Source organism: Rhodococcus sp. PSi06, from assembly GCF_054960675.1.
In genome coordinates this window covers 115091-230433 of record NZ_JBHNYO010000005.1, presented here as the reverse complement: position 1 = coordinate 230433, position 115343 = coordinate 115091, and the positions used below count along the sequence as shown (strand labels likewise).

113 protein-coding genes (2 of these 113 running past the window's edge) are annotated in these 115343 nt (G+C 64.5%); 35 read left to right on the top strand and 78 right to left on the bottom strand.

Going from position 1 to position 115343, the window contains the following annotated elements; all coding sequences use genetic code 11:
* From ACFI9K_RS09205 to thyX, 3 genes are all read right to left on the bottom strand, one after another.
* Positions 1-406, bottom strand: partial view of a ribonuclease J gene (locus tag ACFI9K_RS09205; RefSeq protein WP_462663253.1) — the beginning only. It extends 1346 nt beyond the left edge of the window; the window shows 406 of its 1752 coding nt (coding positions 1-406); its start codon is at positions 404-406; its stop codon lies beyond the left edge, outside the window.
* Between the two features lie 107 nt (positions 407-513).
* Positions 514-1422, bottom strand: a complete 909-nt coding sequence (gene dapA / locus ACFI9K_RS09200) for a 4-hydroxy-tetrahydrodipicolinate synthase (RefSeq protein WP_462663192.1) — start codon at positions 1420-1422, stop codon at positions 514-516.
* 99 nt (positions 1423-1521) lie between these two features.
* Positions 1522-2274, bottom strand: a complete 753-nt coding sequence (thyX, locus tag ACFI9K_RS09195; RefSeq protein WP_222093534.1) for an FAD-dependent thymidylate synthase — start codon at positions 2272-2274, stop codon at positions 1522-1524.
* A 138-nt stretch (positions 2275-2412) separates the two neighbouring features.
* Between thyX and ACFI9K_RS09190 the strand changes: the two genes are divergently transcribed.
* Positions 2413-2886 (top strand): hypothetical protein, encoded by a 474-nt coding sequence (locus ACFI9K_RS09190; RefSeq protein ID WP_462663191.1) that lies wholly within the window; start codon positions 2413-2415, stop codon positions 2884-2886.
* A 32-nt stretch (positions 2887-2918) separates the two neighbouring features.
* Here ACFI9K_RS09190 and zwf read toward each other — a convergent pair whose 3' ends face one another.
* Genes zwf through ACFI9K_RS09170 form a run of 4 tightly spaced genes read right to left on the bottom strand, consistent with a single transcriptional unit; the run spans position 2919 to position 7148 of the window.
* Positions 2919-4373 (bottom strand): glucose-6-phosphate dehydrogenase, encoded by a 1455-nt coding sequence (gene zwf / locus ACFI9K_RS09185; protein ID WP_462663190.1) that lies wholly within the window; start codon positions 4371-4373, stop codon positions 2919-2921.
* Between the two features lie 47 nt (positions 4374-4420).
* Positions 4421-5629 (bottom strand): winged helix-turn-helix domain-containing protein, encoded by a 1209-nt coding sequence (locus tag ACFI9K_RS09180; protein ID WP_462663189.1) that lies wholly within the window; start codon positions 5627-5629, stop codon positions 4421-4423.
* A gap of 35 nt (positions 5630-5664) precedes the next feature.
* Entirely contained in the window at positions 5665-5781 is a 117-nt protein-coding gene (locus ACFI9K_RS09175) for an MFS transporter small subunit (protein WP_462663188.1), read from the bottom strand.
* Complete coding sequence (locus ACFI9K_RS09170; protein ID WP_462663187.1) at positions 5778-7148, bottom strand: OFA family MFS transporter; 1371 nt, start codon at positions 7146-7148, stop codon at positions 5778-5780. Before ACFI9K_RS09170 ends, ACFI9K_RS09175 begins: the two co-directional genes overlap by 4 nt.
* 137 nt (positions 7149-7285) lie before the next feature.
* Here ACFI9K_RS09170 and ACFI9K_RS09165 point away from each other — a divergent pair, with 137 nt between their 5' ends.
* Entirely contained in the window at positions 7286-7729 is a 444-nt protein-coding gene (locus ACFI9K_RS09165) for a hypothetical protein (RefSeq protein ID WP_462663186.1), read from the top strand.
* Between the two features lie 80 nt (positions 7730-7809).
* Here the strand turns inward: ACFI9K_RS09165 and ACFI9K_RS09160 are convergent, their stop codons facing one another.
* From ACFI9K_RS09160 to dapB, 3 genes are read right to left on the bottom strand one after another with little or no spacing between them, the layout of a single operon-like run.
* Positions 7810-8262: a flavodoxin family protein gene (locus tag ACFI9K_RS09160; protein WP_462663185.1), complete on the bottom strand. Its 453-nt coding sequence runs from the start codon at positions 8260-8262 to the stop codon at positions 7810-7812.
* Between the two features lie 6 nt (positions 8263-8268).
* Entirely contained in the window at positions 8269-8688 is a 420-nt protein-coding gene (locus ACFI9K_RS09155; RefSeq protein ID WP_222093533.1) for a hypothetical protein, read from the bottom strand.
* A gap of 50 nt (positions 8689-8738) precedes the next feature.
* Entirely contained in the window at positions 8739-9497 is a 759-nt protein-coding gene (dapB, locus tag ACFI9K_RS09150) for a 4-hydroxy-tetrahydrodipicolinate reductase (protein WP_462663184.1), read from the bottom strand.
* A 92-nt stretch (positions 9498-9589) separates the two neighbouring features.
* Between dapB and ACFI9K_RS09145 the strand changes: the two genes are divergently transcribed.
* Complete coding sequence (locus ACFI9K_RS09145; RefSeq protein ID WP_462663183.1) at positions 9590-10378, top strand: ABC transporter ATP-binding protein; 789 nt, start codon at positions 9590-9592, stop codon at positions 10376-10378.
* A gap of 3 nt (positions 10379-10381) precedes the next feature.
* Here the strand turns inward: ACFI9K_RS09145 and ACFI9K_RS09140 are convergent, their stop codons facing one another.
* From ACFI9K_RS09140 to ACFI9K_RS09110, 7 genes are all read right to left on the bottom strand, one after another.
* The gene (locus ACFI9K_RS09140) at positions 10382-11488 is read right to left on the bottom strand and encodes an alcohol dehydrogenase catalytic domain-containing protein (protein WP_462663182.1); all 1107 of its coding nucleotides are present in this window, start codon (positions 11486-11488) and stop codon (positions 10382-10384) included.
* Between the two features lie 116 nt (positions 11489-11604).
* Positions 11605-14283: an MGH1-like glycoside hydrolase domain-containing protein gene (locus ACFI9K_RS09135; protein ID WP_462663181.1), complete on the bottom strand. Its 2679-nt coding sequence runs from the start codon at positions 14281-14283 to the stop codon at positions 11605-11607.
* Between the two features lie 24 nt (positions 14284-14307).
* Positions 14308-16257 carry a putative nucleotidyltransferase substrate binding domain-containing protein gene (locus tag ACFI9K_RS09130; RefSeq protein WP_462663180.1) on the bottom strand — a complete coding sequence of 650 codons (1950 nt, stop codon included), beginning with the start codon at positions 16255-16257 and terminating at the stop codon, positions 14308-14310.
* The gene (locus tag ACFI9K_RS09125; RefSeq protein ID WP_462663179.1) at positions 16247-17794 is read right to left on the bottom strand and encodes a GMC family oxidoreductase; all 1548 of its coding nucleotides are present in this window, start codon (positions 17792-17794) and stop codon (positions 16247-16249) included. Before ACFI9K_RS09125 ends, ACFI9K_RS09130 begins: the two co-directional genes overlap by 11 nt.
* A gap of 12 nt (positions 17795-17806) precedes the next feature.
* A complete protein-coding gene (locus ACFI9K_RS09120; RefSeq protein WP_462663178.1) occupies positions 17807-19318 on the bottom strand; it encodes an APC family permease in 1512 nt (503 codons plus the stop codon).
* Between the two features lie 24 nt (positions 19319-19342).
* Positions 19343-20821 (bottom strand): aldehyde dehydrogenase family protein, encoded by a 1479-nt coding sequence (locus ACFI9K_RS09115; RefSeq protein ID WP_462663252.1) that lies wholly within the window; start codon positions 20819-20821, stop codon positions 19343-19345.
* 100 nt (positions 20822-20921) lie between these two features.
* Entirely contained in the window at positions 20922-21452 is a 531-nt protein-coding gene (locus ACFI9K_RS09110) for a DinB family protein (protein ID WP_462663177.1), read from the bottom strand.
* 58 nt (positions 21453-21510) lie between these two features.
* Between ACFI9K_RS09110 and ACFI9K_RS09105 the strand changes: the two genes are divergently transcribed.
* Together ACFI9K_RS09105 and ACFI9K_RS09100 are read left to right on the top strand one after the other, a co-directional pair.
* Positions 21511-21765 carry a hypothetical protein gene (locus ACFI9K_RS09105; RefSeq protein WP_462663176.1) on the top strand — a complete coding sequence of 85 codons (255 nt, stop codon included), beginning with the start codon at positions 21511-21513 and terminating at the stop codon, positions 21763-21765.
* A gap of 125 nt (positions 21766-21890) precedes the next feature.
* Entirely contained in the window at positions 21891-22814 is a 924-nt protein-coding gene (locus ACFI9K_RS09100; RefSeq protein WP_462663175.1) for a YdcF family protein, read from the top strand.
* On the opposite strand, the gene ACFI9K_RS09095 is transcribed toward ACFI9K_RS09100, so the two are convergent.
* The gene (locus ACFI9K_RS09095; protein ID WP_462663174.1) at positions 22808-23401 is read right to left on the bottom strand and encodes a TetR/AcrR family transcriptional regulator; all 594 of its coding nucleotides are present in this window, start codon (positions 23399-23401) and stop codon (positions 22808-22810) included. The genes ACFI9K_RS09100 and ACFI9K_RS09095 overlap by 7 nt on opposite strands.
* Before the next feature lie 77 nt (positions 23402-23478).
* Between ACFI9K_RS09095 and ACFI9K_RS09090 the strand changes: the two genes are divergently transcribed.
* Positions 23479-23958: a DUF4188 domain-containing protein gene (locus ACFI9K_RS09090; protein ID WP_462663173.1), complete on the top strand. Its 480-nt coding sequence runs from the start codon at positions 23479-23481 to the stop codon at positions 23956-23958.
* Positions 23959-23969: 11 nt separating this feature from the next.
* Here the strand turns inward: ACFI9K_RS09090 and nuoN are convergent, their stop codons facing one another.
* From nuoN to ACFI9K_RS09020, 14 genes are read right to left on the bottom strand one after another with little or no spacing between them, the layout of a single operon-like run.
* Entirely contained in the window at positions 23970-25532 is a 1563-nt protein-coding gene (gene nuoN, locus ACFI9K_RS09085) for an NADH-quinone oxidoreductase subunit NuoN (protein ID WP_462663172.1), read from the bottom strand.
* Complete coding sequence (locus ACFI9K_RS09080; protein ID WP_462663171.1) at positions 25529-27100, bottom strand: NADH-quinone oxidoreductase subunit M; 1572 nt, start codon at positions 27098-27100, stop codon at positions 25529-25531. Before ACFI9K_RS09080 ends, nuoN begins: the two co-directional genes overlap by 4 nt.
* Positions 27097-28968, bottom strand: a complete 1872-nt coding sequence (gene nuoL / locus ACFI9K_RS09075; RefSeq protein ID WP_462663170.1) for an NADH-quinone oxidoreductase subunit L — start codon at positions 28966-28968, stop codon at positions 27097-27099. The genes ACFI9K_RS09080 and nuoL overlap by 4 nt, the downstream gene beginning before the upstream one ends.
* Positions 28969-28984: 16 nt before the next feature.
* The gene (gene nuoK / locus ACFI9K_RS09070; RefSeq protein WP_032397862.1) at positions 28985-29284 is read right to left on the bottom strand and encodes an NADH-quinone oxidoreductase subunit NuoK; all 300 of its coding nucleotides are present in this window, start codon (positions 29282-29284) and stop codon (positions 28985-28987) included.
* Entirely contained in the window at positions 29281-30048 is a 768-nt protein-coding gene (locus ACFI9K_RS09065) for an NADH-quinone oxidoreductase subunit J (protein ID WP_462663169.1), read from the bottom strand. The genes nuoK and ACFI9K_RS09065 overlap by 4 nt, the downstream gene beginning before the upstream one ends.
* Positions 30045-30590: an NADH-quinone oxidoreductase subunit NuoI gene (gene nuoI, locus ACFI9K_RS09060; protein WP_462663168.1), complete on the bottom strand. Its 546-nt coding sequence runs from the start codon at positions 30588-30590 to the stop codon at positions 30045-30047. Before nuoI ends, ACFI9K_RS09065 begins: the two co-directional genes overlap by 4 nt.
* Positions 30583-31863 (bottom strand): NADH-quinone oxidoreductase subunit NuoH, encoded by a 1281-nt coding sequence (nuoH, locus tag ACFI9K_RS09055; protein WP_462663251.1) that lies wholly within the window; start codon positions 31861-31863, stop codon positions 30583-30585. Before nuoH ends, nuoI begins: the two co-directional genes overlap by 8 nt.
* 26 nt (positions 31864-31889) lie before the next feature.
* Positions 31890-34430, bottom strand: a complete 2541-nt coding sequence (locus ACFI9K_RS09050) for an NADH-quinone oxidoreductase subunit G (RefSeq protein ID WP_462663167.1) — start codon at positions 34428-34430, stop codon at positions 31890-31892.
* Complete coding sequence (gene nuoF / locus ACFI9K_RS09045) at positions 34427-35728, bottom strand: NADH-quinone oxidoreductase subunit NuoF (RefSeq protein ID WP_462663166.1); 1302 nt, start codon at positions 35726-35728, stop codon at positions 34427-34429. Before nuoF ends, ACFI9K_RS09050 begins: the two co-directional genes overlap by 4 nt.
* Before the next feature lies 1 nt (position 35729).
* Positions 35730-36641, bottom strand: a complete 912-nt coding sequence (nuoE, locus tag ACFI9K_RS09040) for an NADH-quinone oxidoreductase subunit NuoE (RefSeq protein WP_462663165.1) — start codon at positions 36639-36641, stop codon at positions 35730-35732.
* Positions 36638-37936 (bottom strand): NADH dehydrogenase (quinone) subunit D, encoded by a 1299-nt coding sequence (gene nuoD, locus ACFI9K_RS09035; protein ID WP_222093230.1) that lies wholly within the window; start codon positions 37934-37936, stop codon positions 36638-36640. The genes nuoE and nuoD overlap by 4 nt, the downstream gene beginning before the upstream one ends.
* Entirely contained in the window at positions 37936-38592 is a 657-nt protein-coding gene (locus ACFI9K_RS09030) for an NADH-quinone oxidoreductase subunit C (RefSeq protein WP_462663164.1), read from the bottom strand. Before ACFI9K_RS09030 ends, nuoD begins: the two co-directional genes overlap by 1 nt.
* Complete coding sequence (locus tag ACFI9K_RS09025; protein WP_222093228.1) at positions 38589-39143, bottom strand: NuoB/complex I 20 kDa subunit family protein; 555 nt, start codon at positions 39141-39143, stop codon at positions 38589-38591. Before ACFI9K_RS09025 ends, ACFI9K_RS09030 begins: the two co-directional genes overlap by 4 nt.
* Before the next feature lie 55 nt (positions 39144-39198).
* Positions 39199-39558, bottom strand: coding sequence for an NADH-quinone oxidoreductase subunit A (locus ACFI9K_RS09020; protein ID WP_222093227.1), 360 nt, complete (start codon positions 39556-39558; stop codon positions 39199-39201).
* Between the two features lie 287 nt (positions 39559-39845).
* Between ACFI9K_RS09020 and ACFI9K_RS09015 the strand changes: the two genes are divergently transcribed.
* Positions 39846-40568, top strand: coding sequence for an aquaporin (locus ACFI9K_RS09015; RefSeq protein WP_462663163.1), 723 nt, complete (start codon positions 39846-39848; stop codon positions 40566-40568).
* On the opposite strand, the gene ACFI9K_RS09010 is transcribed toward ACFI9K_RS09015, so the two are convergent.
* A complete protein-coding gene (locus ACFI9K_RS09010; protein ID WP_462663162.1) occupies positions 40569-41012 on the bottom strand; it encodes a hypothetical protein in 444 nt (147 codons plus the stop codon).
* Positions 41013-41090: 78 nt separating this feature from the next.
* Positions 41091-41756, bottom strand: coding sequence for an AMIN-like domain-containing (lipo)protein (locus ACFI9K_RS09005; RefSeq protein WP_462663161.1), 666 nt, complete (start codon positions 41754-41756; stop codon positions 41091-41093).
* Positions 41757-41854: 98 nt separating this feature from the next.
* Here ACFI9K_RS09005 and ACFI9K_RS09000 point away from each other — a divergent pair, with 98 nt between their 5' ends.
* A complete protein-coding gene (locus tag ACFI9K_RS09000; RefSeq protein WP_222093223.1) occupies positions 41855-42130 on the top strand; it encodes a hypothetical protein in 276 nt (91 codons plus the stop codon).
* A gap of 8 nt (positions 42131-42138) precedes the next feature.
* Here ACFI9K_RS09000 and ACFI9K_RS08995 read toward each other — a convergent pair whose 3' ends face one another.
* Both ACFI9K_RS08995 and ACFI9K_RS08990 read right to left on the bottom strand, forming a co-directional pair.
* On the bottom strand, positions 42139-44466 hold the full coding sequence (locus ACFI9K_RS08995; protein WP_462663160.1) for an ATP-binding cassette domain-containing protein: 2328 nt from the start codon (positions 44464-44466) through the stop codon (positions 42139-42141).
* Between the two features lie 9 nt (positions 44467-44475).
* Complete coding sequence (locus tag ACFI9K_RS08990) at positions 44476-44910, bottom strand: hypothetical protein (RefSeq protein WP_462663159.1); 435 nt, start codon at positions 44908-44910, stop codon at positions 44476-44478.
* 64 nt (positions 44911-44974) lie between these two features.
* Between ACFI9K_RS08990 and ACFI9K_RS08985 the strand changes: the two genes are divergently transcribed.
* Both ACFI9K_RS08985 and ACFI9K_RS08980 read left to right on the top strand, forming a co-directional pair.
* Positions 44975-45766 (top strand): 2-phosphosulfolactate phosphatase, encoded by a 792-nt coding sequence (locus tag ACFI9K_RS08985; protein ID WP_462663158.1) that lies wholly within the window; start codon positions 44975-44977, stop codon positions 45764-45766.
* A 67-nt stretch (positions 45767-45833) separates the two neighbouring features.
* Entirely contained in the window at positions 45834-46580 is a 747-nt protein-coding gene (locus ACFI9K_RS08980; RefSeq protein WP_462663157.1) for a polyprenol monophosphomannose synthase, read from the top strand.
* Between the two features lie 18 nt (positions 46581-46598).
* Here ACFI9K_RS08980 and ACFI9K_RS08975 read toward each other — a convergent pair whose 3' ends face one another.
* Together ACFI9K_RS08975 and ACFI9K_RS08970 are read right to left on the bottom strand one after the other, a co-directional pair.
* Positions 46599-47399 (bottom strand): SDR family oxidoreductase, encoded by an 801-nt coding sequence (locus ACFI9K_RS08975; protein WP_462663156.1) that lies wholly within the window; start codon positions 47397-47399, stop codon positions 46599-46601.
* The gene (locus ACFI9K_RS08970; RefSeq protein WP_462663155.1) at positions 47396-48070 is read right to left on the bottom strand and encodes a lysophospholipid acyltransferase family protein; all 675 of its coding nucleotides are present in this window, start codon (positions 48068-48070) and stop codon (positions 47396-47398) included. The genes ACFI9K_RS08975 and ACFI9K_RS08970 overlap by 4 nt, the downstream gene beginning before the upstream one ends.
* Positions 48071-48139: 69 nt before the next feature.
* On the opposite strand from ACFI9K_RS08970, the gene ACFI9K_RS08965 reads away from it, so the two are divergent.
* Positions 48140-48712 carry a TetR/AcrR family transcriptional regulator gene (locus ACFI9K_RS08965; protein ID WP_462663154.1) on the top strand — a complete coding sequence of 191 codons (573 nt, stop codon included), beginning with the start codon at positions 48140-48142 and terminating at the stop codon, positions 48710-48712.
* Here ACFI9K_RS08965 and ACFI9K_RS08960 read toward each other — a convergent pair.
* The 4 genes from ACFI9K_RS08960 to ACFI9K_RS08945 all read right to left on the bottom strand — a co-directional run bounded on the left by ACFI9K_RS08960 (position 48693) and on the right by ACFI9K_RS08945 (position 54079).
* A complete protein-coding gene (locus ACFI9K_RS08960; protein ID WP_462663250.1) occupies positions 48693-50018 on the bottom strand; it encodes a M16 family metallopeptidase in 1326 nt (441 codons plus the stop codon). The two genes, ACFI9K_RS08965 and ACFI9K_RS08960, sit on opposite strands and share 20 nt — an antisense overlap.
* A 28-nt stretch (positions 50019-50046) precedes the next feature.
* Positions 50047-52305 (bottom strand): polyribonucleotide nucleotidyltransferase, encoded by a 2259-nt coding sequence (locus ACFI9K_RS08955; RefSeq protein WP_462663153.1) that lies wholly within the window; start codon positions 52303-52305, stop codon positions 50047-50049.
* Between the two features lie 398 nt (positions 52306-52703).
* Positions 52704-52973: a 30S ribosomal protein S15 gene (gene rpsO, locus ACFI9K_RS08950; RefSeq protein ID WP_206490510.1), complete on the bottom strand. Its 270-nt coding sequence runs from the start codon at positions 52971-52973 to the stop codon at positions 52704-52706.
* A 137-nt stretch (positions 52974-53110) separates the two neighbouring features.
* Complete coding sequence (locus tag ACFI9K_RS08945; protein WP_462663152.1) at positions 53111-54079, bottom strand: bifunctional riboflavin kinase/FAD synthetase; 969 nt, start codon at positions 54077-54079, stop codon at positions 53111-53113.
* Positions 54080-54233: 154 nt separating this feature from the next.
* On the opposite strand from ACFI9K_RS08945, the gene ACFI9K_RS08940 reads away from it, so the two are divergent.
* Genes ACFI9K_RS08940 through ACFI9K_RS08925 form a run of 4 tightly spaced genes read left to right on the top strand, consistent with a single transcriptional unit; the run spans position 54234 to position 57569 of the window.
* Positions 54234-55145, top strand: coding sequence for a metal ABC transporter substrate-binding protein (locus ACFI9K_RS08940; RefSeq protein ID WP_462663151.1), 912 nt, complete (start codon positions 54234-54236; stop codon positions 55143-55145).
* Positions 55142-55939, top strand: a complete 798-nt coding sequence (locus ACFI9K_RS08935) for a metal ABC transporter ATP-binding protein (RefSeq protein WP_462663150.1) — start codon at positions 55142-55144, stop codon at positions 55937-55939. The genes ACFI9K_RS08940 and ACFI9K_RS08935 overlap by 4 nt, the downstream gene beginning before the upstream one ends.
* 48 nt (positions 55940-55987) lie before the next feature.
* Positions 55988-56815 carry a metal ABC transporter permease gene (locus ACFI9K_RS08930; protein ID WP_462663249.1) on the top strand — a complete coding sequence of 276 codons (828 nt, stop codon included), beginning with the start codon at positions 55988-55990 and terminating at the stop codon, positions 56813-56815.
* A gap of 19 nt (positions 56816-56834) precedes the next feature.
* Positions 56835-57569 (top strand): metal-dependent transcriptional regulator, encoded by a 735-nt coding sequence (locus ACFI9K_RS08925; protein ID WP_462663248.1) that lies wholly within the window; start codon positions 56835-56837, stop codon positions 57567-57569.
* A 15-nt stretch (positions 57570-57584) separates the two neighbouring features.
* Here ACFI9K_RS08925 and truB read toward each other — a convergent pair whose 3' ends face one another.
* Genes truB through ACFI9K_RS08910 form a run of 3 tightly spaced genes read right to left on the bottom strand, consistent with a single transcriptional unit; the run spans position 57585 to position 60138 of the window.
* Positions 57585-58517, bottom strand: coding sequence for a tRNA pseudouridine(55) synthase TruB (truB, locus tag ACFI9K_RS08920; protein WP_462663149.1), 933 nt, complete (start codon positions 58515-58517; stop codon positions 57585-57587).
* 35 nt (positions 58518-58552) lie between these two features.
* On the bottom strand, positions 58553-59218 hold the full coding sequence (gene npt / locus ACFI9K_RS08915; protein ID WP_462663148.1) for a 4'-phosphopantetheinyl transferase Npt: 666 nt from the start codon (positions 59216-59218) through the stop codon (positions 58553-58555).
* Positions 59215-60138: a metallophosphoesterase family protein gene (locus tag ACFI9K_RS08910; protein WP_222093210.1), complete on the bottom strand. Its 924-nt coding sequence runs from the start codon at positions 60136-60138 to the stop codon at positions 59215-59217. The genes npt and ACFI9K_RS08910 overlap by 4 nt, the downstream gene beginning before the upstream one ends.
* A 197-nt stretch (positions 60139-60335) precedes the next feature.
* On the opposite strand from ACFI9K_RS08910, the gene ACFI9K_RS08905 reads away from it, so the two are divergent.
* Genes ACFI9K_RS08905 through ACFI9K_RS08890 form a run of 4 tightly spaced genes read left to right on the top strand, consistent with a single transcriptional unit; the run spans position 60336 to position 63435 of the window.
* Entirely contained in the window at positions 60336-60734 is a 399-nt protein-coding gene (locus ACFI9K_RS08905) for a TOBE domain-containing protein (protein ID WP_462663147.1), read from the top strand.
* Between the two features lie 15 nt (positions 60735-60749).
* Positions 60750-61541 carry a molybdate ABC transporter substrate-binding protein gene (gene modA, locus ACFI9K_RS08900; protein ID WP_462663146.1) on the top strand — a complete coding sequence of 264 codons (792 nt, stop codon included), beginning with the start codon at positions 60750-60752 and terminating at the stop codon, positions 61539-61541.
* Positions 61538-62344, top strand: coding sequence for an ABC transporter permease (locus ACFI9K_RS08895; RefSeq protein WP_462663145.1), 807 nt, complete (start codon positions 61538-61540; stop codon positions 62342-62344). The genes modA and ACFI9K_RS08895 overlap by 4 nt, the downstream gene beginning before the upstream one ends.
* On the top strand, positions 62341-63435 hold the full coding sequence (locus ACFI9K_RS08890) for a sulfate/molybdate ABC transporter ATP-binding protein (protein WP_462663144.1): 1095 nt from the start codon (positions 62341-62343) through the stop codon (positions 63433-63435). The genes ACFI9K_RS08895 and ACFI9K_RS08890 overlap by 4 nt, the downstream gene beginning before the upstream one ends.
* Positions 63436-63499: 64 nt before the next feature.
* On the opposite strand, the gene ACFI9K_RS08885 is transcribed toward ACFI9K_RS08890, so the two are convergent.
* The 8 genes from ACFI9K_RS08885 to rimP form a co-directional block, all read right to left on the bottom strand.
* Entirely contained in the window at positions 63500-64828 is a 1329-nt protein-coding gene (locus tag ACFI9K_RS08885) for an MATE family efflux transporter (protein WP_462663143.1), read from the bottom strand.
* Positions 64825-65823 (bottom strand): DHH family phosphoesterase, encoded by a 999-nt coding sequence (locus tag ACFI9K_RS08880; protein WP_462663142.1) that lies wholly within the window; start codon positions 65821-65823, stop codon positions 64825-64827. Before ACFI9K_RS08880 ends, ACFI9K_RS08885 begins: the two co-directional genes overlap by 4 nt.
* A 1-nt stretch (position 65824) precedes the next feature.
* Entirely contained in the window at positions 65825-66313 is a 489-nt protein-coding gene (rbfA, locus tag ACFI9K_RS08875; RefSeq protein ID WP_462663141.1) for a 30S ribosome-binding factor RbfA, read from the bottom strand.
* Positions 66314-66416: 103 nt separating this feature from the next.
* Positions 66417-66707: a DUF503 domain-containing protein gene (locus ACFI9K_RS08870; RefSeq protein WP_032377081.1), complete on the bottom strand. Its 291-nt coding sequence runs from the start codon at positions 66705-66707 to the stop codon at positions 66417-66419.
* 153 nt (positions 66708-66860) lie between these two features.
* A complete protein-coding gene (gene infB / locus ACFI9K_RS08865) occupies positions 66861-69764 on the bottom strand; it encodes a translation initiation factor IF-2 (RefSeq protein ID WP_462663140.1) in 2904 nt (967 codons plus the stop codon).
* 69 nt (positions 69765-69833) lie between these two features.
* Positions 69834-70121, bottom strand: a complete 288-nt coding sequence (locus ACFI9K_RS08860) for a YlxR family protein (protein ID WP_462663247.1) — start codon at positions 70119-70121, stop codon at positions 69834-69836.
* 168 nt (positions 70122-70289) lie between these two features.
* On the bottom strand, positions 70290-71297 hold the full coding sequence (gene nusA, locus ACFI9K_RS08855; protein WP_032377079.1) for a transcription termination factor NusA: 1008 nt from the start codon (positions 71295-71297) through the stop codon (positions 70290-70292).
* Positions 71294-71869, bottom strand: coding sequence for a ribosome maturation factor RimP (gene rimP / locus ACFI9K_RS08850; protein WP_462663139.1), 576 nt, complete (start codon positions 71867-71869; stop codon positions 71294-71296). The genes nusA and rimP overlap by 4 nt, the downstream gene beginning before the upstream one ends.
* 182 nt (positions 71870-72051) lie before the next feature.
* On the opposite strand from rimP, the gene ACFI9K_RS08845 reads away from it, so the two are divergent.
* Together ACFI9K_RS08845 and ACFI9K_RS08840 are read left to right on the top strand one after the other, a co-directional pair.
* Positions 72052-72555, top strand: coding sequence for a hypothetical protein (locus ACFI9K_RS08845; RefSeq protein WP_462663138.1), 504 nt, complete (start codon positions 72052-72054; stop codon positions 72553-72555).
* Complete coding sequence (locus tag ACFI9K_RS08840) at positions 72552-72992, top strand: ferritin-like domain-containing protein (RefSeq protein ID WP_462663137.1); 441 nt, start codon at positions 72552-72554, stop codon at positions 72990-72992. The genes ACFI9K_RS08845 and ACFI9K_RS08840 overlap by 4 nt, the downstream gene beginning before the upstream one ends.
* A gap of 10 nt (positions 72993-73002) precedes the next feature.
* Here the strand turns inward: ACFI9K_RS08840 and ACFI9K_RS08835 are convergent, their stop codons facing one another.
* Both ACFI9K_RS08835 and ACFI9K_RS08830 read right to left on the bottom strand, forming a co-directional pair.
* On the bottom strand, positions 73003-74727 hold the full coding sequence (locus tag ACFI9K_RS08835; RefSeq protein WP_462663136.1) for an acyl-CoA dehydrogenase family protein: 1725 nt from the start codon (positions 74725-74727) through the stop codon (positions 73003-73005).
* A gap of 76 nt (positions 74728-74803) precedes the next feature.
* Positions 74804-76555 carry a proline--tRNA ligase gene (locus ACFI9K_RS08830; protein WP_462663135.1) on the bottom strand — a complete coding sequence of 584 codons (1752 nt, stop codon included), beginning with the start codon at positions 76553-76555 and terminating at the stop codon, positions 74804-74806.
* 68 nt (positions 76556-76623) lie between these two features.
* On the opposite strand from ACFI9K_RS08830, the gene yaaA reads away from it, so the two are divergent.
* Genes yaaA through mgtE form a run of 3 tightly spaced genes read left to right on the top strand, consistent with a single transcriptional unit; the run spans position 76624 to position 79962 of the window.
* The gene (gene yaaA / locus ACFI9K_RS08825; RefSeq protein WP_462663246.1) at positions 76624-77367 is read left to right on the top strand and encodes a peroxide stress protein YaaA; all 744 of its coding nucleotides are present in this window, start codon (positions 76624-76626) and stop codon (positions 77365-77367) included.
* A complete protein-coding gene (locus ACFI9K_RS08820; RefSeq protein ID WP_462663134.1) occupies positions 77364-78575 on the top strand; it encodes a DUF2786 domain-containing protein in 1212 nt (403 codons plus the stop codon). The genes yaaA and ACFI9K_RS08820 overlap by 4 nt, the downstream gene beginning before the upstream one ends.
* 40 nt (positions 78576-78615) lie before the next feature.
* A complete protein-coding gene (gene mgtE, locus ACFI9K_RS08815) occupies positions 78616-79962 on the top strand; it encodes a magnesium transporter (RefSeq protein ID WP_462663133.1) in 1347 nt (448 codons plus the stop codon).
* A 13-nt stretch (positions 79963-79975) separates the two neighbouring features.
* On the opposite strand, the gene ACFI9K_RS08810 is transcribed toward mgtE, so the two are convergent.
* The 5 genes from ACFI9K_RS08810 to ACFI9K_RS08790 all read right to left on the bottom strand — a co-directional run bounded on the left by ACFI9K_RS08810 (position 79976) and on the right by ACFI9K_RS08790 (position 87273).
* On the bottom strand, positions 79976-81463 hold the full coding sequence (locus tag ACFI9K_RS08810; RefSeq protein ID WP_462663245.1) for an MFS transporter: 1488 nt from the start codon (positions 81461-81463) through the stop codon (positions 79976-79978).
* A gap of 7 nt (positions 81464-81470) precedes the next feature.
* Positions 81471-82751 carry a uroporphyrinogen-III C-methyltransferase gene (cobA, locus tag ACFI9K_RS08805; RefSeq protein WP_462663132.1) on the bottom strand — a complete coding sequence of 427 codons (1281 nt, stop codon included), beginning with the start codon at positions 82749-82751 and terminating at the stop codon, positions 81471-81473.
* A complete protein-coding gene (locus ACFI9K_RS08800; RefSeq protein WP_462663131.1) occupies positions 82718-84400 on the bottom strand; it encodes an ABC-F family ATP-binding cassette domain-containing protein in 1683 nt (560 codons plus the stop codon). The genes cobA and ACFI9K_RS08800 overlap by 34 nt, the downstream gene beginning before the upstream one ends.
* A 131-nt stretch (positions 84401-84531) precedes the next feature.
* Positions 84532-86199 carry a DUF7800 domain-containing protein gene (locus tag ACFI9K_RS08795; RefSeq protein WP_462663130.1) on the bottom strand — a complete coding sequence of 556 codons (1668 nt, stop codon included), beginning with the start codon at positions 86197-86199 and terminating at the stop codon, positions 84532-84534.
* A 57-nt stretch (positions 86200-86256) separates the two neighbouring features.
* A complete protein-coding gene (locus ACFI9K_RS08790) occupies positions 86257-87273 on the bottom strand; it encodes a zinc-binding alcohol dehydrogenase family protein (protein ID WP_462663129.1) in 1017 nt (338 codons plus the stop codon).
* Between the two features lie 154 nt (positions 87274-87427).
* Here ACFI9K_RS08790 and ACFI9K_RS08785 point away from each other — a divergent pair, with 154 nt between their 5' ends.
* On the top strand, positions 87428-87709 hold the full coding sequence (locus ACFI9K_RS08785) for a winged helix-turn-helix transcriptional regulator (protein ID WP_462663128.1): 282 nt from the start codon (positions 87428-87430) through the stop codon (positions 87707-87709).
* Here ACFI9K_RS08785 and ACFI9K_RS08780 read toward each other — a convergent pair.
* From ACFI9K_RS08780 to mqo, 6 genes are all read right to left on the bottom strand, one after another.
* Complete coding sequence (locus ACFI9K_RS08780; protein WP_462663127.1) at positions 87703-88065, bottom strand: cobalamin biosynthesis protein; 363 nt, start codon at positions 88063-88065, stop codon at positions 87703-87705. The genes ACFI9K_RS08785 and ACFI9K_RS08780 overlap by 7 nt on opposite strands.
* A 10-nt stretch (positions 88066-88075) precedes the next feature.
* A complete protein-coding gene (locus ACFI9K_RS08775) occupies positions 88076-89470 on the bottom strand; it encodes a cobyrinate a,c-diamide synthase (protein ID WP_462663126.1) in 1395 nt (464 codons plus the stop codon).
* Complete coding sequence (gene cobO, locus ACFI9K_RS08770; RefSeq protein WP_462663125.1) at positions 89464-90084, bottom strand: cob(I)yrinic acid a,c-diamide adenosyltransferase; 621 nt, start codon at positions 90082-90084, stop codon at positions 89464-89466. The genes ACFI9K_RS08775 and cobO overlap by 7 nt, the downstream gene beginning before the upstream one ends.
* Positions 90085-90093: 9 nt before the next feature.
* Positions 90094-92031, bottom strand: a complete 1938-nt coding sequence (locus ACFI9K_RS08765; protein ID WP_462663124.1) for a magnesium chelatase subunit D family protein — start codon at positions 92029-92031, stop codon at positions 90094-90096.
* 247 nt (positions 92032-92278) lie between these two features.
* Positions 92279-92755, bottom strand: a complete 477-nt coding sequence (locus ACFI9K_RS08760; protein ID WP_462663123.1) for a GNAT family N-acetyltransferase — start codon at positions 92753-92755, stop codon at positions 92279-92281.
* An 11-nt stretch (positions 92756-92766) separates the two neighbouring features.
* Entirely contained in the window at positions 92767-94287 is a 1521-nt protein-coding gene (gene mqo, locus ACFI9K_RS08755; RefSeq protein WP_462663122.1) for a malate dehydrogenase (quinone), read from the bottom strand.
* Between the two features lie 174 nt (positions 94288-94461).
* Here mqo and ACFI9K_RS08750 point away from each other — a divergent pair, with 174 nt between their 5' ends.
* Both ACFI9K_RS08750 and mtr read left to right on the top strand, forming a co-directional pair.
* Positions 94462-95502, top strand: a complete 1041-nt coding sequence (locus ACFI9K_RS08750) for an alpha/beta hydrolase (RefSeq protein WP_462663121.1) — start codon at positions 94462-94464, stop codon at positions 95500-95502.
* Positions 95499-96890: a mycothione reductase gene (gene mtr, locus ACFI9K_RS08745; RefSeq protein ID WP_462663120.1), complete on the top strand. Its 1392-nt coding sequence runs from the start codon at positions 95499-95501 to the stop codon at positions 96888-96890. Before ACFI9K_RS08750 ends, mtr begins: the two co-directional genes overlap by 4 nt.
* Here the strand turns inward: mtr and ACFI9K_RS08740 are convergent, their stop codons facing one another.
* Positions 96891-97457 (bottom strand): alpha/beta fold hydrolase, encoded by a 567-nt coding sequence (locus ACFI9K_RS08740; protein ID WP_462663119.1) that lies wholly within the window; start codon positions 97455-97457, stop codon positions 96891-96893.
* 106 nt (positions 97458-97563) lie between these two features.
* On the opposite strand from ACFI9K_RS08740, the gene ACFI9K_RS08735 reads away from it, so the two are divergent.
* From ACFI9K_RS08735 to ACFI9K_RS08725, 3 genes are read left to right on the top strand one after another with little or no spacing between them, the layout of a single operon-like run.
* A complete protein-coding gene (locus ACFI9K_RS08735; protein ID WP_027496722.1) occupies positions 97564-97926 on the top strand; it encodes a GntR family transcriptional regulator in 363 nt (120 codons plus the stop codon).
* Positions 97923-98846 (top strand): ABC transporter ATP-binding protein, encoded by a 924-nt coding sequence (locus ACFI9K_RS08730; RefSeq protein WP_462663118.1) that lies wholly within the window; start codon positions 97923-97925, stop codon positions 98844-98846. Before ACFI9K_RS08735 ends, ACFI9K_RS08730 begins: the two co-directional genes overlap by 4 nt.
* Positions 98843-99538, top strand: a complete 696-nt coding sequence (locus ACFI9K_RS08725) for an ABC transporter permease (RefSeq protein ID WP_462663117.1) — start codon at positions 98843-98845, stop codon at positions 99536-99538. The genes ACFI9K_RS08730 and ACFI9K_RS08725 overlap by 4 nt, the downstream gene beginning before the upstream one ends.
* On the opposite strand, the gene ACFI9K_RS08720 is transcribed toward ACFI9K_RS08725, so the two are convergent.
* Together ACFI9K_RS08720 and map are read right to left on the bottom strand one after the other, a co-directional pair.
* Positions 99522-101057, bottom strand: a complete 1536-nt coding sequence (locus ACFI9K_RS08720; protein WP_462663116.1) for a cobyric acid synthase — start codon at positions 101055-101057, stop codon at positions 99522-99524. The two genes, ACFI9K_RS08725 and ACFI9K_RS08720, sit on opposite strands and share 17 nt — an antisense overlap.
* Positions 101058-101214: 157 nt before the next feature.
* Entirely contained in the window at positions 101215-102090 is an 876-nt protein-coding gene (gene map / locus ACFI9K_RS08715; RefSeq protein WP_462663115.1) for a type I methionyl aminopeptidase, read from the bottom strand.
* Between the two features lie 136 nt (positions 102091-102226).
* On the opposite strand from map, the gene ACFI9K_RS08710 reads away from it, so the two are divergent.
* Positions 102227-103114: a helix-turn-helix transcriptional regulator gene (locus ACFI9K_RS08710; RefSeq protein WP_462663114.1), complete on the top strand. Its 888-nt coding sequence runs from the start codon at positions 102227-102229 to the stop codon at positions 103112-103114.
* A 21-nt stretch (positions 103115-103135) separates the two neighbouring features.
* On the opposite strand, the gene ACFI9K_RS08705 is transcribed toward ACFI9K_RS08710, so the two are convergent.
* The 5 genes from ACFI9K_RS08705 to dxr all read right to left on the bottom strand — a co-directional run bounded on the left by ACFI9K_RS08705 (position 103136) and on the right by dxr (position 109585).
* Positions 103136-104926: a penicillin-binding transpeptidase domain-containing protein gene (locus ACFI9K_RS08705; protein WP_462663244.1), complete on the bottom strand. Its 1791-nt coding sequence runs from the start codon at positions 104924-104926 to the stop codon at positions 103136-103138.
* Between the two features lie 86 nt (positions 104927-105012).
* Positions 105013-105849, bottom strand: a complete 837-nt coding sequence (locus ACFI9K_RS08700) for a GNAT family N-acetyltransferase (protein WP_462663113.1) — start codon at positions 105847-105849, stop codon at positions 105013-105015.
* Between the two features lie 116 nt (positions 105850-105965).
* Positions 105966-107105, bottom strand: a complete 1140-nt coding sequence (gene ispG / locus ACFI9K_RS08695; RefSeq protein WP_462663243.1) for a flavodoxin-dependent (E)-4-hydroxy-3-methylbut-2-enyl-diphosphate synthase — start codon at positions 107103-107105, stop codon at positions 105966-105968.
* Positions 107106-107162: 57 nt separating this feature from the next.
* The gene (locus tag ACFI9K_RS08690; protein ID WP_462663112.1) at positions 107163-108386 is read right to left on the bottom strand and encodes a M50 family metallopeptidase; all 1224 of its coding nucleotides are present in this window, start codon (positions 108384-108386) and stop codon (positions 107163-107165) included.
* Between the two features lie 5 nt (positions 108387-108391).
* On the bottom strand, positions 108392-109585 hold the full coding sequence (gene dxr, locus ACFI9K_RS08685) for a 1-deoxy-D-xylulose-5-phosphate reductoisomerase (RefSeq protein ID WP_462663111.1): 1194 nt from the start codon (positions 109583-109585) through the stop codon (positions 108392-108394).
* 69 nt (positions 109586-109654) lie between these two features.
* Here dxr and ACFI9K_RS08680 point away from each other — a divergent pair, with 69 nt between their 5' ends.
* Positions 109655-110176 carry a DUF1990 family protein gene (locus ACFI9K_RS08680; RefSeq protein WP_462663110.1) on the top strand — a complete coding sequence of 174 codons (522 nt, stop codon included), beginning with the start codon at positions 109655-109657 and terminating at the stop codon, positions 110174-110176.
* A 1-nt stretch (position 110177) separates the two neighbouring features.
* On the opposite strand, the gene puuE is transcribed toward ACFI9K_RS08680, so the two are convergent.
* A complete protein-coding gene (gene puuE, locus ACFI9K_RS08675; RefSeq protein WP_462663242.1) occupies positions 110178-111074 on the bottom strand; it encodes an allantoinase PuuE in 897 nt (298 codons plus the stop codon).
* 216 nt (positions 111075-111290) lie between these two features.
* On the opposite strand from puuE, the gene ACFI9K_RS08670 reads away from it, so the two are divergent.
* Complete coding sequence (locus ACFI9K_RS08670) at positions 111291-111560, top strand: DUF2631 domain-containing protein (RefSeq protein ID WP_032377055.1); 270 nt, start codon at positions 111291-111293, stop codon at positions 111558-111560.
* 19 nt (positions 111561-111579) lie between these two features.
* Here ACFI9K_RS08670 and rlmN read toward each other — a convergent pair whose 3' ends face one another.
* A complete protein-coding gene (rlmN, locus tag ACFI9K_RS08665; RefSeq protein WP_462663109.1) occupies positions 111580-112731 on the bottom strand; it encodes a dual-specificity RNA methyltransferase RlmN in 1152 nt (383 codons plus the stop codon).
* A gap of 166 nt (positions 112732-112897) precedes the next feature.
* Here rlmN and ACFI9K_RS08660 point away from each other — a divergent pair, with 166 nt between their 5' ends.
* Both ACFI9K_RS08660 and ACFI9K_RS08655 read left to right on the top strand, forming a co-directional pair.
* Positions 112898-113338 (top strand): LapA family protein, encoded by a 441-nt coding sequence (locus tag ACFI9K_RS08660; protein WP_462663108.1) that lies wholly within the window; start codon positions 112898-112900, stop codon positions 113336-113338.
* A gap of 90 nt (positions 113339-113428) precedes the next feature.
* Positions 113429-114271 carry an HpcH/HpaI aldolase/citrate lyase family protein gene (locus tag ACFI9K_RS08655; protein WP_462663241.1) on the top strand — a complete coding sequence of 281 codons (843 nt, stop codon included), beginning with the start codon at positions 113429-113431 and terminating at the stop codon, positions 114269-114271.
* 23 nt (positions 114272-114294) lie between these two features.
* On the opposite strand, the gene ACFI9K_RS08650 is transcribed toward ACFI9K_RS08655, so the two are convergent.
* Together ACFI9K_RS08650 and ACFI9K_RS08645 are read right to left on the bottom strand one after the other, a co-directional pair.
* Entirely contained in the window at positions 114295-115014 is a 720-nt protein-coding gene (locus ACFI9K_RS08650; protein WP_462663107.1) for a class I SAM-dependent methyltransferase, read from the bottom strand.
* Positions 115015-115030: 16 nt separating this feature from the next.
* Positions 115031-115343, bottom strand: the end of a protein-coding gene (locus tag ACFI9K_RS08645) for a phosphatidate cytidylyltransferase (RefSeq protein ID WP_462663106.1). Its footprint extends 602 nt past the window's final position; 313 of the gene's 915 nt are visible here — the last part of the coding sequence; its start codon lies off the right edge, out of view; its stop codon occupies positions 115031-115033.

Below are 115343 nucleotides of genomic sequence, written 5' to 3'. Positions count from 1 at the left end.
CGCGACATTTGGCCGCCACCAACGCGAGGGTGAACTTCGATCCGACCACGGGCAGATCGGGCCGCAGACGAAGCAAGAACGGCACCGCACCGATGTGGTCCTCGTGACCGTGCGTGAGCACCACGGCCTCGACGTCGGCCATGCGGTTCTCGATGTGCCGGAAGTCGGGCAGGATCAGGTCGACGCCGGGCTGCTGGTCCTCGGGAAACAGCACACCGCAGTCGATGATCAGCATCTTGCCCTGATGCTCGAACACGGTCATGTTACGGCCGATTTCGCCGATTCCACCGAGCGCGACCACTCGGAGGCCCTTGAAGGGGGCCTTCGGCGGGGTGCCGAGCCGCTCGGTCGGGTCGAACTCACGACGCTTGTCGGGACGCTGTGTCCGGGCGGAATTCTGCACCATCGGCTTGCCCTGGCGGGCACCTGAAGGTTGACCCTGCTTCGCAGCGGGACGCTCGGATGGTGGTCCGGCGTTTCGGGTTGCGCGTCCGCGCGATCTGTTAGGTCGTGTCATACAAGAACTCCTGCCGCCCGCAGCTCTGCTGCGAGCAATTCGATGTGGTCGATGCTCGGTGGCACCTGGGGAAGTCGTGGTTCGCCCACATCGATTCCGATGAGGCGCAGCCCGGCCTTCGAGGCGCTGACGCCACCGAGGCGTGCGACCGAGCGAATGACCGGGATGAGGCTGACGTTGATCGCTTGCGCCCGGGCGATATCGCCCATCATGAACGCGGTGTGCAGTTCGCGCAGTCGCGCGGGAACCAGGTGGCCGATGACGCTGACGAATCCGGTGGCTCCCACCGAGAGCCACGGAAGGTTCAGGGGGTCGTCGCCCGAGTAGAACTGCAGACCGGTCGACGCAATCAGTTCCGCACCGGCGTTCAGGTCGCCCTTGGCGTCCTTCACGGCCAGGATGCGCGGGTGCTCGGCGAGGCGACGCAGTGTCTCGGTCTCGATCGGGACGACCGATCGCGGAGGAATGTCGTAGAGCATCACCGGCAGGTCGGTGGCGTCGGCGACGGCAGTGAAGTGTGCGTACAACCCGGCCTGCGGTGGCCGCGAGTAGTACGGGGTGACCACGAGGAGACCGTGCGCGCCGGCACGTGCGGCATCGCGTGCCAATTCCACGCTGTGCGCGGTGTCGTTGCTTCCGGCCCCGGCGATGATGCGGGCGCGATGACCCACTGCGGCAATCACGGCTCGCAGCAATTCGAGCTTCTCGTTCTCGGTGGTGGTCGGCGACTCGCCCGTCGTGCCCGCCAGAACCAAACCGTCGTTGCCCTGCTCGACGAGGTGATGTGCCAGGCGAACGCCCGCGTCGATATCCAACTTGCCGTCCGCTGTGAACGGGGTCACCATCGCGGTGAGCACCGTACCGAACACAGGCGCAACGGAAGGAGCGGCGTCACCGTAGGTCATGGCAGCAGATTACCCGGTGGATTACCCACTCTCGCGCAGCGGGACTCCCGCCGACGCTCGACCGGGTATACCCGATCGAGCTCGAACCGAACCTCGTCGCTACACCTCGGTCACGAACGGGCTGCGAGCCACTTCCGTCCCGTCCGGCAAGGTCGAGATTTCGAAGTCGCCGAACACGTCCGGAGCCACTGCCACGAGCTTACGCAGACATTCGACGGCGACGCGGCGGATCTCCACGTCCGCATGCTCCGAGGCACGCATAGACACGAAATGCCGCCACGCGCGGTAGTTTCCGCTCACCACCACGCGTGTCTCGGTGGCGTTCGGCAGTACCGATCTCGCTGCCTGCCGTGCCTGCTTGCCTCGCAACGCGGCATTGGTGACCGACTCCAGCTTGCCTTCGAGGGCACCGAGCAATTCGGTGTACGCCGCGCGGGACGCCTCCGTCGCGGACGCGAACAGTGCTTCGAGTTCGGGGTCACCCTCGATCGCCGGTGGCACAACGACGTTGGCGTCGTGCTCGGGAACGAAACGCTGCGAGAGCTGAGAGTAGGAGAAGTGCCGGTGGCGAATCAGCTCGTGCGTGCACGACCGGGAAATGCCGGTGATGTAGAAGCTCACGCTCGCGTGTTCGAGCACCGACAGGTGTCCGACGTCGAGCAGGTGGCGCAGGTACGACGCGTTGGTGGCGGTCCGAGGATTGGGTTTGGACCAACTTTGATAGCACGCACGGCCGGCGAACTCGACCAGAGCTTGTCCGCCGTCGGCGTCGGTCTCCCACGGGATGTCCGCCGGCGGGACGAATTCGGTCCGAGCAACGAGTTGCACTTTCAGCGACACCGTTCGGGGCACCGCTCTGCGTTCGATTTCTGATGACACCGCACAACACTAAGGGCGATCTGCCGTTTCGGTCGACGCGTGGCGTCATCACGAATCGCACGACGCCACCCGCGCCTTGACTGACGTCACTTATGACGCCACACTGGCGTCATGGAATTGGACGAGTACACCCAGACACTGCGCACCGATCTGCTCGCGGCTGCGGCCCTGGGAGACGAACACACCCGCCAGACGGCCGAGGCTCTCGGCAAGACTGCGGAGGCGTCGGCGAAATTGATGTTGCTGACCGCGCTGTCCGATTTTGCGGCCGAGGTGTCGAACGCCCTGGAGGATCACACCGTCACTGTCCGACTCGACGGGTCGCAGGCGCATGTCGACGTTCGACGCGACGTCCCGATCGTGGACATGGGCATCACCGACGCACCCGAGGCCGAGGACTACCCGACGATGGACGACGTCTCCGGGGAAGTGCGACGAGTGACGCTTCGACTGGTCGAACAGATCAAGGAACGCGCGGAGGACGCCGCCAACAACAGGGGCGTGTCACTGAATTCGTGGTTGTCGCAAGCAGTTCAGGGCGCACTGCGTGATCAGATGCGCAAGGACCGTGGTTGGAACAACTGAGTATCAGTTGGAACAACTGAGTATCGGGGTCGCTACTTCTTCTCGCGCCACTCTCGCTCGAACGGCAACCGCCAGGCGTGCGGTGCGATGAGCTGATGAATTGCGTTGGGACCCCAGGATCCCGGTGAGTAGAGCCGTACCGGAGGTGGGTCGGCGAGCAACGGCGCGGAGACCTGCCAGAGACGTTCGATTCCCTCGGCCGTGGTGAAAAGGGTGTGATCGCCGTACATGGCGTCGAGGATCAAACGTTCGTAGGCTTCGAGTACGTCGCCGGCACGTTCGGTCTCGTGGATGGCGAACTGCATGCTCAGTTTGTCCAGACGCATCCCGGGCCCGGGGCGCTTGCCGTAGAACGACAACGACACCTTGGATGCGTCTGCCAGGTCGAAGGTCAGATGATCCGGGCCTTGCGCGCCGACCCCGGAGCCGGCCGGGAACATACTTTTCGGCGGCTCTCGGAACGCGATCGAGATGATCCGTTGGCCTTCGGCAAGACGTTTGCCGCTGCGCAGATAGAAGGGCACACCGGCCCACCGCCAATTGTCTATTTCGCATTTGAGGGCCACGAAGGTATCGGTATCGGAATCGGGAGCTACACCCTCCTCCGATCGGTATCCCGTATATTGTCCTCGCACAACATTTTTCGGGTCCAGCGGGACCATCGACCGAAACACCTTGTTCTTCTCTTCCCCGATCGCACGCGGCTCGAGTGCTGTCGGCGGTTCCATGGCCATGAACGCAAGTACCTGGAAGAGGTGAGTGACCACCATGTCCTTGTACGCGCCGGTGGACTCGTAGAACCCTGCTCGACCGTCGAGCGCAAGCTTTTCCGGAATGTCGATCTGGACGTGATCGATGAAGTTGCGGTTCCAGATCGGCTCGAACAAGCCGTTGGCGAAACGGAACGCCAGAATGTTCTGGGCCGGTTCCTTCCCGAGGAAGTGATCGATTCGGAAGATCTGGTCCTCGTCGAACGTCTCGTGCACCCGCGCGTTCAACGCGATCGCGCTCTCGAGGTCGGTGCCGAACGGCTTCTCCATGATGATTCTCGATCGCTTCACCAGATCGGCCGACGCCAGCGTATCCACCACGGCCAGAGCCGCTCTCGGCGGAACGGATAGGTAGTGGAGTCGTCGGACACTGCCGCCGAGGTCGATCTCGGCTTCGGCCACTGCTTCCCCCAACGCAGCCGGTCCAGCCTTCTGCGATACGTAGGTCAACCGTGACGCGAAATGCCGCCACTGATCGTCGCCGACTTTACGACTGGAGTACGTGTTGATCGATTCCCGGGCGAGAGCCCGAAATTCGTCGGTCGACATCTCTTCCAGCGACGTTCCGACGACTCGAATGTTCGGCGCGAGATCGGACAGGGCCAGGTGCATCATGCCGGACAAGAGTTTTCGTTTGGCCAGATCTCCCGTCGCCCCGAACAGGACGACGACCTGAGGCGGAAGTTCGGACGCGGTCTCGGTTGGGCGCGAAGTCACAGCAGAAAGTCTGGCACCGATCCTGCCGGCATGCACATCGGCCGAGTTCAGCGCAACGCGGCGACGAGGTCACCTCGCTCCCCCACCACCACACGTTCGAGGTCGAGCCAGTCGGCCATCTCCCGGAGAACGTCCCGTAGTCGTGGAGCGATGTCGCGGGCGTCGCGGTCTCCCTCGACGAAGGCCGCGACAACGTGCAGTTCGGACTGTGCCCGCACCGCCTTGAGGTCGACGCGTGCCACCAAGTGGCCGTCGAGCAAGAAAGGAAAGACGTAGTAGCCGTGAATCCGCTTGTGCTGCGGGGTGTAGATCTCGATGCGGTAGTGGAATCCGAAGATCCGCTCCACCCGAGGCCGGAAGAAGATCATCGGGTCGAACGGGCACAGCAGAGCCGCAGCAGTGGCGGTTCGCGGAGTTCTGGCGTCGCGGTGCAGATACGCCGGTGCGTTCCACCCACGGACATTCACCTGCTCGAGAACCCCGTCCTCGACCAGATCGACGATCGCGGCCTTCGACTGTTTCTGGGAGAGCCGATAGTAGTCCCGCAAGTCCGGCTCGGTCCCGATTCCCAGTGCGCGAGCGGACTTCTCGATCAGAGCCCGCACCGCATCCGATTCTTCGACACGTCTGTTCAGCACGGCGTGGGGAAAAACTCGTTCGCTGAGCTCGTACTGCCGGACGAACCCGGCCCGGGCCGGCACGGTCACCACTCCGGCCGCGAAGAGCTGCTCACAGACGATCTTGACGTCGCTGCGGTCCCACCACGGCCCCTTGCGCCCGGGCTTGTCCACGTCGAGATGCTTCTCGATCTCTCCCGCACTGGCCGCGCCGTGATCACCGATCACGGCGAGGACGTCATCCACCAGCGTCGGTTCACGGTCGAGTATGCGGGCAGCTCCACCCCATCGACCGTGTCGGTACAGCTCCATGCGCCACCGCATGAGCGGCCAGTCCTCCACCGGCAGCAGCGCTGCCTCGTGCGCCCAGTATTCGACCAACCGCCGGGGACGACGTGCGGTGTCGGACCAAGCGGCGTCGTCGACGATCTTCCTGTCGTAGACCCCGACTCGACTGAACACCGGGGCGTAATGAGCTCGCACCACGACAGATACGGAGTCGATCTGCAACAAGCCGGTGGTGTCGATAGCTGCGTGCACGGCATTCTTGCTTGCCGGCCGTGTACGCGATCTCGTCGACGCCAGTCCTTGGGCGGCCAGGGCGGTACGACGAGCCGAGGAGGCGCTCATGTCTGCCATCGGCCCACCCTGTCACGAGACACCGACACAACGCGTCAGGTGCTGAAGAGGTTCTTCGCCTTGAGGATCAGCTCGTACAGTCCGTAGGCGAACGGCACCGACACCCACAGCCATGCAACGACCGTGGTTCCCTGCATCCGCGCCGTGGTCATTCCTGTGCTCCTGTCGAGGTCGTCGACTCGGCGGTGTCGGCCGAATCGGTTTCGTGGAATTTGGACGCCACCGGTTTGATGGCTTCGTTGGCCAGGAACCCGACCACCAACAACCCGATCATCACGTAGAAGGCCGGGAGGTATCGGCCGGTGGTTCCCGGCTCCCCGGCGTCGGCGATGGCGTTGACGATCAGCGGCCCCAGCACTCCTGCCACCGACCAGGCGGTGAGCAGTCGTCCATGGATCGCACCCACTTGATACGTACCGAAGAGGTCCTTCAGATACGCGGGTACGGTCGCGAATCCCGCCCCGTAGAACGACAGGATCAACAGCGCCGACACCATGAACAGGATCTTGTTGGTGTTGGTGAACAACGCGATGTATAGGTAGAGCAACGCGCCGATGCCCAGGTACATCCGGTAGATGTTCTTACGACCCACCACATCGGAGACCGACGACCAGACGAACCGTCCGATCATGTTGGTCAGTGACAGGAACGCCACGAACCCGGCGGCTGCAGCGGCCAGAGACTCCGGCGAGGTCGCGTCGGGAAAGAAGTCTTGATAGATGCCCGAGCCTCGCTCGAGAATTCCGATGCCGGCAGTGACGTTGAAACACAACACAACCCACAACAGCCAGAACTGCGGGGTCTTGACCGCATTCGCGGCCGAGACGTTGTGCGTCGAGATCATCGCCGAGGAGGCCGGTGGGGTCCAGCCGGCCGGTGTCCACCCCTCGGCAGGAACTCTGATGAGTGTGACGCCCAGAGCCATGAACACTGCGTATCCGACGCCCAGCGTGAGGAACGTCTTGGCGATCGAACCATCGGTGAAGCCACCGAAATTGACCATCAGCTGGCTGGTGAGCGGAGACGCGATGAGCGCGCCACCACCGAAGCCCATGATGGCGATACCGGTGGCCATTCCCGGCCGGTCCGGGAACCACTTCATCAGCGTCGAGACCGGCGAAATGTATCCGATGCCGAGGCCGATGCCGCCGACGAACCCGTAGCCGAAGATCACCAGCCAGAACTGCCCGATCGCCATCCCGAGAGCGGAGATCAGCAATCCCGACACGAAAAAGACCAGGGAGACCGCCATTGCCCAGCGCGGGCCGTTCTTCTCCACTCTGGTTCCGAAGATCGCGGCCGACAGGCCGAGCATGACGATGGCGAGCTGAAACGGTATCGCGGTGACGGTTCCGCTGAGGCCGAGTGCGTCGGACTGCGAGATGGCGTTCTTGAAGACGCTCCACGCGTATGCAGACCCGATGGCCAGGTGAATCGAGAGGGCTGCCGGAGGTATCAACCAGCGGCTCCACTCCGGTGTGGCAACAATTCTGGAGCGGTCGAGAATGGGGAGGGTCATCGAAATCCCTTGGTATGGAGAGCGGTACAAATATCAACTATCCCCTGCAGTCAAACACGAGTACCGCCCTGCCTGCTCACAATCGGACATAGTTTCTTCGCCGAACTCACTTACTCGGACCGCGTATCCTCGAGGAAGTGGACATCGAACGGTGGCATAGCAGATTGCCGGTCAAGCGAGCCTCCGACGGCGAGGTGATCGGGTGGACTGTCGCCCACGGCACGACGGCACAGGACGAACACGACGACGGCTACACCGTCGACGCCGTCAATCCCGCCGGTATCACCGTTGCGCAGGGCGTCCCGATCGAGACTGCAATCGCCCACCTCGAAGATCGCGGTCTGGCATCGCTGTCTGCCCCACACTGGACGAAGGCACCCCTCCCCCTGGAGGCCGAGACCGATCTGCTTGCACCGCAGGCGGATTGGCCGTGGCGGCGGGTGCTGATGACGCAACTCGACGACAACCGAGTGTGGATAAGACCCGCGTATCCGAGTTGGCCGGAGCGACTGCTCGAGATTCCCCTACCGATCCCGGCCGACGACATTCTGAGTCCGTACTCCCCCGAGAACTCCGACTGATTCAGTAGCGTCGCAGAACCGACCGAAGCGTATCGGCCGGCTGCGTCGACCCGTTTCCCGACGGACAAGCCCCGGACTCGTCAGTCGGACAATCCGGCCGATACGGTGCCGCCCAGTTCGTAGCAGCGCTCCCGAGCAACCTTGCCGCCTTCGGCGATGTGCACGGTGTCGATCACCTTCGCGAGTCCCCAGCCCGACGCGATTGCTTCGATACCGCGCGCGGCACCCACGGTATCGTTGTTTCCGTTGATCCATGCGCCGTAGGGCTTTCCGGCAACAGCATCGAGGCACGGGTAGTAGACCGTGTCGAAGAAGTGCTTGAGCGCCCCGCTCATGTAGCCGAAGTTGGCAGGCGTGCCGAAGAGGAAACCGTCGGCACCGAGTACGTCCGGGATTGTGGCACCGAGCGCGGGTACACCCCGCACGTCGACGCCGGTGATCTCCGGATCACGCGCACCGGCGAGAACGGCCTCGAGCAACTCGCGAGTGAGCGGGCTCGGGGTGTGGTGAACCACCAGCAGAGTACGCGCCATCGACCGTCAGCTCTCCGCCCGTTCCAGTGCCACAGCACGTTTCATGGTCTCGCGAGCTCGTCCCCGGTCACCCGCGTAGTCGTATGCGCGCGCCAGCCGGTAGGAGTTTCGCCAGTTGTCCGGATCCTCTTCCCACTCGGTCTTGATCTGCTGGAACAGCTCGTCGGCGGCGTCGCGTTCGATTCGCCCCGACGGCCTCCGCGGGAGATCGTCGACGTCGAGTTCCAGGCCTTCCTCTCGAATGCGCGACGCCAGGCGCTGATGATCGAAACCTGCTTTGAGCGTCGCCCATACGATCCACAGTCCGACGATCGGTAGCAGGATGACCCCGATACCGAGAGCGATACTGGCGACGCCGCCGTTCTGAATCAGCGTCACGCCGCGCTGTCCGAGCAAGAAGAAGTAGAAGCCGAGGATCAGCACCATCACCGCGATGATGGCGACGACTTTGGTCGCTTTGTTCACAGTCGATCAGCTCACAGATCCAGTAGTGGGTCGAGCCCGACGGTCAGGCCGGGCCGAGTTGCGATCTCTCGAACTCCGAGCAGCACGCCCGGAGCGAAAGAAGTCCGGTCGAGCGAGTCGTGCCGGATAGTCAGTGTCTCGCCCTGAGTGCCCAACAGAACCTCTTGGTGCGCAACGAGTCCCGCGAGCCTGATCGAATGCACGCGTACCCCGTCCACGTCGGCGCCGCGAGCACCGTCGAGTTCGGTCGTCGTCGCGTCGGGACTGGGCGCAGTGCCGACGGCTGCCCGCGCTTCGGCGATCAGCGCGGCGGTGCGATACGCCGTCCCCGACGGGGCGTCGGCCTTGTTGGGGTGATGCAGTTCGATCACCTCGACCGAGTCGAAGAACCGAGCGGCCTGCTGGGCGAAGCGCATCGACAACACCGCTCCGATGGCGAAGTTGGGGGCAATCAGAACTCCCGTTTCCGGCGATCCAGCCAGCCACTCACGAACTTGTTCGAGCCGCTGCTCGTCGAAACCGGTGGTGCCCACAACGGCATGGATGCCGTGTTCGATGAGGAACTGAAGGTTGTCCATCACCACATCGGGATGGGTGAAATCGACCACGACCCGAGCGCCGGAATCGACGAAGTTCGCCAACGGATCACCCTGATCGACGGTGGCCACGAGCTCGAGGTCGCCGGCTGCCTCGACGGCAGCGCAGATTGCCTGCCCCACTTTTCCGCGCGATCCCAGTACCCCTACCCGAACAGGTGCCGTTGCACTCACGTCTTGTCCACTCTTTTCGTCGTCGTCTCCAGGCCCTACCGACCTCAGAGCCTACTTTCCCCGCACACCGCACCGGCAGCTACGGTCGTCCGGTGACGTCCACAGTTCTGTTCGCCAACCGAGTCGATCTCGTCCGCGGCGGCCGGTACCTCCTCAGCGACGCGACGATGAAGGTGCACGAGGGCGAACATTGGGTATTGCTCGGAGCCAACGGTGCCGGGAAGAGCACCCTGCTCAGCTTGCTCGGTGCCGTCGTCCACCCCACTCACGGTGCCGTGCACGTGCTGGGCCATCGCCTCGGCCGAGTGGACATGAGGGAACTGCGCACGCACATCGGGCACGTTGATCCCCGGCTGAGGATCGAAGCTTCGCTGACGTTGTTCCAGGTGGTGCTGACCGGGCTCACCAACACCCCGGACCTGATTCCCCGATGGTCGGCCGACGAGGACCAGATCGCACGCGCTCATCGTCTGATCCAGTCCCTCGGGGTAGGTCACCGCGTCGAGTCGTCATGGCACACCCTTTCGCAGGGAGAACGCGGCCGAGCGCTCATCGCTCGCGCGCTGCTTCCGGATCCAGCGATCCTGCTGCTGGACGAGCCCGCCACCGGCCTCGATCTCGCTGCCCGCGAACAACTTCTGAGCGCTCTGGATTCGCTGCGCGCCGAACACCCGAGCCTGGCCAGCATTCTGGTGACGCATCACCTCGAGGAAATTCCTGTTTCGACCACCCATGCGCTACTGGTCCGCGACGGCAAGGTGCTGACGCAAGGGCCAGTGGACACCGTGCTGACCACCGCCGACATCAGTGCCTGTTTCGACCATCCCATCGAGATCACGAAGCAGCGCGGGCGGTGGGTGGCCACCGCCGCGCACCGCTGACGGTCAGTCGAAGACGATGACCTGACGAATCGCCTTGCCGTCGGCCAGTTCGTCCATACCGCGGTTGATCTCGTCCAGCGTGATGCGTGAGGAGATCAACTTTTCGACGGGCAGCCGACCCTCGCGCCACATCTGGGCATAGGTCGGAATGTCGCGTGCCGGGACGGCCGAGCCCAGGTAGCTGCCGATGATGGTGCGCGCCTCCGCCACCAGACCCAGGGGCGAAATCGAGGAACGGGCGTCGGGAGAGGGCAGACCGACGGTGATGGTCTTACCACCGGGAGCCGTTGCGCCGACTGCAGTTTCGAACGCGCGGGCGTTACCTGCGGCCTCGATGACTATATCGGCCTTGATACCCTTCTCGGCCACTTCGGCGGGTGAAAAGACCTGCGTTGCACCGAGATCGGTTGCGGTGACGAGCTTGTCGGGAACGCCGTCGACACCGATGACCTCACCGGCACCGATCGATACCGCGGTCAGCACTGCCGCCATACCCACTCCGCCGAGACCGACGACCATCACCGATTGTCCCGGCTTCGGCGTGCCGGCATTGAGAACTGCGCCGCCGCCCGTGAGCACTGCGCAGCCCAGCACCGCCGCGATATCGGCTGGGATGTCGTCGTCGACCGGCACCACCGATTTGCGACTGACCACAGCATGTGTCGCGAAGCCGGAGACTCCGAGGTGATGTTTGATCTCGTCACCGTCACGGTGCAATTTGATGTCGCCGCCGAGCAACGTACCGGCATTGTTCGACGCGCTTCCCACGACACAGGGCATCTGGCCGTCGGTGGCGCACCCGGCGCACTCGCCGCACCGCGGCAGGAAGGTCATCACCACACGGGTCCCGACCGCGATGTCGTCGACGCCCGCGCCCACTTCCTCGACCCGTCCGGCGGCCTCGTGGCCGAGCAACATCGGAACCGGGCGGACTCGATTGCCGTCGACCACGGACAGATCCGAATGACACAGGCCGGCAGCTTCGATTCTGACGAGCAGTTCCCCGTCGCCCGGTGCACCGAGTTCGAGATCGGAGACGGTGATGGGATGCGAGTCCGCGAAGGGACGAGATCGGCCGATTTCTTCGAGTACAGCGCCGCGAATCTTCATTCCGCCAGACTATGCGGCTGCGCCGTATGTGCGTGGATTTGGAGTGGAGCCCGCGGAACGACCCGAAAACACTTCGTAGCCCACTACGAAGTTCCACTCACACGGTCCGCAGGCCCTCACAGCGGAAGACGTGGCCTGAGCAGGTGCGCAACCAATGCAGTCCACCCCGTCTGGTGGGTGGCCCCGAGCCCCTCGCCGGTGTCCCCGTCGAAGTATTCGTTGAAGGTGGGGTGCTCACTCCACAGTGGATCGGAACTCGACTCGATGCGCTTGCCGTCCGCAGGACGCTTACCGTCCGCAGGACGGAACAGTCCGGCGAGACCGTTGTCGATCAGATCCGCCGCGTCGGTCAGAGTGCGGTGGTTTCCCGATCCGGTGGGAATCTCGATGGTGAACGAGTCGCCGTAGTAACGGCCGTACGCGCGGAGCTTGTCGGCCAGCAACACGTTCACCGGGAACCACACCGGACCACGCCAATTGGAGTTGCCGCCGAACATCCCGGTGCGCGACTCCCCCGGTTCGTACTCGATGGACAGGCTGCGACCGTCTACGTCGAACGTGACGGGCTCACGGTACGACGCGGACAACGACCGAATGCCGAACTCCGACAGAAACTCCTCCGAGTCGAACATGCGGGAGAGAATTCGTTTGAGGCGTTCGGGCTGCACGAGTGTGAGCAGCAGTCGTACCTCGTTGCCTTCCCGGCGCGCCAGCAGCGGTGAGACCATCTCCGGCCGGCGGTGTTGCACCCATCGCAGCCGCGCCGCGAGATCGGGGCACTCGGCCTCGACCCACGGCGGAATTTCCGTGGCTCCGAGAATAGGAAGCAGACCGACCATCGAGCGCACCCGCATGGGTACCGCATCACCCTGGGGTTGGACCAGAACGTCGTAGAAGAACCCGTCTTCCTCGTGCCAGAGCGAAATATGTTGAGAGCCGAACGAATTGACGGCCTTCGCGATCGAGAGGAAGTGCGAGAAGAACTTCGTCGCCACGTCGTCCCAGGCACTGTCGTGCCGAGCGAGCTCGAGTGCGATCTTGAACATCTGCTGGCAGTAGAACGCCATCCAGCTCGTCGCGTCGGACTGTTCGAGGCGAAAACCCGGTGGCAGCGGTGCGGATCGGTTGAACAATCCGATGTTGTCCATTCCGAGAAATCCACCCTCGAAGATGTTGGACCCCTCGGAGTCCTTGCGGTTCACCCACCATGCGAAGTTCAGCAGCAATTTGGTGAACACCCGCACCAGGAATTCCCGATCCCGGTAGCCGTCGATCCGGTAGACATGCCAGGCCGCCCATGCGTGCACGGGCGGGTTGACGTCACCGAACTCCCACTCGTAGGCCGGCAGTTGACCGTTGGGATGCATGGCCCATTCCCGGCACATCAGGACCAACTGTTCCTTGGCAAAGTCCGGGTCCACGTGAGCCAGCGGGATCGCGTGGAAGGCCAAGTCCCACGCCGCGAACCACGGGTATTCCCATTCGTCGGGCATCGAGATCACGTCCGCCAGCGCCAGGTGCCGCCAGTGCGCGTTTCGGCCTCCGGGGTCCTGTCTCGATTCCGGGGCCGGCGCACCGACCTTGTCGCCCTCGATCCACTGCTCGACGTCGTAGCGATAGAGCTGCTTGCTCCACAGCAGTCCCGCGTAGGCGCGGCGCGCGACGTGCCGGTCGGCGGCATCGAGTTCCGCGCCGATCACCGCGTCGTAGAACTCGTCCGCTTCCACGCGCCGGTCGGCGCAGACCGCGTCGAACCCGGGTCCGAACGTGTGCTCGTCCGGCCGGTTCGGCGACAGACGCAATCGCACCGATTCGGTTGCACCGGGGGCGATATCGTCGAACCGGTACCAGAAGGCAGCTTTCGTGCCGGTCTGCTCGGGATTGACGGCACCCACTTCACCGTCGACGACTCGTCGCCCGATGCCGTCCTTGGGATAGGCCGAAAGGTTCTCCTGGCCCCACAGAGCTTCGGCGTTGGTTTCGTTGTCGCAGAACATAACTGCAGGCGCACCCTCGGCGCTCAGGTAGTAGCGACCCAGAAATCCGTGGTCGACGGCAACGGCTTCGAGGCCACCCGCCAGCAGGTCCGGCCGAGTCAGTTGGGTCAGCGCACCGCCGCGGTCGTCGCGTCCCCAAGACCACGTGTTGCGCAGCCACAGGTGCGGCAGCAGATCGACCGACGCGGTTTCGGGTCCGTGGTTCGTGATGGAGATGGTGATGCAGATGTCGTCGGGTGACGCCTTCGCATACGTGACCTGCACGTCGAAGAACCTGTTCTCGTCGAGGACGCCGGTATCGCCCAACTCGTACTCGCGATCGTCGCGACCGCGTCGCGAATTCTCTTCCCGCAAGAGGGCATAGGGGTACTCCGCATGCGGATACCGGTAGAGCCACTGCATCCAACTGTGTGTCGGTGTTCCATCGACCGCCCAGAAATACTCCTTGACGTCCTCGCCGTGATTGCCCTCCTCGTTGGCGAGGCCGAACAGCCGTTCCTTGAGAATGGGATCCTTGCGATTCCACAGCGCCAACGAGAAATTGAGAAAACCGAAGCGATCGCAGATTCCACCGATGCCGTCTTCACCCCAGCGGTAGGCCCGCTTGTGCGCTTGATCGAACGGGAAGGATGCCCAGGCGTTTCCGTCTTCCGAGTAGTCCTCGCGTACGGTGCCCCACTGCCGTCCGGCCATGTACGGGCCCCATTGACGCCACGGGCCACTGACCCCGGGCGATTCCGCCAACCGAGTGTGCTCGACGGTGGACGGGGTAGGGACGCTCACGGGATTGGTGGTCACGGCACACAGTCTGGTCGTTGGCGGTCAGCGATGCACGCCGACATTGGCGGCCAGGTAGCCGACCCGGCGCTGCACCGCTGCGATCTCTCGAACTCCGTCGGTGAGCAGACTGCGCTCGAGGGGCGACAGATCCGCCATGACCAGCACGTCACCGGGTCGGTGGCCGGCACCGATCTGGTCGATTTGGTGCGAGAGCCTAAGCCGCTGCAGCACGACGAAGACCTCGGTGAGTGTCGCCACGTCGCCGTCGGTGAGCATGCCGTTGCCCGACGCTGCCGCGAGTCGTGCGGGGGTCGAGGCGGATGCCATGCCGACCGAGAGCCCACCCCAACGGGCGAGGTTGACGATGGGAGTGAGCGCATGGGCCTTGAGGTCGAACGTCCCGCCGCGCCGAGCGAGCACATCTCGCAACGAGCGCAGTCGGGCCCTGCCCGCCAGTGCGTTGCGCAACTGCAACCGCAACGCATCGGGGTGATCGACCAGCAGCCGGCGATAGGCTTCCGGAACGGTGTTCAGGGCCTTGCGTCCCCACACCACTCTGCCGTCGATCATCAACGACGACATGATGAGGCCGGGGTCGCCGACCGGAGTGGAGCGCGACGAGCGACCAGAGGATGCTGCTGTGCCACGGTCACCGAAAGGGTCGTTGAGCCAATGGGCTGCGGCGCTTTCCCATTGGCCGGCCGAGCGCGCGAACCTGGCCGAGCTCGCAACCGCACCGTTGGTGTCCGACGGCAGTCCGGCACCGTCGAGATTCGCGTGCACGCGAGCGGCCAGGTCCATCAGTACCTCGTCACGGGTTCGCGGCACCGGGTTCGGCTGCCCGCGCGCGTCCGGATCCGGCGTGTCGTCTGCCCAGGTCAAAGCACTGTCCACATCGGAGGACGGCATGGCCTCTCGACGGGCGACACTGCCGAGGGTGATCCAGGCGAACCGGTCGCGCGGCACATCGGGCCGCGCCGACCATTCGATCTCGACGGCCCGACGGACGAGGCTGTCGACCACGACGGACAGAATTGCGCTGACCGCAAGCGCGTCGGTCCCGCCCCGAAACAGATCCATCACCAGGCGCGGGACGAGTTTTCCTGCCTCGGCCAATTCGACGGATGTCGTTGCCGCAGCCACGGCTCGGCGGACCACGAAGCTGCGCCGGGTGGACGCCGCGTGGAGATCGGAATCCTCGACGACGCCGAGAACCTCGCCTCGATCGGACAACACGGGCATGTGCCGCAGCCCCAGTTCGAGCATGTCCATCAGGACGGTGCCGGCAAGCCGATCGGCGGTGACGGTCTCGGCCGGAGACGTCATGACCTGCTCGATCGGGGTGTCGACGCCGATTCCGGCGGCAACCACGCGTACTCGAAGATCACGGTCGGTGAAGATGCCGTACCGCGAACCTCGAAGCGGAACGAGAACGTACGAACTGCCTTGCTCGGTCATGTGCCGCACCGCGTCTCGGACGGAGGTACCGACGGAGGTGAACACTGTCGGTGCGGAAACCACGTCGCCGACGGTCCGGCCGGCGCTGCTTTCCGCCGGGCCACCGCGGTCCTCGGAAGAGGAGTCGACCGCATCGGCCGGAAACGCCGGCCCGGTCGACGCCTCGAACAACGGACGAACGAGGTCGCCGGGCAACCGCAGAACAGTGCTCGGCTCCGTTGCGAGCGCACAGAATTCGACCGTCTCACGGGCCAACAAAGCCGAGAAACCGAAGACCCCTCCCGGGCCGATCGTGTCGATCGGCCCGTCGGAGGGCGGGGTGTCGTCGGGGTGCACGATCACCACCCGGCCGGTGCGCACCACCCATACGGTGTCGGCAGTATCCGGCCTCGGCGTCGGGCCCAGGACCCAGGCACCGGCCGCATAATCGATTTCGGTTGCTGCTGCGGCGATCTCGGTCAGTGCGGCCGGTACTGCGCCTTGGAACGGTGGATGCGCGCCGAGAAAGTCGGCAAGCGTGGTTCTATCCGCCACGGATCAGGTCGGCGCATTTCTCCGCCATGGTCATCACCGTGATGTTGGGATTGACGTACGGCAGCTTCGGCATAGCCGACGCATCGACGACGCGCAGATGCGCGATTCCCTTGACGCGAAGCTCGGGATCGAGAACGGCCATGGGATCGTCGAGCGATCCCATCCGGGCAGTGCCCGCCGGGTGGTAGACCGTGTTGTGCGTCTTGTGCACGTAGTCGAGTAGGTCGTCGTCGGTGACTGCGTCGAGCCCCGGTGCGAGCTCACGTTCGATCCAGCCCGCGAGTGGACCGTCCGCGGCGATCTTGCGAGCGAGTTTCAGGCCGGCGAGCATCACCGCGTCGTCGTGACCGTCGGGATCGGTGAAGTAGCGGGGATCCACCTTGGCTCGATCCCGAAAGTCCCTGCTGCGCAATCGAACAGTGCCCCGTGAGCGCCCCTGAGTCACATTGGGCGTCAGGCAGAACCCGTTGTCGGTGGTGGGATAGCCCCAGCGGAGAGTGTTCATGTCGAACGGGACGCTGCCGTAGTGCATCATGATGTCCGGATAGTTCAGGGAGGGGTCGGTCTGCGCGAACACACCGATCTCCCACCACTGAGAGGATGTGGTGACCATCGGCTTGCTCGCCTCCCAGAACACGAGACCCTCCACGTGGTCGTCGAGGTTCTCGCCCACTCCGGGTGAATCGACCCGAACGGTGATTCCCATCTCCTGCAACTGCGCCGCCGGTCCGATTCCCGAGAGCATCAACAACTTCGGAGTGTCGATGGCACCGGCCGTGACGATGACTTCGCGACGCGCCGAGACGGTGTCGTAGCCGGTGAGGTCCGGGCGTTGATACCGCACCCCGGTTGCGGTCGATGACTCGTCGATCAGGATCTCGCTGATCCAGCAGTCGGTGCGCACCTCGAGATTGGGCCGCGAACCGATGATCGGGTGCAGATAGGCATGGGAGGTCGACATCCGCGAGCCGTCCTCCCCCGCATTGATCTGAAACCAACCGGCACCGTTGAGTACGGTCTTCCCACGATTGAAAGCAACCGTGGGAAGGCCTGTTCCAGCGGCCGACTCGAGGACCGCCGCACCGCAAGGATCGTTCGGCGGCACGTCGCGAATCCGTACCGGACCGCCCTGCCCGCGGCCGGTGTCGTTGTTCTCCACGCGCGAAACGAAAGGAAGGATGTCCGACGCGCCCCATCCGGTTGCGCCGGCCGCAGCCCAATCGTCGAGGGTTTCGGCGGGCGGGTGGAAAGCGATGCAGGAGTTGTGCGACGAGCAGCCGCCGAGCACTTTCGCGCGGGCGTGCCGCATGAAACTGTTGCCGCGCTCCTGTGGTTCGACGGGGTAGTCCCAGTCGTAGCCCGAGTCGAGCAGATGCATCCACTCGACCAGCTCCAGGATTGCCTTGTCGCCGACGTCGGTGGGACCTGCTTCCACGAGGCAGACGCTGACGGAGGGGTCCTCGCTCAGCCGGGCGGCGAGAACACATCCCGCCGTACCACCGCCTGCGACGACGTAATCGAACTGGGTGTCTGTCACTGCACGCTCCTTCTAGTCGCCCGTGGAGGCATGTGATTGCAGAGTGCCGATGTGCTTGCGCCCCTTGACCAGGTACCACAACAGGCCGACGGCCAGGATGCCGCCGATGTAGACGAACGCACCGAACGTGTTGTACCAGGGCGTTCCGTATACCGCTTCACGCGGCCAGGCCAGGTTGATCGCCATTCCCGCGCCCCACACCACCGCCGCGATGTTGACCGGCAGACCCCACCGGCCCATCGTGAAGTAACCACCCGGCTTCAGATCCTCGGGTGGCCACTGGCCCTTGACTCGCTTCACCAGCAGCGGGCCGGTGACCATGAGGTACGCCAGGTAGATCATGATGATCGCGATCGAAGTAAGGACCGTGAAGATCTGCGGCTGACCGATGTTGACAACCAGGATGATGATGGCGAGCACCCCGATGGTCACCGCCGGCACCACGGGCGTCTGAGTCTTCGGATGTACCTTGGCCAGGCTCTCGCCGAAAGGCAAAGCGTTGTCTCGTGCCATCGCGAACGTCAGTCGGATGGCCGCGGTATGGACCGCGAGAGAACACACGAAGACCGCGATGACGATGCAGATGAGGAAGATCGTCCCGAGCGGTCCCCACATCACCGATTCCACGATCGACTGCAGGCTTCCGTCCGGGCTACCCAGAGATGGATCGTCGAGGTCCGGTGCTGCCATGACGGCGAACACCAGAATTGCCCCACCGATGACGAACGACGCAAGGATGGCCCGCAGAATCGCCTTGGGAGCCGTACGGCGCGGCTCGACCGTTTCCTCGCCGAGGGAGCTTGCGGTGTCGAATCCGTACATCACGTAGCCCGACGCCAAGGACGCGACCAGAAAGGCACCGAGGTAGCCACCGCTCTCACCCGCACCGTAACCGTTGGTGGAGAAGAACACTTCGGGGCCACGCGTGATGTTGGCCGCGAGCAGTATCGCGATCAGCACCGCCGCGATCAGCTCGATGAAGACGCCCGCGCTGTTGATCATCGCCATGAGTCGCACTCCGAGGGCGTTGATCGTGGTGGTGATGGCGATGAGGATGGCACCGAGCAGAACTGCGTTGGCCGCGTAGTCCGTGGCCCCGCTACCGTCGCCGATGATTTGAAATCCGCTCCAGATGCGAGGCAGATTCAGCTGCAGCGCCAGCGCCACCGCGGACAACGTCACGATCGAGGCAGTGAGCATCAGCCAGCCGGCCGACCAACCGACGATTCTGCGGCCCAACAGCTTCGCCCAGTTGTACACCGACCCCGCCACCGGATACTTCGCCGCCAGTTCCATGAAGCACAGCGCCACGCAGAGTTGGCCCACGAAGACCGCGGGCCACGACCACAGGTAAGCCGGCCCGGCGGCCCCGAATCCGAAATAGAACAGCTGGAATGTGCCGGTGAGAATCGAGATGTAGCTGACGCCCGCGGCGAAGCTGGCGAATTTACCGAGACTGCGGTCGAGGGATTCCTTGTAACCGAAATCGTCCATCCCGCTCGAGTTGTCGTTCAGTAATGCCATGCGTGTGGCCTTTCCCATCGTGCACTATCGGGTGCCGAACCACCCCGCCGAGGTCGGTGAGGTGTTGTGCCAAATGTGCTTCGCTTCTTGGTATTCGGACAATCCGGACGGCCCGAGCTCGCGGCCGTTGCCCGACTGTTTGAAGCCGCCCCATTCCGCGGCCGCCGTGTAGACACCGAAGTCGTTGAGCCACACCGTTCCATGGCGGAGCCCACGCACCATTCTTTCGCCTCGTGCGGCGTCGGACGTCCGAACACCCGCGGCGAGACCGTAATTCGTATCGTTGCCCAACAGGAGTGCCTCGGCCTCGGTGCCGAAGCGCTCCACAGTGAGTATGGGCCCGAATGTCTCCTCCTGCACGATATTCATGGACCTGTCGCAATGGTCGAAAATCGTGGGTAGAAAATAGCTGCCTTGCGCCAACGCGGGATCGTCCGGCTTCGTTCCTCCGATGACCAGCGTCGCGCCTTCCTCGATGCCGCCCGCGACGAAGCCCTCGATCTTCTCGCGTTGCGCCTGCGACACCAGCGGTCCGGTCTCACTGGCCGGGTCCGTACCGGGGCCGATCACGATTGTCTTCGCACGCTCCGCTACGGCGGCCACGAATCGATCGGCCACGGAATCCTCGATGATCAACCGCGTGCCGGCCGAACACACCTGACCCGAATGCAGAAATACTCCGGTCAGCACGTTGTCGACCGAATCCGCGAACGACTGCTCATCGGCCACCGCGTCGGCGAACACGATATGCGGATTCTTCCCGCCGAGTTCGACAGCCACCTTGGTGACGTTCTCGGCGGCCGCGGCCAGAATGTGCCGGCCTGTCGCCAGTCCACCGGTGAACGAAATGAAATCGACGTCGCGATTCCTGGTGAGCGCATCTCCGAGGACCGCACCACTGCCCTGTAGCAGGTTGACCACACCCGCCGGGACGCCCGCTTCTTCCACGATCCTGGTGAACGCGATGGTGCTGAGCGGGGTCACCTCGCTCGGTTTGAGCACCATCGTGCAGCCGGCGGCCAAGGCGGGAGCGATCTTCCACGAGATCTGCAACAGCGGGTAGTTCCACGGGGCGATCATCACGCACACACCGATCGGCTCGTGCACCACTCGGCTGACAATCTCGGGCCGGTCGACATCGATCATCCGATCCGACTGCACCACCGCAAGATCGGCGTAGAAGCGGAACACCGACGTCACATCGTCTATGTCTATCTCACTCTCGCCGAACGTCTTTCCGGTATCGAGCGTCTCTATGCGCGCCAGCTCTGCTTTGTCCCGCTGCAGCAGATCTGCGATGCGGTTGAGCAGATCGCTGCGCTCGCCCACCGTCACCGAACGCCACGGCCCGTCGTCGAACGCCACCCGTGCCGCGGCGACCGCACGCAGAGCGTCGTCGGGGGTGGCCTCGTCGACCACCGCGACCGTGCGTCCGGTCGCAGGGTCGACGATGTCGCGGGTGCCCCCGTCGCTGGACCCCAGCCAATGCCCGTCGACGAACAAGGACGGCCGGAGCGAGGCCGGGTCGAATCCTGCATCGGAGTCGGTCACTGAAACACCTTGCTTCCGTGTGGGGGGCTGATCGTGTGTCTACGGTATGCCCTCAGCGGCCGGTGACACCGTCTATCTGTTCGCGAATCATGTCCGCATGCCCGTTGTGTCGCGCGTATTCGCCGATCATGTGCACGTAGACCGTCCGTAGCGACATCGGCCCACCTCGAGAATCCACCGAGTCCTCGAACGAGTGTCGGGCCGCGACGTCGTCCGAGGCCGCGCATTCGGCAGCGAACCGCGCGAAGTCGGCCTCGGCGCTCGATGCCGTCGCACCCAGGAAGTCGGAGTCCTTACCCAGCGCCGCGTCGTACATCGGGTCGAACGACATCGATGCCAGGCGCTCGCGGAACCAGATGCGTTCCACCTTCGCGAGGTGACGAACAAGTCCGAGTAGAGACAGCGTCGATTGCGCGAACGGTCGGTATGCGAGCTGTTCGGCATCCGCACCGGCGCAGATGTTGAGCAACGTGGCTCGATGCCAGTGCAGCATGCCCTCGAGGATCGGGCGTTCCTCGCCGATCATCGGACCGTCGACCGGTTCCGGGGTGGGCGCCGTCCAGGTGTTTCGCCGATCGGTCATTCCGCGATTGTGGGTCATACGAGGGCACTGTGCAGCGCACCGCATTACGGTGGGGTTCATGACTATCGAAGATGCAGGTGGCAGGCGGACCGTGACAGCGGACGAACTTCTTCTCCTCGTGGGCGATCATCTGCTCATAGAGGAGGGCGTCGCCACCGGGTTCATCGAAAGTGCGGGCCAGGTTGCCGAGAACGTGGCCGTGACGGTGACCGACGGCGTCGACGGAACCACCACCACCGAGCGGGTCTTCCTACCCGATGCCGAAGTGACCATAGAACCGGCCGATCGCGGACGCGCACCCGTCGCCCTGTAACGCGGGGATACCGCCTGATCGGAAGTACATCCATGTAACTCGAACAACTCTGCTCACTCCAGTCACACTGGCACCGAACTGAGTTAGGGTGACAGAACTTGTCACCGTTCGGAGGGACGTCGGTTGTGCAACCAGTTCGAGCGCACCACACCGCTCGCTTCGCTGTGGTGGCCTGCGCCGCCGCGCTGGCGTTAGGCGTCGGTTCGATCACCGCGGTGGCCGAGCCCGCGATGTCGGCGCCGGCGGCAACGGTCGCCGAGACGGTCCGTTCGGCCGACGCGCAGCACTACAACGATGCGCAGAATGCTCTGGTCAAGGGTCGCTACGATGTCGGCTTCGAGGCGCTGAACGCCATTGCGACGGCCGCACCGAACGACGCCAATGTTGCAGCGCTGCAGACGTTCTACGCCAACGCGACCGCCGACACCGATGCGCGTGTGCACCATGCGGCCAGACTGCGCACCCTGTCTCCCGCGCTCGCCGACGCTGTCGATCGTGCCATCGCGGTGATCGACGAAGCCGCGACCGAGACGATCGACTTCGCGCCGACCACGGACGGGCCACGCACCGCGATCGTGGTACTCGGCCTGGGGCTCAACGGCGACGGCAGCATGACACCCGAGTTGGTGGCGCGACTGCGCTCGGCCGTCGCCGCGGCGGATCGCTCCCCCGAGTCCCCCATCATCGTCACCGGCGGCAACCCACAGAGCGGCGTGACCGAGGCGGAGGCCATGAGGACATGGCTGATCGACGAGGGAATTGCCGCCGACCGCATTCATTCCGAGCCCAGCGCCAACTCGACGGTGCAGAACGCTCAGCGCGCCACCGCACTTGCAGCCGAAGTCGGTGCCTCCAATCTCGTTCTGGCCACGACCCCCAGCCATCTCCGGCGCGCGATCTCCGACTTCGAGATCGCGGGTGCCGACGTGATCGGCGCCGCGACCGCAACGTCGGACGATCTTCCGGATCTGCCTGCGCTCGCGCCGACAGCGCGCTTGGGGATGACCGTCGACGCCACCAAGATCCTCGGCATCCCACGCACCTACTGACGCGTCCACCCTCGCAATACCGACTCCGTCCCGGCGTCGAACATGGCCCGTCGGGTCTCGCTGTCGACGTTCGTGGGCATTGCCAATTCCAACGACACCAGACCGTGCACGATCGCCCAGAACGAATGGCTGATCAAGTCGGCGGGTGCGCCGCTCATGGTGCCCGCCGCAACCGCAGCGGCCACCGCGGCACGAAGCGGATCCATTGCTGCGGCGGCGAGCGGTAACTCCTCGGATACATCGACCGAACCGAGGACTCCGCCGAACATCACCGCGTAAAGATGCGGGTTGTGGAGCGCCCAATGCCTGTATGCAACCGCGAGTTCACGGAGGTCGACCTCGGGGTTTCCGGTGACGGGCACAGCGCGCTGCGCGTCGCCGAAACTCGCGAACGAGGTGGCGAACAGCGCCACCAGCAGCTCTGCGCGTCCGCCGAACAGAGAGTAGATCGCTGTGGTCGAGGTGTTCTGAGCGGCCGCGAGTTTACGCAACGACAACGAGTCGACGCCCTGCTGCGCAACGGTTTCCGCCGCTGCGTCGAGTAGCCGGGTCCGCAACTCCGCGTCGTGAATTCTGGGTCTCGCCACTTGCGAAACCTACCACAACGGTGTTTTATAACAGTGTCACACAAATTCGTTTCATCCCGACCCCAGGGAGGGTTTTCATGTCATTCATCATCGACGGCCGCACCACGGTCGAATCCGATAGAGACACCGTCACGGTCTTTCTCATCGGAATGCGCATCAACAATCCGGTGGCCGTACGGTCCTGGCTGCCCGCAGTGCGCGCGATGCCGCGGATGCTCAGCCATCTGGAGCAGGATCCCAACTCCGGGCTGCTCGGCTACCACTCGTGGTTGGGACGCACCACCATGCTGGTCAGTTATTGGCGCAACGCCGAGGACCTGACGCGGTTCGCGTCGGACCCCGATGCTCCCCACGCTCCCAACTGGCGGGCGTTCAACCGAACCGTGGCTGCAACCGGCAATGTCGGCGTGTGGCACGAAACCTACACCGCGACAGCACAGAACAGCGAAGCGATCTATGTCAACATGCCGCCGTTCGGCCTCGCGGGAGCGATCGGTGGAATCCCGGTGGGCACCGGCTCACACACGTGGAAGCAGCGAATGAAGTCCGCGAAGTAGGTGTGCACGCTCTAGAGGAAAGTCCCAGCTCGCGTAGCGATATCGAGAACGGGCTGCGGAAAGACTCCCAGTGCCACGGTGACGACCACCGAAACCCCGATTGCGCAGGCCACCCACGCTGTGGGGCGCACCATGGTGGCGGTTCGCTCGGTGGGATCGGTGAAGAACATCAAAACGATCACGCGTACGTAGAAGAATGCCGCAACAGCGCTGCACACCACTCCGACCACGACCAGTGCCGCTCCCCCGGCACCCGAGGCAGCGCTGAACACCGCGAATTTACCGATGAAGCCGCTGGTGAGTGGGATACCCGCGAACGAGAGCAAGAACAATCCGAAGACTGCCGCCACCAGCGGTGAGCGACGACCGATGCCCGCCCACCGATCCAGATCGCCCACCTCACCGCGCTCGTCTCTCGCCAACCCGACGATCGCGAATCCCCCGAGAGTGCTGAACGCGTAGGCCAGCAGGTAGAACATGGTGGCCGACACGCCCGAATCGCCCACCTCACCCGAATCACCCAGCGCGGTCACACCGGTCAGAATGAATCCGGTATGCGCCACGGACGAGTAGGCCAGCATGCGCTTGACGTCGGTCTGCGTCACGGCGACGACGGAACCGACGACCATCGTGGCAATGGCGACAGCCCACAGCATCGGTCGCCAACTGGATTCGAGACCGGGCAGCGCCACCGCGAAGATACGCAGAATCGCGCCGAAGGCCGCCACCTTGGTCACCGTGGCCATCAGCGCCGTCACCGGCGTCGGCGCGCCCTGGTAGACGTCCGGAATCCACGAATGAAACGGCACGGCACCGACTTTGAACAGCAAACCGACGGCCAGCAGTGCCGTTCCGATCAGTGCCAACGGTCTGCCCTGACCGTCCGCCGTGATGGCGTCGGCAATACCGTCCAACCGCACTGTTCCGGCGTAGCCGTACAGAAACGCGACTCCGAACAGGAAGAAGGCGGAGGAGAAGGCACCCAGTAGGAAGTACTTGAGCGATGCTTCCTGAGACAGCAACCGTCGACGACGCGCCAGACCACACAACAGATAGAGCGGAAGCGACAGCACTTCGAGCGCGACGAACATCGTCAGTAGATCGGTGGACGCCGGGAACAGCAGCATGCCGCCGATCGCGAACATCGCCAGTGGAAAGACCTCGGTCTGGGCAACGCCGGCGTCGATGGCCTCCTTCTCGGCAACGCTGCCCGGAGTGGTGGAGGCCTGCGGCGTGAACGAATCGATGCGGCGCTCGGCTCCCGTCGACGTGACGGCCACGGTACGCTCCGCCAGCAGGGCCACAGCCGGGATCGCCACCAGCACAATGATTCCCTGCAGTAGGAGCGTCGGGCCGTCCACGGCGACAGCCCCGTTCATCGCCGAGGCTTCGGTGCCGGCCAGACCCAGAACAGCCGCGAGAGCCGCCAGCAACCCGGCGAGCGCCAGGCCCACATGCGTTGCGCGACGCGCTCGCATCGGCACGAACGCTTCGACGAGAACACCGAGGACTGCGACCCCGAACACGATCAGCATCGGTGACAGCAGGCCGTACTGCACTTCTGGTGTGGTCATCGTTGACCTCCTGGACTGTCTACGATCGTCGATTGCACTGCCGGAGTGATGACATCGAGAGCCGGTTTCGGGTACACCCCGAACACGATCAGCAACGCGAGCAACGGAACCACCACTGCCAACTCGCGAGGAACCAGATCGGAGATCTTGTTGTCGGGAACAGGAGCCGGCCCCGTCATCACTCGCTGATACAGCCACAGGATGTAGATCGCGGACAGTACTAGCGCGCCGGTCGCCACGATCGCGGCAACACCGTAGCGACCGAATGTGCCGATCAAGACGAGGAATTCACTGACGAACGGAGCCAGACCGGGTAGCGAGAGCGTGGCCAGACCCGACACCAGGAACGTTCCGGCGAGCACCGGCGCAACTTTCTGCACACCGCCGTAATCGGCGATCATTCGTGAACCACGTCGCGACACCAGGAAGCCTGCGATCAAGAACAAAGCGGCGGTGGAGATTCCGTGGTTGACCATGTACAAGGTGGCACCGGCCTGACTCTGACCCGTCATGGCGAAAATTCCCAGGATGATGAAACCGAAGTGCGAAATCGACGTATAGGCAATCAGTCTCATCATGTCGGTCTGGCCGATCGCCAATATCGCGCCGTACACGATGCCGATCACCGCGAGCGTGATGATCCACGGGGCGAACGTCCGTGAGGAGTCGGGGAAGAGTTCGAGACAGAACCGCAGCATCGCGAAGGTGCCGACCTTGTCCACCACCGACATCATCAGTACCGCCGTTGCGGGAGTGGACTGCACTGCGGCGTCGGGTAGCCACGTGTGGAACGGCCACAGCGGTGCCTTGATCGCGAACGCGAACATGAAGCCCAGGAACAACGCGTTCAGAACCGCCGAGTCCACCCCTAGCCGGCCCGATGCCGCCGCATCCGCAATCGCGCGCAGGTCGAACGTGCCGCCGTCGAACGGGCCGTCAGGCCTGGCGGTGACGACGTACAACCCGATGACGGCAGCCAACATCACCAGGCCACCGAACAGGTTGTAGAGCAGGAACTTCACCGCGGCGCGCGTTCGCTGAGTTCCGCCGGAGTGGAGCCCGCGGAACGACCCAGAGTCACCGAAGCCGCCGATCAGGAAGTACATCGGGATCAGCATGGCCTCGAAGAAGATGTAGAACAGCAGTACATCCAGGGCAAGGAACGAGACGATCACCATCGACTCGACCACCAGAATCAACGCCATGTAGGTGTGCGAGACCCGTCGCGATCCGTAGTTCGCGACTCGGGTGCCGTCATGCCAGCCCGCAATGATGAGCAATGGGGTCAGCGCGGTGGTCAGCAACACCAGCACGAGGCCGATTCCGTCTAGACCGAGTGTGTAGCGCGCACCGAATGCCGCTATCCAGGAATGATCTTCGACGAACTGGTACCGATCTCCACCGGAGACGAACTGGACGGCGAGTACCACCGAGACAACGAGCGTGACGGCAGCGAAGCCCACGGCTACGCTGCGCGCCATCGTTGCCCGTTCGGCCGGCACGACGGCGACCAGGATTGCGCCGACTATCGGCAGCACCCACAGGACGGTCAACCAGGGCAGTGTCACAGGACCACCACCATCGCCACGACGAGAACAGCACCGGCGAACATCGCCAGCGCATAGGACCTCACGAATCCGGTCTGCAGTCTTCGAGAACGAGTCGATACCGCGCCGACCGATCGTCCCACCCCGTCCACGACAGCATCGATTCCCGCATCGTCGGCGTACACCAGTGTGCGAGTGATCTTTTGACCAGGACGCATGAAAGCGGACTCGTTGAAGGCGTCGCCGTACAGGTCGGCGCGCGCAGCTCTGGTCAACACCGAGACGTCCTCGGGCGGAGTCGGCGGCACTTCACGAGCGATGTACTTCCGATACGCGGTGACCGCGCCCACGAGAACCACACCCAGAACTGCCACCGTGACGACCCAAGCAGGTATTGCATGCTCCTCGTGCGCAGATCCCACCACCGGTTCCAGCCACGTCTCGAGGCGCCCACCCACCGCGAGAAAGGCTCCCGATGCCACCGAGCCGATCGCCAACAGAATCATGGGCACCGTCATCGTCGCCGACGCCTCGTGCGGATGTGCTTGCGCTGACCATCGTTTCGGGCCGAAGAACGTCATCAACATCACCCGACTCATGTAGAACGCGGTCAGGCCTGCGCCGAGCAGTGTCACGCAGCCGAGCACCACACCTACTGCCCCGCCTGCCGCGAACGCGACCTCGATGATTGGATCCTTGGCAAAAAATCCCGAGAACGGCGGTACTCCGATGATGGCGAGGTAACCGAGACCGAACGTGACGAAGGTGATCGGCATCGCGGCGCGGAGCCCACCGAACTTTCGCATATCCGTCTCGTCGTTCATCGCATGCATCACCGAGCCCGCACCGAGGAACAGGCCCGCCTTGAAGAAGCCGTGCGAGAGCAACAGCACGATGGCGAAGGCATAACCGGACGGACCGAGTCCGGCCGCAAGCACCATGTACCCGATCTGGCTCATCGTCGAAGCCGCGAGTGCCTTCTTGATGTCGTCCTTGGCGCAACCGATCACGGCGCCGAACAGCAACGTCACCGCGCCGACGGTCACGGTCGCCGCCCGCGCCACCTCGGATGCCTCGAACACCGGTCCGGAGCGCACGATGAGATACACCCCGGCGGTGACCATCGTCGCTGCATGGATCAACGCGGAGACGGGAGTCGGACCCTCCATCGCGTCACCGAGCCACGATTGCAGCGGAACCTGCGCCGACTTTCCGCAGGCCGCCAGCAGTAACATCAGCGCCATCGCAGTGGCTACCGATTCACTCGCACCTCCGATGCCGGCGAAAACCACGTCGTACTGCACCGAACCGAAGTTCACGAACATGATCATCAGCGCAATGGCCAGGCCGATGTCGCCGACGCGGTTGACCACGAACGCTTTTCGGGCCGCCGTCGCAGCCGACGGCTTGTGTTGCCAGAAACCGATCAGCAGGTACGACGCGAGGCCGACACCCTCCCACCCCAGATAGAGGCCGAGGAAGTTGTCGGCCAACACCAGCAACAACATGGCTGCGAGAAACAGGTTGAGGTACGCGAAGAAGCGTCGACGCTCCGCGTCGTGACTCATGTACCCGATCGAGTACACGTGAATGAGCGACCCGACTCCGGTGATCAACAGGACGAAGCAGATCGAGAGCTGATCGGCCCGCATGCCGAAGTCGACCTGCAATTCGTCCACGGGAACCCAGCGGAACAACGTCTGGGTGATGGCTCTGTTGGATTCGTCTCGCCCGAGCATCGACGAGAACACCAGCGCCGCAACGACGAACGACAACACCGCTGCGGCGGTGGCGAAGAAGTGACCCCACGAATCGGAGCGCCGGCCACCGAGCAGCAGAACGACCGCGCCGAAAGCCGGGAGGGCGGGGAGAAGCCACAGGATCGTCATAGTTTCTGCTCCCCCGTCAGTTCTTCATCAGAGAGTTCTCGTCCATCGAGATCGACCGACGAGAACGGAAGATGGCCATGATGATCGCCAGGCCCACCACCACCTCGGCAGCAGCGACAACCATGGTGAAGAACGCGAACAGCTGCCCGTCGAGATTGCCGTGCATGCGAGAGAAGGTGACGAACGCCAAATTGACTGCGTTGAGCATCAATTCGATACACATGAACACGATGATGGCGTTGCGCCGGACGATGACGCCGGCCGCGCCGATCGCGAACAGCAGAACGGACAGGTAGAGGTAGTTCTCGGGATTCATCGTGCGTCACCCCCGTCCACCTGGTACTGGCTTCGTCGATCGGCGAACAGCGCGTTGACGGACGACTCCGCCTCGCTTCCATCCGGCAGCAGAGCGCGGCGATCGACGCCGTTGTGGCGGGCGAACACACCGGGGCTCGGCAGCGGCGTCGCCCGGGAGCCGTCGCGGAACCTGTCCTGCGACATCTGACGCTGCCCCTTCACCGGCCCCAGAGCCTCCCGATGCGCCAGGATCATTGCCCCGATGGTCGCGGTGATCAGCAGGGCTCCGGTCAGCTCGAACGCCCACACGTACTCGACGAAGATCAGTTCGGCGAGGCCTTCGACATTGCCGGTGGAGTTGGCGGCGTCGAGGCCGGCGAATTCGAGCCGACCGGAGCGAGCCGAATCACGCAGCAGCACCCCGATGATCAACAGTCCGAAGCCGATTGCGATGACCACGGCAGCGATGCGGTGACCGCGCAATGTCTCCGTCAAGGATTCGGCGGTGTCGACCCCGACCAGCATCAGAACGAACAGAAACAGCATCATCACCGCGCCGGTGTAGACGACGATCTGCACGACACCGAGGAACAACGCCCCCTGGGCCATGTAGAACGTCGCGAGAACGACCATCGTGGCGGCCAGAAACAGTGCCGAGTAGACGGCCTTGGTACTCGTCACCACACCGAGAGCACCGAGGACCGCGACGACACCGAGAGTCCAGAATTGCACGGCCTCACCGGTGGACGTCGCGTCGAGGGCGAGCTGCACGGTGGCCGTCATCGAACCGGATCGCCTTCGCGCTCGGCCGCGCTCTCTCCACCGGTGACGGTCCCGCGGTAGTAGTCCTCGGCAGAACAGCCCGGTGCCATAGCGTGCGGCGGTGCCACCATCTCCGGTTGCAGCGGTGCCAGCAGCGCGTCCTTCTCGTAGATCAGATCGGCTCTGTTGTCGCCGGCCAACTCGTACTCGTTGGTCATCGTCAGAGCCCTTGTCGGACAAGCCTCCACACACAAGCCGCAGCCGATGCATCGAAGGTAGTTGATCTGGTAGACCCCGCCGTACCGCTCGCCCGGCGAGAATCGTTCGGTCTCGGTGTTGTCGGCTCCTTCGACGTAGATGGCATCGGCCGGGCACGCCCACGCACACAGTTCGCAGCCGATACATTTCTCGAGGCCATCGGCGTAGCGATTGAGTTGATGCCGGCCGTGATAGCGCACCTCGGTCGGCTTCTTCTCCTCCGGGTACAGCTCGGTTTCGGGCTTTTTGAACATGGTGGCGAAGGTGACGCCGAAACCGGCTATCGGACCGAGGAATTCAGGCATCGGCGTTCTCCTTCTGGGACGTGGCCACGGGCGACCGCGCGCCGGCGTGGCGACTCGCGATCCTCGAACCCTGCTTCGGGATGGGAGGGACGGGGAATCCACCTGCCGCGGCGTCGAATTCTTCGGTGGGTGCAGCAGGCGGAAGATTCCGAACGCGCGTGCGTCGTCTGAGCAGAAGCAGCAACGACACCAGCACGGCGACGGCGAAGATCGTCGACGCGACGAACGTGACCAGAGGGACGTCGTAGCGACCGACACCCAGTACCCGCACCGTTGCGATCACCATCACCCAGATCAAGGCGACGGGGATGAGGATCTTCCAGCCGAAGTTCATGAACTGGTCGTAGCGCAACCTCGGCAACGTCGAACGCAACCAGATGAAGACGAACAGGAATACCCACACCTTGAGGACGAACCACAGCACCGGCCACCATCCGGAATTGGCACCGGCCCACAGGCTCAACGGAATCGGAGCCCGCCATCCTCCCAGGAACAATGTTGTCGCCAGTGCCGACACCGTGACCATGTTGATGTACTCCGCGAGCATGAACATCGCGAAGCGTAGAGAGGAATACTCCGTGTGGAAGCCGCCCACCAACTCGCCCTCGGCCTCGGGCAGATCGAAGGGTGCTCGATTGGTTTCGCCGACCATCGCCGTCACGTACACCAGGAAGGACGGCAACAGCAAGAACACGTACCAGGTGTTCTGTTGCGCGGCAATGATTCCGGATGTCGACATGGTGCCCGAGTACAGAAACACCGCGGCGAAGGACAAGCCCATCGCAACCTCGTACGAAATGACCTGCGCTGTCGAACGCAGTGCGCCCAACAGCGGATACGTCGAACCCGACGCCCAACCGGCCAGGACGATCCCGTACACACCCACCGAGGTGACAGCGAGGATGTAGAGAACCCCCACCGGCAGATCGGTCATCTGCAGCGGCGTCGTGGTGCCGAATATCGACACTTCCGGTCCGAACGGGATCACCGCGAAGGCCATGAAAGCAGGAACCACCGACACCATCGGAGCCAGAATGTAGATCGGCTTGTCGACGCCGGACGGGGTGATCCCCTCCTTCAGAGCGAGCTTGATTCCGTCCATCAACGACTGCAGCAACCCCCACGGCCCAACCCGATTGGGTCCGACGCGCATCTGCATCCACGCCATGATCTTGCGTTCGGCATAGATCGCGATGAGTGGCGTCAATACCAGGAACACGAAAACCGCCAATGCCTTGACGACCACCAACCACCACGGATCGATGCCGAACATCGACAGATCGGTAGGCGCGGCGACAGTCACGATGCATCACTTTCGGGCTGTTCCGCAGGCTCCGCCCTACGAATTCTCACCACCGCACCCGACTCCACGCCGAGTGAGCGATACACCGAGGAACCGGGCGAGTTCATCGGCACCCACACCACGTCGTCGGGAAGATCGGTGACTGTCAGCGGCAACGTGATCGACCCCTGGTCGGTCTCGATACTCACTCGGTCACCGGTCTCCACGTCGAGGGTGGACGCGGTGGGACCCGACAGTCGGATCGTCGGCGCTCGACCGGTCCTTGCGAGATTCGCCTCGCCGTCCTGCATCCGCCCCGAGTCGATGAGCATCCGCCACGTGGCCAGAATCGCCTCACCGGGCGCGAGCGACGGTGTCTGCGCCCGCGGTGAGACTCGCGGTGCGGAGATTCGTGAACCTGTCCAGACGCCCAAGCGTGTCAGCTCATCTCGCGACGCGGGGGCGTCGGGCAGCAACAGTTCGACGCCCATCTGGGCGGCGATCGCGTCGAGAACACGTTGATCGGGTAATACCGCGCCTGCCCCGAGGGCGGTTTCGAAAGTTCGTGGTCGGCCCTCCCAGTCCACGAAGGTTCCCTGTTTGTCGACCACCGGTGCCACCGGAAACACCACGTCGGCGCGCTCGGTGACGGCGCTGTGTCGAAGTTCGAGACTGACCACGAACCCCGACCGGTCCACCGCATCCAGCAGACTCCGCGGATTCGGCAGATCGTCCGGATCGATGCCTGCAGTGATCAGTGCTCGCTGCGGCCCGGCATCCGCCAGAATCGCCGCGGTATCTCGGCCTGCATCGGTAGGGAGATCCGCCAGTCCCCACAGGGTGGCCACCTCGGCGCGCGCGGACGCATCGGCGACGGGTCGCCCGCCCGGCAGGAGGTTCGGCAAGGCGCCGGCGTCGAGAGCGCCGCGCTCTCCTGCTCGTCGCGGAATCCATGCCAACTGTGCTCCGGTGTCGTCGGCCAACTTCGATGCTGCGGACAGTCCGCCGGGAACCGAGCCGAGCCGCTCGCCCACCAGCACGATCGACCCGGGCTCACGGAGGAGCTGGGCAACCGTTTCGGTGCCGCGGTCGCCGACGTGCAGGGCATCGAGCCACTGCGGTTCCTCACCGGGAATCGACTGCAGGAGCACACCATCGAGCTTGCGCAGACCACGGCTGGCCCACGGTGCAATCGATGCCACCACCACGCCGCGGGCGCGGTGCGCTGTGCGGAGCCGCAGAAAGACCAGCGGTGACTCGTCCTCGGGCTCGAAGCCGACCACCAGCACCACGGGAGCGTGCTCGAGGTCCGAGTAAGTGACCCCCAGCCCCGCCGCGGCGATACGACCGGCCAAGAACCCGGCCTCCTCGGCGCTGTGAGCACGGTTGCGGAAGTCGATGTCGTTGGTGTGCAACACTGTTCGGGCGAACTTAGCGTATGCGTAGGCGTCTTCGAGAGTCGATCGTCCGCCCACGAGAATCGCAGCGTTGCCGACCGATGCGGCCAGGCCCGTTGCCGCTGCGGCCAAAGCCGCGGACCACGACGTCTCGACCAAGGCTCCCGATTCGTCTCGGACCATCGGTGCGCCGATGCGGTCCGGCTCGGTGGCGTACTTGAACGCCCACCGACCCTTGTCACAGTTCCATTCCTCGTTCACTTCGGGATCGTCTCCCGCCAGACGACGAAGAACCTTGCCGCGCCGGTGATCGGTACGTTGTGCGCAGCCTCCTGCACAGTGCTCGCACACGCTCGGCGACGAGGTCAGATCGTAGGGTCGGGCCCGGAACCGATACTCGGTGTTCGTCAGTGCCCCCACCGGACAGATCTGAACGGTGTTTCCGGAGAAGTAGGAGTCGAACGGTTCGTCGCCGAAGATGCCCACCTGCTGCACTGCCCCGCGTTCGAGCAGTTCGATGGAGGGATCTCCGGCAACCTGGGCTGCGAAGCGGGTGCAGCGAGCGCACAGGACGCAGCGTTCCCGATCGAGCAGAACCTCGGCCGACAACGGAATCGGTTTGGGGTACGTACGTTTGGTCTCGTGGAATCTGGACTCGTCACGGCCGGCGGCCATCGCTTGGTTCTGTAGTGGGCACTCGCCGCCCTTGTCACACACCGGGCAGTCGAGCGGGTGATTGATCAGCAGCAATTCCATGACGCCGCGCTGGGCCTTGTGCGCCGTCTCGGACGTCACCTGAGTACGTACGATCATGCCGTCGGCCACTGTCGTCGTGCAGGATGCCAAGGGTTTGCGCTGGCCCTCGACATCGACGAGACACTGCCGGCAGGCACCCACCGGATCCAGCAGCGGATGGTCGCAGAATCGCGGTATCTGCACGCCCATCAACTCGGCGACGCGAATCACCAACGTGCCCTTGGGAACAGTGACCTCGTGGTCGTCGATGGTCAGTGTCACCATGTCGACCGGCGGGAGGGACTGACCGGACTGTGCAGGAGTGGAGCCTGCGGAATGACCAGAAGTAGCAGGAGTGGAGCCTGCGGAATGACCAGAAGGTGCAGGAGTGGAGCCTGCGGAACGACCGTGTGCTGATGTTGTCATGACGTCAGCTCCTCTGCGAACAGGGTGGATCGATGTGGATCGAAGGGGCATCCCTGTTCGGTGACATGGCGGATGTATTCGTCGCGGAAGTGTTTCAGTGAGGACACGATGGGGCTGGCAGCTCCGTCTCCCAACGCGCAGAACGACTTTCCAGCGATCCCGTCTGCGATATCGAGAAGCGTGGTCAGGTCGGCTTCGGTGCCGGTCCCGCCGTCGAGGCGGCGGAGTATCTGCACCAGCCAGTACGTTCCTTCTCGGCACGGTGTGCATTTGCCGCAGGATTCGTGTGCGTAGAACTCGGTCCATCGCAGTACCGCCCGCACCACACACGTCGTCTCGTCGAATACTTGCAATGCTTTGGTGCCCAACATCGATCCTGCGGCTCCGACACCCTCGTAGTCGAGTGGAACATCGAGATGGTCGGCGGTGAACATCGGCGTGGACGAGCCTCCCGGCGTCCAGAATTTCAGTTCGTGCCCAGCTCTGATGCCGCCCGCGTAGTCGAGCAGTTCACGGAGCGTGATGCCCAACGGTGCCTCGTACTGCCCCGGGCGGCAGACGTGACCCGAGATGGAGTACAGCGTGAAGCCGGGCGATTTCTCGGTGCCCATCGACCGAAACCACTCGATCCCCTTGCGCAGGATCACGGGAACGCTGGCGATCGACTCGACGTTGTTGACCACTGTCGGGCGCGCGTACAAACCCGCGACTGCGGGGAACGGTGGGCGCAGCCGAGGTTGTCCGCGCCGACCCTCCAGGGAATCGAGAAGGGCTGTCTCCTCCCCGCAGATGTACGCGCCGGCTCCGGCATGGACCACCAGTTCGAGATCGAATCCCGTTCCCAGAACGTTCTTTCCCAGATAGCCCGCTGCGTAGGCCTCGGCTACCGCTGCCTGCAATCTGCGGAGCACCGGCACCACTTCGCCGCGGACGTACACGAAGGCGTGCGAGGCTCGAATTGCATAGGCCGCGATCACAATTCCCTCGACCAGGGTGTGCGGACTGGCCATCAGCAGGGGCATGTCCTTACAGGTGCCCGGCTCGGACTCGTCGGCGTTGACCACCAAGTAGTGCTCTTTACCGTCGTTCTGGGGGATGAAGCTCCACTTCGTTCCGGTGGGGAACCCGGCCCCACCCCGGCCCCGTAGTCCGGATTCCTTGACGAAGGCGATCAGATCGTCGGGGTCCATCGAGAGGGCCCGTTCGAGCCCCGCATATCCGTCGTGGCTCCGGTAGGTGTCGAGAGTCCACGAGTCCCTCTCGTCCCAGAACTCACTCAGGACCGGCGTCAGGGCCATGTCACTCGCCCTTCGTCGATGGATCGGTCTCGGTGGTGTTCGGCTGTGGCGGCACGGTCGCCGACGGGGCCGGTGCAGGCTTGTCTCGCACTGTCTCCGCCACTGCCTCGGCTCCGACGTCGGCAGTCTCGATATCGGGGTGTCCATTACCGGTCTGCGGTGCGGCCTCGGGAGCAGACATCCCGTGTTCGCGCGCGTATCGCAGACCGGTGAGGGTGGCTTCGCCTGCGCTACCGGATGATTCGAGCGCCCCCGGGCGGTCGTCGGGAAACCCGGCGAGAATTCGCTCGGTCTGACCGAACGTGCAGAGTGGTGCACCGCGCGTGGGGCTCACCGGAAGACCGGACCTGAGTGCATCCACCAGATCCCGGGCTGACGATGGTGTGCTGTTGTCGAAGAATTCCCAATTGACCATCATCACCGGTGCGTAGTCACACGCGGCGTTGCACTCGATGTGTTCGAGGGTGATGGTGCCGTCGGCGGTCGTCTCGCCGTGGTCGACGTCGAGGTGCTCGCGCAGGGTGTCCATGATGGCGTCACCGCCCATCACGGCGCACAGAGTGTTGGTGCACACGCCGACGCGGTATGTGCCGGTGGGTTCGCGGCGGTACATCGAGTAGAAGGTCGCCACCGCAGTGACCTCGGCACCGGTGAGTTCGAGTATCTCCGAACAGAATTCGATGCCCGCAGGCGTGAGAAAGCCGTCCTCGGATTGAACGAGGTGCAGCAACGGCAACAACGCGGACCTGGCCTGCGGGTAGCGCGCCAGGACGATCTCGGCGTCGGCCCGCAGACGGGTGCGCACTTCCGGGGGATACGACGTTCGCGCGTCCGGTCCGAGGAGTTGAACGGCTTCCTCCGGGTGAGCCCCGAGCCGAAGCAGGACCGGCTCGGAGTGAGGTTGCGCGGTCATCGGTCCACCCCGCCCATCACCGGGTCGATACTGGCCACGGCAGCGATGACGTCGGAGATCATGCCGCCTTCGCACATCGCGGCCACCGCCTGCAGATTGGTGAACGACGGATCTCTGAAATGCACTCGGTACGGCCGAGTTCCGCCGTCGCTGACGATGTGCACACCCAGTTCTCCTCGCGGCGACTCCACCGACGACAGCACCTGACCCGCCGGAACACGCATTCCTTCGGTGACCAGCTTGAAATGGTGAATCAACGATTCCATCGACGTGTCCATGATGGTGCGAACATGATCCTGCGAATTGCCGAGTCCGTCGGGTCCCGAGACCAGTTCGGCAGGCCAGGCGATCTTCTTGTCGTCGATGACGACCGGTCCCGGTCGCAGGCGGTCGAGGGCTTGTTCGACGATCTTGAGCGACTCCTTCATCTCCTCCACCCGAATCAGGTAGCGCCCGTAGCAGTCGCATCCGGTGTCGGTCACCACGTCGAATTCGTAGCTGTCGTATCCGCAGTAGGGATCGGACCGGCGCAGGTCGTACGGCAGTCCGGTCGATCGAAGCACCGGGCCGGTGACGCCCAGGGCCATGCATCCGGTCAGATCCAAATACCCGACGTTCTCGGTTCTGGCTTTCCAGATCGGGTTGTCGTTGAGCATGAGCTCGAGGTCACGGAGGCGTCCGGGAAGAACCCGAAGGAGCTCGCGCACCTTGTCGATCGCATCGCTCGGGAGGTCCTGCGACAACCCTCCCGGGCGTATGTACGCATGATTCATCCGCAATCCGGTGATCGCCTCGAACACGTCGAGGATCAGTTCTCGCTCGCGGAAACCGAAGAGCATGGCTGTCACCGCACCCAGTTCCATTCCGCCCGTGGCCAACGCCACCAGGTGAGACGAGATCCGATTCAGCTCCATCAGCATCACCCGGATCACCGTCGCGCGCTCGGGAATGTCGTCGGTGATGTCCAGCAGCTTTTCCACGCCGAGGCAGTAGGCGGTTTCGTTGAAGAACGGCGACAGGTAGTCCATGCGGGTGACGAACGTGACGCCCTGAGTCCAATTGCGGTACTCGAGGTTCTTTTCGATTCCGGTGTGCAGATAGCCGATCCCACACCGAGCCTCGGTGACCGTCTCACCCTCGATTTCGAGAATCAGCCGCAGAACACCGTGGGTGGACGGATGTTGCGGACCCATGTTCACCACGATCCGTTCGGTGCCGGATCCACGCGCCAGTTCGACGACGTCGTCCCAGTCCTGGCCGGATACTGCGTAGATGGTTTCGTCCGTTGCGCTCATCAGTTGTACGACCTGCGCTCGTTGGGAGGCGCGACCCGAGCGCCCTTGTACTCGATGGGGATTCCGCCCAGCGGATAGTCCTTGCGTTGCGGGTGACCGACCCAGTCGTCGGGCATTTCGATCCGGGTCAGCGCAGGATGGCCGTCGAACACGATGCCGAAGAAGTCGTACACCTCGCGCTCGTGCCAGTCGTTGGTGGGATACACCCCACACATCGACGGAGTGTGTGAATCCGCATCGGGCACAGCAACTTCGAGTCGCAGACGACGCCCGTGGGTGATCGAGACGAGGTGGTACAGCACGTGCAATTCGCGGCCGGCCTGATCCGGATAGTGCACACCCGATGCGCCCGTGCACAATTCGAAGCGCAGCTCGGCGTCGTCGCGTAGCGCCCGGGCGACGACGGGAACGTGCTGTCGGACGACATGCACGGTCATTTCGCCCCGGTGCACCACGACGCGTTCGACGGCGTCCTCGTACGACACAGAACCGGCTTCGAGAACTGCAGTCAACCGGTCGACGACGGCATCGAAGTAGCCGCCGTAGGGCCGTACTGCGGCATCGATCGATGCAGGCGGCGGCAGCAAGCGTCCGTAACCGGAGGTGTCCCCGGAACCTTGCACACCGAACATCCCGCGGGGTCCGTGCGCGCTCATCGCAGCAGCCCCTTCAGATCGATCGTCGGGGTGGACGACAGCGCGGCCGCTTCGGCTGCAGCGCGCACCTGCTCACGATTGACACCCAGCGGCATCTGCTGAATCTTGCTGTGCAGCTCCAGGATTGCGTTGAGCAACATCTCCGGCCGCGGCGGGCAACCCGGGAGATAGATATCGACCGGAACGATGTGGTCGACGCCTTGGACCACCGCGTAATTGTTGAACATTCCGCCCGAGGACGCGCAGACGCCCATCGCCAGCACCCACTTGGGTTCTGCCATCTGGTCGTACACCTGCCGCAGTACCGGAGCCATCTTCTGACTGACGCGGCCGGCCACGATCATCAGATCTGCTTGGCGCGGAGACGCGCGAAAAGCTTCCATACCGAACCGGGCGAGGTCGAATCGACCGGACGTGGTGGCCATCATCTCGATCGCGCAGCACGCGAGACCGAACGTGGCCGGCCACAGCGAACCTTTACGGGCGTACCCGGCCAACCCTTCTACGGTCGTCAGCAGAAATCCACTGGGTAGCTTTTCTTCGAGTCCCATCGATCACGCTCTTTCGCTTCCGCAGAATTGAGAACAGGTTCCCTGTGTCGTCGAATCAATCCCAACCGAGCCCGCCTCGCCGCCACTCGTAGACGTAGGCGACCGATACGTTGACGACGAACAACGCCATGGCAACGAGACCGAACGCGCCCAATACGTCGAGGTGGACGGCCCACGGATAGAGAAAGACGATCTCGATGTCGAAGATGATGAACAACATTGCGGTCAAGTAGAACTTCACCGGAAACCGTTGACCCGTAGGCGCATGCATCGTCGGTTCGATACCGCACTCGTACGCGTCGAATTTGGCACGGTTGTATCGCGCGGGCCCCACCATCGTGCCGACCATCACCGAGAAAATCGCGAACGCAATCGCAATGACACCCAGAACGAGAATCGGAACGTAGGCGTTCATTCGGGCATCCGCTCCCTCGATCGACGTCCGCGCCGACGCGAGGTAAATGCGACGGCCGTACCAATGTGACCTGAAACACACAGTATGGGTTCGGTGCGAATCTCGCGGGATTTCGAGCAGTCCAGTTTCGTAAACCGTTGACTCCCATGGCGCGCTCTCTTCGCGCCGTGCCCTGCGAGGTGTGGGACGCGTCACGCGCGCATGCGCTCTTCGACGCGGGTGACGACCAACCACCGAACATTCACGGTTGCCCGAGCACGGGCCACCGCTTCCACGAAGGAGACACGATGAAGTCGATTTCCATCTCAGCGCTCGGCGCCGAGGGACTCGGCACTGCCCTGCTGGTCATTTTCGGTGTCGGCACCGCCGTCATCGCAGGCGACACCGTAGGAACCCCCGGTATCGCCCTGGCATTCGGGCTCACTCTGCTCGCGCTCGTCTACGCGATCGGTCCGATCTCGGGCTGCCACATCAACCCGGCCGTGACAGTGGGAGCATTGATCGCTCGGGCGATCACTCCGATCACGGCGGTGTTCTACATCGTCGCCCAAGCCGTCGGCGCGGTGGTCGGCGCGGCGATCGTGCTGGTGCTCGCCTCCGGTCGACCGGGCTACTCGCTGGCCGCGGACGGCTTGGGCACCAACGGTTTCGCTGATTCGTCGCCGACGGGATACAACCTGGCATCGGTCGCGGTGTTCGAGGTGATCGCCACTGCCACGCTCGTCCTGGTCGTGCTGGCAACCACGGCGCGCTCGGTTCACCCTGCGCTGGCAGCCGGAATTCCGATCGGCTTGACCCTCACCGTCCTTCACCTGCTGGGCATCGGAATCGACTCGACCTCGGTCAACCCGGCTCGATCGTTCGGTCCTGCGCTGCTCGCAGGCGGGCCCGCACTATCTCAGCTGTGGGTGTTCGTGGTGTTCCCCATCCTCGGCGCGGTACTCGCCGGATCGATCCACAGTTTCGTACTGAAGGTGCCCACCGAGCCCCACGCGGCCGAGTCGGCCTGACTACCGGTCCACGCCCGGCGTGACGCCTGCCGAGTGCCGTGTCAACAATCCCGTTACCGCACGTCCGAGCTGGATCGGATCCAAGGGATGGGGTACCGCGGCCTCGGCGCGCGACCAGTCTGCCAACCATCTGTCGTCGGGGCGTCCGATCAGCACGAGCACTGGCGGGCACGGGTCGATCTCGTCCTTGAGTTGCTTCGCCAACCCGAGTCCTCCGACAGGCGAGGCCTCACCGTCGAGAATCGCCAGGTCGACTCCACCCGCATCCATGTGCTCGATGACCACAGCTGCTGTAGCGATGTCGACGTAATCGATCTCCCCGAGCAGCGGATCGGGTCGGGTTCCCACAGCTGACTTCACCCGAGCCCGAGTCTCGGCGTTGCTGCTGTAGACGAGCACCCGCACCCGAGCCGGTCGATTCTCACTCGCAGTGGCGTCGGACACAACGCGATGCTACCGCGCAGCCGAGTGGGACGGGCCGAAACAGTCAGGGGCGACATGCATTCGACGCTCTGATGGTCGTCACGATGTGATGGCGACGATGACCGCGGCGGGACTCTCCGTTGTCGTCACCGTGTACTCGGGTCGATCGGTACCCACACCGATGAACGATTGCGAAATCCCACCGGGGTCGGCCAGAAAGTCGACCGAGACCACGGCCGAATCTGCATCGTTGCGAATTCTCTCCGGCCCGTCGTACGGCGCGACGAGGTCGTCGGATTCCGTCGATGTTCCCGACAGGTCTACCTGCAGTGTCGATCTCCCGGGCACTGCGACGGGCTCACTCGTGGCGTACCGCACCGCCTCGTCGACATAGCGAACCGTGTACGAGACCGGCCCGTTGCCCGCCATTCGGAACTCGACGGTCGACGAGTCCACGATCGAGACCTCGGTGACCGCGACCGGCGACATTCCCGGGTACCGCGCGGCGCCGAGGTCCAGCGGTAGCTCCGCGACGTCGGGAATCACAGCAGTCGGTGGAGATGCTGCGGGACCTGGGGCAACAGAGGGATCTCCGACCACCAGAGACCCCGTGACAGTGGTGTAGTTCGTGTTCGCCGAGACGTCGTCGATTCCGGTGTCGATCTCTGTGGTGCCGCCGACACCCGAGCAACTCGCGAGCAGGGCGACCAGCACGAACCCGGCGGCCGACAACGCGGTCCGTTCCATTCGGTGCCCTTCGTGCATCGCCGTACCGTACCGAAGAAACCGATCGGTTCGATAGTGGACCATCGGCGCGATTCGGTCACGATTGCGCCGCCGGTCGATCCTGCTAGCGTCGAAGCATGGAGCCGAAAAGCTATTCGTCCGGTGAGCGTGTGTTCGGTCCACCCAACGGGACGTTCGATGCCGATTGGGCTGCAACGGCACTACGGTCCAACCGCCCCGAGCTGGACCATCCCACCTCGGTTCGCCTCGTCGAGCAGGCCTGGGATCTCCTTCGCTCGCAGGGCCTTCGCGGCGAGCAGCTCACCCGGGCACTGGACCTCGAACCCGAGCTGGCCGCCGCAGTCTCTGCGGTCGCCACCGAAACAGCCGAGCTCTACCTCGACCCCAGGTAGCTGACCCGTCAGGTTCTGCTGAGCCGATACCGCACCAGGGTGAACATCAGACCGCCGAGGATCGACAGCATCAGGATGCTCAGAATCCACGGTGCCGGTTCGTGTTCCCAGAGCGCGTCCTGTTGCGCGGAGGGCACATGCGATCGAATGTCGACCGTCGATGCCCCCGCCGCAAATCCCCACCGCGCCGGCAGCAGCCACGACAGTTGATCGAGGACGACGCGTCCGGTCACCGGAATCAGGCCTCCGCACAAGACGAGCTGCGCCATCACCGCGACCACCATCATCGGCATGACCTGCTCTGCGGACTTCGCCATCGCAGACAACGCCAATCCGAGTATCGCCGAACACGCGGTGGTGGCTGCGATCACGAACACCAATTCGAGTGCGCCACGGTTCGGGAAAGTGCCGGGCAGCAGCGACGCAGACTCGGGGATTCCTTTGCCGATCAGAACCAAGGCCACGAGCACCAGCGCCTGCACCACCGCGACTACGCCGAACACCGACGTCTTCGCGATCAGGTACGCGCCGGGGTCCAGGCCGGCCGCACGCTCGCGCAGAAAGATGGTGCGCTCGCCCACCAGATCTCGCGCCGAGAGCGAGAGTCCCATGAAGCAGGCACCCACGATCAGCAACACCATGATCTGCACGGGTTCGGTCGGCGCGTCCGGACCTGCCGCTCCGAAGCCATTGCGGCCCGGAACGACGAGCGCCAGCACGCCGAGCAGCACCGGCAGCACGGTCAAGAACAGAAAGTAGCCCCGATCGGCCGCAATGAGGCGTAGTTGTCGACGCGCGACGGTACCGAGCTGTCGACGGAACGTCGTCGCGGAACCTGCCCGATCTACTTCTGTCGACCTGGTACGCGGTGTGGACGGGGGCTGCGGAGGGCGCGGCCGACGTGCTCGGTATGCGTCGAATACGGAATCCGGATCTGCGGCGACCGCAGCGAACGCGTCGGCCCAGTCCGTAGTACCCAGAGCCTCTCCGACGCCCCGCGCCGGACCTCGGTAGGCAGTTTTGCCGCCCGGCGCGAGCAGCACCACCTGGTCGCACATATCGAGATACGTCACCGAGTGAGTCACCACGATCACCACACGACCGGCATCGGCCAACTCGCGCAGCATCGCCATGACCTGACGATCGAGAGCAGGATCCAGGCCGGAGGTCGGCTCGTCGAGGATGAGCAGTGATGGGCCGGTGAGCAGTTCGAGCGCGACCGACGCGCGTTTTCTCTGTCCGCCGGAGAGTGCGTCGATTCGAGTGTCCGCATGCTCGGTCAGGGACAGCTCGGACAGGACGCCCGCAACGACATCGGACCGGTCCGATGCCGTGGTGTCGGGTGGGAGGCGAAGCTCGGCAGCGTAGGTGAGCGCCTGGCTCACGGTCAGTTGTCGGTGCAGCACGTCGTCCTGTGGAACCATTCCGATCCGGCCGCGCAGAGCTGCGTACTCCGCGTGCACGTCGTGACCGTCGAACATCACCGAGCCGGTGGTCGGTGTGATGACACCGGAAACAACCGTGGACAGTGTCGACTTACCGGCTCCGGACGGGCCGATCAACGCGGTCAGCGTGCCGTGGGCAGCGTCGAGGTCGACCTCGGTCAGGATCGATTTGTTGCTTCCCACCACCAGTCCGACCCCGTGCACCACGAGACCGTCACCGGTTGTGGCGGCCGACCGGGGCACGATCGTTCGGCCGACGACCAGGAAATCGACGTTCCCGATCGTGAACACCTGACCGTCGAGCAGCTGCGCCGAGCTGACGCGGTGCCCACCGACGTACGTGCCGTTCATGCTGCCGAGATCTTCTATCGACAGTCCACGCGGTCCCGCCGACACTCTGGCGTGCCGACGCGAGACGAGCACGTCGGACACGACGACGTCGTTGTCATCGGTGCGTCCGAGGGTCACGCCGGTGTTCGGAACCGCGATCGGCACGTCGGTTCGCGCGAGAACGTACGCCGTCGAATTCGGTGGTGCGGCACTCGGTGCATCGACATTCGGTGCGTCGAAGATCGGGGGGTTCGTACTCGGGACGATGGTCAGCAGTGGACCCGATCGCGGGTCGCCGAGACGCACGTCGATCGAGGTGAACACAGCACGATCATCGGATAGGGGAAACCCGTCGACGAAGGTTCCGTTGGCACTCCCGGTGTCTCGAATGGTCCACCGACCACGCCACACCAACTCGGCGTGATTCCTCGAGACGAGCGGGTCGTGCACGGGCAGCAGATGTCCCTCGTCTCGGCCGATGGTCACCGGAACTGCACCGTCGAAGGTTCGCTGCACCGACCCGATGCGCACCGTCACCGACGGAATCCCCCGATTGTCCACGAGCGGATCCTAGTTCGGACCGAAGAATTGCTCGACGACGAACCCGACGACGAGCACCGCCGTTCCGCCGATCTCGCCGACGATCAGCGCGTACATGAACACGTGAGTGCCGGGAACGGGCTCGACGAACTGGTTCTCGGTGTCCCGGCGGACTCCGTGCACGGTGTATCCGGCGATCGCACCCACGAAGAACAGCAACACCACCGACGCGGCGGTCAGATCGACCGGAACCGGCCAGGCGCTGAAGTGCGCCAGAACGGCCAGGAGCAGCGCTGCGAACGAATACATCAGCGCCGCGCGGTGGGCGATGTCGACGTACCGATGCGCCGTCCCGTCCGCCGACGTCGCCATCTGGCGGTACTTCAGTACCCCCAGCCCGAGAGCCCACAGCAGCAGCAGACCGGCCGCCAGGACGATCACTTTCGTATCCAGTTCCAACTGCATCCTCGGCTCCCCCCACTCGATTACGCGAAGGTAGCACCGTCGCCCGCTTTGCTACCGTTCGGCAATGCCGGTCGATCCCACACTGTCCCAGCGGGCGCACGGCGTCCGATTCGACTGGGGTCTGTCCGGGGCCGACGCCATCGTCGGCGGGGCGGACATCGCCGTGATCGTCGACGTCCTGTCGTTCACGACGACATTGACGGTGGCGATGGATGCGGGAATCGACGTGATTCCGTGCCGATGGCGCGATGACCGAGCTTCGCAGCTGGCCGAAGAATTCGACGCAGTCCTCGCCGTCGGCCGCTCGGTGGGCTCACCGGGCCGGATCAGCCTGTGCCCGGCCAGTATCCGAACCACCGCACCGCCCGCCCGTCTGGTGTTGCCATCACCCAACGGCTCCACCATTGCCTACGAACTCGCGAGCCGGGCGGGGCTGTGTGTGGGCGCATCGTTGAGAAATGCTGCGGCAGTCGCGAGATGGATACGGGCCGAGAACCCGACCGCGGTGATTGCCGTCATAGCGTCGGGTGAACGGTGGCCCGACGCATCACTGCGTCCCTCGGTCGAAGACCTGTGGGGTGCCGGTGCGGTCATCGCCGAACTCCTCGATTCCGGGGCATCCGACGCGTCCGCAGAGGCGGTGGCGGCAGCAGCGGCGTGGCGGGCCGTGGAACCCAGCGTGGCCTCCGAGCTGCTGCGATGCGCGTCCGGACAGGAACTGAATGCGATGGGGCATCCCGAGGACGTGGCCATCGCCGCAGAGATCGGTTCGAGTCACTGCGTTCCGATACTGCGAGACGGAATGTTCGTCGACGCGGTTCTTCGAGGGACGATCACGGAGCCGACGGAGGGCTGACACGCTCGACCGACACGGCCGATCGTGTCCGATATTTGGATCGGGACCCCTGATCACGGATCATACGGTGGTGAGTACGGAACGAATCGCCCCGAAGACCACCGTCGTTGTACCGACGTACAACGAGCGCGAGAACCTTCCCAAGCTCGTCGAGTTGCTCGCCGGGGTGAAGGTGGAGGGGCTCGGCGTCCTGGTCGTCGACGACAATTCACCCGACGGTACCGGCGACTTGGCCGACAAATTGGCCATCGACGGCCCTCTCGACATCAGCGTTCTTCACCGCACCGAGAAGAACGGGCTCGGCCGCGCGTACGTCGCGGGTATGACGCGAGCTCTCGACGAAGGCGCGGACATCGTCATCCAGATGGATGCCGATCTCTCGCACCCCACCGAAGTGATCCCGGCCATGATCGACAAGCTGAACACCACCGATGCGGCCGTGGTTCTCGGATCGCGATACGTCCCCGGCGGAGCTGTCGCCGCCGATTGGCCGTGGCACCGCAAAGCGCTGTCGGCATGGGCGAATTTCTACGTCAACACGATCCTGCGACTCGGGGTCAAGGACGCGACAGCAGGATTCAAAGCGTGGCACGCTCGCACTCTGCGCACCATCGATGTGGCGTCGGTGGAAAGCAACGGGTATGCGTTCCAGGTCGAGATGAACTACCGGACCGTCAAGCACGGCCTCACTCTCGCCGAGGTGCCGATCAAGTTCGAGGAGCGTAGCGAGGGCGAATCCAAGATGAGCCTGTCGGTTCAGCTCGAATCGGCGTTGGTGCCCTGGAAGTTGTTGCTGGGCAAGAAGAAGCTGTGACCCAGGCAGCCGCCTCCGTCACGGCGTGAAGCGCCGGAAACCGCCTTCGGCCCCGATTACCTGACCGGTGATCGACCCGGAATCCGGCGAGAGCAACATCGCCACGACGGCCGCGGCCTCCTCCGGTGCGTTCCACCGACCACGCGGCATGTGGCGTCCTACGAACTCGTTCAGATCTGCGCCGGCCCAGCCGGTGTCGGTGGGACCCGGATTGATCGTGTTGACCGTGATGCCTCGTTCGATCACCGCATCGGCCAGAGTCGGGGTGATCGACGCTATGGCACCCTTGCTCACCGCATAGGGAATTTCGGACGGCATCGGCCCCTGGTCCTGGCCCGAGGTGAACAGTACGACGCGACCACCGTCGGGGTGACCCTCGTAACGACGCACGAATTCCTGCACCAATAGCAGTGCAGCTCGCACGTTCACCGCCCAGGTCAGGTCGAGCGACTCCGCCGTCAGCTCGCCCAGATCACCCAGCTGCGACCGCGCATGATTGACAACCAGAGCATCGATGCTGCCCAGTGCCGATTCGGCCGCGTCGAACAGGGTTGCCGGTGCGGCCGGATCCACGAAATCGACGTCGAGGTGACCGAGCCTGCCGGTGGCGGTCGACAGCTCGGCCAACACCGCCTCCGCTCCCGGTGTGTCGGCTCCCCACGGCTCGGACAGGTCGTAGTCGTCGCACGAGTGCGCAAAGACGCGGGTGCTCTGGTCGCGGAGCAGACGGCGGGTGATGGCGACACCGATTCCCTGCCGCCGACCGACTCCGGTGACGAGGACGGTGCGGCCGAGGCCGTGCCCGTCCGGTGTGCTCACGCCGCCTCCTTGACCGACGCGGCGTACACATCGACGTATTCCTGCCCCGACAGGTTCGCCAGCGCCGCCATCACCTCATCGGTGACGGCTCGCAGAACGGCTCTACTGCTTTCTCCCCCTGCGTATCTCGTGAAGTCCAACGGTTCACCGACGACCATGCGCACCTTCCCCGGTCGCCACATTCGAGAACCGACCGGATTGACTCGAAGCGTTCCGCACATGACGACCGGCACGACCGGAGCGCCCGTCTCGAGTGCCACTCGCGCCAGACCGGTCTTGCCCTTGTACAGCCGACCGTCCGGCGATCGAGTCCCTTCCGGATATACCGCCCATACTTTTCCCTGTCGCAGAATGGTTTTCGCGGCTTCGAGTGCCGGAGCCGATGCCGCGGCACCGCCCCGGTCCACGGGAACCTGACCCGCAGCGGAGTAGAACCAGCGCAGCATCGCCCCCTTCACCCCTCCGCCGGTGAAGTATTCACTCTTGGCGATGAAGGTGACTCGGCGTCGGACGAGCAGAACCATGAAGAACGAGTCGACGACGGTGAGGTGGTTTCCGGCGATGATCACCGGTCCCGTCCTCGGGAGACTGTCTCCACCGACCACCGACGGACGCCCGAGAACTCGGAGAATCGGACCGATGAGCACATATTTGAACAGCAGGTACCACATCGATGGATCCTCTCGGCTGGACCACGTCACGGCTGGACAACGTCACGGCTGAGAGTAGACAATGTCTACGTGCCGGACAACCTTCGTACGCGTGTGGTCGCCGCGGGTGTACGACTGCTCGAGAGCCGAGGCCCGGAAGGATTGACCATCAGAGCGGTCACCCGCGAGGCCGGTGTCTCGCACGGTGCCCCGAGACGGTACTTCCCCACACTGAACGCGCTCGCCGCCGCTGTGGCCGGGGTCGGTCTCGTCGATCTCGGCAGCGCGCTCGATACCGCCGCCCAGCAGTCGGATTCACCCCGGAACGCACTCGATGCCATGGCGCACGCGTACGTTCACTTCGCGGTACAGCGACCGGCGATGTTCGCGCTCATCTTTCGGCACGATCTTCTGGAAAGCTCGGGTCAGAATCTCCGAGAGGAATCGCGACCGCTGTTCCAGGCTCTCACCTCGGCGATCGGTGCAGTCTCGCCGGAGAATCCACAGTTCGACGCATTGCGACTGTGGACCTCCGTGCACGGGATCGCGACGCTGAACTCCACCCGCGCGTTCGAGCCGATCACCGACGCCCCGGTAGTGGCGGACCTGCTACGCCGCGCTGTGCGCGACGTGGTGGCCGACGCTACCGAACGAGGGACTTGACCGACGCCGGCAGCTGGCGGACGTTCTTGTACGGACCGACCACCGCGGCCCCGAACGGACGATCGAGCAACACCGCAGCGACCTCGCGCACCTCGTCGTTGCCGACGCGGTCGATACGGGCCAGGGTGTCGGTGATGTCCCGGTGATTGCCGTAGTTCAGTTCGCTTCTACCGATACGGTTCATCCGGGAACCCGAGTCTTCCAGTCCCAGAACCAATCCGCCGCGTAACGAGCCTTTCGCGCGAGCGCACTCGGCGTCGGTGATGCCCTCGGCCGCTACCTTCGCGAGTACCTCGCGAATCACCGTGGTGACCTCGCCGAGATTCTCCGGCTGGCACCCCGCGTACACCGAGAACGCACCGCTGTCGGCAAACGTGTCCACCGAGGAGTACACCGAGTACGCCAGGCCACGCTCTTCCCTGATCTCCTGGAACAACCGAGAACTCAGTCCACCACCCACAGCGGAATTGAGCACCGACAACGCCCAGCGATGCCCTTCGTGCCTGCCGAACGCGCGAACTCCGAGGCACAGATGCGCTTGTTCACTGTCTCGCATCGTCAGGCTCAGAGTCGGATTCTGACGCAATCGCGCTGTGCCGCTTCGCCTTTCGGCCGGATGCAGACCCTTGTCGAGATGGCCCGCGAAAGCGCGCCGAACCAACGACACGATCTGCTTGTGATCGACGTTGCCCGCGACCGCGACGACCATCCGTTGCGGGGTGTAGCGGCGAACATGGAACGAGTGCAGCTGGGCTCGCGTCATGGATTCGATCGATTCGACCGAACCGATGATCGGCCGGCCGATGGGGTGATCACCGAACATCGCCTCGAGAAAAGCGTCGCCGAGCAGGTCTTCGGGATCGTCGTCGCGCATGGAGATCTCTTCGAGGACCACCTGACGCTCGACGTCCACATCCGCCGATCGACACCGACCACGAAGTACCACATCGCTGACCAGATCGATGGCCAGCGCCACGTCCTCGTCGAGCACGTGAGCGTAGAAGCACGTGCTCTCTTTGGAGGTGAATGCGTTCAGCTCTCCCCCGACACCGTCCATCACCTGAGCGATTTCGAGCGCACTGCGCGTCGGCGTCGATTTGAACAGCAGATGTTCGAGGAAGTGCGCAGCTCCCGCGACACTCGGTTGTTCGTCGCGCGAGCCGACTCCCACCCAGACACCGACCGACGCCGAGCGAACACCGGGAACGAACTCGGTGACGACCCGAAGCCCGCCGGGCAGGGTGGTGCGCTGCACTCCGGAATCGAGGGCGACGTTGTCCGTAACGGCCGAACGGTACGACCCCAGGGGCCGTACCGTTCGACTCTGTTGCTTCTTACTCAGCGCTGACCTCGGCGGGTGCCTCGGGAGCGTCGGCGGGAGCAGCGGCGTTGTCGTCTTCGACCGGAACGAGGCTGATCTTGCCGCGGTTGTCGATATCGGCGATCTCGACGCGCAACTTGGATCCGACGCTCACGACGTCCTCGACCTTGTTGATGCGCTTGCCGTTGCCGAGCTTGGAGATGTGCACCAGTCCGTCGCGGCCCGGGAGCAGCGAGACGAATGCACCGAACGCCGTCGTCTTGACGACGGTTCCGAGGAATCGTTCGCCGACCTTCGGCAGCTGCGGATTGGCGATGGCGTTGATCATGTCGATCGCCGCCTGTGCGGACGGGCCGTCCGCTGCACCGACGTAGACCGTGCCGTCATCTTCGATCGAGATGTTGGCACCGGTCTGCTCGGTGATGGAGTTGATCATCTTGCCCTTGGGCCCGATGACCTCGCCGATCTTGTCGACCGGCACCTTGATCGCGGTGACGCGAGGTGCGTAGGGGCTCATCTCGTCCGGGGTATCGATGGCCTCGGCCATGACCTCGAGGATCGTGGTACGAGCATCCTTGGCCTGCGACAGCGCGCCGGCGAGCACCTTGGAGGGGATGCCGTCGAGCTTGGTGTCGAGCTGCAGCGCGGTGACGAAGTCCTTGGTACCGGCAACCTTGAAGTCCATGTCGCCGAAGGCGTCCTCGGCACCGAGGATGTCGGTGAGGGCGACGTAGCGAGTTTCGCCGTCGACCTCGTCGGACACCAGACCCATGGCGATTCCGGCGACCGGGGCACGCAGCGGCACACCGGCGTTGAGCAGCGACAGAGTCGATGCACAGACCGAACCCATGGAGGTCGAGCCGTTGGAGCTCAATGCCTCGGAGACCTGACGAATGGCGTACGGGAACTCGGCCTGGCTGGGCAGAACCGGCAGCAGAGCGCGCTCGGCGAGTGCGCCGTGCCCGATCTCGCGACGCTTCGGCGAACCGACGCGGCCCGTCTCACCGGTGGAGTACGGCGGGAAGTTGTAGTGATGCATGTAGCGCTTGGACGTCTCGGGTCCCAGCGAATCCACCTGCTGCGCCATCTTGACCATGTCGAGGGTGGTGACGCCCAGAATCTGGGTCTCGCCGCGCTCGAACAGAGCCGAACCGTGGGTACGCGGGATGATCGCGACCTCGGCGGACAGCGAGCGGATATCGGTGATGCCGCGACCGTCGATGCGGAAGTGGTCGGTGAGGATGCGCTGGCGAACGGACTTCTTGGTCAGTGCACGGAATGCGGCACCGATTTCCTTCTCACGACCGGCGAAGCTGTCTCCGACCGACGTGAGGACCTGAGCCTTGACCTCGTCGAGCTTGCTCTCGCGCTCGGCCTTGCCCGCGATCGTGAGCGCCTCGTTCAGCGGAATCTTCGCGGCGTTCTCGACGGCGTCGAAGACGTCCGACTGGTACGCCGGGAAGACCGGGTAGTCGCCGGTGGGCTTGGCAGCCTTGGATGCGAGCTCCTGCTGTGCGGTGCACAGGGCTGCGATGAAGGGCTTGGATGCCTCGAGGCCCTCGGCGACGACCGCCTCGTTGGGTGCAGTCGCGCCACCCTCGATGAGCTCGATGACGTTCTCGGTGGCCTCTGCTTCGACCATCATGATGGCGACGTCTGCGTCGGCACCGGAGCCGGAGACGATGCGGCCTGCGACGACCATGTTGAACACGGCCTTCTCGAGCTGCTCATTGGTCGGGAATGCGACCCACTGCTTGTCGATCAGTGCGACGCGGACGCCACCGATCGGGCCGGAGAACGGCAGGCCGGCGATCTGGGTGGAGGCCGATGCCGCATTGATCGCGACGACGTCGTACAGGTCGGCGGGGTTGAGGCTCAGGACGGTGATGACGACCTGGATCTCGTTGCGCAGGCCGTCGACGAACGTCGGACGCAGCGGCCGGTCGATGAGGCGGCAGGTGAGGATGGCGTCCGTGGACGGACGGCCCTCGCGGCGGAAGAACGATCCGGGGATCCGGCCGGCGGCATACATGCGCTCTTCGACGTCGACGGTCAGTGGGAAGAAATCGAAGCCCTCACGGGGGTGCTTGCCTGCGGTGGTTGCCGACAGCAACATGGTGTCCTCGTCGAGGTACGCAGCGACTGCGCCTGCGGCCTGCTGTGCGAGGCGGCCGGTCTCGAAGCGGATGGTCCGCTTGCCGAACGTGCCGTTGTCGATGATCGCAGTTGCTTCGTAGACGCCTTCTTCGGCGTCCAAGGTGGTGTCCGACATATGTTCTGTTCTCGTCCTCTCGTCTTTGCCGTGCCCGCGTGGACACACCACCAGCCCTCCTGGCTGTGGCGGCATACCTGTGCCGTCCATCCGACGAGATCTGATCTCGGGACGCGGCTGCGCGGAGGCGGCCATCGATCGAAGCCCACCGGATCTCGTATCCGAAAGGCCACTACCGAAGACCGTCACCACGGCGTGACAGGCATACACGGCGGTGTGCGGATGCCGTGCATCCGCTTTCTTTTCGTGCTGGCGTAACTGGTACTGCGGTACGAACACAGATAGCCAACGAGGAACAGTCTAAGCACTGCCTCGTTGGCTACTGCACTATTGCTGCGAGTCGGGTGTACACCGGCGCGTCGAACCGTGCGTCGGTGCCATCCTCGCGTCGATACGAATTATCGACGCAGACCCAGACGCTCGATGAGCGAGCGGTAGCGGGTGACGTCCACCTTCGCGATGTACTTGAGCAGACGACGACGACGTCCGACCAGCAGCAGCAGGCCGCGGCGGGAGTGGTGGTCGTGCTTGTGCTTCTTGAGGTGCTCGGTCAAGTCGACGATGCGCTTGGTGAGCATTGCAACCTGCGCCTCGGGCGAGCCCGTGTCGGTGGGGTGCAAGCCGTACTCGCCGAGAACGGCCTTCTTCTGTTCGGTGGTCAATGCCACTGGTACTACTCCTGATCAATGACGTCCGCGTGAAAGGAAGCAACGCGCCCCGAAAGATCTAACGAACGATAGATCGAACGGGACCGATTGCCGGTACAGCCGCCACGGACCGCAGCGAGCACCGAGGGAAGAGCATATCAGGCTGGGCTCGACGCCAGAATCGAGCGGGCACGGTCGGCATCGCGGCCCATTTCCTCGACCAGCGACTCCATCGAATCGAATTTCTCCATACCGCGCAATCGCTCGACGAAGTCGACCGCCACATGTTGACCGTAGAGATCGGCCTCACCGTCGAGCACGAACGCCTCGACCGTTCTCGTACGACCCGAGAACGTCGGATTGGTACCTACCGAGACGGCCGCCGGATGCCTCTCCCCCGGCGTCACCGTGCCCATGATCGGACCGGGTCCGAGCACGGTGAACCAGGCGGCGTAGACCCCGTCGGCGGGAATCGCCGAGTACATGGGCGGCGCGACATTTGCTGTGGGATAACCCATTTGACGGCCGCGCCCGTCACCGTGCACCACGACGCCCTCCACGCGGTGCGGACGCCCGAGTGCCGCGGCGGCCGCGGCGACGTCGCCCGCGTCCACACAGGACCTGATGTACGTCGACGAGAAGGTCACGGCATGCTCGGCGAGAAGGTTGACTCCGTCGACGGCGAAGCCGGCCCGTTCGCCGATCTTTCGGAGCATCGGAACGGTTCCCAGCGCCTTTTTGCCGTAGGTGAAGTTCTCCCCGACGACGACCTCCGCGACGTGCAGCCGCTCGATCAAGATCTCGTGCACGTACCGATCCGGCGTGAGCTTCATCAGCTCGGGCGTGAACGGCATGACACAGAACACGTCGATACCCAGTTCCTCGGCGAGTTCGGCTCGCCTCGTCAAAGTCGTCAGCTGCGCCGGATGACTTCCCGGTCGGACGACTTCCATCGGATGGGGATCGAAGGTCATGAGCACACTGGGTACCCCGCGCGCCTCGGCGGCGTCCACCGCGCGCCCGATCAGCTGTGCGTGTCCGCGATGCACGCCGTCGAAGACGCCGATCGTGAGCACGCACCTGCCCCAGTCGGCAGGTACATCGTCGAGACCTCGCCATCTCTGCACAAGGGGAAGCCTACGGCCCGAGTGCCGCGCGGTCACCCTCGGACAGGCGTGTCGCGGACAGCGGGTATGGACAAATAGGTATCCCCACGGTAAATATTTCGGTGTGCCTAACTTTTTTCTTCGAGCTCGTGGAAATCACGCTGGGCGCATCGCAGTGAGTTGGGTCGTCGCCGGCCTCCTGGTCGTGACCTCGACCGGCTGCGCCCGCGCTGTGGGCGACGAGGACCCGGCCGTTCTCGACGATGGGCGACCGCTCGTCCTGACGACCTTCACCGTGCTCGCCGACATGGCTGCGAACGTCGCGGGCAATCACCTACGAGTGGAATCGATCACAAAAGCCGGAGCCGAGATTCACGGCTACGAGCCGACGCCGGGAGACCTTCGCACCGCCGAGCAGGCCGAGCTGATCCTGGACAACGGGTTGGGGCTCGAATCGTGGTTCGAGAAATTCGTCGAACGTGTACCCGCACCACACGTCGTGGTGAGCGCGGGTGTGGAGCCGGTCTACATCCGCGACGATGCCTACGCCGGAAAGGCCAACCCGCATGCCTGGATGTCACCGATCGTCGGCGAGACCTACGTGCAGAACATCGCCGACGCATTCGTCGCCCTCGACCCGGCCAACGCCGACGATTATCGAGCCAACGCCGACGAGTACGTCCGGCAACTCCGCGAGGTCGGGGGCGAACTGGACACCGACCTGTCCGCTCTGCCCGCGCGTCAGCGTGCACTGGTCACCTGCGAGGGCGCATTCGGTTATCTCGCCCGGGATTTCGACTTGCAAGAGGCGTACCTGTGGCCGGTCAACGCCGAACAAGAAGGAACACCGAAGCAGGTGGTCCGCACCATCGATTTCGTTCGTGACAACGCCGTACCCGCGGTGTTCTGTGAATCGACCGTCTCGGACAAGGCACAGCTGCAGGTCGCCGAGGACACGGGCGCTCGATTCGGCGGGAAGCTCTACGTCGATTCCCTCAGCGAAGCCGGTGGCCCGGTGCCCACGTACCTCGATCTGCTGCGCTACGACGCACGGTTGATCGCCGACGCATTGGTAGGACGACAATGAACCCACACCGAAACCCTCCGAACGCCGGCGGATCAGCGCTGACGGTCGTTTCGGTCGATGTCCGGTACCGCGAGGTGGTGGCACTGGTCGACGCCAGTCTGACGCTCGCACCCGGCCGCGTGTGCGGGCTGGTCGGGATGAACGGTTCGGGTAAGTCGACGCTGTTCAAAGCCGTGATGGGAGTGGTCAAGCCGAACTCCGGCTCGATCACCGTGTTCGGCGGCGACCCCGCGCAGGCACGCAAGGCAGGCACGGTCAGTTACGTACCGCAGGCCGAATCGGTGGACTGGACCTTTCCGATCAGCGTGCGCGACGTCGTGATGATGGGCCGCTACGGCAAGCAGAATTTCCTGCGCACTCCCCGAGCGGCCGATCGGCGCGCCGTCGACGACGCACTCCAGCGCGTCGACCTGGCCGATCTTGCCAATCGACAGATCGGCCGGCTCTCGGGCGGTCAGCGCAAACGCGCGTTCGTCGCCCGTGCCATCGCGCAGGAGGCCTCGCTGCTGTTGCTCGACGAGCCCTTCGCCGGAGTGGACAAGAAGACCGAGGCCACGATCACCCGACTGTTACGCGAACTGGCATTGCAGGGTGCCTCGGTTCTCGTGTCCACCCACGATCTGCATGCGTTGCCGGACCTGTGCGACGAGGCGATCCTGCTGCAGCAACGGGTACTGATGCACGGCAGTCCCGCCGAGGTGCTCCGGCCGGAGAATCTGGCGCTGGCTTTCGGTATCGACCCGTCGAAGATCGGCGAACTGGGCGCAAGCTCTCCTACTCCGGAAGTGAGCTGAACCGTGTACCTGATCGATTTCGTTGTCGATCCACTCGAATACACCTTCATGCAGCGTGCGCTGTTGGTCACCGTCACCGCATCGATCGTGTGCGCGGTCCTGAGCTGCTGGCTCGTCCTCATCGGCTGGTCGCTCATGGGGGATGCGGTGTCACACGCCGTGCTTCCCGGCGTCGCGCTGTCGTATCTGCTCGGTGCACCGTTTGCGATCGGTGCCCTGTTGTTCGCCCTCATTGCGGTCGGTGCCATCGGAGTGGTCCGCAACACCACGATCGTCAAGGAAGACGCCGCCATCGGCGTCGTCTTCACCACCCTGTTCGCGCTCGGCGTCGTGCTGATCTCGAAGTTTCCCAGTCAGATCGACCTCAACCACATCCTGTTCGGAAACCTGCTCGGTGTCTCGCAAGCCGATCTGGTGCAGGTCTTCGTACTCGGTGGAATCGCGTTGGCCGTCATGATCGTCAAGCGCCGCGACTTCACTCTGTTCGCATTCGACCGCACCCAGGCGCGTGCCGTCGGCATCAACCCGACGGTGATCTCGGCGATGATGCTGACCCTGCTGGCGTTGACCACCGTGGTCGCCCTCCAAGCCGTGGGGGTGATCCTGGTCGTGGCGATGCTCATCACGCCCGGCGCATCGGCCTACCTGCTCACACACAGCTTCGGCCGGATGTTGGTGCTCGCGCCGCTCATCTCGGTGGCGTGCGCTCTGGTCGGCATCTACGCCAGTTTCTACCTCGACGTGTCCTCCGGGGGCAGCGTCGTCCTGACCCAGGGCGTCGTCTTCGTGCTCGCATACCTGTTCAGCCCCGCGCAGGGCATCGTCACCCGCGCCTTACGTAGGCGTGCACAAATACCGGAGGCCACGGCCGGGTGAGATGTCTTTTTCCATTGGATTGCCTAAGCTCGGCGACGTGGCGCAACAAAGAATCGATTCCACTGTGGCCGACGACGGCGTCCAGCTGTCCGCAGTTGCGCAGGATTACCTGAAGGTCATCTGGACGGCGAGCGAGTGGAGCGAGGACTCGGTCAGTACGAAGATGCTCTCCGAGCGCATCGGAGTCTCCGCCTCGACGGTGTCCGAGGCAATTCGCAAACTGGCCGATCAAGGCATGGTGGATCATGCCCGTTACGGTGCTATCTCACTGACCGAGAAGGGCCGACTGGCGGCTATCGGCATGGTGCGTCGGCACCGACTGATAGAGACGTACCTGGTCCGCGAACTCGGCTACGGCTGGGACGAAGTGCACGACGAGGCCGAGATTCTCGAGCACGCCGTCTCCGATCTGATGATGGACCGGATCGACGCCAAACTGGGCCACCCCGAGCGCGATCCGCACGGAGACCCCATCCCGTCGGTCGACGGTGCGATCGATACGCCGCCCGCAACTCGCCTGAGCGACTACCTCGACGGACAGTCCGGCCGGGTGGCCAGGATTTCCGACTCCGACCCGGCGATCCTTCGCTACTTCGACTCCGTCGGAATCACGCTCGACCTACCGATCACCGTGGTCGAACGACGCGATTACGCCGGAACGGTCGCCATCGAACTCGCGCGGGACGACGCGACGGATTCGGTCGAACTCGGCCATCGCGCTGCAGAGGCGATCTGGATGGTTCCGGCGATCTAGGACGACCCGGGCGACTCAGTGCCCACGCAAGGTTGCAGGTCGGACGACCATGACCGAACTCGCGCGCCTTCCCTTCTCCTGAAGCAGCGCGATGGTGTGACCGGTCGGATCGACGGCGGCATAGACGCCCTCTATTCCGACGGGGTCCAACCACCGGCCCTGGCTCAGTGACTCCGCCTCGCCAGCGTCGATCTGCCGGTGCGGAAACGCTGTCCGCGCAGCCTGATCGATATCGAGACCGACAGCCGGATTCTCGGCCAGCTCCTCGAGGGTCCGTGCATGCTCGAGTGTGAAGGGACCGACGCGGGTGCGGCGGAGCACGGTCAGGTGGCCGCCGACGTTCAGTGCCGCGCCCAGATCGCGGGCCAGGGCTCGCACGTAGGTGCCCGACGTGCAGTCCACCTCGACATCGAGGTCGACGAAGACGGATTCGCCGTCGACCACGTCACGTCTGGCCGTCACGTCGAAACGGGTGACACTGACCTTCCGGGCGGCGAGAGTGAACTCCTCGCCCGCTCGTGAGAGTTTGTGTGCTCGTTGTCCGTCGACCTTGATGGCACTCACACTCGCCGGCACCTGCTCGATGTCGCCGGTCAGATCGGCGATCGCGGTGGCGATGTCCGATTCGGAGAGATGCGAGGCCGAGACATCCGTCAGCACCTCGCCCTCGGCGTCGTCCGTCGTCGTGCTGCGGCCGAGCCGCATCGTTGCGGTGTACGACTTGGTGGTCAGCGAGAGCAGGCCGAGCATCTTGGTCGCCCGCTCCACACCGAGCACCAGCACTCCGGTCGCCATGGGGTCGAGAGTTCCCGCGTGACCGACCTTTCTGGTGTTCAACAGCTTTCGGCACGACGCAACGACGTCGTGACTCGTCACACCCGGCCCTTTGTCCACCACGAGCAAGCCGGCACCGACGAGACCGGACGAGATCTTTCCGCGAGCACTCACGAGAGAGCATTGTGCCAGGCGCTGCGAGCCGGTCGTCACATCACCGAGATCGCCGTCATCACCAGACCGCCCGCCACCATCCATCGACCGTCGAACGACGTCAACGGAGGCCCGGAGACGGTGTCGCCCGGCACGAGCAGTTCGGATCGGAAGGTCCCGGACACGTCGTCACCGGAGCCGGTGCGCTCGAAGGTGATGTGTGCATCCTCGAAACCGAGCCACCGTCCGGTCAGCGGCTCCCACGCCTTGTAGGTGGCTTCCTTGGCGCAGAACAACACTCGATCCCAGTGGACGTCCTCGCGGTCTGCGGTCGCGAGCCAGTCTCGTTCGGCCTCGAGGCTCACCGCCTCCAGTACTCCGTCGGGCAGAGGTCCGTGCGGCTCTGCGTCGATCCCCACCGACCGCACCTGCATCGAATAGGCCAATACGGCACCTCGATACCCGTCGCAGTGCGTCAACGATCCGACCACACCCTTCGGCCATTGCGGTGCACCGGATTTCCCACGCATGATCGGCGCGGGTTCGACGCCCAACTTCTCCATGGCCACGCGCGCACAGTGCCGAGCCGACGTGAACTCGCGCTTCCGCTTGTCCACTGCCTTGGCGACCAACGGCGCTTCGAGCGGGTGGGGCACCAGATCCGGCGGGTCGGCGAACAGTTCGGCCGAGACGACGCCGTTCGGAAGTATGGATTCGATCACTTGCCCGCCCTCATCTTCTCTACTTCTGCCTCCATCTCGGGAGTCACGGTGAAGTGCCCACCCCACTTGTTCAACGCGCCCGGCGGGTACTCGGGAACCGGAAGGATCTGCCGCAGAACGTTTTTCGGAAGTCCGCGACGCTGCCACTCACGCGGGTACCCCACGGACACCTCCTCGAAGCGGACACCGTCGTAGTAGGTGGTTCGCGGAATGTGCAGGTGCCCGTACACCGAGCAGATCGCGTTGTACTTCGTGTGCCAATCGGCGGTGAGGGTCGATCCGCACCACAGCGCGAACTCCGGGTAGAAGAGCACCTCGGTCGGTTGACGAACCATGGGAAAGTGGTTGATCAACACGGTGGGAACGGTGGTATCGAGAGCATCGAGCCGTTCCCGAGTGGCCTCGATACGTGCATGGCACCAGGCGTCGCGGGTGGCGTACGGCTGCGAGGACAACAAGAATTCGTCCGTGGCAACGACGTTCTTCTCCCGTGCGATCGCCAGACCGTGCTCCTTGTCCCGCGCTCCCTGCGGCAGAAAGGTGTAGTCGTACAGCAGGAACATCGGCACTATCGTCGCCGGGCCGCCCTCGCCCTCCCACAGCAGGTACGGATCCTCCGGGGTGACGACGTCGATCTCACGGCACAGGTTGACCAGATACTCGTATCGGGCCGCCCCGTGAATCTGAACGGGATCTTTGACCGTCGTCCACAGCTCGTGGTTTCCGGGAACCCAGATGACCTTCGCGAAACGACTACGAAGCAGTTCCAGCGCCCACTTGATGTCATCGGTCTTCTCCGACACGTCCCCGGCCACGATCAACCAGTCGTCGGGAGACTCGGGAAAGATGTCCTCGGTGACGGGCCTGTTGCCCCGATGTCCGACGTGAATGTCACTCACTGCCCACAGCTTCGCTGCCACTGATGATCCCTTCCGATGTGCTCGGCCGTCGACGTCGAGCCGCCGAACCGTCCGAGAACGTATCAACGCTCAATCCTCCACGCAGATTCCTCGACCGATCCGGGCGGGGTGACGCGGTGCCCACGAAACCGCATATACGGGTATATGGTGCTGTTCATGACTTTTTTGCGGACGCATCTGTCCGTGGAGGCGGATTGATGACGGTGCCCGCAGTCCGCGTCCGGGACGCCGCGGCCCTGCTCGGTGTCAGTGACGACACCGTGCGGAGATGGATCGACAGCGGCACGCTCGCCTCGTTCGAGGACGAGACAGGGCGCAAGGTGATCGCCGGGCGTGACCTCGCCGACTATGCCCGCGAGCACGCCGCTCCCCCACCCGAGGTGGCGTCCGGCGGCAGTTCTGCACGCAATCGACTGGTCGGACTGGTGACCGGCGTCGTCTCGGACACGGTGATGAGCGAGGTCACCATGCAATGTGGGCCCTTTTCCATCGTGTCCCTGATGAGTACGCAATCCGTTCGTGAACTCGGCCTCGAGCCGGGCACAGTGACCGTTGCGGTCGTCAAGGCCACCACGGTCATCGTCGAGACACCCTAGAGCGCAGGAGATTCAGTGAAGAAGTTCGGACCGGCACTCGCGACTCTCGCTGCCGTCACTCTCGTCCTCGCCGGATGCAACGCGGCGTCCGAATCCAGCACCTCCGATCCCGCCGCGGCCGGCGACGACGTCGGAGGTGACATCACGGTGTTCGCCGCAGCGTCGCTGCGTGCGACGTTCACCGAGCTCGGTACGCGCTTCGAGGACGAACATCCCGGCACCTCGGTCGAGTTCAGCTTTGCCGGGTCCTCCGACCTCGCCACGCAGCTGGCCTCCGGCGCTCCCGCCGACGTCTTCGCGTCGGCGGACAACAAGAACATGACCGTGGCGGTCGACGCCGGCGTCGTGGCGGGTGATCCCGTCGATTTCGCGTCCAACACCCTGACCATCGTCACCGCTCCCGGCAACCCGAAAGGCATCGACTCGTTCGCCGATCTGGCGAACCCCGACATTCTGACGGTGGTCTGCGCGCCTCAGGTGCCGTGCGGGTCCGCCGCGGCAACCGTCGAGGCTGCGACCGGGACGGACGTTCCCGCCGTGAGCGAGGAATCCTCGGTCACCGACGTCTTGGGCAAGGTCACCTCCGGTCAAGCAGATGCCGGACTGGTGTACGTCACCGACGCAGCCGGCGCGGGGGCCGATGTGACCGCCGTGCCGTTCGCGGAATCCAGTGATGCGGTCAACACGTACCCCATTGCAACACTGCGCGGTTCCGGCAACGAAGCGACCGCTCGTTCGTTCGCCGATTTCGTTGCCGGGCCGACGGGCCGAGACGTGCTCGGACGAGCCGGCTTCGCAGCTCCGTGACCGCACGCGCCGCCGACGGCGGCCGGGCGGTGGGGATACCGCTGTGGATCTACGTGCCGGCGGCCGTCGGCGCACTCCTCGTCGTGGCACCCCTGGCCGCGATGTTCACCCGCATCGATTGGTCGAACTTCGTCGGTCTCGTCACGTCGGAATCTGCGGTCGCGGCGCTGATCCTGAGCCTGAAGACGGCCACGGCCAGCACGGTGCTGTGTCTACTGCTGGGCGTTCCGATGGCAATCGTCCTCTCGCGCAGCGCGGTTCGAGGGCTGACCGTCCTGCGCTCCGTCGTCGTGCTCCCCCTCGTTCTGCCGCCGGTGGTCGGCGGCATCGCACTGCTCTATACCTTCGGACGCCAGGGATTGCTGGGCCAACATCTCGAAGCGTTCGGTTTTCGAATCGCGTTCACCACCTCCGCCGTCGTACTGGCGCAGGTCTTCGTGTCGCTACCGTTCCTCGTCGTGAGCGTCGAAGGCGCACTTCGGACGGCCGGAAGTCGCTACGACCTGGTTGCCGCCACTCTGGGGGCAACACCGACCACCGTCCTGCGCCGCGTCACCGTTCCCTTGATCCTGCCCGGGTTGATGTCCGGTACCGTCCTCGCCTTCGCACGCGCACTCGGAGAGTTCGGCGCGACCCTGACCTTCGCCGGCTCGCTCGAAGGCGTCACTCGAACCCTGCCGCTGGAAATCTATTTGCAGCGCGAAGCCGATCCCGACGCCGCCGTCGCGCTGTCCCTAGTGCTCATTCTCGTCGCGGCCCTCGTCGTCGTCACCGCGCGCGGTAGTCGAACCGCGGCGCCGTGAGCTCACTGCATGTGCGCGCCACTGTCGATGTCCGCGGCATCGACATCGAACTCGACGTCGCCGAAGGTGAGACCGTTGCCATCCTCGGACCCAACGGGGCGGGCAAATCGACACTGCTGCAGCTCGTATCGGGGTCGGTCAGCCCTGACCACGGTGTTGTCCGGCTCGGCGAGGACACGCTGACCGACACGTCGTCGAAGACGTTCGTCCCGATACATGCGCGCGGAGTAGCAACTCTCGCGCAGGAGGCGCTGCTCTTTCCCCATATGGACGCTCGAACGAATGTCGCCTTCGCGCCGCGGAGCGCGGGTCGGAGTCGAGCGGACTCGAACACTGTCGCCGACACATGGCTCGACGCCGTCGGAGCCTCCCGCCTGGCCGGACGTCGCCCTGCTCAGCTGTCCGGTGGTCAGGCCCAGCGCGTCGCGATCGCCCGCGCGCTGGCGGCGGATCCTCGGCTCCTGCTGCTCGACGAACCGTGCGCTGCGCTCGACGTAGAAACGGCACCGGCCGTCCGGCGAGTACTGCGTTCGGTGCTGCGTGACGGCGCTCGCACAGCGCTGATCGTCACCCACGATCTGCTCGACGTCGTCGCGCTGGCCGATTCCGTCGCTGTGGTCGACGGCGGGCGCGTGGTCGAGCGAGGTTCGGTGGCCGAAGTGCTCGCTGCTCCCCGAAGCGAGTTCGGTGCCCGCATCGCCGGAGTCAACCTGCTCGCCGGCCGCGCGGGAGATGCCGACGGCGCGACTGCCCTGACCACGACCTGGGGCCTGACGGTTCACGGATCAGGACACCACGTCGCCGGAACGTCACTGGTCGCGGTCTTCTCTCCCGCCGCGGTGTCGGTGCACCCCGTTGCCCCGCACGCGAGCCCGCGCAACGTCTTCGAGGTGGTGATCGACGAGATGGAGGTACAGGGCTCCGGCATTCGCGTTCGATCGCGTACCCACCCCGACGGTTCTCCCGGCATGGCGGCCGACATCACGCCTGCGGCTGTCGCGGAGCTCGGACTCGAGCCGGGTCGCACCGTGTTCTTCGTGGTGAAAAGCCATGAGGTGGCTCTGCATCCGGCGTTGCCGTCCCGAAACTAGGAAACAGTCACCGCCTTATTTGTCCCTCACCGCCTTATTTGTCGATCGCTGCCTTATTTGTCGGTCACTGCTTTATTTGTCGGTCGCTGCCGATCACCAGCCACTTGCCGGACAGCACTCGCCCGGCGACCGCAAGCATGCGCAAGGCGACGAAGACACCCAATCCGATCCAGATGCCCACCAATCCCCAGTCGAAGACCAGAGCCGACCAGATGAACGGTAAGAACCCGAGGACCGCGCAGGCCATGGTGGCGTTACGCAGGAATGCCGCGTCGCCGCTACCGAGCAGCACACCGTCCAACGCGAACACGACGCCGGCGATGGGAATGATGGCCACGAAGATCCACCAGATCGCATGCATCTGATCGACGACCGAGACATCGCTCGTGAACAGATCCGGGACGAACGAACGTCCGACGGCGAAGATGCCGGCCAGAACCACTGCGAATACCGTCGACCACGCCGTCAACCGCCATGCCAGTGCGCGCGCATCCTCGGTCCGGCCGGCTCCCAGAGCAGCCCCCACGAGGGTCTGAGCGGCAATGGCGAGCGAATCGAGCATCAGTGACACCAGGTTCCACATGTGCAGCACCACCTGGTTCGCGGCCACCGAGGCGGCCCCGAACCTCGACGCGACCGCGGCCGCAGAGAGAAAGCACGCCTGGAACGCGAGGCTGCGCACGATGAGATCGCGACCGAGTATCAACTGCGCTCGCATCACCGACCACTGCGGGCGCAGTTCGGTGCTCTCTCGAACGACTGCGACGACGAACAGCACACCGGCGACGCCCTGGCCGATGACGTTCGCGACGGCCGATCCCACCAGCTCCAATCGCGGGAAACCGAACAACCCGTGTACCAGGAGCGGGCACAGTATCGCCGACACGGCGAAACCCAGCACGACGAATCGGAGCGGTGTCACGGTGTTCTGGACACCGCGCATCCAGCCGTTTCCTGCCAGCGAGATCAGAATGAACGGCACGCCCACCAGGGCGACCCGCAACCATGCGATCGCCTCGCCGGCAATATCGCCTCCTCCGGTCAGTACCGACACCACAGGCTCGGCGGCGAGTTGCACGACCGCAACGATGACGATCCCGAGACCGAGAGCCAACCAGGTTGCCTGCACCCCCTCGCCGACGGCGTCGCGTTCGCGACCGGCCCCGTGCATACGAGCGGCTCGGGCAGTCGTGCCGTAGGACAGGAAAGTCAACTGGGTGCTGACCTGAGCGAGGACCAGGCCACCGATCGCGAGCCCGGCGAGCGCCAGAGCGCCGAGTCGGCCCACGACCGCGGCATCGAACAGCAGGTACAGAGGCTCGGCGGCGAGGACGCCGAGGGAGGGAAGGGACAGGCCGAGAATTCGACGAGCAGTGACCGGTGTGGAACTCACGACGTGGACAAGGCTCCACGCAGCGCGTCGATCACGTCGCCGAGCTCACCGGTTGCGGTGTAACCGGCAGCGTTGCGGTGACCGCCGCCTCCGAGTGCGCATGCAACGGCCGACACGTCGACCTCGGTCTTGGACCGCAATGACACCACCCAGACCGCGCCGAAGTCCTGTTGCTTCAACACGGCAGCCACTTCGGCTTCGGACGTAGTGCGGACGATGTCGATGACGCTCTCGATCTCCTCCGACCGCAGCCCGGCCGAGTCCTCGCTTCGGATGATCGCGTACACCAAACCGTGCCCGTCGGCTGCGTCGGGGATCAGGGACGCCGAACCCAGCACCGCCCCGAGCATCGGCAGCCAATCGAACGGGTGGGTGTCGAGCAACTTCCGCGCGATGTGTGCGCCGTCGATACCCGTCGCCAGCAGCCTCTCGGCAAGCAGATGAGAACCCGGGCGAACCCAACGGAACGATCCGGTGTCGGTGACCAGGCCGGCAAACAATAGGTGGGCCAGATCGGCGTCGATCTCGACACCCCATTGATCGAGCAGACGGGCGATGACGGCTGTGGTGGACTCCGCGGATGCGTGGACGACGTTGACCGTTCCGAATCGGGTGTTGCTGCGGTGATGATCGATCACCAGACTGGCCGCCGCTGAGTCGAGTCGATCGCCCAACGACCCGAGCCGACCTCGACTTCCGGCGTCCACGGTGACCACCAGATCGACCGTCTCCGCCACGTCGCCCGCAGCGACCAGCAGGTGTCGACCCGGCAGTTCGTTCATCGACTCGGGCAGAAATGCCGGAGCCGCGAAGGCAACCTGGACTGTTGCCCCGCGACGTTCGAGCACCGAACCGAGCGCCAACCCGCTGCCGATCGTGTCGGCGTCGGGTTGGACGTGGCAGAGCACGGTCACCGAGGAAGCATGCTCGAGCATCTCGATGGCACGCGCCAGATCCGCGTCCAGCTCGACGGTCGAACCAGAACCATCGGACATGTCAGTCGGCTTCGGCTGGCTCGACGGCCTCGGCATCGTCCCGGCCCTCGGACGAATCCTCGCGGGGGGCCTTGTACGGATCCGGGTCGCCTGCAGGCGTGGCGTTGGCCCGGGCGCGGGCCAACTCCTCGTCGGCCACGCGAGCGCGTTCGAGCAGGTCTTCCATGTGCCGGGCGGTGTCGGGCACCGTGTCCGTCACGAACGTCAATGTCGGTGTGTACCGCACGCCGGTACCGGCTCCGACCTTCGACCGGAGGACTCCCTTGGCCTTCTCCAGTCCCGCCGCCGCTGCTTGCAGATCCGGCGGGGTATCGAGGTTCTCACCCATCACCGTGTAGTACACCGTGGCGTCGTGCAGATCGGCCGTCACCTTGGTATCGGTGATGGTCACGAAGGCCAACCGGGGATCCTTGATCTCGTGATCGATCGCCGTCGCCACGATGGCGGCGATTCGTTTGGACAACTTGCGAGCCCTGGCCTGATCCACCACGACAATCACACTCCTCTTTCATGGCCGGACGTCGATTCTGTCGCGACGTCCCGGCGGTTGTGCTCTGTACGTCTGCCGGACCGTGCCCGGCAGACTTCCCGGATCAATCCTCGGGTCCGAAGATTCTCCGGCGTACTGCCAACAGTTCCAGATCGTGGCGTTCGGCGACATGCCGTTCGCATTCGTCCAACTTGTCGTGCAGCAGGTCCACATCGGTACCGGCGGCCGCGACCCCCAGCAACGACCGTCGAATACGTTCTCGCTCACCGGTTTCCGCAGCGGACACACCCAACCTCTGCAGATCACCCAATACCGGTTCCATCATCGACCGCTTCTCGGCCAGCGAACGTACGTCCCCCAACAACACGTCCAACTCCAGAGCACCCAGATACACGCTGACGTCCTTCGATCGGCTCCGACGACAAAGCCGGTGGCGGTACAAGTGTCGTACCACCACCGGCTCGAAGTCGGAGCGCAGTGTCACTCCCCTGGCTTCACCACCGAGCCGACGCGACCGGATGCGGAGCCGAACGGCTCCGCATCGGTTCTAGTCGCGCGGCTTTTCACGGAGTTCGTACGCCTCGATGACATCGCCCACCTTGATGTCGGAGTACGTCACCGTCAAACCACATTCGTAGCCTTCACGGACCTCCGTCGCGTCATCCTTCTCACGGCGGAGCGAGGAGATCGTGACGGTTTCCGCAACAACGGCACTGTCTCGGATGAGTCGTGCCTTTGCGTTGCGACGGATCGTACCGGAGGTGACGAGGCAACCAGCGATGTTTCCGACCTTGGAGGACCGGAACAGCGCGCGGATCTCGGCCTGCCCGAGGGCAACCTCTTCGTACACCGGCTTGAGCATGCCCTTGAGGGCCTTCTCGATCTCGTCGATCGCCTGGTAGATCACCGAGTAGTACCGAATGTCGACGCCTTCGCGGTTCGCGAGTTCGGTCGCTTTGCCCTCGGCCCGAACGTTGAAGCCGATGATGATCGCGTTGGACGCCGACGCCAGGTTGACGTTGGTCTCCGTGACACCACCGACACCGCGGTCGATGACCCGCAATTCGACCTCGTCGTCGATCTGGATACCGAGCAGAGCCTCTTCGAGAGCTTCGACGGTTCCCGAGTTGTCACCCTTGAGGATCAGGTTGAGCTGCGAAGTCTCCTTCAGAGCTGCATCGAGATCGTCGAGGCTGATGCGCTTGCGACTCTTGGCCGCCAACGCGTTCCGCTTGCGTGCATTTCGACGGTCGGCGATCTGGCGAGCGATCCGGTCCTCGTCGACGACCAGAAGGTTGTCACCTGCACCGGGCACCGACGTGAAACCGATGACCTGAACGGGCCGGGACGGCAGCGCCTCGGTGACGTCCTCGCCGTGCTCGTCGACCATTCGGCGGACACGTCCGTATGCGTCGCCTGCCACGATCGAGTCACCGACGCGGAGCGTTCCGCGAGCGATGAGCACGGTTGCGACCGGGCCACGACCGCGGTCGAGGTGCGCCTCGATGGCAACACCCTGAGCGTCCATGTCCGGGTTGGCGCGCAGATCGAGTGACGCGTCGGCCGTCAGCAGCACCGCTTCGAGAAGGGCATCGATGTTGGTGCCCTGCTTGGCGGAGATGTCGACGAACATCGTCTCGCCGCCGTATTCCTCGGCGACCAGCCCGTACTCGGTCAGCTGCTGCCGGATCTTGTCCGGGTTCGCGCCTTCCTTGTCGATCTTGTTGACCGCGACCACGATCGGCACATCTGCCGCCTGGGCGTGGTTGATGGCTTCCACCGTCTGCGGCATGACGCCGTCGTCGGCGGCGACCACCAGGATCGCGAGGTCGGTGGCCTTGGCACCGCGGGCACGCATGGCGGTGAACGCCTCGTGGCCAGGGGTGTCGATGAACGTCACGAGACGTTCGTTGCCTTCGAGCTCGGTCAGCACCTGGTAAGCACCGATGTGCTGCGTGATACCGCCGGCCTCGCCTTCGCGCACCGTGGTGTTACGAATCGAGTCGAGCAGTCGCGTCTTACCGTGGTCGACGTGGCCCATGACGGTGACCACCGGGGGACGCTGCTCGAGGTCTTCCTCGCCGCCGGCGTCTTCGCCGTAGGTGAGGTCGAACGAATCGAGCAGTTCACGATCTTCGTCCTCGGGGCTGACCACCTGGACGACATAGTTCATCTCGCCGCCGAGCAGCTCCAGCGTCTCGTCGTTGACCGACTGTGTCGCGGTGACCATCTCACCGAGGTTGAACAACGCCTGTACCAGTGCGGCCGGGTTGGCGTCGATCTTGTCTGCGAAGTCCGACAGCGATGCGCCGCGGGCGAGACGGATCGTCTCACCGTTGCCGCGGGGCAGCCTGACGCCACCGACTGCGGGAGCCTGCATGCTCTCGTACTCGGCGCGTTTCGCCCGCTTCGACTTACGGCCACGACGGACTGCTCCGCCGGGACGACCGAAGGCACCTGCTGCTGCGCCGCGCTGGCCGGGACGGCCACCGCCGCCGGGACGGCCACGGAAGCCACCTGCGGGAGCGCCGCCTGCGGGGGCACCACCGGGAGCACCCGGAGCACCGCCACCGCGGTATCCACCGCCGCCTGCGCCACCCGGACGTCCGCCCGGTGCACCGCCAGGGCGACCGGGGCGTCCTGCTGCGGGACCCGGGCGCGCCGAACGTGTCGGCATGGCACCCGGATTGGGGCGAGGAGGCATGGAGCCGGGGCTCGGACGAGGTCCGGCCTGGCCGGGAGCGGGACGAGGCCCACCCTGACCGGGAGCCGGACGACTGCCGGCCGACGGTGCTGCGGGACGAGGCCCACCCTGACCGGGAGCCGGGCGGCCGCCACCGGGGCGCGGGGCACCGGGGGCCGGACGAGGAGCCGGTCGTTCCACGGGAGCCGAGGAGTACGGGTTGTTACCGACACGCGGAGCCTTGGGGCCGGGCTTGGGGCCGGGACCTGCAGGCTTGGGTGCTGCCGGAGCGGATGCTGTCGCCTCGGCCGACGCGGCGGGTGCCTGCTCGACCGGGGCAGCGGGTGCTGCCGGCTGAGTCGTCGGCGCAGCCGGTGCGGGAGCCGCCGGTGTCGCCGGAGTGGCGGGAGCTACCTCGGCGGGAGCCTGTGCTGCGGGGGCCTGAGCTGCCGGAGCCTCGGGCTCAGCCGGACGAGCTGCCGGCTTGGGTCCGGGACGAGGCCCACCCGGCTTCGCTACACCGGGCTTGGCGGCGGTATCCGACGCACGATCGGCCGCAGCGCGGCCGTTGGGTGCTGCTGCACCGGCAGCCGACGCGTCCGCGTTTGCGGACGGAAAAGATTCACGGAGTCGACGGGCAACCGGTGCCTCGACTGTGGATGATGCGGACTTGACGAACTCGCCCTGCTCTTTGAGCCGTGCGAGTAGTTCCTTACTGGTGACACCGAGTTCTTTTGCCAACTCGTGCACGCGGGCCTTGCCTGCCACTGCTCTCCTCACTGAGAGGCCGAGCGAGGCTTGGTGCCCGCACGACCTCGGGTTATCTCCGATGGACGTTCATCGTTGGTGCTTCACGGTGTGCTCATCAGTGCTGTTGCCTGTTCTTGTCGACGGGTGTTGCTCTTGTCGTGTCCTCGCCCGCAGTTGGTCGCGCTCATCGAGCACGGCTGTCACGGCGGACGATTCCACATTTCCCGATATCCGAAACGCACGACCGAATACTCGGCGTCGCTCCGCATTGTGCAGGCATTCTCGGTTGTAGTGCAACCACGCACCACGACCGGACATCGAATGCCGGATGTCGGGGACGAGAGCGAATTCGTGCGAACCAGCTTCTCGAACCACGATCCTCAACAGATCGGCGGCCGGAACTCGCTCCCTGCATCCGACGCACGTACGAATCGGCCGGGCTTTCACAACCGGATACTCGCGTTCGTGCTTCTGGTGAGAGGCTTCGTTACCGAACCAACGACCACTCTACCGCTGTATTGCCTCGAACTCCGCATTCCGGCCCTATGCGCTGGTCGTCTCGGGTGCCGCCGCATCACTGCGGATATCGATGCGCCAACCGGTCAATCGAGCGGCCAGTCTGGCGTTCTGTCCTTCCTTGCCGATCGCCAGCGAAAGCTGGTATTCCGGAACCACCACGCGAGCTGCGCGCGCAGCGGCGTCCACGACGGTCACCGATACAACCTTCGAGGGCGAGAGAGCATTCCCGACGAATGTGGCCGGGTCCTCGTCGAAATCGATGATGTCGATCTTCTCGCCCGCGAGTTCGCTCATCACGTTGCGCACTCTCTGCCCCATCGGTCCGATGCAGGCCCCTTTGGCGTTGAGACCGGACACAGTGGAGGCCACAGCGATCTTGGAGCGATGACCCGACTCGCGTGCCACCGCGACGATGTCGACGGAACCGTCGGCGATTTCGGGAACCTCAAGCGCAAACAGTTTTCGCACCAGGTTGGGGTGCGTACGGGAAAGGGTGATCTGCGGACCGCGGTTGCCCCGAGCGACTCCGACGACGTAGCACTTGATGCGCTCGCCGTGCTCGTATGTCTCCCCCGGCACCTGCTCGGCGGGGGGCAGCAACCCGTCGGCCCCGTTGGCGTCGCTGCCGATGCGCACGATGACGGTGCCCTTCGCATTGGCGCGCGTGTCGCGCTGGATCACTCCGTTGACGATCTCACCCTCGTGCGTGGAGTACTCACCGAACGACCGCTCGTGTTCGGCGTCGCGCAAACGCTGCAGAATGACCTGACGAGCGGTGGTGGCCGCGATGCGCCCGAATCCCTCCGGGGTGTCGTCCCACTCCGAGATCACGTTGCCGTCGGCATCGATTTCCTTGGCCATCACGCGAACGGAACCGGTCTTGCGATCGACATCGATCCACGCGTTGGACTGGTGGCCCTCGGTGTGTCGGTATGCGGTCAGCAATGCGGTCTGGATCGTCGAGATGACCATCTCGATCGGAATTCCCTTGTCCGCTTCGATCGCCCGCAATGCAGCAATGTCGATATTCACTTGTTCGCCCCTTCTTCCGGTGCTTCCACGTCCACGATGTCGTCGGTGTTCGCAGGCGAGGGCCTGCCGCCGACAACTCCACCCGCCAGGTCCATCTCTTCGGCGGTGGGCTTCGAAAATTCCACCTGCACAACTGCTTTCACTACATCGGTCAGCACTATCGATCGCGTCGACAGCACGCCCTTCTCCTTGATCACCACGGTGACCGCATCGCCGTCGAGCAGCCCGACCCGACCGTCCACCTTGCCCTCGGCCAACTCGATGCGCACCTTGCGCCCGCGTGCCCGACGCCAGTGCCGCGCCTCGGTCAGCGGCCGGTCGATTCCGGGAGTGGTCACTTCGAGCGTGTACGGTGCTTCACCGAAATCCGACACGGCGTCGAAGACGTCCGAGATCTCGCGGCTCAACTCCGGGAGCGCGTCCAGGTCGATGCCCTCGTCACGATCCACCATGATCCGCACCGCGCTGTGTTTTCCTGCTGCGACGACGTTCACATCCTCGAGGTCGTAGCCCCGATCGCGAACGAGGTCGGCGAGTAGCTCGACAACCCTCTCCTTGGACGGAACAGGCATGTCGCGAACTCCTCGTGTGTAGTTGTGGGCGATCCGGCGAGCGGCAGCCGGACCGCGTTTGCCGAACCAACAGACTACCGCCCCGAGGCGGTGCTCGTGACCACGCAGGCCGCCGCGACACGCGGGCACGGCACGTGTGGGCGCTGCGTTCCGGCCCGATGTCGGTCTGGCAGGATGTCGAGGTGCCCACGCCGATCGCTCCCTTCGCGCTCACCCGCCGCGGGTTGTTTCGACTCGCCGGTGCCGCCGCCTTGTCGGCCGCCACCGTCGCCACTGTCGCGGCGTGTTCCGAGGAGGAGATCTCCGGCCCAGCTCTCGATTCTTTGACCGCACAATTACGCGCTGCACGCAGCGATGCCGCCGACGCCGCGGCAGCCGCAACCACGATTCCGGACTACGCCGCCGCGCTCACGGTCGTTGCCGCACAGCGCACGGAGCACGCCGATGCGCTCGACACGGAGATCGCACGCGCCACCGGTGCCACGACCGACACCTCCCCGTCGGCAACCACCACGACCGTCGTGCCGCCGACTCCGCCGGCCGATATCGCCGCAGTGCGCGAGACTCTGACCGCATCCGCTCGCAGTGCAGCCGAAGCCGCACGAAACGAAAGTGGTTATCGCGCCGGGCTTCTCGGTTCCATCAGTGCGTCGTGCACGGTGTCGGCTCTGGTGGTCCTGGCATGAGCGATCTCGGTCCCGAACAGCAAGGTCTGGTCGACGCACTCGAAGCCGAATATGCAGCAGTCTTCGCCTACGGCGTCGTCGCGGCGTTCTCCAATCCCACCCGCGCCGAGCTGGTGGCGTCGAACACTGCTGCGCATCGCGCGCGCCGAGACGCGACCATCGACGCGCTGCGGGCAGCCAGCGTCGCCGTCCCCCTTCCCGACCCGGCCTACTCGTCACCCTTTCCGGTGACGGACGCGATCTCTGCCGCACAGCTCGCTGCTCAGGCCGAGATCGACACGTGTGTGGCGTGGCGTTCCTCGATCGAACGCAGCCAAGCCGGTGGCACGCGTGACATGGGAGTGCAAGCGCTCACCGACTCGGCGGTTCGGCTCGCCACGTGGCAACAGATCCTGGGAGTGACCCCCTCGTCCACGGCATTTCCCGGTCAGCCGTGACCGCTGTCGCCTAGGGACGCATCTCGTAGCGACCGTCGTAGGACACGACCTCGTTCCATACTGTGTCGAATCGGCCCGAGTCAACCACGGGCTTACGAATGGCGTCCAGTGCCCATTGCTGTTGCGCCGCGGTCGAGGACGGCTTCCCGTACAGCGCGACGGCGTAACCGGAGAAGTCTCTGATCTGGAAATCGAAGATTTGGTCCAGCATCTCCGGCGAGATGTCGTCGGCCTGCTCGAGTATCAGATGGCCGTAGACGACGAGCGAGAACAGGTGACCCACCACCAGTAGGAAATCGAGATCCTTCTGCTGAGCTTCGTCCGGTGCGCACTCGGCGAGAAACGACCTGAACGCGGTGGCCTGCTCGTAGAACCGTCCGACATTGGCAATGCCGGAGTGCTTGCGGTACACCGGGTTCCAGTCGTGGAACCGAACAGCGCTCGCACCGCGGGCGGGACCTTGAGCGAAGAAGAAGCTGTCGTCGGCCGGCTCGGTCCTGGTGCCGACATCGGGGTAGTCGACGGGCGAGAACATGTACGCCGGCATGAACTTGAGCATCAGTGCAACGTTGACGTGCACGGTGCCTTCGAGCTTGGGCAGTGTTCCGATCAGCTGCGCAGCCTCGCGGAAGTAGGTGTTCTTCTCGTATCCCTTGGCGGCGATGACGTCGTGCAACAGACCGACGACGGTTTCGCCCTCGGAGGTGACCTTGGCCTTGGTCATCGGATTGAACAGCAGGTAGCGCCTGTCCACGGGTCCGGCAGCGCGGAAGTAGTCGACCGCCCGCGCGCTGAACAGTTTCATCGCAATCAAGCGCGAGTACGCATCGACGAATGCGCTGCGCACATGGGGGAAATCGGTGACGCGATTGCCGTACAGGATTCTGTTGTTGGCGTGGGTGATCGCCTCGTAGAAGGCATGCTCGCAGATGCCGACCGAACCGGTGCAGAGATTGAACTTGCCGACATTGACCGTGTTCAATGCCGCGGAGAAGGCATCGGCTCCGGTGTGCAGAATGTCCTGCTCCCGGACGGGGTAACCCTCGAGCGAGAACGTACTGACGTACATCTGGCCGTGCACCACACTCTCACGCAGCCGGTACGCCGGATGCGCGCTGTCGGCCACGAAGAACACGTAGGAATCCGGTCCCTCGATGTCGGTGCGTCGACCGAACACCGACACCATTCCCGCCACGTTGCCGTTTCCGATGTAGTACTTCTCCCCCGATGCGGTGAACGCGAGCTCCGCGTCGTCGATCGAGGGCGTCAACAGCATGTCGGTGGAGTACACGTCGGCACCGTGCGCCCGCTCGGACAGACCGAAGGCCATGACTCCACCCCGGTCGAGTTCGATTGCCGCGCGCCGCTTGGCGTCGTCGTTGGCACTCATCCAGATGGGGCCGAGACCGAGGACGGTGACCTGCCAGGTGTACCAGTACGCCAGACCGTAGAACCCGAGAATCTCGCTCAGCGCGGCGTTACGAGCGGCATCCCACCGAGTGTCGGTCGATCCGTCGCCGTACGCGGCCGGAGTCGAGAACGTGGCGAACAGCTTCTGCTCGGCGACGAACTCGAGAAAGTCGGCGGGCCAGACGCTGTCGAGATCGTCCGACAACAGCCTTTCTTTACCGCGGCTCTCGAACCATTCGATCAAAGCCCGTAGCTGTCGGCGTGACCCTTCGTCGAGCTCGGGCGGATCGAAAGTCGTCGGATCGAACAGCGCATACTGAGCCACGGTGTGACCTCTCCTAGTCGTGTGACCCGAAGCTACCAGCGGGTACACGACCGCGCAGAAAGATCGCGAGACTGCCCTACGGGGTGTGCCGCACGGCCTTCACGATCTCCTCCACCGCCGAGTCGATGTCCAGTTCACGGCTCTCACCGGAGAAACGATCGCGGATTTCCACCTTGCCGTCGGCCCAGCCGCGGCCGAGAACGACCACGAGGGGAACGCCGATCAGTTCCGAGTCCTTGAACTTCACTCCCGGAGATGCCTTGCGGTCATCGAAGAGAACCTCGATGCCCTGCGTATCGAGTTGAGTCGCAATGGATTCCGCGCCCGCACGCGCGGCATCGTCCTTGTTGGCGATCACCAAGTGGACATCGGCGGGGGCGACCTCCGACGGCCACCGCAGGCCCTTGTCGTCGTGCATCTGCTCCGCGATCACGGCGACCAGGCGTGAGACACCGACGCCGTACGACCCCTGTACCAGTCTGACCGGCTTACCGGCCTCGCCGAGGACGTCGACAGAGAACGCGTCGGTGTACTTGTAACCGAGTTGGAAGATGTGCCCGATCTCGATTCCGCGTGCGCTGACGAGGGGCCCGCGGCCGTCGGGTGACATGTCGCCATCGCGAACCTCGGCTGCCTCGATGGTCCCGTCGGGAACGAAGTCACGACCGGCAACAAGGTTCACCACGTGCTTGCCCGCAATGTCCGCGCCGGTGATCCACGACGTGCCGTCCACCACCCTGGGATCGACGAGATACCGAACTCCGTTGGCCTGCAACCCGCGCGGTCCTATGTACCCCTTGACCAGGAACGGGTTGGCCGCGAAATCCGCCTCGGTCAGCAGCGCGAACTCGGCGGGCTCGAGGGATGCTTCGAGCCGCTTCTCGTCCACCTCACGGTCACCGGGTAGCCCGATCGCGAGCAACTCCCACTCCCCCTCGGCATTACGAACCTTGAGCAGAATGTTCTTGAGAGTGTCGGCCCCGGTGACGGTGCGACCGAGATCGGCACCGTTGGCCCACTCGACGAGCGTCGCGATGGTCGGGGTATCGCCGGTCTCGTAGTCGACGGCGGCCGGCTGTCCCTCGATGGGAAGCGGCTCCGGTGCCGTCGTGGTCACGGCCTCGACATTGGCCGCGTAGCCCGACTCGATGCACCGGACATAGGTGTCCTCGCCGATGTCGCTCTCGGCCAGGAATTCCTCGGAGGCGCTGCCGCCCATGGCACCCGACGTCGCAGCAACGATGACGTACGAGACACCGAGCCTGGCGAAGATGCGCTGGTAGGCCTCCCGGTGGGCGTCGTAGGACTTCTTCAGTCCGTCCTCGTCCATATCGAAGGAGTACGAATCCTTCATGACGAATTCGCGTCCGCGAAGGATGCCCGCGCGGGGACGCTCCTCGTCGCGGTACTTGGTCTGGATCTGGTACAGCGTGACCGGAAGATCCTTGTAGGAGTTGTATTCGGCCTTGACCATCAGTGCGAACAGTTCTTCGTGGGTGGGCCCCAACAGCATGTCGTTGCCCTTGCGGTCCTTCAGACGGAACAGCGCATCGCCGTATTCGGTCCACCGATTGGTGGTCTCGTAGGGCTCCCGCGGCAGCAGGGCGGGCAGTGAGATCTCCTGCGCACCGATGGCATTCATCTCTTCGCGCACCACGCGCTCGACCTGGCGAAGAACACGCAGACCCAGAGGCAACCAGGAGTAGACACCCGGCGCGATACGACGAACGTAACCGGCGCGAACCAACAGCTTGTGGCTGTCGACCTCGGCATCGGCCGGATCGTCGCGAAGGGTACGGAGGAACAACTGCGAGAGACGGGTGATCACGGGTTGTCAGACTAGTCGGTTGTGGCGCGCCTGTGAGCAGGCACCGTGTGATGGGTAGCCTCGAGCCCGTGCTGATTCTGCTACCTCCCTCCGAGACGAAGTCAGACGGCGGTTCCGGAGCACCCCTGGATCTGGATCGACTGGCCCTGCCGTCACTGTTGCCGCTTCGCCGCAAGCTCGCCGACGCACTCGTCGAGCTCTCCGCCGACGTCGACGCGTCCATCGCTGCGCTGGGACTCGGCCCCACCCAGGTCGACGAGATCGAACGCAACGCCCGGCTGTGGACCTCGCCCACCGCACCGGCCTTGGAGCGGTACACCGGCGTGCTCTACGACGCGTTGGACGGACGGTCGTTCACCCGCGCCGGCCGGGCCCGTGCCCATGCGCGCTTGTGGATCGGTTCGGCTCTGTTCGGGGCGGTTCGCGCATCCGACCCGATCCCGTCGTACCGACTCTCCGGCGGGTCCACGATTCCGCACTTCGGCACGCTGAGATCTCACTGGAAGCCGGAGTTGTCCGATGCCATCCTGGCCGAGGACGAGGGCATCGTCGTCGATCTCCGCTCCGGTACGTACCAGCAACTCGGTCCGGTTCCCGGCGCGATCACCGCCACGGTGCTCACCGAGAAGCCCGATGGCAGCCGTTCGGTGGTGAGTCACTTCAACAAGCATCACAAGGGATTGCTCGCACGCGCGCTGACCGTGACCACCGCCGAGCCCAGAGACGTGAAAGCCGTTGCACGCGTTGCATCGAAGGCCGGGCTGCGCGTCGAAGTCGCGTCGTCGACCGAATTGATCGTGCTCACCGAATGAACGACATCCCCGGCCTGCTCCGAACAGGAGCCGACGCGTCCGTGGGCAAGACCAAGAGTCAACGCATCGCCGACGACGTTGCCGACCGGCTGGTGTCGATGGATGCGACCGGACTCGGCACTCGGGCGTTGACCGACATGATCGAGACCCTGTACGAAAACGGTTGGCAGCCGCTGGATCTGCTGCACGTGGTGCGTCGTCAGCACACGGTGGCCGTGACCACCCTTGCGGCGGCGGCTCTGCTGCATCAAGCCGATCTCACCGACGCGGACTCGCGGGCCCCACAGGACTGGGTCGATCAGTTCTCGTCCATCTGCGAGCAGTTCCCGAAGGTTGCGGCGCGGGTCGAGTCCACCCCCGACTTCCTGACGGCTTATCTGGCGTCGTCGGGCAGATCGGATTACATTGCCGCGAGCGATCAGTGGCTCGATGTACTCACCGTGCTCGGGCAGTGGCAGACGCTGCCCCGGTGGCCGCAGCTGGGTGCCACACCGTCCCAGTGGCCACGCGTTCGCCCCACGTTGCAGGGCGTGTCCGGCTCCGATGCGCCGAACACCAAGATGCTGAGCAAAATTCGCGGACTGCTGGCCAAAGCCGATGCCACGGACTTCGAGGAAGAGGCCGAGACGTTGACGGCCAAGGCGCAGGAGCTGATGACGCGCTACTCCATCGACACCATGCTGCTCTCTCAGGGCCACAGCGACATTCACGGCAGGCGTGTACACGTCGACGGTCCGCACGCGCCGGCCAAGGCGCAACTGCTGCACGTCGTCGCAACCGCCAACCGCGTCAAGGCGATCTGGGATTCCGAGTTCGCGGTCGCCACCTTGGTCGGAGCTCCGGTGGACGTGGAACAGACCGAATTACTGTTCACCTCGCTCCTGGTTCAGGCAACCCGAGCCCTCGGCCATTCACCGGAAGCGAAGAAGCGCAAGAGAGCCGGCTCCGCTGCGTTCGGCAAGGCGTTCCTGTATGCGTATGCGATCCGCATCGGAGACCGGCTGGCCGACGCCGACGCGCAGGCGCTGGAGGAAGCTCGCCACGAATCCGGTGATCTACTGCCGATATTGGCCGCGCAGACTGTCGCCGTCGAAGCCGAATTCGTCCGCCTGTTCCCCACCGCGAAGCCGATGCGCGGTCCTCGTCTGGACGCGGAGGGCTGGGATTCCGGCCGGGCAGCGGCGGACGGGGCCGACCTCTCGCACTGAGGAGTTCGTCCACTCCCCGTTCGCAGTGCAAAATGATTCTGTGCCCGACACTCTCGACGACATCATGACAAGAACCTCGGAGCTGTTGTCCGAGCGCAACATGACCGCGCTGTCGACGTTGATGGCGGACGTCTCGACGACGGATACGGTGCGTGTTCTCGAGCGGGTCGACTCCGCCCGCCGCGCGGTGCTGTTTCGCCTGCTTCCCAAGGACGAGGCAGTGTCGGTGTTCGAGCGGTTCGACGCCACAGTGCGGAGCGAACTGTTCGAGAGCCTGCGTAGCGACGACGTCATCGCGCTGTTCGAGGATCTCGACCCCGACCATCGAGTGGAGCTGCTCGACGAACTCCCGTCGAACGTCGCGCACCGGATGATGAGCGGGCTCTCCCCGACCGAGCGGGCGCTGACGGCACCCATGTTGGGGTACGACCGCGGATCGGTCGGCCGTCGAATGAGTCCCGAGTACGTGCGGTTACGGAGCGATACCACTGTTGGCGACGCACTGGAGGCAGTGCGCCGGACCGGCTCGGATGCCGAATCGGTCTACCTTCTGCCGATCATCGACGATCACCGTACTGTGCTCGGAGTCGTCACTCTCGCCGATCTGGCAACCACGGACCCGATGACCGCGGTGGGCGATCTGTACTCGGATCATCCGATCGTGCGGGCAGATTCGTCCGCGGAAAGTGCAGCCCGGCAGTGCTTCGAGCACCGAAGCCCGGCCGTGGTGGTGGTGGACTCCGAGCAACGGCTGATCGGCATTCTCACGCTCGAGCAATCCGCCAGAATCCTGGAGGAGGCCGAGGACGAGGACACCGCCCGTGCGGGTGGGTCGGAGCCGCTTCGCAGACCGTACTTGGCCACGCCGGTACTGGCCATCGTGCGCTCGCGGGTGGTGTGGCTCCTGGTGTTGGCGTTGTCGGCGATCCTCACGGTGCAGGTGCTCGAGATCTTCGAGCACGCCCTCGCCGCTGTGGTCACCCTCGCCCTGTTCATTCCGCTGTTGACCGGGACCGGCGGCAACACCGGCTCTCAGGCCGCGACCACCGTCACCCGAGCCCTCGCACTGGGCGACGTGCGTCCGCGCGACATCGCCGCGGTCCTCTTTCGCGAGATCCGCGTCGGCGCGACGATGGGTGCGATGCTCGGCACCCTCGGTCTCGTGATCGCCGGACTCGTCTACGACTGGCACCTCGGCGTCGTCATCGGCACCACGCTGCTGTCGATCTGCACGTTGGCCGCGACAGTCGGCGGGGCCATGCCACTGGTAGCCAAGAAGATCGGCGTGGATCCCGCTGTCTTCTCGACGCCGTTCATCTCGACCTTCTGCGACGCGACCGGCCTGATCGTGTACTTCCTCATCGCCAAGGCCGTACTCGGCGTGTGATAAGCCCTGCTCGTCAGCCCTTCTGGGCGTCTTCCTGAGCGGCCTGGGCCTGGGCAACCTGCTGCGGGGTGAATCGGATGAACAGAGCCGCGAAGCCGGCTATCACGGCGCAGACGGCGCAGCAGAACAACGCGAACATGTAGCCCGAGCTCAATGCATCGAGTTGGCTCTCGTTCATCAATGTCGCCGGCCCGGATATCCCGCCCAGCGAGAGAGTGCGCGAGGTGACCAGCGCTCCGATGACAGCCAAGGCCAACGGGCCACCGAGGGTTTGAGCAACCAGGGAAATCGCCGTCAACGGCCCGATCTCGGTGGGGCTCACCCCGGCGATGGCGCACAGCGGGAGCGGCACCACCGTCAGGCCCACACCGAAGCCGATGCCTATGACAGGAAAGAACAGTCCGGGGAAGTACGCCGAGTCCGCGTTCATCGTGGTGACCGACACCATGAGCCAGCCGACCATGATGACGGCACCGCTCAGGATGAGCCAGCGCGGAGCGATCCGGGTCACCAGTTGCGAAGCCAGGAACGCCGCGGCACCGAGCCCGAAAGCGAACGGGACGAACGCCAGACCGGCATTGAGCGGGCTGTACCCCAGGATGTCCTGTACGAACAGGGCCACGTAGGCAGCGAGGCAGAACATCACTCCGCCCGCGAAGAAGATGGCCACGAAAGTTGCGACTCGATCCCGGTTGCGGAACAGCGAGAACGGCAGCAACGGGTTCTCGGCACGACGCTCGACCAGAAGGAACAGTCCGAGAAAGAGCAATCCGGCGATCAGCGAGACGATGACGATCGGGCTGGTCCAGCCCAATTCGGTGCCCTCGCTCAACGCCAGGACCACGCCGGTGCAGCCCAAGGTGGCCAAGATCGCGCCAGGAACGTCGAGAGGCAATCTCGCGCCCACCGTCTCCTGCAGCGATACCACCGCGAGCACCACGATGACCACGCCGATCGGTACGTTGATCAGGAAGATCCAGCGCCAGGACACCTCGGTCAGCGCGCCGCCGATGATGAGCCCGGCAATGGAACCGACGCCTGTCATAGCCGCATAGATCGCAATGGCCTGATTGCGCACCGGCCCGGGCGCGAAGGTGGTCGCCACCAGTGCGAACGCCGTGGGGGACGCCACCGCAGCTCCGACGCCTTGTAGGGCCCTGGCGGCGACGAGCGTGGCTTCGTTGACCGCCAGGCCGCACAGCAGCGACGCGATCGTGAACAGCACGACGCCGGCGAGGAACATCTTCTTGCGACCGAACGCATCGCCGAGCCTGCCGCCGAGGAGCATCAATCCGCCGAAAGCGAGGGCGTAGGACGTCAGCACCCAGTTGCGACCGGCGTCGGACAGTCCCAGGTCCGCCTGCAGGGGTGCAAGGGCCAGGTTGGCGACGGTGCCGTCGAGCACCACCATCAACTGTAGGCCACTCAGGACGATGATCGCCATCCCGAACGCTCGGGTCGTCACCGGATACTTGATCTCGGTGGCGGAGGTCTGGGACATCGATGACTCAGGCACGAGCGTTCACGTTACCGGCGTTCACGGAAAAACCGGCAACGGTCCCGATAACCACTATGGCCGGCGGCCTGATGCCCGCTTCGCTCACGGCCGCGGCGACGGTGCTCAGGTCCGCCCGAACTTCACGTTGTGTGCGCATGGTGCCCTCCTGAACGACGATGACCGGAGTGTCCGATGCCCGGCCGCCCGCAATGAGTACATCGGCGAACTGCCCGATCCGTTCGACGGCCATGAGAAGCACGATCGTGCCCTTGAGCTTGGCGAGTGCGTTCCAGTCCACGAGTGAATCGGGGTGATCGGGTGCAACGTGACCGCTGACCACGACGAACTCGTGGGTAACGGCGCGATGGGTCACGGGAATTCCGGCGGACGAGGGCACCGAGATGGCACTGGTGATGCCCGGTACCACGGTCACGGGAATGCCCTCGGCGGCCAGTGCTTCGAGCTCCTCGTACCCGCGACCGAACACATAGGGATCGCCGCCCTTGAGACGAACGACGAATTTGCCTGCTTTCGCGCCGTCGATCAAGGCCTGATTGATCGCCTCCTGCGCCATGGCACGGCCGTACGGAATCTTCGAGGCGTCGATGACCTCGACATGCGGACCCAATTCCGCCAGCAGCTCGGGCGGTGCCAAGCGATCGGCCACCACGACGTCGGCGTAGGCAAGCAGTCTGCGGCCTCGGACGGTGATGAGATCCGGGTCGCCGGGGCCACCACCGACCAGCGCGACACCGGTCATCGGCGCGTGGGCCGAGTCGGCGACGACGCCGGACTGCAAGGCCTCGATCACCGCGTTGCGCACCGCAGCCGAACGCCGATGCTCACCGCCCGCGAGCACACCGAGGGTCAGGCCGTCCCATTCGGCCGACGCCGGCGTGACCGCCGTTCCGTCCTTGGCGATATCGGCTCGGACGCAGAAGATCTTCGACGCGGTGGCCTCTGCGACGATGGCGACGTTGGTCTCGGCCTCGTCGGTACAGGCGATCGCGTACCAGGCGTCGACGAGATCACCCTCGCGGTAGTCGCGCAATTCGAGCGTCACCTGCCCGGCGGTCGCCATTGCCTCGACGGCGGGCGTGGCCTCGCGAGTGATGACGTGCACCACGGCACCGGAGGAGATGAGAAGGGGCAACCGACGCTGCGCGACGGTGCCGCCGCCGACCACGACGACGCGTCGACCATCCAGATTCAGGCCGACCAGATAGGGAGAATCAGTCGCGTTCACGGGAAGAAACGCTACCGCGCGCGCTGCACTCGCTTTTCGTCCCATACGGGCTCATCGGATTCGTACGCCTGCCCGGTACTGCCGAACACCAGAAATCGATCGAAACTGCGCGCGAACCAACGGTCGTGGGTGACCGCGATGACCGTGCCCTCGAACGCCGCGATCGCGTCCTCGAGGGCGTCGGCGGACATGAGGTCGAGGTTGTCGGTCGGCTCGTCCAACAGCAACAGCGTTGCACCGGACAGTTCGAGAAGCAGGATCTGCACGCGGGCCTGCTGACCACCCGAGAGATTGTCGTAGGACTGCTCGGCAGCCCGGGCCAGACCGTAGCGGTCCAACGCCCGGCCCGCAGCTTCCCGGCCCATGCCGTCACGGTGTTCGTTGCCCATGTGCAAAATGTCGAGCAGCGTGTTGCCCGCGAGATCCGGTCGCGTGTGGGTCTGGGCGAACAATCCGGGACGCACCCGTGCACCGAGTACCGCCGTACCGGTGTGAGGTACCGGGTCGAGTGCCAGTTCCTGGACCGGCTCGTGCTCCTTCTCCGGATCGGTACCTCCGTTGGCGAGCAGGCGCAAAAAGTGCGACTTACCGGAACCGTTGGATCCCAACACCGCAACGCGGTCTCCGTACCAGATCTCGGTGTCGAACGGCTTCATCAGACCCGTCAGCTCCAGACCGGTGCACACCAGCGCTCGTTTGGCCGTTCGCCCGCCGCGAAGCCGAACGGTGACGTGCTGTTTCAGCGGAACCGCCTCCGGGGGTCCGGCCTCCTCGAACTTGGCCAGGCGGGTCTGGGACGCGTGGTAGCGAGCGGCAACTCCGTCGTTGAACTTGGCCTTCTCACGCAGGCGCAACACCAGCGCCCGGAGCTTGACCAGTTCCTCGTCCGACCGCCGCCGCAACTCGTCGAGCCGAGCATTGCGGTCCTCGCGGGCTGCGTGATAGGTCGCGAACCCCCCACCGTGCACCCAGGACGTCGCACCGCTCACACCCGGTTCCAGAGTGACGATTCTGTTCGCGGCGTTGGCGATCAGTTCGCGATCGTGACTGATGAACAGCACCGACTTGTCCGAGTCGCGAATGGTCGCCTCGAGCCAACGCTTGCCCGGCACATCGAGGTAGTTGTCCGGCTCGTCGAGAAGCAACAGATTGTCGGAACCCGCGAAAAGCGCTTCGAGCACCAGACGCTTCTGCTCACCGCCACTGAGCGTCGATGCGGCGCGCCACTTGGCCCGGTCGAACGGCATGCCGAGCGCAGCGGTGGTGACCTTGTCCCAGAACGGTTCGAGGTCGTAGCCGCCGACGTCCCCCCAATCCGACAGGGCCTGCGCGTACCTCATCTGGGTCTTCTCGTCGTCGATCTCGATCATCGTGTTCTCGGCATCGTCGAGAGCCGTGGCCGCCGCGCGGACCGCCGGCGACGCAACGGAGAGCAGCAGATCGCGGACGGTCGAGTCGTCACGCAACTGACCGACGAACTGCCGCATCACTCCGAGCGAGCCCGATTTCGACACCGAACCCTCGTCGGCGGTCTCGTCGCCGGCGATGATCCGCGTCAGAGTGGTCTTGCCGGTTCCATTGGGGCCGATCAGCGCCGTCTTGGCACCGTCGCCCACGCGAAATCCGACTCCGTTCAACAGCTGCCTACCGTCGGGCAGGAAGTACACGATGTCGTTGAGTTCGAGGTGGGCCACAACGAACCAGCCAACCCCATCGGCCCCGCGATGGCCAATCGTTTACCACCGCGCCCGTCTCGAAAACAGGCGAGGGCCGACTCGTCTCCAGGCGAGGGCCGACTCGTCTCTAGGCGAGGGCCGACTCGTCTCTAGGCGAGGGCCAGGCTCGATGTCTCGGTCAGCACCTGCTCACCGGCATCGTCGACGTGCGCGTGGCGCACCCGCAACCGCGCCGAATCACCGTGCAGCGTCAGCAACATGACGCCGTTGTCGAACCACGGCCCCGCCTCGGCTTCCCATTCGACTCCGGACGGCCCCACGTGCGCGGCTCGAGCGAGCTTCGACAGGATCCGGGCTGCGGGACGTTTGATGGCCAGCTTGTTGACCGCGCGGATGGGGAGATCGAGCGGATTTCGGAACGGAGACATCGTCAGCTGATAGGTGGCAGGCACATCTCGCCCGCCGACACCGAAGTTCGCGTTCGCGACGTAGGAGCAATGCACGTCGCCGGAAAGCCACATGATCGAGGCGGGCTTGTTCTCGCCGCGGGAGAGCTCACGCGTCAACGCCGCCATGTCGTTGAACGAATTGGTGAAGGCGGCCCAGTGTTCGAGGTCGAGTCCGATGCGCATCTTCTCGGCCACCTTGGCCGGCATGGAACCCCAACTACCCTGCGCCACAGCCTCGTTCCACTGTTCGAGGTAGTGCAGAGCGGGCAGCATGAGGTAGGGCAGCGACGAACCGAACAGCAGGTGCCGCGGAGTGGTTTCGAGCGCTCGCTCGCGTACCCAGGCCCACTCCTTCTCGTCCACCATTTCTCTGTTGTTCGGATCGAGGTTTCGCGAGCACCGCGAATCGATCATGATCAGCCGGGTGTCCCCGAAATCGCGGTAGAAGCTCCAGCGCCCTGTCTCGGGCCTGCGATCGACGCGTAGAGCGAAGTCGGCCAACAACTTCTCACGATCGGCGTCGCTCGCTGCAGTACGAACCGCGGCGTACATCTCGTCCTGCGCCAATTCGTTCGGCGACAGATTGCCCAGGTGTTGATACACCCAGTACGACGAGTACGCGCCGATCACGCGATCGTTCCACCACGGCCGAGTCTCGATGTCCCGACGCCAGGACGCGGAGGAATTCCAGTCGTCGCGCAGATCGTGGTCGTCGAGGATCATGCACGACGGGATACTCGCCATCAGGGTCCGGACCGGCTCGAGTCCCCACGATTCCCGGTACAGCCAGGAGTACTCCTCGAAATCGCAGATCTCGTTCTCGGCGTCGGTACCGACCGCGCTCGTCGGCCCCTGCCCCGACTGCCGTCGGGCCTGCAGGCGCTCGACGATCTCCGGCGACGGGTCGTCGGCGTAGACCTGATCGCCGAGAAGCAGCAGTGCCTGCGGCCACCGACTCGGATCCTCCTCGATCAGCGCGTTGCCCAGGCCGGCCAACGCGTCGGCTCCGATCTGTTTCAGAGATTCCTCGCTGTAGTTGTCACCTCGGCGACACGAACCGAACGCCAACGTGACAGGTCCCTGGGCGTCGACGGTGTGGATGGCCGCCCGCTTGCCCTCGTGCGGCCACACCTTCTGCTCGCCGACGAACACCTCGTAGTGCACCGCAGAATTCGCGGGCAACCCTTCGAGTGGGACCAGCGCGTAGTGGTGGCCGTGCACACCCCAGGTTCGTTCCGAGCCGCGAACGCCGGCATCGGTGACGACCGATACGGTCGTCGATTCGGCCATCTCGAACCAGAGGGTCGCCGTCTCGGTGCCGACGTATCGAACGATCGGGCCGAGGAGGACAGGGCTGTCGGAGGTCATTCGATTCACAGTGCCCTTGCCGGCCGGCTTTCGCCAGTCAGTGGCGCAGATACGCGCTCACGGGCGTTCGGCCACGACCACCTTGCCTCGAACGTGTCCGGTCTCGACCAAGCGATGCGCTTCCCGTAGTTGTTCGGCGTCGATCGGAACCAGGACCGTCGAGGCGGTCGTCCGGATCGCACCGGCGTCGACGAGCTCGGCCACCGCAGACAGCACTTCGTGCTGACGGATCAGATCCGGCGCGTCGTGCATCGAACGAGCGAACATGAACTCCCAATGCCAGGAGAGCGCTTTGGATTTGAGTGGAAGAACGTCGAGTGTCTCTGGGTCGTCGATTGCCACGATCTGCCCGAACGGCGTCAACAGATCCGCATAGATCTCGACCTGACCGGAGGAATGAGAGGTGAACACGTAGTCGATTCCGTCCGGTGCCACTCGGCGCACTTCTTCCCGAAGATCTCGCCGATGGTTCACCACGTCCGCGGCGCCGAGCGAGCGAACCCACTCGTGCGCCGCGTCGTCGGCTGCTGTGGCGATCACCTTCACGCCCGGCACCAGAGCCCGAACGAGTTGCAGCACCAGAGATCCGACACCGCCGGTGGCCCCCACCATCAGCAACGTACCGGTGCTCTCGGCCGTCATGCGCAGTTTGTCGAACAGTCCTTCCCACGCGGTGATCGCAGTCAGGGGCAACGCCGCGGCGTGCGCGAAATCGAGGGTCGTCGGCTTGGTGGCCACGATGCGCTCGTCCACCACGTGGAACTGGGAGTTGGTCCCCGGTCTACGAATGTCACCGGCGTAGAACACCTCGTCACCCGGTGCGAACATCGTGACGTCGGCACCGACGGCTCGAACGAGACCGGCTGCGTCGTAACCGAGGACCTTCGGAGTGCCCTCGGGATCGTTCCCGGCGCGGACCTTCACATCCACCGGGTTCACCGACACGGCCCGAACCTCGACCAGGATGTCTCGCGGACCGGGAGTCGGCATGTCGATTCTCACGTCCGTGAGGCTCGAGGGATTGTCGATCGGAAGCGAGTGGGTGTACGCAACGGCTTTCATCATCTCGGTCATCTCTACAGAGTGGACCGAACCACCTGGTTACCGTCAAGGCCACTTGGTACCCGATCGATAGTAATGTGCTGATCGGTACCGATTACGGAGCGAGGAACACATGACCGAGTGCGATCGAAACGATGTGTATGCCGCCGCATGCCCATGCCGGGACATGCTCGATCTACTCGCCAACAAATGGAGCGCACTGATCATCGGAGTGCTCGAGGCCGGGCCGATGCGTTTCGGAATGATCAAGTTGGCGTTGCAGGGGGTCAGTCCGAAGGTCTTGACGTCGTCGTTGCGCAGACTCGAAGACCACGGGTTGCTCACCCGCACTGTGTATCCCGAGGTGCCGCTGCACGTCGAGTATCGATTGACGGCGCTCGGGGCGAGTGCGGCCGCACCCCTGGCCCAACTCCGGGATTGGGTGGAGGACAACGTCGGCACTCACTGAGAATCGGGCAGCCCGGCAACGGCGACGACAACCCTGTCCGAACCGAATCTGGGTACCGCCAACTCGGCCGCATCACCGGCGAGCAGGGCAGCCGCTTCGGCGACGCTGGCGCTTCCGACGGCGTCGAGCACCCGTTGCGAGACGCTCCGAGTCAGTACGGCCGAGAGCTCCTCTGCCGAGTAGGTCAGGCCCCGAACCCCCATGCTCGACGCCACCGCCGCCACCAGATCTGCTTTCCGGTCGATCGAGGCGATGGCCTCGACGCGCCAGTCCGGCCGCAGCACAGTCGAGATCACGCGCAGGATCTCGTCAGCGTCGACACCCGCTCGGGCACCGATTCCGACGACCACTCGCATGTCGACTTCCCTACACGCGTGCGTAATCGACTGCGGCAGAGACGAATCGGGTGACGGACTCGGGATTACCCGCGGCGTGGGTGTGCAGGTACGAGGCGTGCACTCCGCCGCGGACGAAGCCCTCGCGCGCGGCGGTTCTCCCGTCGGGACGCTGTCGGTGCCAACCCCAGGCCGCCGAGGCGTTCTCCCGCGTGGCGACGAGCTTCGTACGGTGGAATTCGTGACCGGTGACGCGGGTTCCTGCGTCGAACAGCGTTGAGGATTCGAGAGCGACGGCGTCGCGATACCCCAGCGTGAGCGTGTTTCCGAACTCCGCATCGACATCGACGACGCCGGCCATGGCGTGGCCGTCCAATCGTGCTGCCAGATACAGCAATCCAGCGCACTCCGCATGAATGGGTAACCCCCGCGCCGCGGCTGTCCTGATGTCGTTCAGCAGTTGTTGGTTCGCTGCCAGCGCAGCGGCGTGTTCCTCCGGGAATCCGCCGGGCAGCACCACTGCTGCCGTACCGGTGGGCAGTCCGTCGCGGAGGGGGTCGAACACCGCGACGTCGGCCCCGGCCGCGCGGAGGAGTTCCACGTGCTCGGTGTAACCGAAAGTGAATGCGGGACCACCTGCCACTGCGACGACCGGCGATCCGTCCGACCTTCGAACCTCGTCCACCGGATTCCACTCCGGTGCGAATATCGACGATCGAGCCAACGCACTCACTGCCTCGATGTCGACGAACTGCGACACCAGTGCGCTCATCGCGTCGACCGCATCGGTGGCGGCTCCACCGTGTTCGACGGCGGTGATCAGCCCCAGATGTCGTGACGGAACCACCAATTCGCTCATTCTCGGCAACGCGCCGAGCACCGGCACACCCACCCGATCGCACGCTTGACGCAGCACATCCTCATGCCGCTCGCTGCCGACCCGGTTCAGGATCACACCGCCGATGCGAACACTGGGGTCGAACGTCGAGAACCCGTGCAGCACAGCGGCCAGCGACTGACTGTGGCCGCGGGCGTCGACCACCAGAATCACCGGGGCACCGAGCATCGCCGCCACCCGCGCGGTCGATCCCTCGGCGGACGCCTCCCCGGGGCCGGTCATATCGATCTTGCCGTCGAACAATCCCATGACGCCTTCGACGACCGCGATGTCGCAGCCCCTGCTGCCATGCCGAAACAAGGGTCCGATTCGATCGGCACCCACCATGACAGCATCGAGATTGCGTCCGGGCAGGCCGGCCGCCAAACCGTGATACCCGGGGTCGATGTAATCCGGTCCTACCTTGAACGGTGCGACCTTCTTACCGGCAGCACGTAGCGCACCCATCAGACCGGTGGCCACCGTCGTCTTACCGCTGCCCGACGCGGGGGCCGCGATGACCACGGCGGGACACGACGGATTCACCATTCGATGCCTCGCTGCCCTTTGCGGCCGGCATCCATCGGATGCTTGACCTTGTCCATCTCGGTGACGAGATCCGCGGCCTCGATCAGCTCGGGGGGCGCGTCGCGTCCGGTGACGACGACATGCTGGTTGCCCGGTCGATGTGTCAGCACCTCGACCACCTCCGCGACATCGACCCACCCCCACTTCAGTGGGTAGGTGAATTCGTCCAACACGTAGAAGTGATGTGTCTGCTGCTCGATCCGCCGGGCGATCTCGCGCCAACCCTCCGCCGCGGCCTCGGCGTGGTCGACGTCGCTCCCCTTCTTACGAGTCCACGACCAGCCCTCGCCCATCTTGTGCCACTCGACGGCTCCGCCGACGCCGGTGCTCTCGTGTAATTCACCGAGTGTCCGGAACGCCGCTTCCTCGCCGACTTTCCACTTGGCACTCTTGACGAACTGGAACACCCCGACATCGAACCCTTGGTTCCACGCCCGCAACGCCATCCCGAACGCGGCGGTCGATTTGCCCTTGCCCGGGCCGGTATGGACCGCGAGGACAGGCAGATTGCGGCGCTGACGCGTCGTGAGGCCGTCCTGCGGAACGGTGCCGGCAGCGGGTACACCTCGAGGCATCGCGGCCCCCTACGCCGCTGCGCGAACGACGGCGGTGACCTGCTCGGCCGACAGGTCCGCAAGCGCCACGTAGCCGCCCCCGAGACACGCTGCGAAATCGGCGGCCAGGCCGAGACGGACCATGCCAGATTCGCAATCGACGACAACCGAGGCGATCTTGTCCGACGCGATGCGGGCTGCGGCAATGCGCGCCCGCCCGACGGGGTCGGTACCTCCGGTTGCTCGGCCGTCGGTCAGTGCCACCACCAACGCGCGGCGCAGCGGGTCTCGAACTCGTTCTCGCAGAACGAGATCGCGGGCCTTCAGAAAACCTTGGGCCAACGGAGACCGACCACCGGTCTTCATGTTGCGCAACCTCGTCACGGCCACATCCACCGAGGACGTGGGCGGCAGTACCGTCTCGGCGTCCGTGCCGCGGACGGTGATGACAGCGACCTTGTCGCGGCGTTGATACGCATCACGCAGCAGCGACAGCACCGCACCGGTCACCGCCGAGAGCCGGTCTCGCGCAGCCATCGACCCCGAGGCGTCGACGACGAACACGATCAGGTTGCCCTCGCGTCCCTCCTTGATCGCGCCCCGCAGATCGGCGGCCTCCAGCTTCAACCGGCCCGACGTGCGCCCGCGAACGACCTGATGCTCGGCGGCGGCGAACAGAGTGCCGACAAGGTGCAGACCGGTGCCTTTCTCGACGGTGGGCCGCACCGAACGTCCGTGGGACGAGCGTGACCGTGAGCGTCGACCCGGCGCGCCCTCGCCCACTCCGGGAATTTCGAGCAGCCGGGCTTTGAACTGAGCACCCGGAGCCCCTGCCTGCTTGTTCTTGCCCACTCCGGAGGGCTGTGACTCGGGGGTACCCGAGGCGTCGGGCGACGACGGGGACGACTCGGAAGACTCCGGCCCGTCCACACCGTCCGGTGCGGGCGCTCCCCCGCCGCCGTCGGGGGTCGGGTCCGGATCGGGGTCCGAATCCGGTTGCTGCTCGGCCTGTTCGGCCGCGTCGCGCATCGCGTCGTCCAACTGCTTGTCGTCGATGCCGGGCTCGTCGAAAGGATCGCGTCGGCGCCGATGCGGTAGCGCGAGTTCGGCGGCGATCCGTACGTCCTCCTCGGTCACCTCGCTCGCGCCCCGCCACGCGGCGTGGGCCGAGGCGGTACGGGCCAGCACCAGATCCGCGCGCATGCCGTCGACGTCGAAGGACGCACAGAGCGCCGCGATGCGCCGAAGTTCCTTGTTGCTCAACTCCACATCGTCGAGGATCTTCCGGGCGGCCAAAATCTGCTCGGCCACCGCGATGTCGTCGTCGCGGAATTGTGCAGCGAACGCATGCGGATCGCGCTCGTAATTCATCCGGCGGCGGACGACGTTCATTCGAGTGTCGACGTCACGCGATGCCGTCACCTCGACTGCCAGACCGAACCGGTCGAGCAGCTGCGGCCGCAGCTCACCCTCCTCGGGGTTCATCGTGCCGACGAGCACGAATTGTGCTGGGTGAGAATGCGATACACCGTCTCGCTCGACGTGCACGCGTCCCATCGCGGCCGCGTCGAGCAGTACGTCCACCAGATGATCGTGCAGCAGATTCACTTCGTCGACGTAGAGAACGCCGCGGTGCGCGGCCGCGAGCAGGCCGGGTTGAAAGGCTCGTTCGCCGTCACGCAGCACCTTCTCGAGGTCGATGGAGCCGACCACTCGATCCTCGGTGGCTCCCACGGGAAGCTCCACGAGCTTCGCGGGCCGCGATCCGTCTTCGTCGTCCACTGCCGGCAGCAGCGTCGCGAGCGCGCGCACCACAGTAGATTTGGCGGTGCCCTTCTCGCCGCGCACCAGCACACCGCCGATACCGGGATGCACGGCGCACAGAATCAACGACAAGCGCAGTTGATCCTGGCCGACGATCGCACTGAACGGATATCCCGGTTCGGGAACACTTCCACCTTGCTGCACAGCTCTGTCCCTTCGTGCCCGGAGTTCCGCGCCGGGCGTTCGAGTAGAAAACGCGAAGCCGGGCGGCGATCTGGCTGACAGGAGAATCCGGTGAACGAAGAAACTCCTGAACACAGTGGCGGGACCGCGCCTGATTTGTACAGGACTTCTCCGCAACCGACTTCGAACGGAACACTACCGCCGAACGAACGAATGCCACACACGGTGGGACCGTGTGTGGCATTCATTCGTCCAGTACTGCGAGAGGTCAGGCCTCGCGCCACGCGGTGCCGCCGCCCCGACGCATCGGGGTGTGCGGAATACCGTCCTCGAGAACTTCCTCACCGTCGGGCAGGAAGCCGTGCTTGGCATACATGTCGACCAGGTAGCTTTGCGCGTTGATGCGGCACGGTGCCGAGCCCACCTCGGCCAGCGCCGCCCGCAGGATCCGCGTGGTGTGGCCCTGTCCTCGGGCCGAACGCTGGGTGCACAGGCGGCCGATGCGGAACGCCTTCTCCCCGTCGTCGTGCTCCTCGAGCAGACGAAGAGTGCAGACCACTTCGCCGTCTCGTTCGAGCCAGAAGTGCCGTGTCTCGGTCAGTAGGTCACGTCCGTCCAACTCCGGATAGGCACATGCCTGCTCGACCACGAACACCTCGACGCGCAGCTTCAACAGGTCGTACAACGTGTTGTTGGACAGGTCTAGTGCCCATGATCGTTTGAGAGCTGCTGCTTGCGTATTCATACCTTTTGCTATCACACACCCGTGGGCTGTGCGAGCTCACGCGAGTTTTCCAGCTCCAGTGTCTTCGACGTCCAGGCCCAGACCTCGTCGAACAACGAGCTGTTCTCAGCCAGCTTGACGCCCAACGACGGGACCATTTCCTTGAGCTTGGGCTGCCACGCGTCGTACTTGTCGCCGAAGCAACGCTGAAGCACGTCCAGCATTGCCGGAACTGCGGTGGACGCGCCGGGCGAAGCACCGAGCAGTCCGGCGATCGTGCCGTCCGCAGCGTTGACCACAGCAGTGCCGAACTCGAGCACCCCGCCGCGACCCTTCTTGCGGATGACCTGGACTCGCTGACCGGCGGTGACGAGCTCCCAGTCCTTGCCGACCACGGAGGGCGCGAACTCGCGCAGGGTTTCCACGCGATCTGCCTGGGACTGCGCCAGCTCGCTGACGAGGTACTTGACGAGCCCGAGTTCGGTCACGCCGACGCCGAGCATGGACATCAGGTTGCCGGGCTTCACGGAGCCGGGCAGATCGGTGATCTTGCCCTGCTTGAGGAACTTGGGCGACCAGCCGGCGTACGGGCCGAACAACAGACCCTGCTCACCGTTGATGACGCGTGTGTCCAGGTGAGGAACCGACATCGGTGGTGCTCCGACCGAGGCTTTTCCGTACACCTTGGCCGAATGTTGCGCGATGAGTTCGGGATTGGTGCAGCGCAGCCATTCGCCGCTGACCGGGAACCCACCGAAGCCCTTGATCTCTGCGATCCCGGACTTCTGCAGCAAGTGCAGTGCGCCGCCGCCCGCTCCGACGAACACGAACTTCGCGTTGACGGTCTTCTTGGCACCCGTTCGCTGGTTGGCGACCTTGACGTCCCAGGTGCCGTCGGACTGTTTGGTGATGTTGCGCACGTCGTGCCCGAAGTGCACGGTTCCGCCTGCGGCCGACAGGTAGTTGAGAAGCTGCTTGGTGAGCGCTCCGAAGTCGACGTCCGTCCCCTCTTGACTCCAGTTCAGCGCCACCGGGTCCGAGAAGTCGCGGCCCTGGGCCATCAAGGGCAGTCGAGCCGAGAACTCGTCCTTGGAATCGATGAATTCCATGCCGGCGAACAGGGGGTTGCTCTCGAGAGCGTCGTACCGCGCGCGCAGGTACTTCGCGTTGTCGGCTCCGTGTACGAAGCTCACGTGCGGAATGGGGTTGATGAAGTTCTTCGCGTCCGAGAGCATGCCGGTCTCGATGCCGTGGGCCCAGAACTGTCGAGACACCTGGAACTGCTCGTTGACGTTGAGCGCCTTCGCGATGTCGACGGTGCCGTCCTTGTTCTGCGGCGTGTAGTTCAGTTCGCACAGCGCCGAGTGGCCGGTACCGGCGTTGTTCCACGCGTCACTGCTTTCGGCGGCTGCGGCGTCGAGGCGTTCGTAGACGTCGATCGACCAGTTCGGCTCGAGCTGACGGAGCAGCGCACCGAGGGTGGCGCTCATGATTCCGGCACCGACCAGAACGACGTCGGTCTTGATCCGCTTACCCTGCTCTTCTGTGGACACTGGAGAATCGACTTCCTTGTCTGTGGCGGTCTCGACCGGAACTCTGCTGTTCGAGGGCTGTTCACCCGATGCGGTCAGGTTACTAGCTGTGCCTACCCCATCGGACACCACGTCAACCCGCTCTCGATTGTGCTCCTCGGACGTCGTCTGCGGCGCCCACTACAGTTGTGATCTGTGACTACCTGGGTGCCCGATGTCCTCGGCGACGGCTACGAACAGACAACCATTCCCCTCGGGGACGATCCGGACGGCGAGGGACAGGTCGAAGCAACCCTCGTGCGGTACCAACCGCCCGGCTCCGCGAACTTCGAGCGAGCGGTGATCTACGTTCACGGCTTCACCGATTACTTCTTCCAGCGACACATCGCCGAGCACTTCGCGGCGAAAGGATACGCGTTCTACGCGCTGGACCTGCGTAAATGCGGCCGTTCACGTCGCGATGGGCAGACTGCGCACTTCGTGACCGATCTGGCGTTCTACGACGCCGAGCTGAACGAGGCACTGAGCTTGGTCCGCACCGAGCGCGAGAATGCGCCGGTACTGCTGATGGCGCACTCCACGGGCGGTCTCATCCTGCCGCTGTGGCTGAACCGACTCAATCGTCAGGAGGGTGGGTCGGCCGGGATGAATCTGGCGGGCGTCGTCCTCAACAGCCCCTGGTTCGACCTCCAGGGCCCACCTGCCATCCGCAGCGTCGGCACTGCCGCGATCGACGTCATCGGCCGAGTCCGGTCCAAAACGAAGGTGCCCGGGAACGGTCTCGACACTTACGGGCTCTCGCTCGCCGCGTCGGAGAACGGTGAATGGGACTACGACCTCGACTGGAAGCCGCTCGCCGGCTTCCCCATCACGTTCGGGTGGATTCGCGCCGTTCGCCGTGGACACGCCGAGCTGCATCGAGGCCTCGATATCGGCATTCCTTCATTGATCCTGCGCTCCAAAGTGACGCACTTCTCTCGTCGGTACAGCTCGGCCGTCGACGCCGCCGATGCCGTCCTCGACGTTCGACAGATCGCGCGCTGGGCCGGATGCCTGGGTGATCGCACCACGATCGTGCCCATCGAGGGAGCCCGACACGACGTGTTCCTGTCCACCGAAGGGCCCCGTTCGCGGGCCTTCGAGGAAATGGACGAATGGATCGAGTGGTTGCACCGAAGCGAGAGCACCGACCACGCGTCGGGCAAAGACCACAGCGAGAGCGGGCACATTTCATGACCGAACATTTCGACATCGCGATCATCGGCTCCGGGTCGGGTAATTCCATCGCGGATTCGCGCTTCGACGACAAGAAGATCGCGCTGATCGAGGAGAACTCGACGTTCGGCGGCACCTGCCTCAATGTCGGCTGCATTCCCACCAAGATGTTCGTCTACGCCGCCGAAGTTGCGCGGACGGTGCGTGATTCGGCCAAGTACGGGATCGACGCCCACGTGGACGCTGTGCGCTGGCGCGATATCGTCGACCGCGTTTTCGGCCGCATCGACCCCATCTCCGAGGGCGGTAAGCGCTACCGCGCCGAAGGCAGCCCCAACGTCACCTTGTTCGAGGGTCACGCGACGTTCGTCGGCCCCCGCACGATCGATACCGGCACCGGCACCGTCATCACCGCCGACCAGATCGTCATCGCGGCCGGATCACGTCCGACAGTGCCCCAGTCCGTTGTCGATTCCGGCGTCACGTATCACACCAACAGTGACGTGATGCGGCTGCCGGAGCTTCCCGAACATCTGGTCATTCTCGGATCCGGTTACATCGCAGCAGAATTCGCGCACGTGTTCTCGGCCCTCGGTTCCAAGGTCTCGATCGTTGCCAGGAAGGACGCGCTGCTGCGCGCCCTCGACACCGATATCTCCCGGCGCTTCACCGAGCTGGCCCGCGCCAAATGGGACGTCCACCTCGACGCCGGTGAGACTCGGCCGATCACCGACGGCACGTTGCACGGTGTCGAACTGTCCGACGGCACGAAGGTTGTGGGCGATGCCTTCCTGGTCGCGATCGGCCGGGAACCCAACGGGGACCGTCTCGCACTGGGAACGGCGGGCATCGACCTCGACGACGACGGCCGCATCGTCGTGGACGAGTTCGGCCGTACCACCGCCGAGGGAGTGTTCGCACTCGGCGACGTCTCGTCGCCGTACCAGCTCAAGCACGTTGCCAACCAGGAAGCGCGAGTCGTCCAATACAACCTGCTGCAGGACGCATGGCACGGCGACACCTCGGCACTGCGCAAGAACGATCATCGCTTCGTTCCTGCCGCGGTGTTCACCGATCCCCAGATCGCCGAGGTGGGCATGACCGAGGAACAAGCCCGCGACGCAGGGTTGGACATCACGGTCAAGGTGCAGAACTACGGCGACGTCGCCTACGGCTGGGCGATGGAGGACAGCGAAGGTCTGTGCAAGATCATTGCCGAGAAAGGCACCGGCAAGATCCTCGGAGCGCACATCATCGGCGCGCAGGCACCCACGGTGATTCAGCCCCTCATCCAGGCCATGAGCTTCGGGTTGTCCGCGCAAGACATGGCCCGCGGTCAGTACTGGATCCACCCGGCACTGCCCGAGGTTGTCGAGAACGCACTGCTCGGCCTCGACCTGAAGTTCTGATCACCAGGGGCTGGTGCGGAGCACGATCTCCGTAGCCAGCGCCGCCGACGCATCGGCGGGGATGTTCTGGACCCCGTCGAGTTGGACCACCCTGAAGTCCGCGTAGACGAACCTGCCGCTGGCATCTGCGGCGGCCCGGCCGAGTGACGTGCCGACAACCAACGTCGTCGGCAATTCGACGGGTGGGCAGTCGGCGGCCCGAACCGAACCCTGCTCGTCGGCGATGGCCGGGTGACAGCGGTTCACTGCAATCAAGCTGGCGAAGCGACCGAAGGTCTTCGCCGCCAGCGTCCACGCCGATTCCGCACCCGCGCCGTTGCCGACAAGGTGCACCCAGGAGAGCTTCAGCTCGTCGAGAACACCCAAGATCGCTTCGTCGCTCACGCCGTCGATGCTCTCCAGCGCAACGGTTTTCAGATCCGAGTTGTGCAGGCGTTCACTGACTGCGTCGTACACATCGACCGAATCACCCGTATCGGGAAGCAACAGAACGGCGTGCCTGCTGTCGGGGCCCGCGACTCGTACCGAACATTGCCCGCCCGCAGCACTCACTTTCGTGAACTCCATGGGGACGACGGTACTGCCTCTTGCGCAGGTCTCGCATCGGTTCTATGGTTAGTTACATGAGTAATGAACCAGTGAGGCCATCAACCTCTGCGCACCGGCGGCGGTTCTGATGGACGAGGGCAGGCCGATCTTCCTGCAGATCGCCGAGCTCGTCGAGAACTCCATCATCGACGGCTCGTTGGCCGAAGAAGAGCAGGTCCCGTCCACGAACGAGCTCGCAGCATTCCACCGAATCAACCCGGCAACCGCGGGCAAAGGGCTCGCCAAACTCGTCGCCGACGGCGTCGTCTACAAGAAGCGAGGAATCGGAATGTTCGTCACCACAGGAGCTCGGGACGCACTGCGATTCCGCCGCCGCGACCTCTTCGCCCGTCAGTACATCGATCCACTGGTCACCGAGGCACGAAAGCTCGGCATGACCGTCGACGAACTCAAGACAATGCTCGACAACTGGGAGGCAGCACGATGAGCGTCCACACTCTCGGCTCGACCGACGAACCCGGCACCATCGCCGCGTCGGCCACTCACCTGACCAAGAAGTTCGGCTCCTTCACTGCTGTCGACGATGTCAGTTTCGAGATCGAACAGAACAAGATCTACGGCTTTCTGGGCCGCAACGGCGCAGGTAAGACCACCGTGATGCAGATGATGACCGCGCAGATGCGTCAGAGTGCCGGCGAAGTCTCGGTGTTCGGCCGGCGGCCGTGGGAGAACCCACAGGCGCTCGGTCACCTCTGCTTCGTCAAGGAGAGCCAGAAGTATCCCGACGACCTCAAAGTCCGAAGCGCCATCTCACAGGCATCACACATTCTTCCGCACTGGGACAGCGAGTTCGCAGCCGAATTGCTACGCGACTTCGATCTTCCGGCCGGCCGCAAGATCAAGAAACTCTCCCGAGGAATGACGTCGGCCCTCGGCATCGTCATCGGACTCGCATCTCGGGCACCCCTGACATTTTTCGACGAACCGTACCTGGGGCTGGACGCGGTCTCGCGACACCTGTTCTACGACAAACTGCTGGCCGACTACGCCGAGCACCCCAGGACCGTCGTTCTGTCCACTCACCTCATCGATGAGGTCAGCGATCTGATCGAACACGTCATCCTCATCGACAAGGGCAAGATCGTGCTCGACGCCGAGTCCGACGACCTCCGCGAGGGCGCATTCGAGATCTCCGGTCCCGCCCAGGCGGTCGACTCGTTCACCTCGGGACACCGAACTCTGCACCGAACCACCCTGGGCGCGAGCGCACGGGCCACTATCGACGGCCGACTCACCGACACTCAGAAATCGGACGGGACCGCAGCCGGTCTGACCATCGAGGCGGTTCCGTTGCAGCAGTTGATCATCGAACGCACCAATGCCGCAACCGAGGAGGCAGCGTCATGAAACGAATCTTGAACGTCGCACGAATCCACAACACCTCCTGGGCAACGACATTCGCATGGCCGCTGGGCATTCTCGCCATTGTCTTCGTGGTCACGTACGGGCTGTTCTCCGTCGTGCCGGAGACGGATGCGGAGACGAACTCGACCGGAGGCGTCTTCGCCGTGTACGGCTTCGCCCTCGCCTTCTACCTCACCGCAATCGTTCAAGTCTTTCCCTATGCACTGAGCCTGAGCATCACCCGGCGCGAATTCCTCGGTGCCACAGCACTGGTAGGCGTCACACAATCGATCGTGATCGGCACGATCGTCTATCTGTTGTCACTCGTCGAGGCGGCGACCGGTGGCTTCGGAAAGAAGATCCGTATGTTCGGAATCGCCCGGTTCGCAACCGACAATCCTGTCCTGCAGTGGGCCGCCCTCGTCACCGGACTACTGGTGCTCGGCGGGATCGGCGCATTCATCGGTGTCGTCTACCGGCGGAATCGAATCAACGGCCTGTACACACTCGGGCTCGGTGCGCTCGTATTCTTCGGCGGCGGATCGATCCTCGTGACCTGGCAGCACTGGTGGACGAATATCGGCGGCTTCTTCACCGACACGCCGCGGATTCTGCTGCTGGTCGTCATTCCCTTGATCATCACCGCGGTCCTGTCTGCGGCCAGCTGGTTCGGACTTCTCAAAGCAACTGCGTGACAACCGTTTCCACGTTCGGATCGACGCCGTGCTCGATGAGGTCGAGTACGGCGTCGACGTCGAGGTTGTCTTCCACCAAATTTGCCAGCAGATCCAACTGCTCCTCCCGCAGTGCCGCGACCGACGTAGCGTGGGCCACCACGAATCCCTCTCGGCGCGACTTCTCTGCCACCCAGGTCAGAAAGGACCGTCTGAAATCGTCGGACTCGAGCAGACCGTGCCAGTGGGTTCCCACGACGCTGCCGCGCACACTGCCCTCAGGTTTGCCCGACGCAGTGGCGAGAAGAGCGTCGTCGCCGTTCCGAACAACCCGTCCGTGATGAATCTCGTACCCGGACACCGAATGTGCCCCGAACTGCGTCGAGCGACCCGTCACCTGCGCGAGTACCTTCTCCGGTGCGAACTCGATATCGAGATCGAGCAGACCGAGGCCCTCTACTACACCGGCACCCGATTCCACGGCGTCCGAGATGGTTCGGCCGAGCATCTGGTAACCGCCGCAGATACCGAGAACCGGCCGACCCGCGGCGGCGCGCTCAACGATCGCACGAGCAAGACCGTTGCGCAGCAACCACTCCAGATCCGATACCGTGGACTTGCTACCCGGGACGATGACCACATCCACATCGTCGAGCCGGGAGGGCTCGGTGACCCAGTGCACCGATACGCCGGGCTCACACGCCAGCGCCTCGACGTCGGTCGTATTGGAAATTCTCGGCAGACGCACCGCCGCCACCCGCAGCCACTGGGATCCGATGGGCGGACGGGGCCTGCCCACCGGGGCATCGGCAACGGTTCCCAGGGAATCCTCTGCGTCCATCCACAATCCGTCGGCGAACGGGACGACTCCGTACGTCGGCCGCCCGGTCAGTGCGCGCAACTGATCGAGACCCGGTGCCAGCAGAGCCGGATCACCTCGAAACTTGTTGATCACGAAGCCCGCGACGAGCGCCTGGTCCTCCGCAGACAGCACCGCGACCGTGCCGAACAGATGCGCGAGCACTCCCCCACGGTCGATGTCGCCCACCACGATCACCGGCAGAGCAGCCGCCGTCGCCAGTCCCATGTTGGCCAAATCGGTCGCGCGTAGATTGATCTCGGCGGGCGAACCCGCTCCCTCGCAGATCACCACGTCGAAATCTGCACGCAAAGACGCCAATTCGTCGGCCACAACAGCCCTCAGCGCAGTCCGATGCTCGATGTAATTACTCGCACTCACCTGCGCCACGGCACGCCCGCGCACCACCAATTGCGAGGTCCGGTCGCTTCCGGGTTTGAGCAACACCGGATTGAAGCGGACACTCGGCTCGAGGCCACAGGCCGCCGCCTGCATCGCCTGCGCCCGACCGATCTCACCGCCGTCGAGCGTGACCACCGAATTGTTGGACATGTTCTGCGCCTTGAACGGAGCCACCCGCACGCCCCGCCTGGCCAACATGCGACACAGGCCGGCAACCAACACACTCTTACCCGCGTCCGACGTCGTCCCCGCAACCAGCAGGGCACCTTTCGGACTCACGGCCCTGTACGTCTATTCACTCCGCAGGCTCCGCTCACGGCAGTATCAGACTTCTATTCACTCCGCAGGCTCCGCTCACGGCAGTATCGGACTTCTATTCACTCCGCAGGCTCCGCTCACGGCAGTATCGGACTTCTATTCACTCCGCAGGCTCCGCTCACGGCAGTGTCAGGATCTCGCAACCCGTATCGGTCACCACGAGCGTGTGCTCGAACTGCGCAGTCCACTTCCTGTCGTGGGTGACCACCGTCCAGCCGTCGTCCCACATCTCGGCGTTGATCGTGCCGAGGTTGATCATCGGTTCGATGGTGAACGTCATCCCGGGCTCGATGATGGTGTCGACCGACGGCTGGTCGTAGTGCAGAACGACGAGACCGTTGTGAAAGGTGGTACCGATCCCGTGTCCGGTGAAATCCTCGACCACTCCATACCCGAAACGATGCGCATACGACTCGATGACGCGGCCGATGACGTTCAGCGCGCGACCGGGCTTGACGGCCTTGATCGCCCGCATGGTGGCCTCGTGGGTGCGCTCGACGAGCAGGCGGGCTTCCTCGGAGACGTTGCCGGCAAGGAACGTCGCGTTGGTATCGCCGTGCACTCCGTCGATGTATGCGGTGACGTCGATGTTGACGATGTCGCCGTCCTGAATCACCGTCGAATCGGGGATGCCGTGACAGATGACCTCGTTGAGCGAGGTGCAGCACGACTTCGGGAAACCCTTGTAGCCCAACGTGGACGGGTACGCGCCGTGATCGATCATGTACTCGTGAGCGATGCGGTCGAGCTCGTCGGTCGTGACTCCCGGGGCCACCGCCCGGCCCGCTTCCTGGAGGGCCCTGGCCGCGATCGTGGACGCCACTCGCATCTTCTCGATGACCTCGGGGGTCTGCACCCAGGGTTCGCTGCCTTCGGCGACGGTCGACTTCCAGGCATATTCGGGCCGCTCGATCGACTTGGGCACCGCAAGGACGGGCGACACCACGCCTGGTACGAGTGGCTGACGGGGCTTGCTCTCGGCGGTCACAGACATGATGCCCAGAGTAGTCGGCCTCGTTACGACAGCCCGCCCAGCGCACGGGTCCCGGGCAATCGAATCGTCGCTTCCGCGGGCGGATATGATCTGGGTCACGTTCGACGCTGATTGCCGACGCGAGGAAGGGAAAACCGTGGTCCACTCGAATCTGCTGCGCCCTCGTGACGGCGATGCCCTGCGCGCCGAACTACGCCAGGTGGCGGCCACATCGGCTGTGCCCGTCGTGTTCGGCGGCGAGGTCTCCTCGGACACCCTGTACCTGAGCGAATTCCAGGGCACGCGCACCCGCGGACTGGACGGACTCGCGATCCCACCCCGATCCGGTCTCGGCGGCCGAGTCATGGACCAGCGCAGACCGGCGGCGGTGAGCGACTACGGCGCGTCGATGTCGATCACCCATCACTTCGATCGTCCCGTACTCGGTGAAGGCCTGAAGTCGATCCTCGCAGTTCCAGTCGTCGTCGCCGGTGTTGCCCGCATGGTGATGTATGCAGCGCTGCGTGAACGCGGTCCGCTCGGCGATCGCGTCGGCGACATCATGTCGACGGCAGCCAGACGGCTCGGTCACGAGATCACCGTGCGCGACGAGGTCGACCGCAGAGTTCGTCTGCTGGCGACGACCAGCTCGAACCTCGAATCGGACCATGCGCGGACCGCCGAATTACGCAGCGTTCAAGAGGAATTGGCCGATCTCGCTCGCTCCGTGGGTGACGAGAAGATCCGGCGCAGGCTCGATCTGGTCACTGCTCGCATGGCTGCGAGCCTCGGCCGAGGAGGGTCGTCCGCCGAAACGCACCCGGAGGGCGTCGCTGCGCGGTCCGCACCGATGTTGACGCCGCGCGAAATCGACGTGATCTCACAGGTTGCATTGGGGTGCACCAACATCGAGGTCGCACAGCGCCTGTCGATCGGTGCCGAGACGGTCAAGTCGTACCTGCGGAGCGTGATGCGAAAAACCGAATCGCATACCCGATACGAAGCGGTGGTTGCCTGCCGTCGGCTGGGCATCGTCACGTCCTGATCCGCCGCATCGGCCGGTCGCTCAGTACCCCGGCGGCAGCTGCTCGAACATCTCCCGAGTCACCGCGACAGCGTTGTCCGAGCTACCCCCACGCACAACGAGCGTGGCGAACGCAATGTCACCTCGATAGCCGACGAACCACGAATGCGAGCCGCCCTCTACCTCGGCCTCTCCGGTCTTCCCGTACACCTCGCCCTGGTCTGCGATGCGCTCGGCCGTACCGCTGGTGACCACCGATCGCATCATTCCTCGTAGCCCGTCGACCATCGCCGGTTCGATGGACGGGTGATCGCCGGTGATCACCGTCTCGCGTCCCACCAACAGGTTCGGCACCGGAGTCGAACCGTGGGCCACCGTCGCCGCAGCCAAGGCCATACCGAACGTGGAGACGACAACCTTGCCCTGTCCGAAGCCGTCCTCGGTGCGCTGCACGAGCTCGTCTGCCGGGGGCACCGAACCGGAGTCGGTCGGCAACCCGACGACGTCGTAATCCGGGCCGACACCGAACTGAGATGCCGCGACAGTCAATGCGTCGGGCGACATCTCGCTGGCGAGCTTCGCGAACGAGGTGTTGCACGATCGAGTGAACGCGGTGCTCATCGTCACGTCGCCGAGCGAGAACTCGTTGTAATTGGGCACACTGCGCTCGCCGATCTCGATGCGACCCGGGCAGGGAACAGTGCTGCCAGGAGTCGCGAGTCCACTCGAAATGGCCGCGCCGGCGGTGATGATCTTGAACGTCGATCCGGGCGGGTAGAGGCCCGCGGACGCCACCGGTCCGTCTCGATCGGCAGCCGGATTCTGCGCCACCGCGAGAATCGCACCCGTCGACGGTTGGATGACCACCGTCATTGCCTGCTCGGTGCGTGCGTTCACCGCTCGCTGCGCCGCGACCTGGATGTTGCGATCGAGACTGATCGAGAACGACGGAGCAGGTTGCGGCGGAGTGTCGGTGAGGACATCGACGTCGACGCCGTTGCGGTTGCTGGTCACCACGCTCCAGCCCGCCTGACCGTCGACCTCGTCGATGACGGCCTTCTTGACCTGACCGACCAGATCCGGCGCGAACGTGGGATCGGTGGACACCAGATCGGACTCGTCGGACGCCGTGACACCGGGAATCTCGACGAGCGCAGCCGAGATGGGCGCAAAGTCGCTCTCACGCAGCAGCGCCACCGGATAGTCGCCGTCGACCGAGGTCGCCGACTCCACGATGGACTGGGCCGTGATCGACGCGTCGAACCGGGTCAACAGGGTCGACAATGCAGTCGCCGACGCGACCACATCGTTGGCATTCGCGGCGTCGAACTTGATCCGATGCACGACGCCGGGCACGAGTACGTCGGTCCCGGAACGTTCGTTGACGCGTGCTCGCGGGGCTGCGTTCGAGCGCAGCGACATGGTTTGGGTGTCACCGAGCTTGGGGTGGATGTCCGACGCCGTCCAGCGCACCACCCATTCACCCTCGCTGCGGCCCATGTTCAGTCGGCCGTCGTAGGTCCATACGCGGTCCTTGGGCAGTTGCCACGTATAGGTGTAACCGACCGTGGCGGTATCACCGTCGACCTGTACCGACGTCGTCCGGGCATCCATGGACTCGGCCTGAAGGTTGGTCCACGCCTCGGTCAATGCTGTGGCCGCAGCATCGGGCTTGTCGGTGTCTGCGGCAGCAGCAGCAATGTCGTTGGCCTCGAATGCAGCGAGAAATGCCTGGGCCGCGGGCTCCGGGCCGTCGGGCTTGGGGGTACACCCGGTGAGCGAGGCAGTGACGACGGCTCCTACCGACAGCACTACGCCGACTCGATATCGCATCTCGGTTGCACCACGTGATCTCATTGTGCCCCATAGTAATAGGGCGCGCCCTTCACCAACGGCAACGAATCGCGGTTAGCGACAAGCTAATCGAGCAACACCGTGGTGAAGGTTGCCACCTGGACGAGGCCGATTTTCGCGTACGCCCGTCGGGCAACGTAGTTGAAGCTGTTGACGTACAGGCTGGCGGTGCGGCCCTGACGAACGACCGAATCGACCACGGCCGCCGTACCGGACGCGCCCAGCCCGTGCCCTCGCCGATCGGGATGGACCCACACACCCTGAATCTGGCCCACCGTCGCCGACTGAGATCCGATCTCGGCCTTGAACACCACTCGGCCGTCCTCGAATCGAGCCCAGGCACGCTGCGCCGCAATGAGACTGGAGATCCGGCGCCGGTATCCGCGGCCGCCGTCGTTCTGTCGGGGATCGACACCGACTTCTTCGATGAACATGGCCACGGCCGCGGTGAGATAGACGTCGAGTTCGTCGGGTCGAACGAGACGGACCTGAGGATCCGGTGCCAGAGACGATCGCACCGATGTGGCCAGCAAAGGTTGCTCACCCCGCACCTCCCGGGCGGGGCCCCAGTCGGTCTCGAGCATCTCCCACAACGGCAGTGTCAGTTCCGCTCGTCCGACAAGCGAGGAACACAATCGCGGGCCGCGGCACGCGCGGTCTGCGAACGAGCGGAGGTCGTCGCCCGATCCGAGCAGTGGGACGAGGTTCGCTCCGTAGAAACACAACGACTCGTCCGGACCGCCTCTGCTCCACATCTCTCCGTGGAACGACCTCGGGTCGAGTCCCGATTCCTGTATGCGCGCCGCGACCATGCACGTTGCGACGGGGTCGGCGTCGAGCACTCGAAGTACGTGCGCGACGTCCCGATTACCGAGAGGCTTTGCACCGAGGAGCTTGAGCACCTACCGACCTCCTGACCCACCTGACGCGTTTGCACCGACTGTGAAGCACATCATTCCAGACGATGTGTTCCCTCGGTGGCAGAGCGGCAAACCGGACGCCGAACAGGTCGACCTGCTCAGCTGACGGTCACGACCGGCGCTCCGCCGCTCGCGGTCTCGTCCTTCTCGAACTCCTCGGCGATACGCATTGCTTCTTCGATCAAGGTCTCCACGATCTGCGCCTCGGGCACCGTCTTGATGACCTTGCCCTTGACGAAGATCTGGCCCTTGCCGTTGCCCGACGCCACGCCCAGATCAGCGTCGCGTGCTTCGCCTGGCCCGTTGACGACGCAGCCCATGACGGCGACGCGCAGCGGGATTTCCATGCCTTCGAGGCCCGCAGTGACCTCGTCGGCCAGGGTGTAGACATCGACCTGCGCGCGCCCACACGAGGGGCAGGACACGATTTCCAGTTTGCGCGGGCGCAGATTGAAGGACTGCAGAATCTGATTGCCCACCTTGATCTCCTCGGCGGGCGGTGCCGACAGAGATACGCGGATGGTGTCGCCGATGCCCTTGGACAGCAATGCACCGAAGGCGACTGCCGACTTGATGGTGCCCTGGAAGGCGGGACCTGCTTCGGTCACGCCCAGGTGCAGCGGATAGTCGCACTGCGCTGCGAGCTGCTCGTACGCGGCGACCATCACGACGGGGTCATTGTGCTTGACCGAAATCTTGATATCACCGAACCCGTGCTCCTCGAACAGTCCGGCCTCCCACAGCGCGGATTCCACGAGTGCCTCAGGAGTTGCCTTGCCGTACTTCTTCATCAGGCGCGGGTCGAGGGAGCCGGCATTCACACCGATTCGGATCGGGATGTTCGCGTCTCCGGCGGCCTTGGCAACTTCCTTGACGCGACCGTCGAATTCCTTGATGTTCCCGGGATTGACTCGCACCGCGGCGCATCCCGCGTCGATCGCGGCGAAGATGTATTTCGGCTGAAAGTGAATGTCGGCGATCACCGGAATCTGGCTCTTCTTGGCGATGATCGCCAGCGCGTCCGCATCGTCCTGTGTGGGGCATGCCACACGCACGATGTCGCAGCCCGACGCCGTCAGCTCGGCGATCTGCTGCAACGTGGCGTTGATGTCGTGAGTCTTGGTGGTGCACATCGATTGCACCGAGATGGGGCTCTCACTGCCCACTCCCACGGATCCGACCTGGAGCTGCCTGGTCTTTCGACGTGGCGCGAGTACGGGCACCGGCGGTGCGGGCATTCCCAATCCGACTGACACGGACACAGTGGCCTTCTTTCCTAGCTACGACTGACGAGTCTACTGATAGATCTGAATCGGGTTGACTATGTCCGCCGTGAGCGTCAGTAAGGAGAACCCGATGAAGACGATGATGACCACGTACGTGACGGGCATGAGTTTCATGTAGTTCACCGGCGCACCGTCGGGTAGGCCGCGGCGGTTGCGGAAGATGTTGCGAATGCGCTCGTAGATCGTCACGGCGATGTGCCCACCGTCGAGCGGGAGCAGCGGCACGATGTTGAACGCGCCCAAGAAGAAGTTGAGCGACGCCAGCAGGCCGATGAACGTGGCCCAGTTGTCGTTCTCGATCGCCTGACCGCCGATGACGCTGGCACCGACGACACTCATCGGGGTGTCGAGCCCTCGCTCACCTCCGAAGATCGAATCCCACAGCGCCTCCACCTTGGTCGGCAACTGCACCAACGCCTTACCGGTCTGCACGAAGATGTCCCCGGTGAACACGAACGTCTCGGGCACCGCTTCGATCGGGTTGTATCGGATGGCCGGTGGCGCGATCGTGGAACCACTGACACCGACCGCGCCGACCGTCGTGGATTCTTTGGTACCGGTGTCCGAGTCGACGACATACCGCTGCACCTGGGTGACCGGGATCGTCAGAACCATCGACGCCCCATCACGCTCGACGGTCAGATCCACCGAGCCCGACGCAGCCTGCACGGCCTCGACGACGTCGGCCCAGTACTCCGCCGGCTGTCCGTTCACTGCCGTGACGACGTCGCCCTTGCGCAGTCCCGCCTGCTGTGCAGGGCTGGTTCCGGAGCACGGTGCCAGATCTCCGTTCTCGTTCTGCGTGGGCGCGATACACACGACGTCACTGACCTGCACGGTCGGAGGCGTCACCCGATCGGGCGTTCCCCACCCGAGAACCAGTGTGTAGATCAGCACGATTCCGAGTACGAAGTTCATCGCGATGCCGCCGACCATGACGACGATGCGCTTCCACGTCTTCTGGCGGTACATCGCTCGCTCGACTTCGTCGGGCGCGAGCTCGTCGATCGCCGTCATTCCGGCGATGTCACAGAATCCCCCGGCCGGAATCGCTTTGAGACCGTATTCGGTCTCGCCGCGCCGGAAGGAGAAGATCTTGGGACCGAAACCGATGTAGTACCGGCGGACCTTCATGCCGAGCGCTTTCGCGGTCCACATGTGTCCTGCCTCGTGCAGTGCGATCGACACACCGATGCCGACGGCGAACAGCAGAACACCCAGAGCGAACGCCATGTGAGTCAGAGGCCCTTCTGCTTCAGGAGCTCACGCGCATGCGCGCGAGCCCAGGAATCCGCCGCGAGAACGTCGTCCACGGTAGTCGGCACCGCCGACCAGTCCGCACCACCGTCGTCGAGTGCCGCATGCACCGTCTGCACGATCTGTGGAAACTCGATGCGACCCGCCAAGAATGCCTCGGCCGCAATCTCGTTGGACGCGTTGTACACCGCCGTCATGCAACCGCCCAGAATTCCCGCCTCGCGCGCGAGCTGGACGGCGGGAAACACTCGATCGTCGAGCGGCTCGAAGTCCCAGGAGAATGCCGAGGTGAAGTCGAGTGCACGCGCGACATCGGGGACGCGATCCGGCCACCCGAGTGCCAGACCGATCGGCAGTTTCATGTCCGGCGGGCTGGCCTGGGCAATGGTGGAACCATCGACGAACGTGACCATCGAATGCACGATGGATTGCCGATGGACTGTCACGTCGATCTTCTCGTAGGGCACTCCGAAGAGCAGATGGGCTTCGATCAGCTCGAGTCCCTTGTTCACCAGGGTTGCCGAGTTCAGGGTGTTCATCGGACCCATCGACCAGGTGGGGTGCGCGGCAGCCTGTTCCGGGGTGACCGACTTCAGTTCGGTCTCGCTCCACCCTCGAAACGGACCGCCCGATGCCGTCAGCACCAGTCGATCCACCTCGCCGTGCGTACCGCTTCGCAGACACTGCGCCAGGGCCGAATGCTCCGAGTCCACAGGCACGATCTGCCCGGGGCCGGCGGCCGCCAAAACGAGCTCTCCGCCTGCCACCAAGGATTCCTTGTTCGCCAGCGCCAACCGGGCACCGGTTTTCAGCGCGGCGAGCGTCGGTTCGAGACCAAGCGAACCCACCAGCGCATTCAGCACGACGTCGGCCGGAGTCGTTTCGACGAGCTCGGTGACTGCGCCCGGCCCGCTCAGAGTTCCAGGAAAATCGAGCGCGGCTGCGGCGTCCGGGTCGGCGACCGCGACTCGGTGGACACCGGTGTCGGCGATCTGACGACGAAGCAGATCGATGTTTCCACCGCCCGCGGCAAGACCGACCACGACGAAGCGATCGGGGTTTGCTGCGATCACGTCGAGCGCTTGGGTTCCGATCGAACCGGTACTCCCCAGCAGCAGCACGCGAATCGGCTCGGGGTGATCCGAGGTGGTCGTTCGCTCACGTTGGTCCGGCACCGGACCATTGTTGCCTACCGAGCCTGAGAAACCACTGTGCGCTGAGCCGATGCTGGCAAGGTGGAGGGCATGGACGTCTCGAAGTACCGCACCGCATCGTTCAACTACAGCGATGTGGGGGCGACGAAAGGACCCCTCCCGGCGGACTACCACCACGTCGAGAGGTCGCAGGTCATCGGGACCGGGCTCGACGACTTCGTTGCCGCATCGGACGCCCTGACGCGGTGGGACATGCACCGAGGTGCAGGCCTGAAGGCCCATTCGAGCGAGGACGCTGCAGTGCCCGACGCGGTGGTCGTTCTCACGCTCGGACCCGTCCGCATTCCGTGCCGGGTCGTCTACGTCATCGACGAAGCCAACCGACAGGGATTCGCGTACGGCACACTCGACGGTCATCCCGAGGCCGGGGAGGAGCTGTTCTACGTCGAGTACTCCCCCACGGATGGGACCGTCACCGCTCACATCACCGCGTTCTCGCGCCCCGGCCGCTGGTACACCAAGCTCGGCGGACCGGCGGGACGAGGTGTCCAAGCGTTGTTCACCGGCCGCTATCTGACCGCACTCGAGAAGGCCTGCCGGTCGCCGCGCTGAGTCAGGTGGGCGGGTGGACGGCGCGCCAGTGTTCGGCGATGTCTATTCTCTTCGCGACCCAGACCTTCTCGTGCGATTGCACGTGATCGAGAAATCGTTCCAGAGCAGCAATGCGGGCCGGTCTACCCACCAGGCGGCAGTGAAGTCCGACCGAAAGCATCTTGGGACTACCGCCCTCGCCCTCGGCATAGAGAACGTCGAACGCGTCGCGCAGATGTGCGTAGAACTCGTCGCCCGTCGAGAAGCCTCCGGGCGACGCGAAGCGCATGTCGTTGGTGTCGAGGGTGTAGGGCACCACCAGGTGATCGACCACACCGCCGTCGAGGGGCACCTTCTCCCAATACGGCAGATCGTCCGCGTAGGAATCGGAATCGTAAACGAATCCTCCATGTTCGACGACGAGCGATCGGGTGTTCGGGGAGTCACGCCCGGTGTACCACCCCAGCGGAGCCGAGCCGGTCAGTCCCGTCAGGATCGCTACCGCTTCTGCCATGTGCTCACGCTCGACGTTCTCGTCGATCTGCTGGTAGGAGAGCCAGCGCAACCCGTGGCAGGCGATCTCGTGGCCCAACTCTGCCAGTGCGGCAACCACTTCGGGATTGCGCTCCATGGCTTTGGCGACGGCGAACACCGTCAGAGGTAGATCTCGTTTCTCGAATGCCCGGAGCACTCGCCACACGCCGGCCCTCGAGCCGTACTCGTACAGAGACTCCATACTCATGTGGCGGTTCGGAAATGCTTGCGCCCCGATCATTTCCGAGAGAAACGTCTCGGATTTCGTGTCGCCGTCGAGCACATTGTTCTCCGCGCCCTCCTCGTAGTTGAGGACGAACTGGACGGCGATGTTCGCCTTTCCCGGCCACTGCGCATCCGGCGGTGTTCGGCCGTAGCCGATCATGTCGCGTGGATAGCTCAGCGGGTACCGGGTCAGAGGGTGCGGAAGGCGCTCGGACGTCACCGAGGCAGTCTCTCACCGAAGTCGATACTCGCGCCGGGTGAGTACAACCCTGATCGCTACGACGGGCGGTCGTATGCCAATATTGTCCACACGCGGCAGCTGAGAAACGCCTCGTGCGCACGTCAACGTGAATCATCACCCGAGAGGACCGACCCGGTGGCAAACAACGAACTGGAAACCGCTTCGTACGACCAGGTCGTCGATACCCGTCACGAGGTTCCGGACGTACCGTCCGCCGAGTGGGGGTGGAGTGGCGAGTCGAACCGCGCAATGCGAGTGGCCGCTATCGTCGTCGCCGCGTTCCTGCTCTTCATGATCATCGGCAACCACACCGGCAAGGTCGAAGACCTGTGGTTGATCGGATTCGCAGTAGCACTGGTCGGACTGGTCGTGCGTGACGTGATCGTTCGCCGCAAGCCCCGCTAGCGGCCCAGTTCTCGACGGGTCAGTTGTCGGCTGCGAGCTGACCGCACGCCGCGGCGATTTCCTGCCCGCGGGTGTCGCGCACCGTGCACGACACACCTTGCGCAATCACTCGTCTGACGAATTCACGCTCCACCGGTTTCGGGCTGGCATCCCACTCGCTACCCGGAGTCGGATTGAGCGGGATGAGGTTCACATGAACCCGGGATCCCAGCGCCTTGTGCAGCTTCTTGCCCAACATGTCCGCGCGCCACGGCTGGTCGTTGACGTCCCGGATCATCGCGTACTCGATGGATACTCGGCGACCGGTCTGGTCGGCGTAGTACCTCGCTGCGGACAGCACCTCGGCCACAGACCAACGATTGTTGACCGGAACCAGCGTGTCGCGGAGCTCGTCGTCCGGCGTGTGAAGCGACACCGCCAAGGTCACCGACAGACCCTCGTCGGCCAGCTTGCGAATGGCCGGAGCCAGACCGACCGTCGACACGGTGACCGAACGCTGCGACAGTCCCAGACCGTCCGGTGCAGGTGAGACGATCTTGCGCACGGCCGCCACGACGCGTTTGTAGTTTGCCAACGGCTCGCCCATGCCCATGAACACCACGTTCGACAGGCGGCCTTCACCGCCGTGGACCACGCCGTCCCGCAGGTCGGCTGCAGCCGAACGAACTTGGTCGACGATCTCGGCGGTCGACAGGTTTCTCGTCAGACCGGCCTGTCCGGTTGCACAGAACGGACACGCCATTCCGCACCCAGCCTGACTGGAAATGCACAGAGTGGCTCGATCCGGATACCGCATCAGAACGCTCTCGAGCAAGGTCCCGTCGTTGGCCTTCCACAAGGTCTTGCGAGTGTCGCCATCGTCACAGGCCAGATGCTTGATCGGCGTCAGCAAGGTGGGGAAAAGGTCGGCACCGACCTTCTCGCGAGCCTCAGCCGGCAGGTCGGTCATCTTGGTGGTGTCGGCTTCGAGCCGTGCGTAGTAGTGCCGCGCCAACTGATCGGCCCGGAATGCCGGCAGACCGAGCGCCTTCACTGCGTCGCGCAGGCCCTCTTTGTCCAGGTCGGCGAGGTGACGCGACGGCATACCCCGGCGTGGAGCAGTGAAGACGAGCGGAAGGCTCGGCCTCTTCTGCTCGGTCGCGCCGTCGGTTGCGGCTGCGGAATCACTCATGCTCGACCCTCGCGTCGTTTCTGCTCGCTCAACTGCATGGTCACCATTGTCCACCCGTTCTGCTCACAGTCCTATTCGCCACGGTTTTCGACCGTGCTCCGGCGGGTACTGAGGCCGGGACCGACTGCGCGTGCATTCGGACCGCGCGTGCGAAAGGATCATCGACATGGCCACCAGAGCAGACGACAGCAACGAGGCTTCCTTCGGCACATCGGTGTCGGGCAAGCCCGGGTTCGACGCACCGGCAGGTGCCTCGGGCGATCTCGCCCCGATCACCACCCCGGATTCGGACGGCCATTCGGCACCCGACCCCGAGTTCGTTCCGGAACGACAGGACACCCCCAAGGACGTGGCCCATACGCGCACCGCCGCGCTGTGGACCGGATTGGTGGTCGGGGCCGTCGTCCTCGTCGTTCTCCTCGTGTTCATCGTGCAGAACCTCGACTCGGTCACCGTTCAGATCTTCGCGTGGCAACTGGACCTGCCGCTGGGAGTCAGCATGCTGCTGGCCGCTATCGCGGGTGCGCTGGTGATGGCCATGGCAGGCGGCGCTCGCATCCTCCAGGTCCGGCGCGCAGCGAAGAAGAACCAGCGTCACAGTTCGTGAACACTATGTACAGAAGCTGGCACCGCTCGACTGAATCGATAAGGTTGGCGGTGCCCGACTTCACTCGAGGAGCATGACGTGACTACTTTCATGGAGACACCGGTGGCATCCGGCGTTGCACCCGACCGCGCACGATCGTGGCTGCTGGTTCCCGCCACCAAGCCCGAGACCTTCGACGCTGCCGTGGCGTCCGGTGTCGACGCAGTCATCCTCGACATCGAAGACGCGGTCGCTCCGGCGAAGAAGCCCGCCGCCCGCGAGACTGTGGTGCGTTGGTTGAGCGAGGGCAACTCGGCATGGGTCCGAGTCAACGACGCCACCACCCCGTATTGGGCCGACGATCTCGCCGCCCTGTCCGGTCTGCCCGGTCTGGTGGGAGTCATGCTCGCCAAGACCGAGAGCGGCGGTCAGGTGGAAGCGACGGCCGCCCGCCTGGCCGACGGCACTCCCATCCTCGCCCTGGTGGAATCGGCCGCAGGCCTCGAGGCCGCCACCGAGATCGCCCGTGCCGACTCGACTTTCCGACTCGCCTTCGGCAGTGGAGACTTCCGCCGCGACACCGGCATGAGCGACGACCCGCTGGCCATGGCCTACCCGCGCTCGCGTCTGGTCGTCTCCTCACGTGTGGCACGGCTGCCCGGACCCATCGACGGTCCGACACTCACCGCGAACGACAGCATCCTCGGCCGCGATGCAGCGTTGACGCTGTCGATGGGCATGGCAGGCAAACTCTGCATGCACACCGATCAAGTGGCCATCGTCAACCGTGAATTGGCTCCCTCCCCCACGGACGTGTCCTGGGCGCACGATGTGATCGACGCTCTCGGTGCCGATGGTGCCCATGTCAAGGACGGCAGCGATCTACCGCGTCTGGCGAAGGCGCTCAAGATCAACGAATTGGCACAGATCTTTGGAATTTCCGCCGCGTCCTGATCGGACTGCGCTGACGCGACCACTCAGCGCAATTCGACGCCAGTCGGTTTGTGCCGAACATGGATGCGGTAGCGCACGTCCAGGGTGAGGCCGACTGTTTGCCGTGCAGCGGTGCGCGCGACGCGCGGTGAGAACTCGATTCCCAGCACGTTGCGCAGAGTTCGGCGGTCCGGAAACGCCCATGTGGTGTCGACGCGTCGCAGCTCGAACCCCTGCGCATCGAAGAATGCCTCGACAGCACTGGGGTCGTAGTGCGGAAGGTCCGCGCGCATCCACTCTCCGTACGGGGCAGCCGTCGCGTCGAGATCGACGACCACCAGCGCTCCGCCGGGCCGCAGGACTCTCATCGCCTCGCGGATACCGGGTCCACAGCCGGGCCCGAAGAAATACGCGGTTCTCGCGTGCACCAGATCGACCGAGCCCGTCTCAACAGGTAGCGCGTCCGCCCTACCGCGACGTACCTCCACGTTCGACAAAGCCTCGACTCGTTCCCGGGCTGCGGACACCAACGGCTCGTGCGGTTCCACACCGATGACGTTCCGGGCCTCCGCGGCGAAAACGGGAAGGTGGAACCCGCTACCGCAACCCACATCCACGACCTTCTTGGCCGCCCAACCGACGGTCGATCGGATGGACTCGAACAGAGCACCGTCGATGTCCTGGGCTCGGTTCTCCGCTTCGTACAGGTGCGGCCAGTGCCAGATGTTGGGACTGGGAATCACTTCGTCGCGATCGCCGCTCATCGTCCGACGGAGTCGATCAGAGCAGGACTGTGAACACGAGCCACGCAACGAACGCCGAGGGCAGCAGCGAATCGAGTCGGTCCATGATGCCGCCGTGACCGGGCAGCAACGTGCCCATGTCCTTGATGCGTAGATCACGCTTGACCTGGGACTCGATGAGATCTCCCAAGGTGCCGGTCACGACCAGCACCACCCCGAGCAGTATCCCGATCATCGAATTGGCCTCGAGGATGAGCGTCACCGTCAGCAGACACCCGATGACGCAGAAGATGAGCGACCCGACGAGCCCTTCCCAGGACTTCTTGGGGCTGATGGCCGGTGCCATCGGG

Bases quoted from the DNA above. Each gene is read 5' to 3' on its own strand.
- ACFI9K_RS08740 (WP_462663119.1), bottom strand. From the start codon at position 97,457: ATGGAGTTCACGAAAGTGAGTGCTGCGGGCGGGCAATGTTCGGTACGA.
- ACFI9K_RS09120 (WP_462663178.1), bottom strand. From the start codon at position 19,318: ATGGCATTACTGAACGACAACTCGAGCGGGATGGACGATTTCGGTTAC.
- ACFI9K_RS08775 (WP_462663126.1), bottom strand. From the start codon at position 89,470: ATGGTGAATCCGTCGTGTCCCGCCGTGGTCATCGCGGCCCCCGCGTCG.
- nuoD (WP_222093230.1), bottom strand. From the start codon at position 37,936: ATGAGCGCAACGGACGAAACCATCTACGCAGTATCCGGCCAGGACTGG.
- ACFI9K_RS08790 (WP_462663129.1), bottom strand. From the start codon at position 87,273: ATGACCGAGATGATGAAAGCCGTTGCGTACACCCACTCGCTTCCGATC.
- ACFI9K_RS09175 (WP_462663188.1), bottom strand. From the start codon at position 5,781: ATGACCACGGCGCGGATGCAGGGAACCACGGTCGTTGCATGGCTGTGG.
- puuE (WP_462663242.1), bottom strand. From the start codon at position 111,074: ATGATCGGCTACGGCCGAACACCGCCGGATGCGCAGTGGCCGGGAAAG.
- ACFI9K_RS09050 (WP_462663167.1), bottom strand. From the start codon at position 34,430: ATGACAACATCAGCACACGGTCGTTCCGCAGGCTCCACTCCTGCACCT.
- ACFI9K_RS08690 (WP_462663112.1), bottom strand. From the start codon at position 108,386: ATGGCGTTCGCTCTGGGTGTTCTGCTGTTCGCCGTCGGCATCGGTGTG.
- dapA (WP_462663192.1), bottom strand. From the start codon at position 1,422: ATGACCTACGGTGACGCCGCTCCTTCCGTTGCGCCTGTGTTCGGTACG.
- ispG (WP_462663243.1), bottom strand. From the start codon at position 107,105: ATGCCCGCACCGCCGGTGCCCGTACTCGCGCCACGTCGAAAGACCAGG.
- ACFI9K_RS08705 (WP_462663244.1), bottom strand. From the start codon at position 104,926: ATGCGATATCGAGTCGGCGTAGTGCTGTCGGTAGGAGCCGTCGTCACT.
- rlmN (WP_462663109.1), bottom strand. From the start codon at position 112,731: ATGAGTGATTCCGCAGCCGCAACCGACGGCGCGACCGAGCAGAAGAGG.
- ACFI9K_RS09020 (WP_222093227.1), bottom strand. From the start codon at position 39,558: ATGAACGCCTACGTTCCGATTCTCGTTCTGGGTGTCATTGCGATTGCG.
- rimP (WP_462663139.1), bottom strand. From the start codon at position 71,869: ATGCCTGTTCCGTCCAAGGAGAGGGTTGTCGAGCTACTCGCCGACCTC.
- ACFI9K_RS08955 (WP_462663153.1), bottom strand. From the start codon at position 52,305: ATGTCGGACACCACCTTGGACGCCGAAGAAGGCGTCTACGAAGCAACT.
- nuoL (WP_462663170.1), bottom strand. From the start codon at position 28,968: ATGACGATCCTGTGGCTTCTCCCCGCCCTCCCGGCTTTCGGCGCGGTC.
- nuoF (WP_462663166.1), bottom strand. From the start codon at position 35,728: ATGGCCCTGACGCCGGTCCTGAGTGAGTTCTGGGACGAGAGGGACTCG.
- nuoH (WP_462663251.1), bottom strand. From the start codon at position 31,863: ATGTTCGGCATCGATCCGTGGTGGTTGGTGGTCGTCAAGGCATTGGCG.
- ACFI9K_RS09190 (WP_462663191.1), top strand. From the start codon at position 2,413: ATGGAATTGGACGAGTACACCCAGACACTGCGCACCGATCTGCTCGCG.
- ACFI9K_RS08655 (WP_462663241.1), top strand. From the start codon at position 113,429: ATGGAGACACCGGTGGCATCCGGCGTTGCACCCGACCGCGCACGATCG.
- ACFI9K_RS09170 (WP_462663187.1), bottom strand. From the start codon at position 7,148: ATGACCCTCCCCATTCTCGACCGCTCCAGAATTGTTGCCACACCGGAG.
- ACFI9K_RS08970 (WP_462663155.1), bottom strand. From the start codon at position 48,070: ATGTGGTACCTGCTGTTCAAATATGTGCTCATCGGTCCGATTCTCCGA.
- map (WP_462663115.1), bottom strand. From the start codon at position 102,090: ATGTCTGTGACCGCCGAGAGCAAGCCCCGTCAGCCACTCGTACCAGGC.
- ACFI9K_RS09000 (WP_222093223.1), top strand. From the start codon at position 41,855: ATGGAGCCGAAAAGCTATTCGTCCGGTGAGCGTGTGTTCGGTCCACCC.
- ACFI9K_RS09105 (WP_462663176.1), top strand. From the start codon at position 21,511: ATGACTATCGAAGATGCAGGTGGCAGGCGGACCGTGACAGCGGACGAA.
- ACFI9K_RS08650 (WP_462663107.1), bottom strand. From the start codon at position 115,014: ATGAGCGGCGATCGCGACGAAGTGATTCCCAGTCCCAACATCTGGCAC.
- ACFI9K_RS09090 (WP_462663173.1), top strand. From the start codon at position 23,479: ATGTCATTCATCATCGACGGCCGCACCACGGTCGAATCCGATAGAGAC.
- ACFI9K_RS08990 (WP_462663159.1), bottom strand. From the start codon at position 44,910: ATGCAGTTGGAACTGGATACGAAAGTGATCGTCCTGGCGGCCGGTCTG.
- ACFI9K_RS08760 (WP_462663123.1), bottom strand. From the start codon at position 92,755: ATGAATACGCAAGCAGCAGCTCTCAAACGATCATGGGCACTAGACCTG.
- ACFI9K_RS09110 (WP_462663177.1), bottom strand. From the start codon at position 21,452: ATGACCGATCGGCGAAACACCTGGACGGCGCCCACCCCGGAACCGGTC.
- ACFI9K_RS09155 (WP_222093533.1), bottom strand. From the start codon at position 8,688: ATGGTGCTGATCCTCGGCTTCTACTTCTTCTTGCTCGGACAGCGCGGC.
- ACFI9K_RS09025 (WP_222093228.1), bottom strand. From the start codon at position 39,143: ATGGGACTCGAAGAAAAGCTACCCAGTGGATTTCTGCTGACGACCGTA.
- ACFI9K_RS09065 (WP_462663169.1), bottom strand. From the start codon at position 30,048: ATGACGGCCACCGTGCAGCTCGCCCTCGACGCGACGTCCACCGGTGAG.
- nuoN (WP_462663172.1), bottom strand. From the start codon at position 25,532: ATGACCACACCAGAAGTGCAGTACGGCCTGCTGTCACCGATGCTGATC.
- ACFI9K_RS08780 (WP_462663127.1), bottom strand. From the start codon at position 88,065: ATGCGAGTGGTCGTCGGAATCGGTGCCCGAGCGGGTGTCGACGCTGAC.
- ACFI9K_RS08935 (WP_462663150.1), top strand. From the start codon at position 55,142: ATGAACCCACACCGAAACCCTCCGAACGCCGGCGGATCAGCGCTGACG.
- ACFI9K_RS08905 (WP_462663147.1), top strand. From the start codon at position 60,336: ATGACGGTGCCCGCAGTCCGCGTCCGGGACGCCGCGGCCCTGCTCGGT.
- ACFI9K_RS08795 (WP_462663130.1), bottom strand. From the start codon at position 86,199: ATGACCTCCGACAGCCCTGTCCTCCTCGGCCCGATCGTTCGATACGTC.
- cobA (WP_462663132.1), bottom strand. From the start codon at position 82,751: ATGGGACGAAAAGCGAGTGCAGCGCGCGCGGTAGCGTTTCTTCCCGTG.
- ACFI9K_RS09140 (WP_462663182.1), bottom strand. From the start codon at position 11,488: ATGAAGATTCGCGGCGCTGTACTCGAAGAAATCGGCCGATCTCGTCCC.
- nuoI (WP_462663168.1), bottom strand. From the start codon at position 30,590: ATGCCTGAATTCCTCGGTCCGATAGCCGGTTTCGGCGTCACCTTCGCC.
- ACFI9K_RS08820 (WP_462663134.1), top strand. From the start codon at position 77,364: ATGAACGACATCCCCGGCCTGCTCCGAACAGGAGCCGACGCGTCCGTG.
- ACFI9K_RS08985 (WP_462663158.1), top strand. From the start codon at position 44,975: ATGCCGGTCGATCCCACACTGTCCCAGCGGGCGCACGGCGTCCGATTC.
- ACFI9K_RS09005 (WP_462663161.1), bottom strand. From the start codon at position 41,756: ATGCACGAAGGGCACCGAATGGAACGGACCGCGTTGTCGGCCGCCGGG.
- mtr (WP_462663120.1), top strand. From the start codon at position 95,499: ATGACCGAACATTTCGACATCGCGATCATCGGCTCCGGGTCGGGTAAT.
- ACFI9K_RS09180 (WP_462663189.1), bottom strand. From the start codon at position 5,629: ATGGCAGACATGAGCGCCTCCTCGGCTCGTCGTACCGCCCTGGCCGCC.
- ACFI9K_RS09030 (WP_462663164.1), bottom strand. From the start codon at position 38,592: ATGAGCGCGCACGGACCCCGCGGGATGTTCGGTGTGCAAGGTTCCGGG.
- ACFI9K_RS08785 (WP_462663128.1), top strand. From the start codon at position 87,428: ATGCTCGATCTACTCGCCAACAAATGGAGCGCACTGATCATCGGAGTG.
- ACFI9K_RS08725 (WP_462663117.1), top strand. From the start codon at position 98,843: ATGAAACGAATCTTGAACGTCGCACGAATCCACAACACCTCCTGGGCA.
- nuoE (WP_462663165.1), bottom strand. From the start codon at position 36,641: ATGACCGCGCAACCTCACTCCGAGCCGGTCCTGCTTCGGCTCGGGGCT.
- ACFI9K_RS08730 (WP_462663118.1), top strand. From the start codon at position 97,923: ATGAGCGTCCACACTCTCGGCTCGACCGACGAACCCGGCACCATCGCC.
- ACFI9K_RS08880 (WP_462663142.1), bottom strand. From the start codon at position 65,823: ATGTCCGATGGTTCTGGTTCGACCGTCGAGCTGGACGCGGATCTGGCG.
- ACFI9K_RS08930 (WP_462663249.1), top strand. From the start codon at position 55,988: ATGCAGCGTGCGCTGTTGGTCACCGTCACCGCATCGATCGTGTGCGCG.
- ACFI9K_RS08680 (WP_462663110.1), top strand. From the start codon at position 109,655: ATGGACGTCTCGAAGTACCGCACCGCATCGTTCAACTACAGCGATGTG.
- cobO (WP_462663125.1), bottom strand. From the start codon at position 90,084: ATGCCTCGAGGTGTACCCGCTGCCGGCACCGTTCCGCAGGACGGCCTC.
- ACFI9K_RS08660 (WP_462663108.1), top strand. From the start codon at position 112,898: ATGGCCACCAGAGCAGACGACAGCAACGAGGCTTCCTTCGGCACATCG.
- ACFI9K_RS09160 (WP_462663185.1), bottom strand. From the start codon at position 8,262: ATGGCGCGTACTCTGCTGGTGGTTCACCACACCCCGAGCCCGCTCACT.
- ACFI9K_RS08810 (WP_462663245.1), bottom strand. From the start codon at position 81,463: ATGTCCCAGACCTCCGCCACCGAGATCAAGTATCCGGTGACGACCCGA.
- nuoK (WP_032397862.1), bottom strand. From the start codon at position 29,284: ATGAATCCCGAGAACTACCTCTACCTGTCCGTTCTGCTGTTCGCGATC.
- ACFI9K_RS08840 (WP_462663137.1), top strand. From the start codon at position 72,552: ATGAGCGATCTCGGTCCCGAACAGCAAGGTCTGGTCGACGCACTCGAA.
- ACFI9K_RS09015 (WP_462663163.1), top strand. From the start codon at position 39,846: ATGAAGTCGATTTCCATCTCAGCGCTCGGCGCCGAGGGACTCGGCACT.